The organism is Arundinibacter roseus, assembly GCF_004348825.1.
In the GTDB taxonomy this organism is placed as follows: domain Bacteria; phylum Bacteroidota; class Bacteroidia; order Cytophagales; family Spirosomataceae; genus Arundinibacter; species Arundinibacter roseus.
The window spans coordinates 221,747-337,089 of the sequence record NZ_SMJU01000005.1; the positions used below are offsets into that span (position 1 = coordinate 221,747).

The 115,343-nt window shown below is 47.1% G+C and carries 88 protein-coding genes and 1 tRNA gene (1 of these 89 cut by a window edge); 53 read left to right on the plus strand and 36 right to left on the minus strand.

Annotated elements, in window-relative coordinates; translation table 11 throughout:
* Window positions 1-469 precede the first annotated feature (469 nt).
* Window positions 470-955: a YehS family protein gene (locus EZE20_RS09270; protein ID WP_132116823.1), complete on the plus strand. Its 486-nt coding sequence runs from the start codon at window positions 470-472 to the stop codon at window positions 953-955.
* Between the two features lie 76 nt (window positions 956-1,031).
* On the opposite strand, the gene EZE20_RS09275 is transcribed toward EZE20_RS09270, so the two are convergent.
* Window positions 1,032-3,839 carry a M16 family metallopeptidase gene (locus tag EZE20_RS09275; RefSeq protein WP_132116825.1) on the minus strand — a complete coding sequence of 936 codons (2,808 nt, stop codon included), beginning with the start codon at window positions 3,837-3,839 and terminating at the stop codon, window positions 1,032-1,034.
* A 280-nt stretch (window positions 3,840-4,119) separates the two neighbouring features.
* Between EZE20_RS09275 and EZE20_RS09280 the strand changes: the two genes are divergently transcribed.
* Window positions 4,120-5,577 (plus strand): alpha-L-fucosidase, encoded by a 1,458-nt coding sequence (locus EZE20_RS09280; protein WP_132116827.1) that lies wholly within the window; start codon window positions 4,120-4,122, stop codon window positions 5,575-5,577.
* Here the strand turns inward: EZE20_RS09280 and EZE20_RS09285 are convergent.
* Window positions 5,574-6,623, minus strand: a complete 1,050-nt coding sequence (locus tag EZE20_RS09285) for a ferredoxin--NADP reductase (protein ID WP_132116829.1) — start codon at window positions 6,621-6,623, stop codon at window positions 5,574-5,576. The genes EZE20_RS09280 and EZE20_RS09285 overlap by 4 nt on opposite strands.
* A gap of 209 nt (window positions 6,624-6,832) precedes the next feature.
* On the opposite strand from EZE20_RS09285, the gene EZE20_RS09290 reads away from it, so the two are divergent.
* Together EZE20_RS09290 and EZE20_RS09295 are read left to right on the plus strand one after the other, a co-directional pair.
* Entirely contained in the window at window positions 6,833-7,777 is a 945-nt protein-coding gene (locus tag EZE20_RS09290; protein WP_132116831.1) for a sugar phosphate isomerase/epimerase family protein, read from the plus strand.
* 27 nt (window positions 7,778-7,804) lie between these two features.
* Window positions 7,805-9,223, plus strand: coding sequence for a BNR-4 repeat-containing protein (locus tag EZE20_RS09295; protein ID WP_132116833.1), 1,419 nt, complete (start codon window positions 7,805-7,807; stop codon window positions 9,221-9,223).
* Between the two features lie 367 nt (window positions 9,224-9,590).
* Here EZE20_RS09295 and EZE20_RS09305 read toward each other — a convergent pair whose 3' ends face one another.
* Complete coding sequence (locus tag EZE20_RS09305) at window positions 9,591-9,812, minus strand: hypothetical protein (protein ID WP_132116835.1); 222 nt, start codon at window positions 9,810-9,812, stop codon at window positions 9,591-9,593.
* A gap of 337 nt (window positions 9,813-10,149) precedes the next feature.
* Between EZE20_RS09305 and EZE20_RS09310 the strand changes: the two genes are divergently transcribed.
* From EZE20_RS09310 to EZE20_RS09335, 6 genes are all read left to right on the plus strand, one after another.
* A complete protein-coding gene (locus tag EZE20_RS09310) occupies window positions 10,150-10,740 on the plus strand; it encodes an RNA polymerase sigma factor (RefSeq protein ID WP_132116837.1) in 591 nt (196 codons plus the stop codon).
* Between the two features lie 83 nt (window positions 10,741-10,823).
* Window positions 10,824-11,855, plus strand: a complete 1,032-nt coding sequence (locus EZE20_RS09315) for a FecR family protein (protein ID WP_132116839.1) — start codon at window positions 10,824-10,826, stop codon at window positions 11,853-11,855.
* A gap of 180 nt (window positions 11,856-12,035) precedes the next feature.
* Window positions 12,036-15,491, plus strand: a complete 3,456-nt coding sequence (locus tag EZE20_RS09320; RefSeq protein WP_228713658.1) for a TonB-dependent receptor — start codon at window positions 12,036-12,038, stop codon at window positions 15,489-15,491.
* Window positions 15,492-15,530: 39 nt separating this feature from the next.
* Complete coding sequence (locus tag EZE20_RS09325; protein WP_132116841.1) at window positions 15,531-17,135, plus strand: RagB/SusD family nutrient uptake outer membrane protein; 1,605 nt, start codon at window positions 15,531-15,533, stop codon at window positions 17,133-17,135.
* Between the two features lie 19 nt (window positions 17,136-17,154).
* Window positions 17,155-18,141: a metallophosphoesterase gene (locus EZE20_RS09330; protein ID WP_199879882.1), complete on the plus strand. Its 987-nt coding sequence runs from the start codon at window positions 17,155-17,157 to the stop codon at window positions 18,139-18,141.
* Between the two features lie 104 nt (window positions 18,142-18,245).
* A complete protein-coding gene (locus tag EZE20_RS09335) occupies window positions 18,246-19,088 on the plus strand; it encodes an endonuclease/exonuclease/phosphatase family protein (protein ID WP_132116843.1) in 843 nt (280 codons plus the stop codon).
* Window positions 19,089-19,176: 88 nt separating this feature from the next.
* Here the strand turns inward: EZE20_RS09335 and EZE20_RS09340 are convergent, their stop codons facing one another.
* From EZE20_RS09340 to EZE20_RS09370, 7 genes are all read right to left on the minus strand, one after another.
* Complete coding sequence (locus tag EZE20_RS09340; RefSeq protein ID WP_132116845.1) at window positions 19,177-22,521, minus strand: VCBS repeat-containing protein; 3,345 nt, start codon at window positions 22,519-22,521, stop codon at window positions 19,177-19,179.
* A 153-nt stretch (window positions 22,522-22,674) separates the two neighbouring features.
* Window positions 22,675-24,540 carry a RagB/SusD family nutrient uptake outer membrane protein gene (locus EZE20_RS09345; RefSeq protein WP_132116847.1) on the minus strand — a complete coding sequence of 622 codons (1,866 nt, stop codon included), beginning with the start codon at window positions 24,538-24,540 and terminating at the stop codon, window positions 22,675-22,677.
* Window positions 24,541-24,559: 19 nt separating this feature from the next.
* Entirely contained in the window at window positions 24,560-27,715 is a 3,156-nt protein-coding gene (locus EZE20_RS09350) for a SusC/RagA family TonB-linked outer membrane protein (RefSeq protein WP_132116850.1), read from the minus strand.
* A gap of 711 nt (window positions 27,716-28,426) precedes the next feature.
* Window positions 28,427-29,932, minus strand: a complete 1,506-nt coding sequence (locus EZE20_RS09355) for a c-type cytochrome domain-containing protein (protein ID WP_132116852.1) — start codon at window positions 29,930-29,932, stop codon at window positions 28,427-28,429.
* 44 nt (window positions 29,933-29,976) lie between these two features.
* Entirely contained in the window at window positions 29,977-30,297 is a 321-nt protein-coding gene (locus tag EZE20_RS09360; protein ID WP_132116854.1) for an L-rhamnose mutarotase, read from the minus strand.
* Window positions 30,298-30,453: 156 nt separating this feature from the next.
* Window positions 30,454-31,926, minus strand: a complete 1,473-nt coding sequence (locus EZE20_RS09365; RefSeq protein WP_132116856.1) for a DUF1501 domain-containing protein — start codon at window positions 31,924-31,926, stop codon at window positions 30,454-30,456.
* 44 nt (window positions 31,927-31,970) lie between these two features.
* Window positions 31,971-34,727 (minus strand): DUF1553 domain-containing protein, encoded by a 2,757-nt coding sequence (locus tag EZE20_RS09370; RefSeq protein WP_132116858.1) that lies wholly within the window; start codon window positions 34,725-34,727, stop codon window positions 31,971-31,973.
* 941 nt (window positions 34,728-35,668) lie between these two features.
* Here EZE20_RS09370 and EZE20_RS09375 point away from each other — a divergent pair.
* The 6 genes from EZE20_RS09375 (at window position 35,669) to EZE20_RS09400 (ending at window position 44,095) form a co-directional block, all read left to right on the plus strand.
* Window positions 35,669-38,845 (plus strand): SusC/RagA family TonB-linked outer membrane protein, encoded by a 3,177-nt coding sequence (locus EZE20_RS09375; protein ID WP_132116860.1) that lies wholly within the window; start codon window positions 35,669-35,671, stop codon window positions 38,843-38,845.
* 36 nt (window positions 38,846-38,881) lie between these two features.
* Window positions 38,882-40,357, plus strand: coding sequence for a SusD/RagB family nutrient-binding outer membrane lipoprotein (locus EZE20_RS09380; protein ID WP_132116862.1), 1,476 nt, complete (start codon window positions 38,882-38,884; stop codon window positions 40,355-40,357).
* Between the two features lie 45 nt (window positions 40,358-40,402).
* Entirely contained in the window at window positions 40,403-40,870 is a 468-nt protein-coding gene (locus EZE20_RS09385; RefSeq protein WP_165933449.1) for a hypothetical protein, read from the plus strand.
* A 236-nt stretch (window positions 40,871-41,106) separates the two neighbouring features.
* Entirely contained in the window at window positions 41,107-42,294 is a 1,188-nt protein-coding gene (locus tag EZE20_RS09390) for a pyridoxal phosphate-dependent aminotransferase (RefSeq protein WP_132116866.1), read from the plus strand.
* Between the two features lie 95 nt (window positions 42,295-42,389).
* A complete protein-coding gene (locus tag EZE20_RS09395; RefSeq protein WP_132116868.1) occupies window positions 42,390-43,490 on the plus strand; it encodes an AEC family transporter in 1,101 nt (366 codons plus the stop codon).
* Between the two features lie 38 nt (window positions 43,491-43,528).
* Window positions 43,529-44,095 (plus strand): hypothetical protein, encoded by a 567-nt coding sequence (locus tag EZE20_RS09400; RefSeq protein ID WP_132116870.1) that lies wholly within the window; start codon window positions 43,529-43,531, stop codon window positions 44,093-44,095.
* 109 nt (window positions 44,096-44,204) lie between these two features.
* On the opposite strand, the gene EZE20_RS09405 is transcribed toward EZE20_RS09400, so the two are convergent.
* Window positions 44,205-45,776: a phytoene desaturase family protein gene (locus EZE20_RS09405; RefSeq protein WP_132116872.1), complete on the minus strand. Its 1,572-nt coding sequence runs from the start codon at window positions 45,774-45,776 to the stop codon at window positions 44,205-44,207.
* 118 nt (window positions 45,777-45,894) lie between these two features.
* Here EZE20_RS09405 and EZE20_RS09410 point away from each other — a divergent pair, with 118 nt between their 5' ends.
* Window positions 45,895-47,583 carry a carboxylesterase family protein gene (locus tag EZE20_RS09410; protein WP_132116874.1) on the plus strand — a complete coding sequence of 563 codons (1,689 nt, stop codon included), beginning with the start codon at window positions 45,895-45,897 and terminating at the stop codon, window positions 47,581-47,583.
* Window positions 47,584-47,640: 57 nt separating this feature from the next.
* On the opposite strand, the gene EZE20_RS09415 is transcribed toward EZE20_RS09410, so the two are convergent.
* Both EZE20_RS09415 and EZE20_RS09420 read right to left on the minus strand, forming a co-directional pair.
* Complete coding sequence (locus EZE20_RS09415; protein WP_132116876.1) at window positions 47,641-48,075, minus strand: (4Fe-4S)-binding protein; 435 nt, start codon at window positions 48,073-48,075, stop codon at window positions 47,641-47,643.
* A 40-nt stretch (window positions 48,076-48,115) separates the two neighbouring features.
* Entirely contained in the window at window positions 48,116-49,249 is a 1,134-nt protein-coding gene (locus EZE20_RS09420; RefSeq protein ID WP_132116878.1) for a redoxin domain-containing protein, read from the minus strand.
* 225 nt (window positions 49,250-49,474) lie between these two features.
* On the opposite strand from EZE20_RS09420, the gene EZE20_RS09425 reads away from it, so the two are divergent.
* On the plus strand, window positions 49,475-51,334 hold the full coding sequence (locus EZE20_RS09425; RefSeq protein ID WP_132116880.1) for a glycoside hydrolase family 2 protein: 1,860 nt from the start codon (window positions 49,475-49,477) through the stop codon (window positions 51,332-51,334).
* A 110-nt stretch (window positions 51,335-51,444) separates the two neighbouring features.
* Here EZE20_RS09425 and EZE20_RS09430 read toward each other — a convergent pair whose 3' ends face one another.
* From EZE20_RS09430 to ettA, 4 genes are all read right to left on the minus strand, one after another.
* On the minus strand, window positions 51,445-52,683 hold the full coding sequence (locus EZE20_RS09430) for a glycosyltransferase (RefSeq protein ID WP_132116882.1): 1,239 nt from the start codon (window positions 52,681-52,683) through the stop codon (window positions 51,445-51,447).
* 298 nt (window positions 52,684-52,981) lie between these two features.
* Complete coding sequence (locus EZE20_RS09435; protein WP_132116883.1) at window positions 52,982-53,695, minus strand: LytR/AlgR family response regulator transcription factor; 714 nt, start codon at window positions 53,693-53,695, stop codon at window positions 52,982-52,984.
* Window positions 53,696-53,701: 6 nt separating this feature from the next.
* Window positions 53,702-55,249, minus strand: a complete 1,548-nt coding sequence (locus tag EZE20_RS09440; protein WP_132116884.1) for a sensor histidine kinase — start codon at window positions 55,247-55,249, stop codon at window positions 53,702-53,704.
* Between the two features lie 311 nt (window positions 55,250-55,560).
* Window positions 55,561-57,228: an energy-dependent translational throttle protein EttA gene (ettA, locus tag EZE20_RS09445; RefSeq protein WP_132116886.1), complete on the minus strand. Its 1,668-nt coding sequence runs from the start codon at window positions 57,226-57,228 to the stop codon at window positions 55,561-55,563.
* 69 nt (window positions 57,229-57,297) lie between these two features.
* Here ettA and EZE20_RS09450 point away from each other — a divergent pair, with 69 nt between their 5' ends.
* Window positions 57,298-58,575: a DUF349 domain-containing protein gene (locus tag EZE20_RS09450; protein ID WP_132116888.1), complete on the plus strand. Its 1,278-nt coding sequence runs from the start codon at window positions 57,298-57,300 to the stop codon at window positions 58,573-58,575.
* On the opposite strand, the gene EZE20_RS09455 is transcribed toward EZE20_RS09450, so the two are convergent.
* Window positions 58,538-59,593 (minus strand): LacI family DNA-binding transcriptional regulator, encoded by a 1,056-nt coding sequence (locus tag EZE20_RS09455; protein WP_132116890.1) that lies wholly within the window; start codon window positions 59,591-59,593, stop codon window positions 58,538-58,540. The two genes, EZE20_RS09450 and EZE20_RS09455, sit on opposite strands and share 38 nt — an antisense overlap.
* Window positions 59,594-59,881: 288 nt before the next feature.
* Between EZE20_RS09455 and EZE20_RS09460 the strand changes: the two genes are divergently transcribed.
* The 5 genes from EZE20_RS09460 (at window position 59,882) to EZE20_RS09480 (ending at window position 65,155) form a co-directional block, all read left to right on the plus strand.
* Window positions 59,882-60,493, plus strand: a complete 612-nt coding sequence (locus EZE20_RS09460) for an RNA polymerase sigma-70 factor (RefSeq protein WP_132116892.1) — start codon at window positions 59,882-59,884, stop codon at window positions 60,491-60,493.
* Window positions 60,494-60,665: 172 nt separating this feature from the next.
* The gene (uxuA, locus tag EZE20_RS09465) at window positions 60,666-61,853 is read left to right on the plus strand and encodes a mannonate dehydratase (protein WP_132116894.1); all 1,188 of its coding nucleotides are present in this window, start codon (window positions 60,666-60,668) and stop codon (window positions 61,851-61,853) included.
* Window positions 61,854-61,908: 55 nt separating this feature from the next.
* Window positions 61,909-63,339, plus strand: a complete 1,431-nt coding sequence (gene uxaC / locus EZE20_RS09470; protein ID WP_132116896.1) for a glucuronate isomerase — start codon at window positions 61,909-61,911, stop codon at window positions 63,337-63,339.
* A 130-nt stretch (window positions 63,340-63,469) separates the two neighbouring features.
* On the plus strand, window positions 63,470-64,465 hold the full coding sequence (locus EZE20_RS09475; RefSeq protein WP_132116898.1) for a sugar kinase: 996 nt from the start codon (window positions 63,470-63,472) through the stop codon (window positions 64,463-64,465).
* Between the two features lie 24 nt (window positions 64,466-64,489).
* Entirely contained in the window at window positions 64,490-65,155 is a 666-nt protein-coding gene (locus EZE20_RS09480; protein WP_132116900.1) for a bifunctional 4-hydroxy-2-oxoglutarate aldolase/2-dehydro-3-deoxy-phosphogluconate aldolase, read from the plus strand.
* A gap of 189 nt (window positions 65,156-65,344) precedes the next feature.
* On the opposite strand, the gene EZE20_RS09485 is transcribed toward EZE20_RS09480, so the two are convergent.
* Both EZE20_RS09485 and EZE20_RS09490 read right to left on the minus strand, forming a co-directional pair.
* Window positions 65,345-67,750, minus strand: a complete 2,406-nt coding sequence (locus tag EZE20_RS09485; RefSeq protein ID WP_132116902.1) for a 3-hydroxyacyl-CoA dehydrogenase/enoyl-CoA hydratase family protein — start codon at window positions 67,748-67,750, stop codon at window positions 65,345-65,347.
* Between the two features lie 45 nt (window positions 67,751-67,795).
* The gene (locus tag EZE20_RS09490; protein WP_132116904.1) at window positions 67,796-68,260 is read right to left on the minus strand and encodes a MarR family winged helix-turn-helix transcriptional regulator; all 465 of its coding nucleotides are present in this window, start codon (window positions 68,258-68,260) and stop codon (window positions 67,796-67,798) included.
* 248 nt (window positions 68,261-68,508) lie between these two features.
* On the opposite strand from EZE20_RS09490, the gene EZE20_RS09495 reads away from it, so the two are divergent.
* From EZE20_RS09495 to EZE20_RS09510, 4 genes are all read left to right on the plus strand, one after another.
* On the plus strand, window positions 68,509-68,757 hold the full coding sequence (locus tag EZE20_RS09495; protein WP_132116906.1) for a hypothetical protein: 249 nt from the start codon (window positions 68,509-68,511) through the stop codon (window positions 68,755-68,757).
* Between the two features lie 220 nt (window positions 68,758-68,977).
* On the plus strand, window positions 68,978-70,054 hold the full coding sequence (locus tag EZE20_RS09500; RefSeq protein ID WP_132116908.1) for an NAD-dependent epimerase/dehydratase family protein: 1,077 nt from the start codon (window positions 68,978-68,980) through the stop codon (window positions 70,052-70,054).
* A gap of 24 nt (window positions 70,055-70,078) precedes the next feature.
* Complete coding sequence (locus EZE20_RS09505) at window positions 70,079-71,026, plus strand: glycosyltransferase (RefSeq protein ID WP_132116910.1); 948 nt, start codon at window positions 70,079-70,081, stop codon at window positions 71,024-71,026.
* A 3-nt stretch (window positions 71,027-71,029) separates the two neighbouring features.
* Entirely contained in the window at window positions 71,030-72,661 is a 1,632-nt protein-coding gene (locus tag EZE20_RS09510) for a hypothetical protein (protein WP_132116912.1), read from the plus strand.
* Between the two features lie 6 nt (window positions 72,662-72,667).
* Here the strand turns inward: EZE20_RS09510 and EZE20_RS09515 are convergent, their stop codons facing one another.
* The 5 genes from EZE20_RS09515 to EZE20_RS09535 all read right to left on the minus strand — a co-directional run bounded on the left by EZE20_RS09515 (window position 72,668) and on the right by EZE20_RS09535 (window position 77,271).
* Entirely contained in the window at window positions 72,668-73,099 is a 432-nt protein-coding gene (locus tag EZE20_RS09515; protein WP_132116913.1) for an RrF2 family transcriptional regulator, read from the minus strand.
* 72 nt (window positions 73,100-73,171) lie between these two features.
* Window positions 73,172-74,233, minus strand: coding sequence for an SO2930 family diheme c-type cytochrome (locus EZE20_RS09520; RefSeq protein ID WP_132116915.1), 1,062 nt, complete (start codon window positions 74,231-74,233; stop codon window positions 73,172-73,174).
* Window positions 74,234-75,421, minus strand: coding sequence for a parallel beta-helix domain-containing protein (locus tag EZE20_RS09525; RefSeq protein WP_132116917.1), 1,188 nt, complete (start codon window positions 75,419-75,421; stop codon window positions 74,234-74,236). It lies immediately after the preceding gene.
* A gap of 110 nt (window positions 75,422-75,531) precedes the next feature.
* A complete protein-coding gene (locus EZE20_RS09530; RefSeq protein WP_132116919.1) occupies window positions 75,532-76,179 on the minus strand; it encodes a lysoplasmalogenase in 648 nt (215 codons plus the stop codon).
* A gap of 168 nt (window positions 76,180-76,347) precedes the next feature.
* On the minus strand, window positions 76,348-77,271 hold the full coding sequence (locus EZE20_RS09535) for a hypothetical protein (protein ID WP_132116921.1): 924 nt from the start codon (window positions 77,269-77,271) through the stop codon (window positions 76,348-76,350).
* Between the two features lie 244 nt (window positions 77,272-77,515).
* Here EZE20_RS09535 and EZE20_RS09540 point away from each other — a divergent pair, with 244 nt between their 5' ends.
* Complete coding sequence (locus EZE20_RS09540; RefSeq protein ID WP_132117121.1) at window positions 77,516-78,856, plus strand: APC family permease; 1,341 nt, start codon at window positions 77,516-77,518, stop codon at window positions 78,854-78,856.
* Window positions 78,857-78,978: 122 nt separating this feature from the next.
* Here the strand turns inward: EZE20_RS09540 and EZE20_RS09545 are convergent, their stop codons facing one another.
* From EZE20_RS09545 to EZE20_RS09555, 3 genes are all read right to left on the minus strand, one after another.
* On the minus strand, window positions 78,979-79,341 hold the full coding sequence (locus tag EZE20_RS09545; RefSeq protein WP_132116923.1) for a DUF3127 domain-containing protein: 363 nt from the start codon (window positions 79,339-79,341) through the stop codon (window positions 78,979-78,981).
* Between the two features lie 87 nt (window positions 79,342-79,428).
* Window positions 79,429-80,112 carry a response regulator transcription factor gene (locus EZE20_RS09550; RefSeq protein WP_132116925.1) on the minus strand — a complete coding sequence of 228 codons (684 nt, stop codon included), beginning with the start codon at window positions 80,110-80,112 and terminating at the stop codon, window positions 79,429-79,431.
* Window positions 80,113-80,197: 85 nt separating this feature from the next.
* Window positions 80,198-82,033, minus strand: coding sequence for a sensor histidine kinase (locus EZE20_RS09555; protein WP_132116927.1), 1,836 nt, complete (start codon window positions 82,031-82,033; stop codon window positions 80,198-80,200).
* 183 nt (window positions 82,034-82,216) lie between these two features.
* Here EZE20_RS09555 and EZE20_RS09560 point away from each other — a divergent pair, with 183 nt between their 5' ends.
* The 15 genes from EZE20_RS09560 to EZE20_RS09630 all read left to right on the plus strand — a co-directional run bounded on the left by EZE20_RS09560 (window position 82,217) and on the right by EZE20_RS09630 (window position 98,748).
* Window positions 82,217-83,017: a T9SS type A sorting domain-containing protein gene (locus EZE20_RS09560; RefSeq protein WP_132116929.1), complete on the plus strand. Its 801-nt coding sequence runs from the start codon at window positions 82,217-82,219 to the stop codon at window positions 83,015-83,017.
* A 177-nt stretch (window positions 83,018-83,194) separates the two neighbouring features.
* The gene (locus EZE20_RS09565) at window positions 83,195-83,767 is read left to right on the plus strand and encodes an adenylate kinase (RefSeq protein ID WP_132116931.1); all 573 of its coding nucleotides are present in this window, start codon (window positions 83,195-83,197) and stop codon (window positions 83,765-83,767) included.
* Between the two features lie 122 nt (window positions 83,768-83,889).
* Window positions 83,890-84,897 carry a GTPase ObgE gene (obgE, locus tag EZE20_RS09570; RefSeq protein ID WP_132116933.1) on the plus strand — a complete coding sequence of 336 codons (1,008 nt, stop codon included), beginning with the start codon at window positions 83,890-83,892 and terminating at the stop codon, window positions 84,895-84,897.
* A gap of 81 nt (window positions 84,898-84,978) precedes the next feature.
* Window positions 84,979-88,134, plus strand: a complete 3,156-nt coding sequence (locus EZE20_RS09575) for a T9SS type A sorting domain-containing protein (protein WP_132116935.1) — start codon at window positions 84,979-84,981, stop codon at window positions 88,132-88,134.
* A gap of 127 nt (window positions 88,135-88,261) precedes the next feature.
* Window positions 88,262-90,394 carry a sialate O-acetylesterase gene (locus tag EZE20_RS09580; protein ID WP_207104702.1) on the plus strand — a complete coding sequence of 711 codons (2,133 nt, stop codon included), beginning with the start codon at window positions 88,262-88,264 and terminating at the stop codon, window positions 90,392-90,394.
* A 188-nt stretch (window positions 90,395-90,582) separates the two neighbouring features.
* On the plus strand, window positions 90,583-90,957 hold the full coding sequence (locus EZE20_RS09585) for an NADH-quinone oxidoreductase subunit A (protein ID WP_132116939.1): 375 nt from the start codon (window positions 90,583-90,585) through the stop codon (window positions 90,955-90,957).
* A 35-nt stretch (window positions 90,958-90,992) separates the two neighbouring features.
* Complete coding sequence (locus EZE20_RS09590; RefSeq protein ID WP_132116941.1) at window positions 90,993-91,535, plus strand: NADH-quinone oxidoreductase subunit B; 543 nt, start codon at window positions 90,993-90,995, stop codon at window positions 91,533-91,535.
* 6 nt (window positions 91,536-91,541) lie between these two features.
* Window positions 91,542-92,042, plus strand: a complete 501-nt coding sequence (locus EZE20_RS09595) for an NADH-quinone oxidoreductase subunit C (protein WP_132116943.1) — start codon at window positions 91,542-91,544, stop codon at window positions 92,040-92,042.
* A gap of 20 nt (window positions 92,043-92,062) precedes the next feature.
* Window positions 92,063-93,292: an NADH dehydrogenase (quinone) subunit D gene (nuoD, locus tag EZE20_RS09600; protein WP_132116945.1), complete on the plus strand. Its 1,230-nt coding sequence runs from the start codon at window positions 92,063-92,065 to the stop codon at window positions 93,290-93,292.
* 50 nt (window positions 93,293-93,342) lie between these two features.
* Window positions 93,343-93,840, plus strand: coding sequence for an NADH-quinone oxidoreductase subunit NuoE (gene nuoE, locus EZE20_RS09605; RefSeq protein ID WP_132116947.1), 498 nt, complete (start codon window positions 93,343-93,345; stop codon window positions 93,838-93,840).
* A 24-nt stretch (window positions 93,841-93,864) separates the two neighbouring features.
* A complete protein-coding gene (nuoF, locus tag EZE20_RS09610) occupies window positions 93,865-95,205 on the plus strand; it encodes an NADH-quinone oxidoreductase subunit NuoF (RefSeq protein ID WP_132116948.1) in 1,341 nt (446 codons plus the stop codon).
* A gap of 94 nt (window positions 95,206-95,299) precedes the next feature.
* Window positions 95,300-96,412, plus strand: coding sequence for a 2Fe-2S iron-sulfur cluster-binding protein (locus EZE20_RS09615; RefSeq protein WP_132116950.1), 1,113 nt, complete (start codon window positions 95,300-95,302; stop codon window positions 96,410-96,412).
* A gap of 57 nt (window positions 96,413-96,469) precedes the next feature.
* Window positions 96,470-97,549 (plus strand): NADH-quinone oxidoreductase subunit NuoH, encoded by a 1,080-nt coding sequence (gene nuoH / locus EZE20_RS09620; protein WP_132116952.1) that lies wholly within the window; start codon window positions 96,470-96,472, stop codon window positions 97,547-97,549.
* Between the two features lie 27 nt (window positions 97,550-97,576).
* Window positions 97,577-98,173 carry a NuoI/complex I 23 kDa subunit family protein gene (locus tag EZE20_RS09625; RefSeq protein WP_132116953.1) on the plus strand — a complete coding sequence of 199 codons (597 nt, stop codon included), beginning with the start codon at window positions 97,577-97,579 and terminating at the stop codon, window positions 98,171-98,173.
* Between the two features lie 56 nt (window positions 98,174-98,229).
* Complete coding sequence (locus tag EZE20_RS09630; RefSeq protein WP_132116955.1) at window positions 98,230-98,748, plus strand: NADH-quinone oxidoreductase subunit J family protein; 519 nt, start codon at window positions 98,230-98,232, stop codon at window positions 98,746-98,748.
* An 81-nt stretch (window positions 98,749-98,829) separates the two neighbouring features.
* Here the strand turns inward: EZE20_RS09630 and EZE20_RS09635 are convergent, their stop codons facing one another.
* Window positions 98,830-100,434 (minus strand): GMC family oxidoreductase, encoded by a 1,605-nt coding sequence (locus EZE20_RS09635; protein WP_132116957.1) that lies wholly within the window; start codon window positions 100,432-100,434, stop codon window positions 98,830-98,832.
* Window positions 100,435-100,616: 182 nt separating this feature from the next.
* Here EZE20_RS09635 and EZE20_RS09640 point away from each other — a divergent pair, with 182 nt between their 5' ends.
* The 3 genes from EZE20_RS09640 (at window position 100,617) to EZE20_RS09650 (ending at window position 103,422) form a co-directional block, all read left to right on the plus strand.
* Window positions 100,617-101,600 carry a GlxA family transcriptional regulator gene (locus tag EZE20_RS09640; protein WP_132116959.1) on the plus strand — a complete coding sequence of 328 codons (984 nt, stop codon included), beginning with the start codon at window positions 100,617-100,619 and terminating at the stop codon, window positions 101,598-101,600.
* A gap of 119 nt (window positions 101,601-101,719) precedes the next feature.
* Complete coding sequence (locus tag EZE20_RS09645) at window positions 101,720-102,517, plus strand: CPBP family glutamic-type intramembrane protease (RefSeq protein WP_165933450.1); 798 nt, start codon at window positions 101,720-101,722, stop codon at window positions 102,515-102,517.
* A gap of 122 nt (window positions 102,518-102,639) precedes the next feature.
* Window positions 102,640-103,422, plus strand: coding sequence for a glycerophosphodiester phosphodiesterase (locus tag EZE20_RS09650; protein WP_132116964.1), 783 nt, complete (start codon window positions 102,640-102,642; stop codon window positions 103,420-103,422).
* Window positions 103,423-103,488: 66 nt separating this feature from the next.
* Here the strand turns inward: EZE20_RS09650 and EZE20_RS09655 are convergent, their stop codons facing one another.
* Entirely contained in the window at window positions 103,489-104,013 is a 525-nt protein-coding gene (locus tag EZE20_RS09655) for an NADPH-dependent FMN reductase (protein WP_132116966.1), read from the minus strand.
* Window positions 104,014-104,170: 157 nt separating this feature from the next.
* Between EZE20_RS09655 and EZE20_RS09660 the strand changes: the two genes are divergently transcribed.
* On the plus strand, window positions 104,171-105,406 hold the full coding sequence (locus tag EZE20_RS09660; protein WP_132116968.1) for a sulfite oxidase: 1,236 nt from the start codon (window positions 104,171-104,173) through the stop codon (window positions 105,404-105,406).
* Window positions 105,407-105,425: 19 nt separating this feature from the next.
* Entirely contained in the window at window positions 105,426-105,836 is a 411-nt protein-coding gene (locus tag EZE20_RS09665) for a hypothetical protein (RefSeq protein WP_132116970.1), read from the plus strand.
* Window positions 105,837-105,848: 12 nt separating this feature from the next.
* On the opposite strand, the gene EZE20_RS09670 is transcribed toward EZE20_RS09665, so the two are convergent.
* Window positions 105,849-106,358 (minus strand): C40 family peptidase, encoded by a 510-nt coding sequence (locus tag EZE20_RS09670; protein WP_132116972.1) that lies wholly within the window; start codon window positions 106,356-106,358, stop codon window positions 105,849-105,851.
* A gap of 179 nt (window positions 106,359-106,537) precedes the next feature.
* Complete coding sequence (locus EZE20_RS09675) at window positions 106,538-107,512, minus strand: zinc-dependent alcohol dehydrogenase family protein (protein WP_132116974.1); 975 nt, start codon at window positions 107,510-107,512, stop codon at window positions 106,538-106,540.
* 145 nt (window positions 107,513-107,657) lie between these two features.
* Between EZE20_RS09675 and EZE20_RS09680 the strand changes: the two genes are divergently transcribed.
* From EZE20_RS09680 to EZE20_RS09695, 4 genes are all read left to right on the plus strand, one after another.
* On the plus strand, window positions 107,658-108,290 hold the full coding sequence (locus tag EZE20_RS09680) for a HupE/UreJ family protein (protein ID WP_132116976.1): 633 nt from the start codon (window positions 107,658-107,660) through the stop codon (window positions 108,288-108,290).
* 87 nt (window positions 108,291-108,377) lie between these two features.
* A complete protein-coding gene (locus EZE20_RS09685) occupies window positions 108,378-110,756 on the plus strand; it encodes a M1 family metallopeptidase (RefSeq protein WP_132116978.1) in 2,379 nt (792 codons plus the stop codon).
* 120 nt (window positions 110,757-110,876) lie between these two features.
* Complete coding sequence (locus tag EZE20_RS09690) at window positions 110,877-111,848, plus strand: YheT family hydrolase (RefSeq protein WP_132116980.1); 972 nt, start codon at window positions 110,877-110,879, stop codon at window positions 111,846-111,848.
* 30 nt (window positions 111,849-111,878) lie between these two features.
* A complete protein-coding gene (locus EZE20_RS09695) occupies window positions 111,879-112,829 on the plus strand; it encodes a D-2-hydroxyacid dehydrogenase (protein ID WP_132116982.1) in 951 nt (316 codons plus the stop codon).
* Here the strand turns inward: EZE20_RS09695 and EZE20_RS09700 are convergent.
* The 4 genes from EZE20_RS09700 to EZE20_RS09715 all read right to left on the minus strand — a co-directional run.
* Window positions 112,826-113,704, minus strand: a complete 879-nt coding sequence (locus EZE20_RS09700; RefSeq protein WP_132116984.1) for a MerR family transcriptional regulator — start codon at window positions 113,702-113,704, stop codon at window positions 112,826-112,828. The genes EZE20_RS09695 and EZE20_RS09700 overlap by 4 nt on opposite strands.
* A gap of 251 nt (window positions 113,705-113,955) precedes the next feature.
* On the minus strand, window positions 113,956-114,618 hold the full coding sequence (locus EZE20_RS09705; protein WP_132116986.1) for a carotenoid biosynthesis protein: 663 nt from the start codon (window positions 114,616-114,618) through the stop codon (window positions 113,956-113,958).
* Window positions 114,619-114,667: 49 nt separating this feature from the next.
* Window positions 114,668-114,743: transfer RNA gene (locus tag EZE20_RS09710), tRNA-His, on the minus strand.
* 106 nt (window positions 114,744-114,849) lie between these two features.
* On the minus strand, window positions 114,850-115,343 hold the 3' portion of the coding sequence (locus EZE20_RS09715; protein ID WP_132116988.1) for a superoxide dismutase. The gene runs 115 nt beyond the window's last position; the window shows 494 of its 609 coding nt (coding positions 116-609); its start codon lies beyond the right edge, outside the window; the stop codon is at window positions 114,850-114,852.

Consider the following 115,343-nt stretch of genomic DNA (forward strand, 5'->3'; position numbering starts at 1 on the left):
TCCATACAAACCACCACTGTCAGTCTGAGCGAAGTCGAAGACAGTCCATACAAACCACCACTGTCAGTCTGAGCGAAGTCGAAGACAGTCCATACAAACCACCACTGTCAGTCTGAGCGAAGTCGAAGACAGTCCATACAAACCACCACTGTCAGTCTGAGCGAAGTCGAATACAGTCCATACAAACCACCACTGTCAGTCTGAGCGAAGTCGAAGACAGTCCATACAAACCACCACTGTCAGTCTGAGCGAAGTCGAAGACAGTCCATACAAAGCACCACTGTCGTCTGAGCGAAGTCGAAGACAATCCATACAAACCACCACTGTCAGACTGAGCGAAGTCGAAGACAATCCATACAAACCACCACTGTCAGTCTGAGCGAAGTCGAAGACAGTCCATACAAACCATTGTCAGTCTGAGCGAAGTCGAAGACAGTCTGAAATAAACATTCACAAACCTACACTCCACATGAACAACAACGATATAGTACGCCGCCTGCGTTTTGCGTTTGACCTGACGGACGATCAGATGATGAAACTTTTTAAAAACGGTGGCTACAAAGCCACGCGCGCCGAAGTGAGCGATTGGCTAAAAAAAGAGGATGATCCGGCCTTTAAAACTATCATTGACCTGCATTTGGCTATATTTCTAAATGGATTTATCGTAGAAAAACGCGGCAAAAAAGAGGGCGAAGAGCCGATACCGGAAAAGAAAATGAATAATAATCTGGTGCTGCGTAAATTGAAAATTGCGCTCAACCTGAACGATACCGACATGATGGCGCTGTTCGATTTGGTAGGATTCAGGCTTAGCAAGCACGAACTGAGCGCTTTTTTTAGAAATCCTGCAAATCCTCATTACCGCCCGTGCAAGGATCAGATCCTGCGGAATTTTCTGGTGGGTTTGCAAATGAAGTATCGGCCAAAAACAGATGATACAGATGATACAGATTAAAAACAACTTGTAACAAAACAGGCATCGCCAATGACGATGCCTGTTTTGTTGAATAATACTACTAAAAAAACTCCTTCTATTTTTTCTCCGGCATCAACACCACCTTGATAAAATTATCCGGATTCAGGTATTTCTGAGCAGCCGCTTTGGTACTTTCTACAGATACCTGTTTGAGGAGTTTCTCCTGTTCAAATATCTCGTTCAGATCATCGCCAATGAACGTATTGGTATCAATGTAGCCACGCCAAAACTCGTTCGTTTTCATGTCCACTTCGGTTTTGCGGCGTGTTTCGGCAACAAACTTTTCGATGTCCTGCGGTTGAGCTCCATTCTTTCTGACCTTCTCAATTTCTTCCAGCGTACGGGCTACGAGCTTGTCTACATTTTCGGGACCACAGCCAAACTGAATCATGTAGCGGTAGTGGCCCGAAGGAAGTTTGTCCGTTTTTTCTGACACACCTACCCCGTACACACCGCTTTCTTCTTCCCGCAACGCCTCAATCAGTTTTATTTGCAATACTTCCTGCAAAGCCTCAATCTGCACGTTGTTTTCGGGGTTGAACGTATATTCGCCGCTGAAAATCATCGTCACGCGACTTTTGGGTTCCAGGCCTTTATACACCGTTTTTTCAATGCGTCCTTTGGGAGGAAAAATGTTTGGATGATCGTAGCTGTCATCCCGATTGGTAGCTGGCAGGCCACCCAGGTATTTGGCTAACAAAGGTTTGATCTGATCGACGGTAAATGCACCAACAAACGTAAATACGAAATCGGAGGCGTCAGAAAAGCGGTCTTTATAGATTCCCAATGCTTTATCCAAATCTACCTTATCAACCCGCTCGGGAGTCATCGGGCGGCGGCGCGGATCGTAGTTGCTCATCACGGCCGACAGCGTATCAGAAAACACCTTTTCGGGCGTTGGCGTTTTCATCATGTTTTCCAGATAAGCCCGTTGGTTAGCCAGAATTCCCTTCACCACCGGCTCATCTTTACGAGGGGCCGTAAAATAGGCATACACCAATTGCAGGGCAGTTTCCAGGTCTTTGGGACTCGCACTACCAGCGATGCCCTCGGTTAGTTCGCTGATGTAGGGATTTACGCTGACGGATTTTCCGGCCAGAAACTTCTGCAACTGCGTCTGACTATACGGACCAACCCCACCCGCACCGACAATATAACTGGCGAAAGCGCCCGTTTCGAGGTCGTTCGGGAAAAGCGACGTCCCGCCTTTTCCGGTAGCTTCAAACAGAATTTCATCATTCTTGAAATCCGTAGGTTTCAGCAGTACTTTCACGCCATTGCCAAAAACCAGCTCGGTTACGTCCACTTTTTCAAGCTTCTTTTCCGAAACAACCGCCGTTCCTTTGGGCTCTTGTGGCAGCAGCGGCGTATCTACGGCGTCATCCACGTAGGCGGTCACGTTTTGTCCGGCAGAAGTCAGCAGTTCTTTTACTTTGGCTTCGGTAGGCAATACATCTTTGGCTGATTCGGGGCCCAGAATTACCACCGCCCGATTTTTATCCGTGATAAATTTTCCGGCTAACTGATTGATTTCCTGTAAAGAAATACCGTCCAGTTGCTTTTTTACAAAATCAGCATAAAACTCAATGCCCATCGACGAACCGCTATTCAAAAAATGATTGATGTATTCCTGCACAAAGCCATCCGAGCGGCTTTTATCTTTTTCTTTCAGGCGTTGATCCACCGAATTGAGGAAAGATTTTTTGGCACGATCCAGCTCAGAGTCGGTAAAGCCGAATTTTTGCACCCTGACATTCTCGGCAAGCAGCGCCGACAATGCGCGTTCAACACCATCGGCACCTTTGGCAAGTGCCACAGCAGTGTAGGCATCCAAATTTCCCAGAAAACCTCCATAATTTCCAATTCCAAACAAAAACGGTGGATCGGCCTGTTGGGTTAGTTCCTGCATGCGGTCGCCCATCATGGCGTTAAATAATTCATAGGAAATAGCCGTCCGGGAATCTGCCAGCGTTTTTTCCTTAAATTCAGGCTGCTTATAAATCACCTGAATGATGTTTTGCGGCTGCTCCGGATCTGTCACAATCGCCACGTTGTTGGTTCCGTCCAGCGGAATTGTGTATTCTATGCGCTCAGGTGCATTTTTGGGGTTGGAAATGCTGCCAAACTTTTCTTTAATGATTTTTTCAACCGTTTCTACTTCAAAATCGCCTACGGCAATTACCGCCATCAGGTCCGGGCGGTACCAATCCTGATAGTACTTTTTGAGTACTTCCGGCTTAAAATTCTGCAATACGTCGTCTTTTCCAATCGGCAGGCGGTCGGCATAGCGCGAGTTATTCAAAATCATTTTGAGATACTGATCTCTCATGCGCTGCTGCGCACCCCGGCCCAGGCGCGACTCTTCGAGCACCACGCCCCGTTCTTTATCGATTTCAGCCGGATCGAGCAAGGCATTATGCGCCCAATCTTCGAGTACCAGCAAGCCTTTTTCGAGCAAACCAGCTGAGTCGGTTGGGATGGGCAGCATGTACACGGTTTCGTCAAAACTCGTGTAGGCGTTCAGGTCCGCACCGAAGCGTACGCCGGTTTTTTGCAGGAAATTAACCAGTTCATTTTTTGGGAAATTCTTTGTTCCGTTGAAGCTCATATGCTCCATGAAGTGCGCAAGACCTTGCTGCTCATCGGTTTCCAGAATAGAGCCCGCTTTGAGTACGAGCCGAAGTTCGGCCCGGTTTTTGGGTTCTACATTTTTACGAATGTAGTACGTGAGGCCATTGGGGAGGGTTCCGGTTTTTACAGAAGGGTCAAAAGGAACGGCTTTCGTCAGGTCAGTTTGGGCCAAAACCGGAACTGAGAAAAGCATGCACAATACCCACAACTTTTTTAGGAGGACTTTTTTCATGAGGATTTTAATTAGTGTTAAACTGAATTGAATGATGGAAAAACGAATAACGGAGGTATCTTGTTAACAACAAAATAAATCTTCAATTTATTATATTAAGACACACACAGCCTCTTGCCCCATAAACTCACCCTGAAAAATCTTGAACCAAAGTAAAACTTTACGGATATTAGGCGTGGGTTTTCGGTATTTGGCTGAGAGCCCCTATCCATTTTTCCTAAACTTAGTAACCTAATCACTATTTCTGCTCGCAGGAAGGTCTTTTTTAACGTGTGATAAAATGAAGAAAATTTTTCTACTGCTACTCCTTTGCGGCTCACTCTCAGCGCAGATTCCTCCTAAACCATATGGCCCGATTCCATCTGCCCGGCAGCTCCAATGGCACGCTACCGAACTGTACGGACTGATTCATTTTACACCCACCACCTTTGAAAATAAAGAATGGGGATTTGGCGATGCCGACCCGGCCGTGTTCAATCCAACTGATTTTGACGCGGAGCAAATTGTAAAAGCCGCTCAGGAAGGCGGACTTCGAGGCATCATTCTGGTAGCCAAGCACCACGATGGCTTTGCGCTTTGGCCGACCAAAACTACCGAATATAACATCAGCAAAAGTCCGTTTCGGAACGGGAAAGGCGATCTTGTGCGGGAAGTCGAGCAGGCTGCGCGTAAGTATGGGCTAAAATTTGGCATTTATTGCTCGCCCTGGGACCGAAACAATGCCGCCTACGGCACGCCCGCTTATCTTGCAATTTATCAGGAGCAGCTTCGCGAGCTGTACACCAATTACGGACCGCTGTTTATGTCGTGGCACGATGGCGCCAACGGTGGCGACGGCTACTACGGTGGCGCGCGTGAAAAACGCTCGATTGATAATACAACTTACTATCAGTGGGATTCTACCTGGACCAATCTGACGCGTAAACTGCAACCGGATGCCAACATTTTCAGCGATATAGGCTGGGATGTGCGCTGGGTGGGCAATGAAAAAGGAATTGCTGCCGAAACTCACTGGTCTACGTTTACACCCAAAGCCCCCGAAGGCGTGAATAAGGCCGTACCGGGACAAGCCAACTACCCTGACAGCCCCGTGGGCATGCGCAACGGCGAGTTCTGGATTCCGGCTGAATGTGACGTTCCGCTGCGGAAAGGCTGGTTTTTTCACCCGGACGAAAAGCCAAAATCACCCGATGAGCTGTTTAGTCTGTACCTCAAAAGCGTTGGCCGGGGTGCCGCTCTGGATTTGGGCCTTGCCCCCGACACACGTGGCCGACTGAGCGACGAAGACGTGGCGGCGCTGAAAACACTGGGCAATCGCCTGGAAAAAACATACGCCAAAAATCTGGCTCGTGATGCCTACATTCGGGCCATAAATGTGCGGGGCTATAACTCCATTTATGGCACCAAAAATCTCGTGGACAACAATCCAGAATCATACTGGACTACGGATGATGATTTTAAGGAGTCAAATCTGGCCGTTGAGTTTTCACAGCCCCGCACCTTTGACCTGATCAGCATTCGGGAACACGTCAAGTTTGGGCAGCGAGTAGAGGCTTTTGCCATAGATACCTGGGAAAACGAAGCCTGGAAAGAAATCCATAAAGGCACGAGCATCGGCGCCCGTCGGCTCATTCACTTTGACATTCCGGTGACGGCCTCAAAAATCCGGATTCGTTTTACCAAAACTCCTGTCAATGTAGTTTTGAGCGAGTTGGGAGTGTATAAAATTACTGATTAAGGTAGTTCGATCAGGACATCATCCGACTCCGGATAGGCCGTGCAGGTCAATATCCATCCGTCGGACAGGTCACGGGCAGTAAGTACATCGTTGATACTCATGCGCACCTTGCCCGCCCTGCATTGGGCGGCGCAGGCTGAGCATCTTCCCCCTTTGCAGCTGTACGGAATTGGGATGCCGTGGCTCAAACCTGCCTGTAAAATGGTGGTAAAAGCAGGAACATTAATCGTATGTACCTGTCCGCGGTGACGCAGCTCAATGGCATGCGCCTGCGAGCGAAGCGGCGGCGGCGGCGTTTGCGCAACAATCACAAAGTTCTCTTTGCGAATCTGCTCTTCCTCCACGCCCATAAACCGAAGGGTGATTTCGGCAGTACGCATCAGTTCAAACGGGCCACAAATCAAAAATTGAGCCTTCGATAAATCATACCGAAGTTGTTGCCGTACTTCATTTTCCAATCTGTAATTATTAATTCGCCCGCGCAGGCCCGGCCAATCGTCCGAAGGTTGGCTCATAAAATAGCGGATCGTAAACTGTTCGGAGAAATGCGTCTGCCATTCATTTAGCTCTTTTTGAAAAATGACTTCCCGTTCATGACGATTGGCATAAAGAAGAATTACGTGGGTATTTGGTTCATGAACAAGGGTATGTTTCAGAATAGAAAAAAGCGGTGTGATTCCGCTTCCGGCACCCAGCAGAAAAAGGTCACGCGGCTTCGCATCGGCAGGAGCAGCCGCAAACCGCCCGGCTGCGGGCAACGCCGTCAGCTGCGTACCTACCTGAACGGAATCATGCCAAAATCGGGAGATTTCGCCATTGCTGATGCGCTTGACCGTCACCGCCGGAAGCTCATCAAGCCCCGGCGCAGAACTTAAAGAATACGACCGCCTGACTTCGTGTCCGTGTACATTCAACAGGAAAGTCAGAAACTGCCCGGCGGTATATAAAAACTCAGGAGGATTCATTGGTTTCAAAATATAAGTACGGGTATCAGCCGTTTCCTGATTGATCGCGTATACAGAAAACGTGTGGGTAGGTTGAAACATGACCGGACTTTGACGGGTAAGAAATGTGTTAGTTAAGAACAACTAATATAGAAACCCGACGCTGATTTTCCCTGGTAAATTTTTCAAAAATTCACCAAAACTTTCTGTCCTCGACCAACGACCCAGGGTAAAGAAACGGTTATATTTTATTCGTACTTCCCTTTCTACTCATACGATCAGCAGAACTCCATTTCATATTTTTATTCATCATGAAACATTCACAAACCCGGCGGGATTTCATTCAGAAGGCCGCCTTGGCTGCCGGGGCTCTTCCATTTATTTCTACGGAAATGGCAGGTGCAAACCCTGCTGCTGCCATGCCTCCGCTCATGGTGTTTTCCAAGCATTTGCAGTTTTTGGACTATACTGAAATGGCCGAAAAAGCGGCCGAAATCGGGTTTGACGGCGTCGACCTGACCGTCCGGCCAAACGGCCACGTGCTACCGGAGCGGGTAGAAGAAGATCTGCCAAAAGCCGTGCAGGCAATCAAAAAAGCCGGGTTACAACCTCTCATGATTACTACGGCCGTAGAAAATGCCACGGGTGTTGATGAGCGGGTGCTCCGCACCGCCGCCGCGCAGGGCGTAGGCTACTACCGCATGAACTGGTATAAATACAAAGAAACGCAACAGATGGCCGACACGCTCCGGGAATATCAGCAGCAGGTAAAATCGCTGAGTGAGCTCAACCGGACTTTAAACCTCACGGGTTGCTACCAAAATCACGCCGGAAAACTCGTAGGCGCCTCAACCTGGGAAATCTGGCAGCTGCTGCAAACAGCCCAAAGCAGTCACATGGGTGTGCAGTACGACATTCGGCATGCGACCGTTGAAGGCGGGCTTTCGTGGGAAAACGGCCTGCGGCTCCTTCACCAAAACATCAAAATACTGGCAATAAAAGACTTTGTCTGGGCTCAGGAAAAAGGAAAATGGGTGGTAAAAAATGTGCCGCTCGGCGAGGGCATGGTGGATTTTGGACGGTATTTCCGCCTGCTAAAACAGTACGGTGTACAGGTCCCGATTTCGATGCATTACGAATATGATTTGGGCGGAGCCGAGCACGGATCCAAGACTCCCAAGATTGATAAAAAGGTAGTTTATGAAGCCATGAAACGCGATTTGGTGAAGGTAAAGGAACTATGGACAAACGCTTAATTACACCTGATTTTCTTGAAATTTTATATGTTTAAAATACGTAAAAGTGGCCTGACCGTAGCCTTGTTAGGGCTGGTTTTTCTGGGGGCTCAGGCGCAAAATCTGGCAATCAAAACCGGAGAGAAATACCCGAAAATTGATGGCTATAAAGGTATTTGGTTTACGTTGGGGCAGTTTTCGGAATATGGCGATAAGTACTCTGGCGGGCTCGGCACCTACACCGCCAAACATATTCCACTGGCGATTTATGCTCCCCAAGTCAACAAAACATTCTTTGTATACGGCGGCACCACTGCACCGGATGCCCGATACCTGCTGTGCATGATTGGCACCTACGACCACGCCACGCATACGGTATCGAAGCCGGTGGTGGTTTATGATAAAAAAGGTGTGAATGATCCCCACGACAACCCCAGCCTGAGCATGGACGACAAAGGCCATTTGTGGGTCTTTGTGAGTGGCCGAAACACCAGCCGCCCCGGCTATAAATACCGCAGCAAGCTCCCCTATAACACCGATGAATTTGAGCAGATTACCGAAGAAACCATGACCTATCCGCAGCCAAAGTATATCCCCGGAAAAGGCTTTCTGAATCTGTTTACAAAATATACAGGCGTGCGTGAACTGTACATGGAAACAAGCCCGGACGGCATTACCTGGACCGAAGATCAGAAACTGGCAGGCATGAAACGCCCCGAAGATAAAAATAGCGGGCACTACCAGATTAGCGGGCAACTGGGTGAGAAAGTTGTATTTTTCTTTAACTGGCACCCCAACGGAAATGTTGATCAGCGCACCAATATTTACTACCTTCAGACTACGGATTTTGGACGTACATGGACTACCGTGGACGGTCAGAAAGTGGCCACTCCGGTTACGGACGTAGCTTCGCCTGTGCTGGTAAAGGAGTTTTTTAGTCAGGGGCAAAATGTCTATATCAAGGACGTAAATTTTGACGAAAACGGAAATCCGATTGCTTTATATGTGTCGGGACCGGGACATCAGCCGGGGCCCAAAAATGGATTGCGACAGTGGGCCGTGATTCATTGGAACGGCAAAACCTGGGACAACCATCCCATCACGACCTCCGACCACAACTACGATACCGGTAGTTTATTCATAAAAGACGGGGAGTGGCTCGTGGTGGCACCTACCGAAAATACCCCTCAACCCTGGGGTGGAGGCGGCGAAGTGGTGCATTGGAAAAGTGCGGATAAAGGCCGCACCTGGACCCGCTCCCGGCAGTTGACCCACAACAGCCCCCGCAACCATAACTACATTCGTAAAGTGGTAAATGGCCGGGACCCTTTTTACTATTTCTGGGCCGATGGCGATCCCGGCAAGCTTAGCCCCTCACATTTGTATTTTGGTGATAGTCAGGGAAAAGTGTGGGAGCTCCCCTATGATATGCCCACAGAAAAAGCTGAGCCGAAGGTGATGAAGTAGGTTGGTGAAATTGGGGGGATATATTCACCAGTAACTTACTCAGACAAGAATTTATCTGGTAATTTTATTTTCTTAGTTTTCAAGCAGGGAGCTACCAGAAAGTTTAAATCAGGTGGTTTTTTTCACTCATAAATATCTTTCCTATGACCAAGGTCAATAACATCCACCAAAAGGACATCATCAAAAATATCGTAAATAATACGGTAATTGGCCACCCGGGAGACTGTAAGCGTCTCTGCCTCTTAACTTTTTGTATCCAGTAGGTCTTGGATTTTCGGAGAGGCTGTAAATGGCTTCCCTGATATTAGACTAGTACGGCTCATTGATTTTTTCAAGAGCTTTAATGGCGCGCTTATTTAAAGTTACTTTATAAACCATTACTTCGCTTTGCACGCTTAGCGTCAATCATTTTAAAGGCCTCATCAATGGCAATGGAAGGCTCATTGGACTTTTTGGCTTCGTCATAAAGCTTTATGTCTTCCAGCTCTTCCAATTCTTCCAGAATGGCTTCAAAATCTTTCATCGGAAGTACCACTGATATTTTCTTACCTGTGCTGTCGATAATGTATTGCGGATGTATTGTAAGCATATCCGAATTATTTTATTGTACTAGCATTGTTACCATCGTCAACGGCATCAAGTTAGTCAAATTGTCTAAAAAATACATCGGTGTCAACGATATACCATTTACGTTTTACACGTTTTGGCCCGCCGGGGCGTCCTCATGCCAACATCAGCACATACAGCTAAGTACTTACAATTAACTAACCGATTAATCACTTAACTCAAAATTTAAAACATTAAAAATCAGTGTCCGTTATGATTAAGTAAATTTTTCAGGCAACCTCCTTAACACATTCATAACGGTAGCCGGGCAACCCCCTTCACCTTTAAACACTACTTTTGACAAAATAAAATATAGTCAGATGAGCGAATGCTACATGACTTGTTCCGACGAAGAACTTCTTCGTTTTATGCAAGAGCACGACGATGAGCTGGCGTTTGGCGAGGTGTACAACCGCTATTTTCGTTTGCTGTTCAATTATACGTACGAAAAAGTCAGCGATCAGTTTACAGCACAGGAGATCGTTCAGGAGCTGTTTGTAAGCCTTTGGCAGCAGCGAGCCCGATCCACAATTCAGGCCTTGCGGCCCTACCTTTTTGCCTGTGCAAAAAATCAGGTGATCAGTTTTTACCGCAAAGAATATACGCGCCAAAAGCACATTCAGGCCTGGGGCAACCTGGGTGCCGGCACTGCCGAAGCCGGCGATCAGCTTGTACTGACCGACGATTTGCAACATCGTTACGAAGAAGGTCTCCGCCAATTGCCCGACAAATGCCGGGAGGTTTTTTGGTTAAGTCGTCAGGGATTTTCGCACCGGGAAATTGGAGAAAAACTACACATCTCCGAAAAAACCGTGGAGCAGCACATCACCAAAGCGCTACGCTTCCTCAAAATTCATCTGAAAGAGCATTTACTGGATGGATTTTATTTATTAATTCTATTTTTTCTGTAAATTTTTCTACTACGACTAAGGGTAGCGGGCCCGGCGTGCGACTTACCAGATAAATAAACCTCTGGTTGTACCACAAAACCCGTATGAATCACCCCCCGATTTCACCTGAATTACTGCAAAAGTACCTTGAAAATACCTGTACCGAATTAGAAAAAAAGGCGGTTGAGCAGTGGTATGCCTCACTGAAAGGGACCTCTCATTTTCTGGATTCGCTTCCGGAACATGAAAGTGAACGGATCAAAGCCGAAACTTTCAGGCACATACAACACGAGCTGGCGCTCATTCGGGAGCCCAAAACCCGTCCTTTGGTTCGGTGGTGGGCAGGCCTTGCAGCGGCCGTTGTGCTACTTGCCGGTGCGTGGATGCTGTATGCGCAGAAAGAACGCCTTCTGCCAGTTTCTCCCGTAGCTACGGTTCAGCAATCAGAATCCATTACTGTTCCCGATAACCTGACTCGTTTTGTGAACGATCAGCCCCGGATGGTCATGCATTCACTTCCTGATGGAAGTACGGTGTGGCTGCACGCCGAAGCGAGCATTTCCTATCCGCCCGTTTTTACGGGAGCTACCCGATCTGTTTTTTTTGAAGGAGAAGGATTTTTTGATGTAAAATCAGATAAAAAACATCCGTTTCTGATTCAAAGCGGCACGATGCAAATTGAAGTTCTGGGAACACGATTCAATGTAAAAGCCCTGCCAAAGGAGAAGATTCATGAAGTGTCGGTCGTCTCGGGCAGTGTGGCGGTTAGCGTGCCAATGCCAACCACAGCCGATGCACAAAAGATTGTCCTTTCACCACGTCAGCAAGCGCTGTTTGAAACCCAAAACAAACGACTGACAACCAACACTTTACATGCCGAATTAAAAAAAGAAATATATGAACCCGTAACGATTCAGTTTGAAGGTACAGCCTTCGATCAGGTAACGGATCAGTTGAGCAGGCGTTTCGATGTCAGGATTCATTTGGCCAATCCGGCCATGAAAACCTGCCGTCTGACCGCCGATTTTGAACAACAACCCCTCGCTGCCATTCTGGAAATGCTGTGTACGTCGTTGGATGCCACCTATACGATGTCCGGTAAAACCATTTTGATTGAGGGCGCGGCCTGTGAGTAAACCATTTTAAACCTAACCCAAAGGATGCTATACACGACGATTCCCCCTTAACAAAAAAACCGGAAGTGTGCCACCACTCCCGGTTCAAGTTAATTTTTCTCCTGTTCTAAACCACGTGCCACCGGGGTAGAGCAGAAAAACTATTGATCTAACAGAGCTAACTATCAGACAATCAAAATTATGAAAAAAACAGTACGTTACAAGTCGTTCAACTGGCAAAAGATTATGCGTTTCGGATTGCTACAATGGGTTTTTGTTGCTTTTATCGCCAGCGTATCCTACGCTGCGGAAAGCACTGCCCAGTCTATTCTGAGTAAGGAAGTTTCTATTCAGCTGACCAACGGCACGTTAAAAGAAGTGCTGGGAGAAATTCAGGAAAAAACGCAGGCCAAATTTGTATATAGCAGTCGCATTCAGCTTAACGACCGAATCTCGATTCAGGTAAAAGATAAAAAAGTTTTTCAGGTGCTTGATCAGCTTTTGGTTCCGCGCGGCATCAACTATCGGGTCATTAATAACCAAATTGTTTTATCCAAAAGAAAAGAAAAAAACACTTCGGTACTGCCCGAACTGGACGAAAAACTCAGCCAATGGACCGCTCCCAAGGACTTGCCCCTCCGCGGGAGAGTGCTGGCTTCGGATGGCAGCGAGGGCCTTCCGGGCGTAAGTGTAGTTGTGAAAGGTACGCAACGAGGCACTACTACCGATGGCAACGGCGGTTTTGAACTACTCGTACCCGATGCTCAAACCGTCCTGGTTTTCAGTTTTGTGGGTTATCTTTCTCAGGAAATAGTTGTAGGCAACCGTACCGAGCTGACCGTTACGCTGGAAGCTGACGTAAAAGCTTTGCAGGAGGTTATCGTGGTAGGCTATGGTACGCAAAAAAAGGAAAACCTCACGGGTGCCGTTTCGACGATTGACGCAGCCGCCATCGAAAACCGCCCCGTAGCCAACGTGGCAATGGCGCTTCAGGGCTTGTCGCCGGGGCTTTCGATTACGCGTTCTACCGGACAGCCGGGCGATGAAGGAATCGGCATTCAGATTCGGGGAGCAACGTCCGCCAATGGCAACGTAGATCCCTTACTCATCGTTGACGGAGTTACGAGCCCCGGAGTATCGCTTCAATCCCTCAACCCCAACGATATTGAGAGTATCAGCGTGTTGAAAGATGCAGCCGCAGCCGCCATTTATGGTGCTCAGGCCGCTGGTGGAGTTATCCTGATTACGACCAAAAAAGGAACTTCCGGCAAGACAATTTTTGAATATTCTTCCATTGTAGGAACCGATTGGGCTTTGAACGTACCCGAGCGCATGGAAGTCTGGGAAGAACTCGAACATAACAATCTGGCAAGGATCAATTCGGGCGCGGCAGCCGGGCACACAGCCGAAAAGATTGCGATTGTCAAGGAAGGAATCATGAAGTATCGGATTAACCCAAATGACACAACCCGCTATGAATACTTTGGCACAGAAAGCATTGTGGATCAGATGCTTCGGAAAACCTCTATGATGCAAACGCATAATATGTCGGCGCGGGGCGGAACTGACAAGCTCAATTTTCTGATCTCGATGGGCTATTACGACAAGCAGGGAATTTTTAAGGTAGGACCCGACAAAAATGACCGCTACAATTTCCGGCTTAATTTGGGGACTCAACTGACCAAACGCCTTTCACTCGATTCACGCATTACGTATACCCGCCAAAATCAGGAGGCATCGTCGGTGAATATCAACGGCAACGGTGCTTTGCTCTACAACATCTACCGCTATTCAAGCATCAATCCGCTCCTTACGCCTGACGGGCGCTACAACGCCACTACGGGAGCCTCTGCCTACGCTGCAATGGATGCCGGTGGATATAATAATTACAGCCGAAATTTCTTTGATGGTGTATTTACAGCCCGTTTGACAGACGTTGTCAAAGGTCTTAGCCTGCGTGCCGTGTACGGCGCTCAATATCGTCGTGGTGACCGGGAGTTATTCCGCCGCACGGTGCAGCGCTGGCACCGTACCGCTCCCGGTGATATTCTCAATACGCCAAACGCTTTTACAGTATCCAAGGATTTGACCCAAAGCAATAACCTGCAATTTCTGGCAGATTATGATTTCAAAATTGCTGAAAAACATTCGTTTCATCTATTGGCAGGCTACCAATGGGAAGATAGCCGGGGCGAGGTAATTTCTACGGGGGTAACAAATATGGTCAGCAACGACCTGCCCGCGCTCAGCCTGGGAGATGCGACTACCAAAACCAACTCGCAGTCCATTTCAACCTTTGCTTTTCAATCCTTTTTTGGACGTTTCAACTACAACTACGCCGACCGCTACCTCGTCGAGGCTACGTTCCGAATCGACGAAAGCTCACGCCTGGCGCCCGGACTTCGGAGAAAATCGTTTCCGTCCATATCTGCCGGCTGGAACATCCACCGAGAAGCCTGGTTTGCCGTTCCACTTATTTCGGAGTTAAAGATTCGGGGATCATGGGGACGTTTGGGAGCTGCTTCGGGCATTGGTTTGTATGATTACCTGGCGTTGATTAATCAGGGGACAAATCTGGTGCTGGGTTCGCCGGAAGTGCGGGCTACGTACTTTTCTCAAACCACAGTTCCCTCTTCTCAGCTTTCCTGGGAAACCATCGAAACAAGCAACGCCGGTCTGAATGTGGGTTTATTTAAAAATAAAATTCAGATCAGCGCCGACTATTACGTCAAGTATAACCGAAACATGCTCACGGCCCTGCAACTTCCCGCCACTTTTGGCGTAGGTACGCCACGGATCAACAACGGCGAACTGAAATCGTGGGGTTGGGAAACCGAACTTAACTACCGCGACCGGATTGGCGATGATTTCAGCTTCTCCTTTGGCCTGAATGTCTCTGACAACCAAAATAAATTGCTCAATTTTGCCGGTCGCCGGGTCATCAGTGCGGGTACAGTTTCAACACTGGAAGGATACCCGCTCAACTCCGTTTGGGGCTACCTGACAGACGGCTATTTTCAGAACAGCGACGAGGTTAAAGCTGCCGCTTTTCAGGACAGCCGCACCGCTCCCGGCGATGTACGCTACGTAGACGTCAATGGCGACAACCGCATCAGCATTGGGTCGGGAAGTATGGAAAACCATGGCGACCTGGTGTATTTGGGCACCACGCAACCTCGGTATTTGTTTGGCACCAACCTGGCTGTACAATGGAAAAATCTGGATTTCAGCGCATTTTTTCAAGGCGTAGGTCAGCGCAGATTTGCCCCTACCCGGCAGGCACTCGACCCCAACATTGCCAGTTTTTATCAGGCATTGGCCATTCATAGAAACTACTGGACGCCCGAAAACCCTAACGCAGATTTTCCCCGGCCTTTTGTGGGCGGTACCCACAACTTTTTACCCTCAGACAAATGGGTCCTGAATGGTCAGTATGTCCGGTTAAAAAATGTTCAGCTGGGCTATTCATTGCCGGCAAGCTTGCTTAACAAAGTGAAAATCAGCCGGGCCCGGATTTATTTCACGGGACAGGATATTCTTACGTTCTCCCGTTTAGGTATTTTCAAAGATCAGTTTGACCCCGAACAGCGGGATGCCGTTGCGGCCGACTATCCGTTTTTTGCCACGGCGGCTGTGGGTTTGAACCTTACTTTTTAGTCTTTTTCATTTTAGTTAAAAAAATAGATACTACTCGATATGAAATCGTTCCTGTATAAAAAACTTACGTTGCTGCTTGTCGTTCTTGCCGTAACTGCCTGCGACGTAGAACGGCTGCCTGAAACACAAATTACCGATCCTTCGTTCTGGAAATCCGAATCAGATATACGCTCGGCCACCAACTACCTGTACACGTTTTTGCCTGGTTTCAGTAAAGAAGAGGTGTGGTCAGATAACGCCTTTGGTACACAGCCCGACCCTATCAGCGACGGCACCCGGCTTCCGCCCGCTACAGCCGGCGACTATTCTACGCCATACCGCCTGATCAGAGCTGCCAATAATGTGCTGGAAAAAGTACCTGATGCGCCGGTAACCCAGGATGTGAAGGATCGCTACATGGCCGAAGCTCGTTTTTTTCGCGCCTTTGCCTACATGCAACTCGTGCAGAAATATGGCAACGTGCCGCTAATCCTGAAAACGCTGGTTGAAACTTCGCCTGAATTAACTAAACCGGCCGCACCAAGACAAGAGGTTATCGAGCAGATTTACATGGATCTCGACATTGCCGCAGCTACACTCCCTACTCCAACTGCACTGGGCAATGCCGGATATGGCCGTATTGCGAACACAACGGCACTTGCCATAAAAGCACGCATGGCGCTTTTTGAAGGAACACGCGCCAAATTTCATAAATATGGTGACCCGGCAATGCACCTGCGACTGGCGCAACAAGCCGCCAAAGCCGTCATGGACAGTCAGCAGCATAGTTTGTTTAACAGCTATTTTAACCTGTTTCAGTATGCAGGAGAAGGACGCCAAAATCGCGAGAATATTTTGGTAAAACAGTACGGTACCGACCCGGCCAATCTTGTACTCAACCACAACTATTCACTGGATATATATACGGGCGGAGCCAATCCAACCAAAAGTCTGGTTGATAGCTATCTGATGAAAGACGGTTTGCCAATTACCAAATCGCCTTTGTACCAAAAACCCGTAGTTTCAAACGATGTATTCCTCAACCGGGATGAGCGTCTTTTGGCGACGGTTTACCGGCTGGGCGAGCCCTACAACGTAGGCGCAAACTTTACTATGCAGCTGCAATACTACAAAACCGGATTTGGGGCAAAAAAATACTTTACAGCCACCGATTTTGCTACCCGGCAGGCCCTGCTCGACTGGGTTATTCTGCGCTACGCCGAAGTACTTCTGACCTACGCCGAAGCTACCTACGAACTGAATGAAACCATTTCGGATGAAGATCTTGACATCACCATCAATCTGCTGCGGCAGCGGGCCAACATCGTCCCCCTTTCCAATGCCTTTGTGGCTGCCAACGGGCTTAACATGCGGGAAGAAATTCGCCGCGAACGCCGGGTAGAACTTGCCATGGAAAATCTACGGTATTGGGATATAATCCGCTGGAAAACAGCCGAAGAAGTTCTGCCCAAAACGGTATTGGGCAACTATTATTTTCCGGATGAATTTGGCACCGAATCACCCGTTCAACTCAATGCCGAAGGGCAGATTCTGGTACAGGATGCTTCCTTCCGGCGGTTTGACCCGGCCAAAGACTACCTGTGGCCTTTGCCCGTCAATGAATTGGGACTAAACCCGGCATTGCAACAAAATCCGGGTTGGTAATTTTTAATTTTTAAAAAACATGATGTTAAAAAAATATTGTAAAAAAGGGCTGGTCTTTCTGGCCGCCCTTGCTTTAAGCTCATCGGGTAGTTCTGCTTGCTTTGCGCAAAAATTTACACTCCCCATTTTTCCGGATACCCAAAGCGAAATCAACGCCCGTCCCGAGATGTTTTTTAGTCAGGTCAACTGGCTCATCCAAAAGCGTGATTCGTTGAATTACCCGATCGTGCTACACGTCGGCGACATTGTCGATTATGACAATCATGACCACTGGAAAAGAGCGGATCAGGGTTTCAAAATGCTCGACAGCGCCGGAATTGCGTACGCACTGGCCGTGGGCAACCACGATACGGAGGCCGTAGGCGTCAACAGCGGCAGTGCTGCGCCCGGAAACGTCAATCAGAATCTGCGCAAAACAGCCAAGTTCAATTCATATTTTCCCGTCAGCCGATTTCCCTTACAAAGAGGACGATACGAAGAAGGAAAAAGTGATAATTCGTGGTATTCGTTTGAAGCCGGAGGTTTGAAATGGATGGTCGTGAGCCTGGAATTTTGCTCCCGGCAAGGCCCTGTCGATTGGGCCAACGAGGTAGTGGCGGCTCATCCCGACCACAATGTCATCATGCTGACGCACTACCACCTGAACCCCAACGGCGACATCAGCGAACGAAACGCGGGCTATGGTGATTTGAGTCCGGCGCAGATTTACGATCAGTTTATCAAAAAACAACCTAACATTCTGATGGTTTTGAGTGGACACGTGTGCTATTCGTCGTGGCGAAACGACAAAGGCGAGCACGGCAATCGCATCTATCAGTTTTTGCAGGATTATCAGAATGAAGACTTTGGCGGCGGCTACCTCCGTCTGCTGGAAGTTGACACGCAAAAAGGTACGCTGTCGGGCCGCATGTACTCGCCCTACTACAACCGCGAACGGCAGGACGCTTCGCCCATTTACTTTAATCGTGTACAATTTATTAAACCCGATCAAAAAACCGGAAAGTAATTTTGCCCGGACTTTTTGAAGGAAAGTTATCAGTAGAGAACCCCTTTCTTTCGATTTTAGTAGTCCAATGGTTCATTTTCAGGTTTCATTTTTATTTAGTCCTAATGAAAAAGAGTATTCTGTTTCTCATAATTTGCCTTGTATGCCAACAGGCTGTATTTGCCCAACGCGACACGCCCATTACGGTGGCGTCTTACAATCTTCGCTACAATACGCCAAACGACGGTGTGAATGCATGGCCCAACCGCAAAGAACATGTCAAGTCGCTCATTCGTTACCACGAGTTTGACCTGTTTGGCACGCAGGAAGTGCTGCGCGGGCAGATTGAAGATGTGGCAGAACTGAGTGAGTTTGGGTTTCTGGGTAAAGGCCGGGACGATGGTAAAGAAGGCGGCGAACATTCCGCTATTTTTTACAAAAAAGATCGGTTCAAAGTACTTGATTCGGGTGATTTCTGGCTGAGTGAAACCCCGGACGTGCCCGGCAAAGGCTGGGACGCTACCTGCTGTAACCGCATTTGTTCGTGGGCGAAGTTTCAGGATTTAAAGACAAAAAAGCAGTTCTACTTTTTCAGCGTTCATTTTGATCATCAGGGCGTAAAAGCCCGGCAGGAATCAGGTAAACTGATGGTCAGGAAAATAAAGGAAATTGCTAAAAATATTCCGGCAATTTGCGTCGGTGACTTCAACTCAACTCCCGAAACGGAGCAAATTAAAGCGATGGAAACAATTTTACAGGACACCTACAAAGTTTCGGCTCAGCCGCCTTACGGCCCCGTGGGAACGTTCAACAGCTTCAAATTTGATGCTCCGATGGAAAACCGGATCGACTATATTTTTGTCAGTAAAGAGTTTAATGTCCTGAAATACGGCGTTCTGACCGATGCCAGAGAGCAGCGCTACCCGTCTGATCATCAGCCTGTTGTAGCGAAGGTAGTTTTGAAATAAGAATTTAATTTTAAATAAATAAAATGAGGTTTTGAGAAGGTAAATGCTTTCTCAAAACCTCATTTTTTTAGGTAGCTAAAAGTTTTTCTCAACGCTTGACTTTATACGCACGTACCGCACCCTGATTGACGCCAAACAGCAACTTGTCGTTTAGCGGCACAATGCAGCGCACGTCTCCCCGGAGCATAAAACCGGATTTTTTTTGCGGGATTGTTACAAAATCTCCCCGCCCGTTTCCTTTCAGCAGCAGGCCGTAATTTGCATCAAATTTACCCAGCCGCAGCCGTCCCTGACTACTATTTCCTCCTAAAATCAAATCCTGATTTCCGTCCTGATCGTAGTCGAAGGCCGTTATGGCAAAAATCGGGGAATACTGCGCTTCGCGCGGGAGTTCTTTGGCCTGATATTTTCCGGTAGCCGTACTTAAAAACAGTGTTGTTTTGAGATAATTCGCTTCAAGTTTTTGGGCACTTTCCAGTTCTTTTTCTGAAAAAAGCTCATTAAGCGTCACATCAGCATAGCTTTTATAATCGGGATAGCGCGCGCCCATGCTGCTCATTTGCATCACGAGTTCATCGCGCGTGATGTACGGGTAATTTTTGCCCTGTACATAAAAACTCAACATTGGATCAACCGTACCGTTGCCATCAAAATCTTTGGAATACAGCGTGGCCGGTTCTTTGTCGCTGACACGCACCTGCGAGTTCAGACCCTGATTGCCCACCACAAAATCGGGCTTTCCATCTTTATTAAAATCGTCTACGAGCAGTGTGTTCCACCAACCCTGAAACGATGCGTCAAAGTAGTCGGACGTTTTATCAATCAATTTGCCGTTCTCCTGAATAAAAATTTTCACAGACATCCACTCCCCTACGACTACGAGGTCTGCTTTTTTATCCCCATTGACATCTACGGCGGCGGCATCGGTTACGAGCCCGGGAGTTGACAATTCTTTCGCAACGGCGGCGGTACGTTTGGTAAAATTCCCGCGCCCGTCATTCACAAGCAGGTAGCTTTCCGGAATTTCGGGATAGCGCCCCGGCACCACACGACTACCGACAAAAAGATCGGGTTTTCCATCGCCCGTAAAGTCGTCGGCGCAGACCGTGCCCGTGCTCGTGAGCATGACGGGCAGCGCTTTGGGGCTAAGGGTAAAGTTTCCTTTTCCGTCATTTATAAATAATTTGTCCTGAAAACGGGCGTCGTTTATTTCAAAATCTGCGTAGCCGCCATGCGCCACGTACAGATCGAGGTGGCCATCGGCATTGGCGTCAAAAAAGACCGCATCCGTCACCTGACTTGCGGCATCGGCATTCCAGTCAGCGTTGGTTTTTTGTACAAAATTTCCACCTTTTTGCTGGATAAAAAGTACGCTCGCCTGCCCTTTGCTTCCTCCCACAAAAACATCGGGAAGACCGTCGGCATTGACATCGGCTTTTACCAAACAAGGCGATGCAAAGGAAAGGGATTGCACGAGCAGCGGCTGTCGGTAAAAATCATTGATGGGGGGTGTGGCATCTTTGTACGCCAAAGGTGAGCTGATTTCTTCAAAAACAGCGGGTTGTGCTACGGGTCGTTTGTACATGTCTAGGGCATCGCTTTCAGAAACTGCAAGCACCTGATCAACTTTTGGGCTCGTAATCAACTGCTGACGACCCGATGACCACACCACTCGTAGTGAATCAACAGCGGCGATTTCACCCAATCCAAAATGCAGGGTCGGAGACACGCTCGACTGATAGCCACGGGTGGGCATTTGTTCCAGATATTGCACGTTTCCTTTGGCATAGAGAAATATCTGCGCACCAACGCCCTGCGTATTGGGCGTCTTTCCTTTGGTTTGAATTTTTAAATAATGATGTTTGAAGAGCGTATTGGCTTGATTTTGATAAATAAATGCGGGTAAATTGACATTATTAACAATCAAATCCAGGTCGCCGTCATTGTCGAGGTCAGCGTAGGCAGCGCCGTTGCTGTTGGAAGGTCGGCTGAGGCCCCAGGCTTGTGTCACATTCCGGAACGTCATATCGGTCCGGTTTTCAAATGCATAGTTGGTCAGGTTCGATGAAGGAATTTCGTAGACCAGTTTGAGTACATCGCTTCGTTGAATTCCCTGCTGCTGATTTTGCACATAATCGCTCATGTGTTTCAGAAAATCCATGTTGGTATAATCGCGCAGATATCCATTAGTAATGTAAAGATCTTTCCAGCCATTATTATCAAAATCGGCAAACAGCGCCGACCAGCTCCAATCGGTGTTGGATACTCCTGCCAACTGCCCTATTTCGCTAAATGAACCGTTTCCCTCGTTTACATGCAACATGTTGCGCATGTACTGATGGTTAAAACCGAGATTTACATTCAGATTAAATTTCTCGTAATTATCGGGCGCCATGAGCAGTTTTTGCCGGCGGTTGTCTTCCGGAAGCATGTCGAGCGTCAGAATATCCGGTCGGGCATCGTTGGTGAAATCGGCCACATCGCTCCCCATCGAAAAGTGTGACGTATGGCCCATACTGCTTTTGAGTTGATCGCTGAACGTACCGTTGCGGTTGTTGATATACAGGAAATCGGGTACCTGATAATCGTTGGACACGTACAGATCCGGCCAGCCGTCGTCGTTGAAGTCGGCAACACCAGCACCCAGTCCATACGAAAGCGCCGAGCTTTGCAGTCCTGCCTGCCGGGTAATATCTTTAAAGACCTTACCATCGTTTCTGAACAGCCTCGGGCCGTTCATCGGGTCATCTTTTTTCAGGATTTCGGCTGTGCCGAGTTCATTAAGAACTGGCAGTGATTTTGGATTATGATTGAGTAAAAATAGATCCAAATCGCCGTCTTTATCATAGTCAAAAAAAGTAGCCTGTGTACTAGTGGCTTCACTTGCCAGGCCAAAGGCAGCAGCCTGCTCGGTAAAGCGTGGCATTCCTTTTTCATCTACTCCTTCGTTGATATACAGTTCGTTCCGACGTTTTTGGGGAGAAAAATTTCCTGAATAACATACATACAAATCCAATTTTCCGTCGCCGTTGACATCGGCCATTGTCACGCCGGTTTTCCAGCTGCTGTCTCTTCCGGCAACGCTTGCCTGAGCCGTTACATCTTCAAACTGCATGTTGCCCTTGTTGATGTACAGCCGGTTTGAAACCATATTTCCTGAAAAATACAGATCATCCAGTCCATCGTTGTTAACATCTCCTACGGCCACCCCACCCCCATTGTAGAAATACTCGTACATCAGCACGTTGCCGTTCAGGTTTTCAGTCAAGGTGTTTTCAAAAGTAACGGCGGTTTGCTCAGGAGTAAGCAACGTAAAAAGCGGATCACCGACGGGAGCATCGGCAGCTTTGTCATCGGTAGCAGATTGCTGACAGCCCGAGAGTGCAGCGATGAAAAATACACTTGCAAGCAGGCTAAAAATTGGCAGGCGCATCGAGTGAGATATAGAAAAGGTAAAAATGAAATGACTAAAACGGAAAAGAATCCGGTTAGCCGTAGCTACCGGATTCTTTTCACAAATCTAAACAGATAAAAGGAGTAATCATTTCCTGCACGAACCTAAGTCCATGCAGGAATTGAAAAAACCTTAGTTGAGCGGATAACCTGGGTTTTGAACCAGATCTTTATTCCGGTTCATTTCATCGCGAGAGATCGGCAGATAGTACATTTTATCCAGCCATGCCCGGTTTTCTTTACCCGGATCAATCTCAAATACGGTGTATTTGTAGTCGTAGTTGTCTTTGCTGTACTTATACACACTTACCGACTTGCCGGGTTTCAGCGTACCTACAATCTGAATACCGTTGGCTTTGCGGCCAAGGGTGGTGGGGGCAATCATCCAGCGGCGGGTGTCATGGAAGCGTTGCTCTTCATACAACATTTCTATACGCTTTTCATTCCGGAAACGGTCTACCAATGCTGCACCTGACTCGGTGATAGCTGGCATACCCGAACGGAAGCGGATTTTGTTCAACCACGTGCGGGCTTCTTCTTCCTGACCAAGCGCAATACATGCCTCAGCATAGTTGAATACAGCCTCAGTGTAGCGCAGAATCGGCCAGGGAATTTCCTGCCAGGTATTCTGATCTACGATTGCCGGATTAGGATCGGTAAATTTACGAATGTAGTAGCCGGTGTAGCTACCGTTCCAGTCTTCAATGGAGCTGTTACGGGTATCAAGGCCAAAATGAGTAACTTTTTCACCAGCAGCATTAACTACCTCATAGCGACCTGTCTGAATCTGACTTGCAGGATCCTTAGGTAAGTTAGCATTTGAGCGAACTTTCCAGGGAGTGCCTTCATGCATGATTGACGCTTTAAAACGTGGGTCACGATTCGCATACGGATCAGCCGCATGAGCGGGGTTGTTCCAGCTAAACTTCGTTCCGTCCATCATTTCGTAGTCATCTACCAGCAATTGAATTGGTGTATTACCAGCCCAGTTGTTGTAGCCGTTTGGTCCGTTGAACAAGCCGATACGTCCGCCACCTTCCTGCTTGGCATTGATAAAATACCGTGCCATCAACAGTTCCGTTTGGCCGCCATTGCGCGCTAGCGAATTGTTCATGTAGTTGGTAGTTCCCTGCTCGGGGCTTACGGGCTCGCTGAGGTTCATTAGGTTGCCCCGGTTCAGATCAAGTACTGCTTTGGCAGCATCTTTGGCTTTTTGCCAGCGCTCCGTACGGCTTCCGCCGGTATATCCCAAAATTTCGGGATTTGCGAAAGCTGCAATCGTGGTGGATTTCTCTTTTGCCGTTGGTATATCGTGTAAATCACTTGCAGCGTAAATCAAAATGCGGGCTTTCAGCGCCAGAGCGGCAGCTTTTGACGCACGACCGGCGGCCATTGATTTTCCGTCAAGAAGTGCGGCGGCTTCGTCGCAATCTTTTACGATAAAATTAACGGTTTCTTCCCAGGTGTTACGTTTTTCCAGATACGACTCTTCTCCCAGTCCATAGGGACGATCAATTAGGGGAACCCCACCGTAGTAGCGAGCCAGCTGATGATAGTAATACGCCCGCATAAACTTGGCTTCGCCTTTCAAACGATCCACGATATTGTTCGTATTTGGGAATTGAGGAGCTTCCAGGTTTTTTAGGGCCAGGTTTGCCGCCCGGATCCGGGTGTACATATTTGGCCAGGAAAGCGTACCATTGACCCATCCAATATCCGCAGGGTTTGAGCGGGCCTCGGTAATTGTGGTGATGCCACGGCCAGGGTGGGTAAAAATGGCTTCGTCCGTAAGGGATGCGAGCATTTGCTCATCAAACCCGCCATTTCCGAAACCGGCGTAGATCTCTGTCACGAAGGCCTCTGCCAGAGCGGCATCAGTCCATACGGCATTTTGAGATAGTTCTCCCAACGGCTGCGTATTGACGAAGTCGTCGTTACAACTCGTGGTAAAAACCAGCGCTGAGGCAACTGCCAAAGCTAATAGTTTAATTTTTTTCATATTATTTTTAATTATATGATTAGAATGTAGCAACCAAACCGAAATTGACGATCTTTTGTTGCGGATAATAATACCCGGTCGAGTTGTCAGCTTCTGGATCAAATACCTTCAACTTGTCGATTGTAAATAGGTTCAACCCATTGAAGTATACCCGGAATTGGCTCATACCAATTTTTGAAATCAATTCAGTTGGCAGACTATAACCCAATTCAAGGTTTTTCAGACGGATATAATCCGAGCTTCTCAACCAGTAATCGTTTCCATTCGAGTAATACTGATCACTCCGGTTGGCAATCCGTGGGTGTACGCTGCTAGGATTCTCAATAGTCCAGCGATTTTCGTATACGTCCGAAAGGAAGTTACCAATGTTTCCAGACTCTCCGGTGCTTACATATTGTCTTGCACCAGTTGCGCCTTGTAACAGGATAGTCAGGTCAAAGTTTTTGAACTGAGCGCCCATGTTAATACCGCCCTGGAACAAAGGAAGGTTGGTATTGTCCAAACGAACACGGTCGTCAGGTGTAATCTTACCATCGCCGTTATGATCCTTATATTTCATATCGCCGGGGCGAAGATTATTCACGATAGCCGAGTAATCCAGTGTATTGGCATCAATTTCGGCCTGATCTTTGAATACACCGTCGTACTTATAGACTACGTAGGTATTCATTGGCTTGCCAGTAGAGCGCTGCCATTCAGGAGCACCGGGGGCTTCATCCCAGAAAATAATTTCGTTTTGTGCATACCCACCGTTTACGCTGAAATTGTATTTGAAATCGCCCACCTGATCGCGGTAACCTACATTGAATTCCCATCCTCTGTTTTTAACCTCTCCGATGTTTTCCCTTGGAAGCGAAAGACCGGTCGATTGGGGAACAGAAGCATTTTTAGACCACAGGATATTGGTACGACGGTTGGAGAAATAGTCTAACTCGAAAGAAACTTTTCCGTTGAACAACTGTCCTTCCAGACCAATGTTTGAATTGGTCGCAACCTCCCACGTAATGTTTTCGTTGGGTACACGTGCTTCAAACAATGTTTTGGTTTCGGTATTACCAACAATATAGCTACGGAAACCATAGGTAGAAAGGTATTGGTAGCTAGGAATCTGATCATTACCCAACTGACCAATCGAACCACGAAGTTTCAGGAAGCTAATAGCGGGCACTGAGTTTTTCAGGAAGTTTTCTTCTGACAGAACCCAACCCATCATGATACCTGGGAAAAATCCGTAGCGAGTTGCTTTGGGGAAAATGTCCGAGCCATCGTAGCGCCACAGGAATTCTGCCAGGTACTTTTCTTTATAGTTGTAGCCAACCCGCCCAAAATAGTTGATACGTGCTGTTTCAAAAGCTCCACCACCGTTATTCCGTTCCAGGTCCCCACCAGCAAACATTTGATCAAGTGCCGTAGAAATAAAGTAGCGACGGAAAGCATTGAAGTTATCTCCTTCGATTGTTTCCCGGTTGGTACCTGCCAACAAGTTAAGCGTGTGGCTTCCGAAGGTTTTGTCATAAGACAGTACGCTCCCTAACAAAATGTTTAGTTGATTTGCATTACCCAACGTCAGCCGTGGATCAGCCGGGCCGCGGCGGCTAGGCACTAATATAGGCGTTACACCATCAGCTTCAAAACCGCTTCCACGCTGATAGAGCGTCCAGGGAATCTCCCAGCGCTTGGTGTTTTGGCTCAGGTTGTCAATCGCTGCCGTAGCCGTATATTTCAGACCTTCTACACCCGGAATTTTGATTTCAAGTGATCCGTTTGTCTGTACATAGTTACGAACATCTTTGTCATAACCACTCAAATCAGTGGTGATTACCACCGGGTTTTCACCGTTTTCGATGTCAGGACCTGGCAAACCGTTTGGCCAATAAGCAGGTTCCTGTGGTTTACCACGCATCAGCATCCGGAAAATTGTACCGGCAGCCTTCGTTGGAAATGCACGTGCTTCCTGACGACCTACGATACCCAAATTCACTTTTACGTATTTGTTGATGTCCGCATCCAGGTTAATCCGGAGGTCATACTGCTTATAACCAGTAGCCGAATTGATGTAGTAAGCGTCCTGGTTTTGATAACCCAAAGAAGCCAAATACCGAACATTTTCCGTTCCTCCATTCAGCTGTACATTATGCCGAACCTGTGGAGAGTTTCTCTTCAGGGTAGCACCAAACCAATCGGTGTTTGGGTGGCCCCATGGATCGCTTCCGTCTTCATACTTGGCAATACTTTCTGGGGAGAATGGCGCTCTTCTTACCGTTCCGTTAGGACGGGTAAACGAACCCGTTGCCTTGTAAGCTGTGTTTGCCGCAGCCCATTCGGATACAGGCAGTCCGTAAATATCCAGGTCGTTCAGCATGCTTGTATACTGAGCCGCACTTGCTACTTCTGGAATTACCGTTGGGTTAGAGAAACCCTGATTGAATGAGTAGGACAGTTCGGGCTTACCGGATTTTCCACGCTTGGTGGTAATCAGGATAACGCCGTTGGCCGCCCGTGAACCGTAGATAGCCGCCGCTGCATCTTTCAAAACAGAGATACTTTCGATGTCAGCTGGATTGATACGATCCAAACCGCCGGAACGGTTGGGGATTCCGTCAATTACGATCAGTGCACCATTGTTTCCTAAGGTGTTGGACCCACGAATACGAATCGTTGCTCCGTCATAACCAGGCTCACCACTCCGGTTTACCACGGTCACACCCGGCAGACGACCTGCAAGCGAGTTCGCAAGGTTAACAGCTGGTGATTTTACCAAATCGTCTCCCTTTACAGATACTACGGATCCCGTTACGGTCTCTTTCTTTTGGGTACCATATCCTACCACAATCACTTCGCTGAGTGACTTGGTGTCGGTAGCTAATTTTACATTAATTGTTGACTGACCATTCAGGGCAATTTCCTGAGAAACATAGCCAATTGATGATAAGATCAACGTTGAGTTGCTGCTTGGTACGCTCAGGGTAAAGGCACCTTCTGCGTCGGTAGTTGTACCGGTCGTAGTGGCTTTTACCAGGATGTTCACACCCGGGATGCCCTGTCCCTGCTCGTCGGTTATTTTTCCTTTTACTGCCACCTGTGCAAATGCACTTACTGCGGCAAGCAGCAGGAATGTGAGCATTAAAAGACCCCTCCTTGCAAAAGAGCAGGTCGATGGAGTAGTAATTTTCATAGATTGGGATTAAAAATGATTGTTTGGTTTAACATGTCCATTCAACTTGTGATTTGAGTAACTCTTGCAGCTACACACGGTAGGACGACTCGCTGAAATTTGCTTTTGTGGAATTCGCAGAAGCAATCTTTCGTACTTGGTGTTCTTCAAGGTTGTGTTACATAGGCAAATAGGTTAGGAATTTATCTTTAATCAAAAAATGGTTATATAAAACTACTGATAATGCGCTTTAAAAGTTATTTCAACACTTATTTATTAACTAAAATGGGCTTTTCAATATCCATTAAATTCTGATAATTCTTATAATCTAAAATAGGCAAAAGTTTCCGTGTGTGGGTATTTTACTAGTTCATTGACCTATTTTTTGTAATTTATTTTAATAAAACAAGTGCAGTTTGCGAGAATCATAACAAACTCTGTTGCACTTTTTCAATAGTTTGTAGAATGTGGTAGATAGTAGAAATAGACTTCCTGATAAAGCCAACAATGATAGTACAATTTTAGCGCAAAATAGTGCTAAAAGCTATTCAGGATTTGATTATTACTGACTAAATTTTGACAAATATTGAAGATTGAATGGTTTTTTTATGACAAAATTCAGGTAGGATTTGTCTTTTTAGACTATTTAACAAATTTTATTTTGTTTTATATAAAAGAATACTATATATAAAAATCGTCTTCCGGCAGAAGCTCTTAAACAAGATTCAATTATTATTTTTTTGAGATATTCAGACTATCCGGTGCAGCATTTGCTCCGGCTTTCAGGAAATTTGCAACGGCTTTTTCGTCCCAGCCGGTCAGCACGCTCATGTCGGGCCGAGCTTTTTTCAAAGCCTCAATTCCTGCTTCTGTCACTGCCGATTTCCAGACATACACCTGTTTTAGCGCTTTATGCTCAGAAAGAGCTAATAATCCTTTATCAGTTACTTTTGTTCCAATCAAATTGAGCAATTCCAGGTACGGCATATCTTTTAATTGTTGCAGGCCCGTGTCGCTTATCTGCGTTCGTTCGAGGTACAGCTTATTCAAATTTTTCAGCTTTGCTATTTCCGGCATTCCGGCATCGGTCAGGCGAGTATCACTCAATTTTAGCCACACAATTTGCTCCGCAAGCGGACTTAACAACGCACTTTGTTCGTCCGAAAAGGCAGGAAAATTGATAGCACTGACTTCCAGCATATGTTGCTCTTTGGCCAAAGGCACTACCAAAACCTGCACCTTTTGCAAAGCCGATACGGCCGACGCATCCGGAGCATCAACTTCAAGATTTTGAATTAGTGACTGCGAAGGGATAGTTTCCGATTTGGAACTGCCGCCAGTGCTCAGCGAGGCTAAGGCAGGTTTGATCGCTTCGGTAGGGGTAAGTTCAGCCACTTTTTTGGTAGCCGACGCCCCCTGATCAATCCACCAGCCAATCAGCGCAACCTGCGATTCTGATAGCTGTGGTTTGCCTTTGGGTGGCATGTGCTCATCGTCTTCGAGCGGCAGTAAACAGCGTTTCAGCATTTCGCTATCGAGGCTTTTTCCTGCTACAAAAATGGCCCCATTTTCGCCTCCTTTGGAAAGATGCTCGTACGAGTCCATGCGCAGTTTACCTTTTTGCTTGGTCGCATTGTGGCATTGAATGCAATGTACATTGAGTACGGGCTGTACAATATCCTGATACACAACGGCCTCCGGAATATTGGCAATGGGTTTGATTTCATAGGCACCTGTTTGGCGGGGAGGCATTCCGGCCAGCGAACGGAAAGGTTCGGGCGTGTATTGCGTGAGGTACTCTTCTCCGTGCGTAAGGCCACCGCCCAAATGTCCAGTAGATAGGAGCAGCAACGTTGAAATTCCAAGAGCAGGTACATACAGGGCCGTCAACACCGGCACACGATTGGCCAGAAAATCAGACTTCACCAGCCACGCTACCGATGCCCACACCGCCACGCCAATTCCCTGCCATTGGTGCTGTTCCAGGAGTTCTTCCTCGTAGCCTCCACCCAATGAAAGCAAGTATCCGGCGCCACAGGCAAAAATAGCGCTCAGTGCGGACCAGCCCAGAATAAAACGCAGGACATCCTGACTAATTGAAATTTTCCCTAGTCGATTTCCCAGTTCGAGCAATGCCGCCAAAAGTAAAAATCCGATGGGAAGGTGAACCAGCACCGGATGGAAGCGCCCCAGAAAAAGTGCCCAATCGGTAGCTTGCAGAAGGAGAGTCAGGAACATAGAAAAGCAATAGAATTAGTTTACTTCAAGGATTGAATGAAAAATTACAGCCGGAACATTTCGGGACAAGCTGCTACCACGGGAGAGTTATCTGGGTTGACCTCCATGAGGTCGGCCATGTAGTCCCACCACCGCTTCATAATAGGCAGCGCGGCAAGCTCAGCCGTGGTGTCGGGTGCAGCTACTTTTTGAAAAGCAAAAAGGGCGAGAGTAGCTTCATCTAAAAAAATGTAGTATTCGATGATCCCGGCCATTGTCAAAAGCTCCCGCAACTCAGGCCACAGTTCGTCATGACGTTTTTTATATTCAGCCACAAACCCTGGTTTCAGCTGCATTTTAAACGCATGAATACGTTCGTCGTTCATTTAGGTTTTTGGTTAAAGGGGTCTTTTAATTGAAACTGAAAGATAATTGTACAAAAAGGGTTTAAACTATATTTCTAGAAAACCAATTTAAATATCTATAAATCAATTATTTATATAAAGCTAATTGCTAACGAACTAATCGCTAACAGCTACTCATCACGCAAGAATCGGTGTAATCACTTTTCCAGCGGTATCGGTCAAACGAAAGTTACGGCCCTGGAATGGATAGGTAAATTTCTCATGATCGAAGCCCAGCAAATGCTGTATTGTGGCCTGCAAATCGTGCACATGGGTTTTGTCTTTTACTCCATAATATCCCAAATCATCGGTTTCGCCATGGCTGTATCCTTTTTTCACACCTCCCCCAGCCATCCACATCGTAAATGCTTCCAGGTGATGATCGCGCCCCATAAATGGCAGGGTTTGGCCGTTGCGGTTTTCCTGCATCGGCGTGCGGCCAAACTCCCCGCCCCAAACCACGAGCGTTTCGTCGAGCAGGCCCCTCATTTTCAGATCCTGCAACAGCGCCGCCACGGCCTGATCAGACTCCCGGCATTTGTCGCGCAGCCCGATTTCCAGCGCGCCATCCGGTCCGGTGCCGTGGGTATCCCAGCCCCAGTCAAAAAGTTGAACAAATCGAACGCCATTTTCGACCAGTTTTCGAGCCAGCAAACAATTCATGGCAAACGAGCCTTCACCAGCTTTTACTCCGTACATATCCAGCATGTAGGCCGGTTCTTTGGACACATCCATTACTTCGGGCACCGACATCTGCATCCTGAATGCCATTTCGTATTGGCTAATTCGCGTCAGGATTTCGGGGTCTTGTACCTCTTCGTAGGTTTGGCGGTTTATTTCATTAATTGCCTCAATCGTCTGCTTTCTAATATTCCGGTTCATGCCATTCGGATCAGACACGTAAAGCACCGGGTCGCCACCGGTGCGGCATTGGACGCCCTGATAGACCGTAGGCAAAAAGCCACTCCCCCATACGCTTTTGCCCGCATCGGGCTGCTTGCCGCCGGATGCCAGCACAATGAAGCCGGGCAAATTCTGATTTTCTGAACCCAGTCCATACACCGACCATGCGCCCAGACTTGGCCGACCCAACCGGGCGCTGCCGGTGTGCATCAATAGCTGAGCCGGGGCATGATTGAACTGATCGGTATGCATGGCTTTCAGAAAAGAGACTTCGTCGGACATGGTTTGCAGGTACGGCAGATAATCCGAAATCCAGGCACCCGATTGTCCATGCTGTTTAAAACTCCCCTGCGGGCCAAGCATCTTGGGTACTCCCTGAATGAACGCAAATTTTTTACCTTCCAGAAATTCCGATGGGCAATCCTTGCCGTGGTATTTGGCCAGTTCGGGTTTAAAATCAAAAAGTTCGAGCTGCGAAGGCGCTCCTGCCATGTGAATATAAATTACGCGCTTGGCTTTCGGTGCAAACTGCGGCATACGAACGGCCATCGGATCGGTGGCAGTGGCGGCTGTGCCGGTGGAGCCGCAACTGCCCAGCAACGAGCCAAGTCCCAGCGCGCCCAGGCCAAAGCTGCACTCTTTCAAAAAATGACGCCGGGTTTTTTGCTTCAAATCTTCGTAGTGAAGTTCTCTGAGTAGCTTATCCATAGTATATGTATATAGATTCTTTAACCTGTCTGTTCTAAACTAATTTACTCCTTCGTCACGACTTCATCCAGATTCAACAAAACATTGGCCGTAATGGTCAATGCCGCCAGTTCGGGAGTTTTTCGTTGGGATTTGGTAAAAACCAGCAGGCTATCAATTTCTGCCGGATGAGCTTTGTATTCACTTAATGCCTGTTGGTACACTTTCAGAGCAACATTCAGGCTGTTTTGTTTCATGGGCTTAAAGGTCAACTGCTGATACCCCAGCCGAAGCTGTTGTTCGGGTGTTTTGGCTTTTTGCTGCATCACCTCAGCCAGTTGCTGAGCCGCCTGCAAATACACCGGGTCATTGAGCGTGACCAGCGCTTGCAGCGGGGTATTGGTTCGGATGCGGCGCGATTGGCAAAACTCCCGGCTCGGGGCATCAAAAGTTGTCATCGATGGATAAGGTGCAGTACGCTTCCAGTAGGTATACAACGCCCGGCGGTAGCGGTCTTCGCCTTCGCTGAGTATCCAGGACTCACCGCTGTACGGCGAAAGCCAAATTCCCTCCGGCTGTGGAGGCATCACGCCCGGTCCGTACATTTTTTTGGAAAGCAGCCCGCTCACCGCCAAAGCCTGATCACGCACCTGCTCGGCGCTCAGTCGCACCCGTGGCCCGCGCGACAGCCAGGTGTTGTACGGGTCTTTTTCAATTTTTTGTCGGTCAGTAGCGGAGCTTTGCCGATAGGTAGCTGATAGTACTATTTGTTTAAGCAGCTTTTTTGTACTCCATCCCTGTTCCTCCATATAAGAGGCCGCCAGCCAGTCGAGCAGCTCACGGTGGGTCGGTTCTATACCCTGCGAGCCAAAGTCTTCTACGGTTTCTACAATCCCCGTTCCAAACAGCTGCTCCCAAAGCCGATTGACCATGACGCGGGCCGTCAGCGGATTTTGCCGGTCTACAATCCAGCGGGCCAGGGTCAGGCGGTCGGCGGGTTTGTTTTTAGGAATTTTTCCGAGAGATGCCGGCACATCCGGCCATACTTCCTTGCCAGGTACCAGCCAGTTGCCGCGTTCGTATACGTGCGTCTTCCGGGCCAGATGTCCCCGCCCCTCCCACAAAATCGGGGTGCTTGGCGTACGGCTCATCAGAAGTTGCGTGTAGTCTTTTTTGATTTGGGCAAAACCCGGTTGATTCTCACCCGGAAGATTCTTTTGGAAAGCAACCCATTTAATCTGTATCCATTTTTCCGGATTTTTAGGGCTGTTAAATTCCAGATACAGCGAATGCGTGCCCGTAATCGGTGGCAAAGGAATAAACAGGACTGTATCGCGCTTCGGAATGGCCACTTTTGCCAGCAACTTGCCTCGCAGAGAATCCAGCCGCAAGGTCATCGTAGCCGACTCGGCACCCGTCGAAACACTCAGTAACATTTGCTCTTTTCCGGTCAGCGGCACGCCTTTGATCCGGGTTGAACCTTCGTGCTGCCCGCCATAAAACTTAGCATCTAGCAGCGAAGATTTTACATACTCGTCAAAATCGTGGGAGTTAATTTTAGGCTCCATGATCCGCACAAACTGCGTCACTTCCTGCGCCTGCTTAGAGTCAAAATCAGTAACCCATGCCCTTAGCCGCTGGACGCGTAGCGAGTCTTCTCCCTTAAAAAACCGAAGAGTAGGCGTGTCTGTTGTTACGTCCTCATCGCGGGTATTATTAAAGAACGCCATATATTTATAGTACTCCTCATGCCGGATCGGGTCGTAAGGGTGGCTGTGGCACTGGACACAGGCAAAGGTTGTCCCCTGCCACACTTCCCAGGTCGTATTGACCCGGTCCATGAGTGCCGCCACCCGGAATTCTTCATCCTGCGTTCCACCTTCGTCATTATTCATCGTATTTCGGTGAAAACCAGTCGCAATCAATTTCTCGTCATCGGGCAAAGCACCCGGTGCGCCAGGCATCAAATCTCCGGCCAGCTGTTCGGTTGTGAAAACATCATACGGTTTATCGGCATTGAAGGCCCGAATCACGTAGTCGCGGTAGGGCCAAATACTCCGTCCGGGGTCGCGCTCGTATCCTTTGGTGTCGGCATAGCGCGCCAGATCCATCCAAAGGGCAGCCCATCGCTCGCCATAGGCAGACGATTTCAGGAGTTGATCCACTACTTTTTCGTAGGCATTTGGGGAAGTATCTCTAACAAATGCCTCCACTTGCTGAGGGGTCGGGGGCAGGCCGGTAAGGTCCAGGCTTACGCGCCGAATCAGCGTGGGGCGATCAGCCTCAGGAGCCGGGCTTAATTTCTTTTCTTTCAGCTTTTCAAGAACAAAGTGATCAATTTCATTTTTTGCCCAGCCTGCTTCGTCCGACTCGCCAAAGCTGAGCCGAGCCAGCAGGCTGCCATTGGATGGAACCTTTGGCCGAACCACGGGCAAGTAGGCCCAATGCGTACCCCACTTGGCTCCCTGATTGATCCACTTTTTCAGAATATCTACTTCTTCATCCGACAAAGGCGGGCCATCTTTGGGCATTTTTTCCTCGGGGTCATCCGTCAGAATCCGGCGAATCATCTCGCTTGCGTCGGCGTCGCCCCGCACCACGGGATGTTTTCCTGACTTGCCCGGTTCGAGCATTTCAGACTCAAAGAGGAAACTCACATTTCCGGCCTTTTTAACGCCCCCATGACAGCCCATGCATTGTTTATTCAGAATGGGCTTTACTTCGGTGTTAAAATCTATGTCTTTTTCAAAAGGGCTGATCCAGAAAAACAAAAGGGCTATAAAAACACCCGCCGGAGCCAGTATGACAAAATTTCTTTTCATGAAACGGTACGACTAAAAAACGGATATAGGGATGTATTTCCTGGGGCTGCCTGCAATTTGAAAAGTTACTTGTTAGTAATTCAAAGAATAATCAGGCTTGATTTTACCCAGCCTGTCGGCAAATAGTTGGCCGTCAAGTGTATGCAACTTTTAAGCAAATTGGATACCTGACCGATTTTATCAATCGAAAACCTTTGCAAATGAAACTTGATATTACTTTACCAGTTTTTTTTATTACTTTTTTTCCAAATCACTATAAATCAAGTTTTTAGAAGACTTACTCGAAGATTTGAATAAAAATACGACCTAAAAATCAGCCGAATTTTTTTATCAAAATAAAATATTAGATAAGTGCAATTAAATTTGGTGATTCATAGTTAAAACCTACTATATGTTCTAGAATAGTTAAATTTTTATTAAAAAAAATTTGGCATATATCGACTTTAACAATATATTTGATATGTGGTTTTGAAAATAACCCAACTTCATAATGTAAAGCAACATTTCATGCCGCACTAGACATGTTGCCGAACAACGAAGAAATGTACAACTGCCGAACCCATAGTTGAAGAACCATGTGGGCTCCTGTGGTTACATATATTTCTTCCAATCAAGTTACGTATATCCAGGAACGATTCGGGTTAATTGATCTGTAAAATGTACAGATCCAGGAAATTATTTGCCTGCATTTTCAGGCATTTGACAAGCCCTGACCCTGAGTCAACACTACGAATTTGCAGCAGAATACAACAAGGTCAAACCAGTCAATATAGGGTTAACGCTTTCCGGAAAAGCATCTCTACCAGGATTATGGCTGTGGGGTTCGTTCGCAAGTGTGTGCGGCCCACGAGCAGGACGAACAGCCACAGCCATAACCTTTGTCCCGATGAGGGGCAGGTCCAATCTATCATTCTTAATTTAAACTAACCGGAGTAATACTAATGAGGAAAACTGTACTACTACTCTTACTGGGCTGTTTGTGCTCAACCTTCAGCATGGCGCAGGTCAGGCAGTTGAGCGGAAAAATAACAGCGGCTGAGGACGGCCTTGGCTTACCGGGCGCCTCCCTGATTTACAAAGGCACAAACATAGGCTCAAACGCAGATTCTGACGGTAATTTCAAAATAACCGTCCCCGACGACGGTATTTTGGTTGTTTCATTTGTAGGTTTCCTGTCACAGGAAGTCCCCATCGGAAACCAAACCTCCTTTGATATAAAACTTTCAGCCGATACCCGGCAGCTGGCCGAAGTGGTTGTTACTGCTTTTGGTATTGAACGCGAGAAAAAAGCACTTGGATATAGTGTACAGGAAATCAAAGGAAGCGCCCTGACCGAATCGCGCTCGACCAACGTGGTGAATGGACTTTCGGGCAAAGTAGCCGGTGTGCGGATTCAGTCTAATGGCGGCCCCGGAAGCGGCTCTACGATTCAGATCAGGGGTTCGTCGTCTATTTCCGGAAACAACCAACCGCTCATTGTTATCGACGGAGTACCGATGGACCAAAGCGCAAGTAAGCAATTGGGCGGCGGAATTTCGGAAGTAAATCCAGACGACATTAAGGAAATGTCCGTTTTGAAAGGTCCTAACGCAGCGGCACTTTACGGCTCACGGGCAGCCAACGGTGTAATTTTGATTACAACCAAAAACGGTCAGGGAACCAAAGGATTGGGTATTGATTTCAATTCCAACGTAACCTTCGAGCGTCCCTGGATCAAGCCTGATTTTCAGAATACCTACGGTGGTGGCAATGGCTACCGGACCTGGTACAGCGATGGCTGGAGCGGGTCGATTACCAATCCAACGGAAATTCAGCAATACCGTCAGGTGTACGATGCCCGTTACCCGCTTGCCGGCTCTGCCGGGACGGACGAAAGCTGGGGCGCCCCGATGGACGGTCGCCTGGTGCGTCATTGGTGGAGTGGAGAAGAAGTAGCTCCGCTTACCCCTCAACCCAACAACTGGGAAGAATACTGGGCTACCGGTCAGACGATTTCAAACAGCGTGGCTCTTTCGGGGGGCAATGACAAAGGCTTTTTTCGGATGTCGCTGGGACGGGTAGATCAAAAAGGAATCATGTACTACAACGATTTTAACCGGACTAACTTCCGCTTAAACTCCGGCTATAATCTGGCCAAAAATCTGAGCGTAACCGTTTCAGGAGAATACATCAAATCGGGCGCTGAGAACCGTAGCTTTACGGCTGGTCAGCAGTTTATTTGGGCACACCGTCATACGTCCTGGGAGCAGATCCGTAACTACGAAGACTACGAAGCTACGCACATTCAGCGGGCAGTAGCAGGCAAGCCGGCCGATACTGATCCACCAAACTGGCAGCACACATTTTTCACAAACCCATTCTTTACCTCACGGGAGCTGCCTTTTGGCAACGAAAAAGATCGTTTGCTGGGAAACATTGCGCTGAACTACAAAATCCTGCCTTCGCTAAGCCTGATGGTTCGTAGTGGTACAGACGTATGGTCTGACACCCGGATCAACGTAACCAACTTTGCCCGGGTTCGGAATGGCAATTATACACCGGGAAGTTTCAACGAAGAAGTGTTGAGAAGCCAGGAAACAAACCACGATTTTATCCTGACCTTCAATAAAAATATCACGCCTGACTTCACTACAAACGTTCAGTTTGGGGGAATTAACCGCACGAACTACTACAAAAGAAACTACTTCAACGTAGGAGAAATGGTAGTAGATGGTATTTTTAACGCTGGTAATTCTGTACCAAGTCGTAATACCATTCAAAGTTCCATTCGGAAATCAGAAGTTCAAAGTCTTTTTGCTGCTGCAAATTTCGGCTGGCGCAACATGCTTTTCCTTGACCTGACTGCTCGTAACGACTGGTCGAGTACGCTTCCCACGAGTGCTCAGTCGTACTTCTACCCTTCTGCTTCTGTGAGCGCGGTGGTTACGGACCTTTTGAATGTTCAGAGTGATATATTGACTTTTGCCAAAGTGCGTGCCAGTTTGGCACAGGTAGGAAATGACGCCGATCCGTACCAATTGGCGCAGACCTTTTTGTCGAGTGGCTCCTGGAATGGTTCGCTTCCAAAGTTCACAGAAAGTGTTTCGATTGCAAACTCAGGCTTGAAACCAGAAATCACGACCGGCCTTGAACTTGGGGCAGATCTGCGCTTCTTCCGTGGAAAAGTTGGACTTGACGCTACCTACTATGAGCAGACGACCAACAATCAGATTTTGGGAGTAGAAATCTCCAAGGCTACGGGCTACGACCGCCGGATTTTGAACGCAGGCGAAATTACGAACAAAGGAATTGAGTTGACGCTCTCGGGAACTCCTATTAAGCTCGACAACGGATTTACCTGGGATGTATCACTCAACTACGCCCGCAACCGTAATAAAGTAGTTGCACTTGCCGAAGGATTAACTACCTATGTACTTGCTTCACAGCGTGGCATGACCTCCGAAGCGCGTGTGGGACAGCCCTATGGTACTTTGTACGGTGTTGCGTTTCAAAGAGCTCCGGACGGACAAATCATCTATGGCGACAACGGACTTCCGCTCCGCGAAGCCAATCAGCAGATCATCGGAAACATTCAGCCTGACTGGACGGGTGGTATGCTTAATACGTTCCACCTGAAAGGATTTACGTTAACGGCTCTGGTAGACGTGCGTATGGGTGGTGATATTTATGATGAAGGAACAGGAACGGGCCGCTGGACAGGTCAGTATGCAGAAACAGCCCTGGGTCGTGAGGAAGGCGTAATCGGTAAAGGCGTACGCGCCCTGACCGCTGCGGATGGCTCGGTAAGCTATGTTCCCAACGACATCATCGTGACGGCCAATCAGATGTATGCCTTCAACAACCCACGGAACTACCACGAGGCAGCGATTTTTGATGCCAGCTATGTGAAACTGCGGGAAGTATCACTAGGCTATAATATCCCTGCTTCTGTGCTCAAAAGACTGCACATTCAATCGGCTAAACTATCATTGGTTGGTCGCAACGTATGGATGCTCTTTAAGAACACCCCACACGTAGATCCCGAATTTGATGCAAAAGGCGGAAATGCACAGGGCTTCGGCTACGGTGAATTGCCAAGCTCACGCAGCCTGGGTATGAACCTCTCACTTTCATTCTAAACCGGAACCCGGAAACTCACATTAACGAATTCAGGTATGAAAAAATATATCAATTCTAAGCTATTCACCTCTTTTGCCCTTGCTTCCGTGCTGACAATCAGCAGCTGTACCGAGGACTTTGAGGAAATGAACACCGACCCAAACAGCCCAACCGCAATCGGGGCGCAGTATCTGTTGCCAACCGGGCTGGAAGCATCAATTGACCGTTACTGGGGACATCGTACCCGCTTTGAACGCATCAATATTGATGCCGCCGAACTGTATGTTCAGCATTTTACCCGGAATATTTATTCCAACGAAGGTGATAATTTCAGTGTATCGCCGGCACTCGTAGCCAATAACTGGAAAGGCTTTTTTAATGATGCTCTGGTCAATTTTCAACGCATTATCATTCAGTCTAGCCCGGAAGGCAAAAGTCCAAACGCCAACTACGAAGGCGTGGCATTGGTGATGCGCACGTGGGTATTCTCATTGCTAACCGACATGTACGGCGCTATTCCTTACTCTGAGGCCATAGCCGGTACCAGCGAAACGCCCATCTATACCCCAAAATATGACCCCATGGAGCAGGTGTACGCAGGCATGCTGAACGACCTCAAAATGGCCAATGAGAAACTGAGCACTTCGGGACCCGGTATTTCCGGAGATATTCTGTACAATGGCGATATTTTGAAATGGAAGAAATTTGCCAACTCGCTGCGTATTCGTTTGGCCAATCGGCAGGCAGCAAAAAAACCTGCGGAGTCAAGAGCCATCATGGCCGAAATTCTGGGTGATCCGGCAAAATACCCGGTCTTTACCAGCAATGCAGATAATGCTTCGCTGAAATGTACCACCGTTTTGCCAAGCAACAACGAATGGCATCAGGTGATGGTACAGGATGGCCGTACGGACTGGAACATAAGCTCGACCTTTGCAGATAAGCTTAACGCTTTGGGCGATACAAGAATCACGGTATTTGCCAATCCGAACAAAGACGGAAAGTATCAAGGTCACCCCAATGGCCTGCCCGATGCAATTGCTACGGACTACCTCGCAACAAGCTCTACAATTGGCAGCTATTTTGTGCGCGCCGATGCCCCGGAAGTGATCATGACTTTCTCGGAACTGAACCTGATTCTGGCCGAAGCGGCTCTTGATGGTGACATTGCCGGCGATGCTACTGCTTACTTTGAAAAAGGCGTTACTGCTTCCTTTGCTCAGTACGGTCTGACGGTTCCGGCTACTTACTTCGCAACCGTTGGTGCCGTGACACGTGCCAAAGTGTTGGAGCAAAAGTGGATTGGTTTGTTTGGACAAGGCATCGAGGCCTGGATTGAAAAGCGTCGTACGGGTTTACCCGTATTTCCGGCAGCTGACAGCCGCGCGGTGTTTGACAACGATGGCATTATGCCTACCCGCTTCCCCTATCCAAACTCTGAGTTTTCGCTCAATGCCGCAAGCGTTGAAGCCGGAGTGGCGCTCAATGGTGGAGCCAATGACATGAAAACTAAACTATGGTGGGCTGAATAATCCTGATCCAGCTATTTACTCCTGTTTACCCAAATTAAAAATAGTATGAAAAAATCACTCACCTATATCGCAGTTGCCTTCCTGGCACTAACGTTTGCCGCCTGTAAAGTGGAGGATCCATTTGTTGATCGCGTAGTAGCACCTGTGTTGGTGGATATTGTTGGTGCAGCTTTCGGCGCACCACTCGCCACTGAGCCAACCGTCTCGTATCCAACCACTGGCAAAGTAACGCTTACCGCCCGCCTGCTGGAACTAGACAAAACCAATATTCTGGACAATACCAAAGGCATTGATTCTATTCCGGTTCCGAACATCCCCATCCGCATTACCCTGCGTACAGGCGCCGTTTTGGGAGAAGTTACGTCCAACGCTCAGGGAGTAGTTTCCCTGGAAAAGAGCTGGGAAGAACTAGGCTTGGCAACCCCAAGGGCAGGCGCTGTTATTCGCATATCCTGGTCGGGTAACTATAAGGGAATAGCCTTTACCCGCCTGTCCCAAATTCAGGCGCGATGATGCAATTGCTTAAAATCTGTCGGTTTTACCTTTGTAAAATCGGCAGATTTTGGCATTTAAAGTCGTAAATATTATTTATTGATGTTAAATTATAATATTTCTTAAAAACTAAGATAAACATCATAAATTACTAGAACAGAAGATTTTAGATTCTTTAATAATTTGCGTAAATTCGTTTTTACAGAATAATTAACTGATAGCCTTATAGTCATTTCTACCTAATCACTAGTACTCCAATGAACCAAAAACTTGACCGTCGCAGCCTCTTAAAATCTGGTCTCCTAACTCTTGGCGGCCTGGCCGTTGCGCCACATTTGTCTGCCGGCGCATTCTCCAATGTTCCTTTGAATATCGATCGCTCTAACCGTATCTACCGCAGCCCGTTGCTGCGTGAGCACTTTCTCGACGAAGAGCCGGATTTCACCAAAATGATTGCCAAACTCAACGCCAACGAAAACCCCTACGGACCACCCGCAGCCGCCAAAAAGGCTGTTTCGGATTCGGTAAGCGGGGGCAATCGCTACGCATGGAGAGAGCTGTATGATCTTGTTGCCAAAATCGCCAAGAAGGAAGGAATCGCTCCTGATCATATCATGATGGGTCCGGGATCATCCGATTTGCTGGAAAAAGTAGCGATTGTACTATTCAAAGATGGCGGCAATGTAGTTTCTGCCGACCCGTCGTATATGTCGCTCATGAACGTAGCCAAGTCGGTAGGCGCTACCTGGAAAGCCGTACCTTGCAACGACGACTGGTCGCACAACCTGAAAGCAATGGAAGCCGCCGTTGACAAAGACACCAAGCTGGTGTACATCTGTAATCCAAACAACCCGGTGGGCATGATTACGCCCGGCAAGGAGTTGCTGGATTTCTGCTCACGGGTTTCCGAAAAAGTACCCATTTTCATTGATGAAGCCTATATTGAACTAGCCGTAGGCGCTGATACCGAAAGTATGGTGTCTCTGCTTCAGAAAAAGAAAAACGTCATCATTGCCCGTACCTTCTCCAAAATCATGGGAATGGCCGGACTGCGCATTGGCTACATTGCGGCGCTGCCTGCTTTCCTTGATCAGATTCAGGAAATTACGCGTGGCGGCATGGGCATTGCCTACACGTCGATTGCCGCTGCCTCAGCTGCCATGGACGATACCGAGTTTCAGGACACCACCCGCAAACTCAACCACGAAGCCAAGCTGTATCTGTACAGCAACCTGGACAAAATGGGCTACAAGTACATTCCATCCTACACCAACTTTGTGATCTTCCCGATTACGATGGCAGGTAAAGAGTTTTTGGGCAAAATGAGCTCAAAGGGTGTCATGGTACGCTCGTTTGACATCAGCAACAAAACCTGGTGTCGGGTAAGTATTGGTACAATGGACGAAATGAAGATGTTTGTTGGAGCATTGCAAGACCTAAGCTAATCCTAATACAGACCCTGCCCATCAGCCCGGGGATTTCCTGGTTGATGGGCTCTTTTTTACCAGTGTAGATTGATCTACTTTTTAATTTTTTTCTCATGAGCGAGGCGTTACAAAAAACCATTACGCTGATTTTATTAATTGTCCTGGGGTTGATCCTCCGGGGGAAATTTAAGAATAAAGAACAACTCAACGGGATCAAAGAAATCGTCCTTTCGGTTGCTTTACCTGCTACAATCTTCATTGCTTTGATGAAAATTCAGGTAGATTCTACCTTGTTTTTCGTCCCTCTTGCTGCACTTGCGTTCAACTTTTTCATGTATTTCGTTTCCCCCATGGCTTTTGGTTTTTTTGGGGTAGAAAAAGATAGCGCCACCGCCCGCACGCTCATTATGTTGTTGCCTTCGCTGGCACCCGGACTTTCAGCCTTTCCTTTTATTGCCGAATTTTTAGGAGAAGAAGGACTTGCCAAAGCCGCTATGGCCGACGTCGGAAACAAGATTTTTGTGCTTGTGTTTCTGTACGTAATAGCCATGAATATGTTTCTGAAAAATAGCGGAGACGAAGATTCTAATCTTGGAAAGAAAATTAAAAGCCTGCTGCTAAGCCTGATACAGGAGCCAATCAACATTTTGCTGGTACTTGCCATGGTGTTGTTAAGTGTTGGAATTAACTACAAAACCCTACCTTCGGTAGTGACCGACCTGTTTGACAAAACGAGTGCCATGATGACGCCTTTAGTACTGATTTTTATCGGATTGGCGGTTCAGCTCAAAGAAGGCAAAAAGCGACTTGTAGTTTCCATTCTGTTTTTCAGAGCGGGCATTACCTTGCTTTTCAGTGCGGCGCTCATCGGGATTTTTAACCTGAACGACCCCACGATGGTACTTTTGGCAGTGGTTGTGCCGCTGAGTTCGGCAAGTTTCTGGCCTTTTGCCCACATTTCGGTATTTAACCTGCGCGAGGAAGCCAAGGGGTTATCCAAAGAACGCCGCACGTTTGATACCGAACTGGCCGTTTTGATTCTTGCCTTTTCGTTGCCTTTTTCTACGGTACTAATCCTCGGTATTTTATCCACCGGAACGCTCTTCCTGCATTTGTCAACAATCGTCATTTCCGGCCTTGTTTTGATTGGGTTGGGTACGATTCCGGGGCTAATTGCCAAATCATTATTAAAAACCTCTACGTCAGAAGCCTGATCAGCCTCCGGACTTACCTATTTCTAAACCCTTACTTTATGGGAAAACTGAGCCTTCTACTTCTCCTTTCAGCCGTTTTTACCTCAGCAGCAGCTCAGCAAAACAGCCCCGCCGATTCGCTGAACAACACAGTGACCCGGTTTCATGTTCCGGGAGACGTAACTATTACCATGGCTGACGGACAAGGCAAGAAAGTTTCTGAAATCCAGGCCGGCGAGCCAATTAAGTGTGTGCGGGAAGGTTTGGTGCAAACGAGCCGGATTTGTGAAGTGGAGCAAATGACTGATTCGGCCCTGTGGCTCACCACGCTGTACCTCCGCCCGGTTGATGAAGCGGCAGCAAGCCGCAGCACGTGGCCGCTCATTCCGGCACTCATGATCGAAACCGCCCCAACGGCGTTAGTTACAACACCCGAAGGCCCGCGCATGATCAGTCAACTCAGAAAAGGCGATATTCTGTATCACGTTGAACCTTCGACCCAGCAGATCAGCACCTGGAAAGTAGGGATCGTGCGCCGCAAAAGCCGTCAGGTGAGTACGTTGTACTCAGTCGTTACGGAAGAAGGAACCTACTTACTGGAAAATCTCGTCGCTCAGGACCGATAGATTTGCAGGTTTACCGTACTGTATTTTAACACAACCCGTGCTTCTGGAAGGCACGGGTTGTTTTGGTTTTGAAGTATTCATTTAAGAACCAGAAATCAAATAAATCGCCCTACCTCCCCAACACCTTCATTGCGGCATTTCTTCCCGGAATGCCGCTCACAGCGCCACCCCGTTTGGCAGAGGAGCCGCAGATCAGGATGCGTTCCCAGGGAGTTTCAACGCCCCATGTTCCGGTTTCTGTTTCATTTTCGGCAAAAAACCACGTGAGTGCGTCGTGAAAAATATTACCCTTTGGCAAACTTAAATCGTTTTCCAGATCCAGTGCACTTTTGGCTTCCAGACACAGATTCCCCTGCGCATCGCGCGCCAAACAGTCTTCCAGCGGTTCGACGAGATATTCGTTTAGACCGTCCAAAAACCTTCTGACAACCTCCTGCCTCGTTCCTTCATTATCCTGTAAAAACAAGCGATAGGGCAAATCCAGCCCGAAGTAGGTCAGGGTGTGGTAACCCTCGCGTTGCAGTTCCGGCGACAGAATACTCGGATCGGTGAGCGTGTGGCAGTACATTTCGCCGGCAAGCGTTTGGGGAAGCTCGGTTTGGTTGGCTTCGGCAAAGGTTTTCTCCATTTGCGAGAACGACTGATTGATGTGAAACGTACCCGCAAAAGCGTCTTCGGGACGTACGGATTGCTGTTTGAGGGCAGGTAGTTTTTTCAAAAGCATATTGATTTTAAACGCTGTACCTTCATCCTGCACCGACGATGGCTCAGGTTTATGGTCCAGCAATCGCCGCAGCTCTACTACACTGGCGTTAGAAATTACCGTTTTGGCAGAAAAAGTATAGGCAACTCCGTTCATTTCAACCGCTACTTCATGAAGAGTATTTCCCAAATGAATAGCTTTCACTGCGGCCTGCATACGCAACGTGGCGCCATACTGAACGGCTTTTTGTACCAACTGCTCCACCAAAAACCCCATTCCGCCCTCAGGAACGCGCCATTCGCCGGTTTTGTTGCCGACTACATGATATAGAAACGTCCGGTTTTGTAGCAGACTTTCGTCATACGCACTGGTAAATGCCCCGATTTTGGCGTCCGTCATCAGCACGCCCCGCAGAATATCGGATTGCAGGTTTTTATCAAGAAGATTTCCAATGGGTTCTTCCACAAAGCTTTGCCAAAGCCCCTGCTGTCCTGCCTGTTGAAATTGTTTTTCAAACGTGCTTCGGCTTTTCAGCGGTTCCAGAAAAGAATCCCAAACCAAGTCTGCAAAAACGGATTGCTGACTCATGATTCGCTGATAACCAACATATTCACTTTCGCCAAATCCCAAACCAAGAATTGCCTCCCGAGTTGCCTGTGGATTTGACTGCGGTAGTAATAACCCCTGCGCCGAATGGAAAGGCGTGTAGGACGCGATTCTTCGTGGAAGCAAATTGAGAGATAATCCCAGTTCCTGACGAATCTGCTTCGGAAACAGACTAATGAGGTAGGAATACTGCGACAGACGGGCGTCGTAGTCCGGAAAAATACGCTTTGACGTGGTTGCTCCTCCGAAATAGTCATTTTTTTCGAGTACTAACACCCGCTTTCCGGCTTTGGCAAGGTAGTTGGCGGTTACGAGGCCGTTGTGGCCGCCGCCAATTATGATAACATCATAGGAAGAGGAAAGTCCGTTCATGAAAAAGTTTAGATCGATGAAAATTGAAAAATAAGTAAAATTTCATAGTCCATCTCACATTTGTTATAATTGTATCTTTTTTATACAATGGCCTTTTTTTACTTAACCCTTTTTTTCAATGAAACATCAAGCCGTCTTTGTCGGTGTATTTGTTACACTCCTCAGCTATTTTGTTCCGCTTTATGCGCAAACCCTTCCCGCCGGGCCACAGGTCCTGACGTTTCATTCGGATGTTGACGATACCGAGCAGCCGTATGGTTTGTATTTGCCCAAAAATTTCGATCCTGCCAAAAAATACCCCTTCGTTTTGATGCTCCACGGAGCAGGTTCCAACCACCGCCTGTCGTTGAAACGGGTATTTGGAAAAAGTAATCTGCCGGGCGAAAACGACGTGGAGGCAAGCCGGTATTTTCAGCCGTGGGACGATGTGGATTTTATCGTAGCTGCCCCTTTTGCCCGGGGTACGATGGGCTATCAGGGTATTGCCGAGCAGGATGTGTGGGACGTTGTGGCTGACGTAAAAAAGCGTTTCTCACTGGACGAAAACCGGATGTACCTCACGGGCCTTTCGATGGGCGGCGGCGGCACGATGTGGATCGGCCTGACGCGCCCGGACGTGTGGGCAGCCATAGCCCCGGTTTGTCCTGCGCCACCGCCGGGCACGGAGTCTTATGTGACAAATGCTTTCAATTATCCGGTTCATTTTTTTCAGGGAGGTGCCGACCCGGTTGTGAAGCCCGAAGGTACCCGCGAGTGGGTAGAAAAATTTAAGGCTGCCAACTCAGCTGTTGAGTACATTGAGTTTCCGGGTGTACAGCACAATAGCTGGGAAAATGCCTATCAGGATGAATTTATTTTCAAGTGGTTTTCACAATTTACCCGAAATCCTTTCCCGAATGAAGTTCGTTTTTCTACAATGCAACTGAAATATAACAGCGCATACTGGATCAAAAATCTGGATTTTTCGCCGGGTACCACTGCCACAATCAAGGCAAAATTTACGGGGAAAAATTCTCTGGAAATCAAAACCGAAAATCTGGACGGCCTCACGCTCGACCTCATCGGACACGAGCAGTTCGTTTCCAGCCAAAAGCTTAGCATTTTAATTGATAATCAAAGCATTACAATAGAGCCTGGAAGTGTAAAACGCTTAACAAAAACCAATAAAAAATGGGCACAAAATCCTGAAATAGCTACGGCCGGAATGCGTAAAAACAGCCAAACGGAAGGCCCGCTTATGGAGGCGGTTTCGGGACGGCATATTTATGTGTACGGTACTGCCGATAATCCATCCAAAGAAGAACTTGCTGCCCGCCGTAAAGTGGCGGAAAACCTGGCCGATTGGGCTACCTACCGGGGTGAGTTTTTGGGTCGGGTGATGGTTTTCCCGAGGGTATTGGCGGATAGAGAGGTAAGTGCGGCAGACAAAGCTTCCTCACATTTAATCCTGATGGGCACGGCTCAATCGAATAAAATAGTGGGGGAAATGGCCGACAAGTTGCCTTTTCAACTAAAAGAAGAGTCGACTGCTACGCATGGTTTGGTGTATATTTTTCCAAATAACAACCGCTATGTGCTTGTCAATTCGGGTTTGCCATGGTGGGAAATGCCCGACAAAACCAACAATCCGCTGGCCCGGCTCAGCACGCCGGGCTCTATTGGTACGTTACGCAACTTTGGCGACTACCTTCTTTTTGAAAAGAGCAATCCTGAGCCCATAGTATCGGGCCGTTTTGCCAACGACTGGACCCTGCCCGCCGAGCAGAAATCCAGGCTCACAACTTTGCCTTACATGCAGGTAAAATAGATAGGCAGTTTTTCTCTTTTGGTGCGAATGGTTCTTTTAAAAACCGTTCGCACTTTTTTATCCCTGAAAGCCCGCATGTTGGTGACTGCCATCGCAGTAGGGCTTGTTGGCTGAATGTCCGCAACGACAAAACGCCGTAGTGCCTGACTTTGTATGCCCAGTTTTGTCGGAGGTAATGATCGTCAGATCTCCGTGCACCAGCAAAGGTCCCTTTGGCAATACCTCTACCGTCGTTGAATTGGTTGCCGTACGTTCGGGCTCAGGCTCTGCATCTTTTCGCATGTACGACAAAGCGCCTGAGGGACAGCGGGACACCTGCGCTACGATGTTCTCCGTATCGGAGCCGTGTATGTTTACCCACGGACGTTTGAGAGGATCAAAAACTGCGGGTAATCCGCGAAAGCAATTAGCCGAATGAATACATTTGGATGGCTGCCAAACCACGACAATTTCACCATTGTCGTATTCCTTGCGAAGCGAATGATCAATCATGGAGAAGGGTTGTTTTGGATGAATTATTTTTCTTTAATTTTTAGTAGTACCGTCCCATGTATCTATTTTCTACAATGGCTTTTCTCATCTGATACGGGTCAATAGGTCCTTGCTTTGCGTACACAATTTTGCCGCCCGGCTCTACTAAAATCGTGTATGGAAGAGCGCCCTGCCAGTTGGGATCAATCGCTTCAATGAGCTTGTATTTATCCTCAAAATTAATGAGATAGTTAGGGTTTGAAGCAAGCTTACCCGTCAGAAATTTCAACACTTTATCTCTTTTATCAGGGCTATCGGCGCTGATGGAAACAAACTCAAAGTCCCGGTTTCGGTACATGTGATGCATCGTCATAAAATCCGGAAATTCCGTCACACATGGACCACACCAGGTAGCCCAAACGTTAATCAGCCGGAGTTTGTCTGAATCATTCTTTATCAATTTACGAATACCCGCCTCATCAATCAACTCCACAGCCACAGGTTCTTTGGCCCATCCCTTTTTTTCATCGTCTACACTATGCCGTTTATCTGCCCATTTCAGCGAGCAGCCAAAGGTTTTAGTCGCAGGCACCGGCACGGGCTGCTTGGCCAATAAAGCTTCAATAGCATTTCGGGCATCGGTATTTTTTGGCGTAGCCGTAGGTTTTTCCACATCGTCGATGCGGCCCTGATACCGAAGTTTCCGCTGACTATCAAAAATAAAAATATGAGGAGTCGCTACCGGACCGTACGCTTTGGCAACCGCCTGAGTTTCGCCATCGTAGAGGTACGGAAAATTATAGTCCATTTCTTTGGCCCGAAGCTGCATATCTTCAAACGTATCGCCCAAATCCGTGTAGCCCAGCTCATCAAGCCGAACCGCCAACGGGTCGTTGGATGAAATCGCGATCAGCGCCAGTCCTTTGGCTCCATAGTCTGCGGCGAGTTGCCGCATTCGCTCCTCATACGCCTGTGCCGTAGGACAATGATTGCAGGAGAATACCACGGCAAAAAGTGGCGATTTACTAAAATCTTTCAGCGTGTAGGTTTTCCCGTCCACCCCGGGAAGTGAAAAATCGGGTGCCGAAGCGCCAATTTCCAACGTTTTGCCGTAGTCCTGCGCCAGGCAGGCCCCTGCAAAAAATCCACTCGTAATCAGCAGTATTCCGAAAAAATAGAAGCGTTTTTGGCTCATGAGTAAGGAATTTAACGTGATACGGACTTTCGCATGTAAAACCCCTATGAATCAAAAAATTACTGATTCTTAGGTATCTTTTTCCTTAGCCGCGCACATTTTGTATTACCAGTACCTCCACGACTTTACCTTCAATTGTGGTTAAAATTTATATAAATCTCCTTTCATAAAGAGATACCTTTTATTTACCTCATTCTATTCATCCAAAACCTGAACCATTATCTCATGAATACCAGGTCATTTTCTCTTCTCCTGCTCATGCAGGTCACTTTATTTATTTCAGGATATGCTCAGCCCGATACCTGGAAAATGGTAGACGGAAAAATCAAGAGCCAATGGGCGGCAAAAGTTGACCCGGCAAACCCGCTGGCAGAATATCCCCGTCCACAAATGATACGGCCCGGCTGGCAAAACCTCAACGGCTTGTGGCAGTATGCGATCACCCCAAAAGCAACCGCCGCAACTTCCCCTACCGCCTTTGAAGGGAATATTCTGGTGCCTTTTGCCGTAGAATCGGCCCTTTCGGGTGTAGGGCGCACAGTCGGAAAAGACAGTATTTTGTGGTATAAAAAAACCATTACTCTTTCATCTAAACTCAAAAACCAGGCCGTATTGCTCCATTTTGGGGCCGTAGACTGGGAGTGCGACGTATTTGTAAATGGACAAAAAGCCGGCTCACATCAGGGGGGATATGACCCTTTTTCTTTTGATATAACCTCTCTGCTGGCCAAAGGAGATCAGCAGGAAATTATGGTAAAAGTGTGGGACCCGAGCAACGATGGCCCGCAGCCACGCGGCAAGCAAATCAAAAACCCTCACGGAATCTGGTATACGCCCGTGACCGGAATCTGGCAAACGGTCTGGACCGAAACTGTTCCTACAAGCTACATCGTAGCTACCAAAAATACGCCCGATCTGGATCAAAGCAACGTCACGATTTCGGCAACTACACAAAATCTGCAACCCGGCGATATGCTCCGAATTCGCGCCTGGGATGGCACCACGATGGTTTCTGAAAAAGAAGTGACTCCCACAGAAGCAGCAACACTGCCCGTTCCAAATGCGAAAAAATGGGCGCCCGGCTCGCCTTTTTTATACGAATTGACCGTAGGAATTATACGAAAAGGAAAAGTGGTTGATGAAGTGAAAGGTTATTTCGCCATGCGTAAAATCAGCGTTGAAACCGATGCGCAGGGTATTCAGCGCATGATGCTCAACAACTCCTTTGTGTTTCAGTACGGCCCGCTCGATCAGGGATGGTGGCCCGACGGGCTTTACACCGCCCCAACCGACGAAGCGCTGCTCTTTGACATAGAAAAAACCCGGGATATGGGTTTCAACATGATTCGTAAACACGTGAAAGTGGAGCCCGCCCGCTGGTACTATCACTGCGACAAGCTGGGTATGCTCGTGTGGCAGGATATGCCAAGCGGCGACATGGGCAACCGCTGGGAGTCGCGGCCGGGCGTGTCGGGACTGGGTACAGAAAAAGAGCGTACGCCTGAATCTGAGGCGATTTTTCGGAAAGAATGGAAAGCCATTATGGATGCCAATTATAACTTTCCGTCTATTGTCATGTGGGTGCCTTTCAACGAAGCATGGGGTCAGTTCAAGACCGGGGAAATCACGGAATGGACCATGAAATACGACCCCTCGCGCCTGGTGAACAGTGCGAGTGGCGGCAATTTTTTTCCCGTTGGTCACATCATGGATTTGCACAACTACCCCGCGCCGGCGATGCCTACACCCGAGCTTTTTGGTCAGACTCAGGTTATCGTTCTGGGCGAATTTGGCGGTTTGGGTCTTCCGGTTACCGGGCACACCTGGCAACAAAAAGATAACTGGGGCTACCAGACTTTCAAGACCAATGAAGAACTTCTGGACCGCTACAAAACCTTCATGGAAAGCCTTACCGGATTGATCAGCAAAGGATTATCAGCCGCAATTTACACCCAAACTACGGACGTTGAAGTAGAAACCAACGGCCTGATGACCTACGACCGGGAGGTTATAAAAATGCCGGTTTCGGAGCTTTTTGAATCCCATAAAAAACTATATAATCCTTCATTGGTGCGCATGAAGTAATCGTTTTTTGATTTGGTTGTTTAGCAAAAAGTTACCCTTGTTTCTGAACTCATTTCAGAAACAAGGGTAACTTTTTTAGCGTATTCCAATCAACATTTCCGTTACAAACCCTACGCCACAGGCGTTCCTTTCAGAACTACGGATACAGACTTTTCCTGAATAGCTTCTGCCAAAAGATTGGCTATGGTTTCGCCCCGGTGCTTCCAGGTATTTTGCGAAGCAAGCTGAATTCTCTCCTCTTCGAGTGCCGGGGTGTTGGTTGACAGAGCCTCCTGAATCGCCTCGGCAAACGTGGCGACATCCTGAGCAATTGCCGCAGATTTCTTTGTAAATTCCTGTAAATCAGGATTAAAATCTGACAACACAACGGGCTTACCGGCTCCCAGATATTCAAATAATTTTAAAGGAAAAACGGTTGCACTTCGTTCATCTTTTTTGAAAGGAATAATTGCAACATCAAACCCTTTCAGAACAGCAGGCAACTCTGAATAAGCTATTTTTCCGGGGAAATATATATTGGGCGTAAGTAACATCTCATCGGGAAGTTCACAATTAACCGGACCAATGAATACAAAACATTTATCGGGATGTAGCCGGGCTACGTTTTCCAGTAAGGAAAAATCCATTCGATAATCGATGCTGCCTATATATCCTATAATTGGCCGGGAAAATGAAGAAAGCATAGGCGAAACTGACTGCTGCGGATCCTGCGCCTGTCGGCTGTGATCCAAATCAGCGGCGTTGGGGACAAAAAAAGTGCGTGGATTTAGTTGCAGTTTTTCGTGATACAGTTGTCGGCTGCTACAAATAACGAGGTCCGATTGGTGTACGAGCTGATTTTCGGAAGGTACGCCGTGCCGGCCATCAAACGGCCCGAATACGGGATCCAGGCAATGGTAGATCCGCAGTTTGGGCGTAAGGTTTTCGGAAATTCCCGGATAATGAAAATTGAAAGAATTAATATAAACGAAATCCTTCACCTCCCGTTTTTTGAGAATGTGTCGAATCTTAGTCCGCATCAACCATTCATTGATTCGTAAAAGAAAACGATACAGCGGTCCTTCCGGCAAAAAATTGAGTGACAGAAGTATCGGTGAAACAAAAATTTCCAGATCATTTTCAAGTGTTTGGATAGGCTGATCAGAAAAAACCGAAAAGAATCCACGCCTTTTTTTAAAGCATTCCGTCTTTCGTTTTTTTATGACATCGTTAATGGTGTAAGGATTATCAAAATAGTAAACCTTGTTAGCTTTGGCCAACTCCCGGGCAATTGCCATAGAGGTGGATTCAATGTCGGCATCATACCTGAACAAGCTTAGAATCAGGATGTTTTGCCCAAAAAGATCCATAGTAGTACGGATTTATTTCTTTAAGTTACAAGTATAGTTTGTGTATAGGTGCTTAAAGATACTATGGGTTAATATTTTTACCAAAATTATGTATACATATACACGAAAAATAGTTAATATTTCTTTAAAAAATTGTATAGACTAAACGATAAAATACTGATAAATAGCACATTAATTATCTTCTAAGGTATTTTATTTTTGTAGCAAAAGGTTTCTAATTTCAATTATTATTTCACAGAAAGAGCTTCAAAAATGACATTAAAACCGGGATTTCAGGCAACATATCCACACGACAACCTTACAAACTCAGCAAGGTCCGGATTTCTGCAAGAGTACCTTCGTAAGAGGCTCCAACCGGAATCTCTACGGAATGAATCCACACGCTTTGCCGGCTAATTTTCTGAATATGCCCAATAGCAACCACGTAGGATCGATGCAAACGAACGAACTGACGGTCGGGAAGCTGAGCAAGTGCTTCTGAGATGCTTTGACGGCACAGGAGCTTTCGATTTTTCAGGATATAGGCTACGTAGTTGCCTTCTGCTTCCAGGTAAAGGATATCATTCAGCATGATTCTTTCCTGTTCATAGCCCGTTTTAATAAATAAAAAGGGAGATTCTGACACTACATATTGAGGTAGCTGCCCCTGCCGCCATTTTTTGAGTTCGAGCGCTTTGTTGCAGGCTTGCGTAAAGCGAACGAGCGAATAAGGTTTTAAAAGATAATCTACTGCATTCAGTTCAAATCCTTTTACGGCGTATTCTGAATAAGCCGTAGAGAAAATCACCATCGGCACCTGTTGCAGGCAATTGACAAACTCAATACCCGAAATATCGGGCATTTTTATATCCAGAAAAATCAGGTCAACCGGGTGTTGCTGCAAGTACGGAATAGCCTCAAAAGCATCTGTAAATGAGCATTTTAAATCAAGAAAAACCACTTTGGCAGCAAGCATTTGCACTACTTCCAGCGCTCGGGGCTCGTCGTCAATGGCAATAGCTGAGAGTGTCATGTTCCGTTAATAAATTCCCAAAACCAATGATACAAAAAAATCGTGTTCTGTTGCCTGAATATCTAACACATGCCGGTTGGGATACAGTAAATCCAGTCGCTTTTTTACATTGTCGAGCCCAATTCCCGACTGTTCTTTTTCGGGGTCATGAGCTACTTTCGGATGAACACTATTGTGTACTTTGAAATACAATTTTGTGGCATCGTGCGTCAGCGTAATATACACCCATGAGGGATTGCGGAGGCTAATGCCATGCTTGAAGGCATTTTCTACAAACGGATTGAGCAGCATAGGCGCCAGGTAAATTTCGTTCTGAGGTTCCTGTATATTGACCCGAATTTCGATGGGGTGAGCTTCGTTGAGCCGCATGCGCTGAAGGTCCAGAAAATTGTGGAGGTAGTTGATTTCCTGACTCAGCGCAATCCGTTCCTGATTATTTTCGTGGAGCATAAAGCGCATCATATCGCCCAGCTTTTGTATGCCGTCTGCCGTTTGTTCGCTGTTTTCTTTCATGGCTACTGCATACAGCGTGTTGAGAGCATTGAACAAAAAATGCGGATTTATCTGCGACCTCAACGTACTGAGTTCAGCCGTTTTTACCAATACTTTGGTTTTCAGCTGTTGCTTTTCTACAAAAAATACCCATCGTAAAATGGCTGTTAAAAGTGCCACAATAGTTGGAAGTACATACAAAACGGCAAATAACTCTGCGTCGTCGCCGCGATGAAGCGCAAGTATAAACACGAGAAAGCTTACCAAACCGTACCCGCAAATACCTGCAAAAAGGTAGATGATTCCATCGCGGGTGTTGAGGCGAAGACTGACGAAGTAAGGGATTATTTTTGCAAAAAACAGGTGGTGCAGTACAAGGGTCAAAACTATGATCAGCAGATTAATTGACACGCTCGTTCCGCCTAAAATAAGATTAGCGACTCTTCCGACCGACATCCAGAAAAGTAGTGTAATCGCTGCTACTGTCAAAAGGATATTCTGTAAAATCAGATGTTTGGGTTGTTGATACTTTTGATACAATTCATGGGTATGATAAACCACCTGCATAAACGCTTCGTAGAGCAGGATCATCAGCAGTAAGCCTACCGTGGAGGTCAGGAGATGAAGTTTCCGAAAGAGTGAAAAAACCACAAAACCGCTGATCCGTCCCGGAGAACTGTACCGTAAACGCCATTCGAGTTTAAAGAAACTATATACAAAGACGCTTCCAAATGCCAGAAGGATTGCGACAATTAGTAATGTATAGGTCTGATTATCAATATTTTTCTCTTTGATCCGGGGAAAAGCCTGGAAATGAAATGTGTACCAGGCCCCCAAGAGCAGGACAGCCCCCGAAATAGTTGGAAGAATAATATCCAAATTATAATCGAACGTTAAAAGGTCATTGAGAATAACCGAAACCTTTACCCCCTGGGACCGGGCCCGGAGAATATCGAAGTCAAAATCACCCGCAGTTTCAAATAATCGTCTGATTACATAAACGGCGACAGCGCCCGGAATAAGGAAGAGTTCGAGTCGGCGCAGGGTAGTTGTTGTGTACATAGCAGGTTTATTTTTTTGATCAAAACTACCTTGTTGCAGCAGGCATTTGGAAAAAATGACGTGAACGAACCCAAAAAAGGGTTGAATAACGAATCAGGGATAGGTTGGTATAAAAAGAAGGCTACGGAAAGCCTCCTTTCTCGCGCATCATTCGCAATGTCGGAGATGTTCCGGCAACTTATCATGTATTCAGCGGGGATGTTGAAAAAAGAAGTGTGAAGAATAAAAAAAAGAGGAGTTCATCTTATTTATTCAATAAGACGAACTCCTCTATATTACCGACTATGAATAGCTTAACTTCTGTATATATTCTAGCTCAGCTTTTTGTACTTAATCCGACGGGGCGTAGCGTCTGTTCCGAGGCGCTTGCGGCGATTTTCTTCATATTCTGAAAAATTCCCTTCAAACCAATATACCTGCGAATCCCCCTCAAAGGCCAGAATGTGCGTAGCGATGCGGTCAAGAAACCAGCGATCGTGGGAAATAACTACTGCACAACCTGCAAAATTTTCGAGACCTTCTTCCAGCGCCCGCAGGGTATTCACATCAAGGTCATTGGTAGGCTCATCGAGCAATAGCAAATTACCGCCTTCTTTAAGCATCATGGCCAAATGTACGCGGTTGCGTTCGCCTCCCGACAGAGTACCGACCTTTTTTTCCTGATCAGACCCGGCAAAATTGAACTTACTGACATAGGCGCGGGCGTTGGTTTGCTTACCACCCAACATCACCCACTCATTGCCATCAGAGATTGTCTGAAACACCGTTTTGTTCGGATCCAGGTTGTCATGTTCCTGATCTACATAGGCCCACTGCACGGTTTCGCCCACATCAAACGTACCCCGCAACGGTTTTTCCTGTCCGGTAATGAGTTTAAATAGGGTAGTTTTTCCAGCACCGTTCGGCCCGATAATTCCGACAATTCCAGCGGGAGGCAGGGCGAAGTTCAGGTTTTCATACAGAAGTTTGTCGCCGTAGGCCATCATGATGTCATGGGCTTCAATGACTTTATTACCCAAACGGGGCCCCGGCGGAATAAATAGTTCCAGTTTTTCTTCCTTCTCACGGCCGTCTTCACTCAGCATTTTTTCATACGCTCCCAGGCGGGCTTTCGACTTGGCCTGTCGGGCTTTGGGCGCCATCTTCACCCATTCCAACTCTCGTTGCAGGGTTTTCTGGCGTTTTGATTCCTGCTTTTCTTCTCTTTTCAGGCGATCCTGCTTTTGTTCAAGCCACGACGAATAATTCCCTTTCCACGGAATACCCTCGCCCCGATCCAGTTCCAGGATCCAGCCGGCTACGTTATCCAGAAAATACCGGTCGTGCGTCACGGCAATAACGGTTCCTTTGTACTGACGCAAATGCTCTTCCAGCCACAACACCGACTCCGCGTCGAGGTGGTTGGTGGGCTCATCGAGCAGCAGTACATCCGGCTGCCGCAGCAGCAGTCGGCAAAGTGCTACACGGCGTTTTTCGCCGCCGGACAAATTGGCCACGGACGCATCTGACGGCGGACAGCGCAGGGCATCCATCGCTACTTCCAGGCGATTATCCAGGTTCCAGGCATCGGTGGCGTCGAGTCGCTCCTGAACTTCTCCCTGCCGTTCAAGAAGTTTGTCAAAATCGGCGTCGGGATCTCCGAAGGCTTCGTTAATTTGATCAAATTCTTTGAGTAGATCAACGATTTCCTGCACTCCTTCTTCTACAACCTCCCGAACTGTTTTCTCAGGATCCAGTTTTGGTTCCTGTTCGAGCATACCGACGGAGTATCCGGGAGAAAAAACAACCTCTCCAAAAAAATCTTTATCAACCCCCGCAATGATGCGCAGTAAAGTTGATTTTCCGGAGCCATTTAGTCCTAAAACGCCTATTTTGGCGCCATAAAAAAAGGACAAATAGATATTTTTAATGATATGTCGAGTGGGCGGAATGACCTTACTAACACCCGCCATTGAGAAAATAATGGTTTCGTTACTCATTTTTTAGTTAATTTGTGCCTGGCAAATATCGTTAAATAACCCCTATACCAGCAGATAAAAAGTGAAATAATGGAAAATGCCCAACAAACGAAAGAATACGGCTATGTCGAAGATGGCAAAGTATTTTTAAAAGGGTACCTCGACTATCCTGCCCGGCAGATCGGCGAGGTAAAAAGAACAGAGCAGGAAGCAATCGATTATTTTAAGAATCGATTCACCATCGCCGAAAGCAAGGTCGCTCTTTTAGAAAGTGAAGTTCAGGAAGCCCAAAACAAGGGCTCGTACCTGACCAAGCTGTTGCAGCTACGCCGAAAACTAATCGGCTTTGATGCAATTGGCGACTTTATCCCCCTGCTAGAACGCCTCGACAAAGCCGAAGCCTACTTGTCCGAACTGATTCATTCGAATCAGCTCAAAAACCTGGAAATCAAGCGTGCACTTATCGAAGATGCCAAAGTCGCTGCTGCCATTGAAGATTGGCAGGTTGCTACCGACGCATTGCAGGAGGTAAAATCCAAGTGGATCAGAACCGGCCCCGTCGATAAGGAATTTCAGGATGCAGTAGACACGGAATTCCAGGGTGTTCTGGATGACTTTTTTCACCGCCGTCGCGAGTACTTTGCCGAGCAAAACAAGATTGTGCAAGGCCGGGTAGACGAGTACGAACGTCTCATTAAGCAGGTCAAGCAGCTCTCATGGAGCAATGATCTGGACGCTTCCTACCAAAAAACCCGCGAAATCCGCAACGCATGGAACGCCATTGGCGAGGTTCCGCCCAAGAAATTTTTCAAAATTAATAAGGCGTACCGCCACTTTTTGAAACTTTTCTACGACAAGTATAACCTTGCCAAAGGAATCGAACCCAAAGTACGGGTTGATCCGCGTATTCTGGAACAGCAAAAACTGCTGGAACAAGCTGAATACGCACTCAAAAACGATAACATCGTGATTGCGTCCGAAAAAGCGAAAGTTTTGCTTAGCAAGTGGAAAGACATCCGGATTCCATTTAAGCTTGCAGACAAAGAGCTTGCCGAAAACTTCCGGTCTACCTGCGACAAGATTTTTGAGCTGAGCTATTTGGCCCGTGTAATTAGCCGCAAGTACCCGGCTTTTGAAATGAAAAGTGAAGAAGAGCAGCTACGCACACAAATTCGCGAAATGGAATGGCTCGTGAGCCGCGAACGCAGCGATTTGGAATTTGCTACGCAGGATGTTGAACGCAGCCTGACCGGTAACGAAGAGGAAGATAAGCGCATGTTGGGCCGTCTGAATATTCAGAAACGGAAGATTGCGATGAAAGATAAAATTCTCAGAGAATTTCAGCGGAAGCTGGATCGCCTGAGTTAATTATTTTGAGGGTGGAGCCTCTAACCACCAAATTTGTTTTAAGCACCCTGGTTTCAAAATCCAGGGTGTTTTTGTTTTCTATCAATTCTAAAAGCAGTTCAGCTGCCTGCCGCCCCATCTCAAAAGAAGGCTGTGCAACCGAGCTCAGCGGTGGATCGAGCAGGGCAGAAATTGACAAATCAGAAAAACCCAACAGCGCTACATCCTGCGGCATACGGTAGCCCAATTGCCGCAGCACCCAATGCACCCCGATAGCGATGCGGTCACTTGCTGCAAAAATGGCATCCGGACGCTCGCGCAGCGCCATCAGCTGATAGGCACGTTCGGCGCCGTCGGACTGACTATAATCAGCCGAAACCACCCACTCGTCCCGTAGGGGAAGATTATGTTTGGCAAGCGCATCTTTGTATCCATTGAATCGGTTGCGGCTGATATTGAGCCCCATCGGCCCCGAAATATGGGCAATACGCCGACAGCCTTGCATAATCAGGTGCTCTGTTCCTTCAAACGCTCCTTCATAATCATTGACCAATACTTTGTGCGTTTGCACCTGCTCACTAATCCGATCAAAAAATACGACCGGAATATCGCTTTCCTGTAACTCCTCAAAATGAGAATGATCAGGTGATTTGCTGGCCACAGACACAATCAGGCCATCGGCCCGGCGGGCTGCAATGTGACGGGCATCAATGCATTCGCGTTCGTACGAATCATGACTTTGGTAAATCATGACGTGGTAGCCCCGGCTATACGCCACATCTTCAACCCCGCCAATTGCCATGGAAAAAAACGGATTATCGATATCCGGCACAATGATTCCGATGGTTTGCGTGCGGTTTTTTAAGAGACTCAGCGCAATTGGGTTGGGTGAGTAGTTGAGGCGGCGCGCCAGTTCGATTACCCGCTCGCGGGTGTGCTCACTAATCTCGGAACTATCTCGAAGTGCCCGCGATACGGTTGACTTTGAGATATTTAGCTGCCTTGCTATTTCCTTAATTGTAATCGAGGTTTTTCCCATGAAATTTTGGTTTAAATACCGGAAAAATTCAAAAATTAACACCCTGAGTCCTTAAACTTCTTCGGTAAAATCGTACGCAAACTATGAAAAACTTCTGGATTCCCGGAAAAAAAGATCTTTTCGGGAACGGTCCCGGGAACGGTTGCATAAAAATATAGCTTTTTTTCAAGATAATTTTTTGCAAATCAACGAATCTATGCCTAATCTCCGTAGAGAATCAAACACAGATGCCAAAGAAGGTATCGCTACTTTTCACAAAAAAATTCTATTCCAAACCTCACACAAGTAATGGAAACAATCGTAGTACCCAAGCCCATCGCCAAGCACCGAACGTGCCCTAGCCGCATGGAAGTATTGTTCAAAAAAGTAGTGCAGGATGGCGATTATGTAGCCTATCGAGAATTATTTACACGCTATTATCGCTCGCTGTGCACCTATGCCATGCGGGTGGTGGTAGTTCGGGAAGTAGCCGAAGAAGTTGTGTCCGATGTTTTTGTAAAACTTTGGAAAAACCGTGAGCAGATTGAAGTGCATACGTCGTTTGAGGCTTACATGTACCGGGCCGTCCGGAACCAATCGCTCGATTACCTGAAACTGCGGATGCACCGGGTATACGAACGCGAATCGCTGGAAAGTATTCAGTGGAATTTGGCGTATGCCGATCATTATACGCCTGCCGAAGAAGTGGTTTTTAATGAGTTTTATGATCGTATGGAGCGGTATATCAATGACTTGCCCCGGCAATGTCAGTTAATTTTCCGCATGAGCCGTGAAGAAGGGCTACGCTACCGCGAAATAGCTGACCAACTGAAAATCTCAATCAAAACCGTAGAAACCCAAATGGGACGAGCGCTGAAAGTGCTGCGCGAGCGAGTACCGGAAAATCGCCTTGTGGCCTAGGGACGTAAGGTACTAAAAGGTCGTTTGTCGTCTTGTTTTTAAAGTACTATTTTCAAATTTCCTGAGGCTATTAAAAACCTGTGAGGTTTAGGCGTATTTTTATCTATAAATAATTAACTATCAAAACCTCACAGGTTTAATACCCACCACTTTTAGTTGAGCATTAAATACCATGGCACTTGAACAAACATGGCGCTGGTTTGGCCCGAATGATCCCGTTTCTCTTGCGGATGTCCGGCAGGCTGGCGCTACTGGCGTAGTAACCGCCCTCCACCATATTTCTAATGGTGAAATATGGACACCACAGGAAATAGAATTCCGTAAATCTGAGATTGAGAAGGCCGGGCTTTCGTGGTCTGTTGTCGAGAGTATCCCGGTCCATGAAGCCATAAAAACCAGAACCGGACGCTACAAAGAATTTATTGATAACTATAAAGAGTCGATTGTAAATCTGGGAAAATCGGGAATAGATACCGTTTGCTACAATTTTATGCCTGTTCTGGACTGGACGCGCACGGACCTGAACGCTCCGATGCACGACGGCTCCACCGGTCTCCGGTTTGATGCCGCCCAATTTGCGGCCTTCGAACTCTTTATTTTACAGTCGGCACTGGCACAAAAAACATATTCGGACGAACAGAAATCCAAGGCAAAAGCCTGGCTCGATCAGGCCGATGAGGAGCAGATTCACCGCCTGACCCGCAACGTCATTGCTGGGTTGCCCGGCTCCGAAGAAAGCTTTACGATTGAAGAATTCAGAGACGTGTTGGCTACCTATGCCCACATTGGCGACGCTGAACTTAGAGAAAATCTGTACCGATTTATCAATGAAATTGCACCAGTTGCGCAGGAATCCGGTGTGCGATTGTCTATTCATCCGGACGATCCGCCCTACCCTATTTTGGGACTTCCCCGCGTAGTAAGCACTGAAAATGATGCGCTTCAACTGCTCAAAAGCTGCGAAGTACCCGCCAACGGCCTGTGCTTTTGTACGGGCTCTTACGGCGTCAGGGCCGACAACGACCTGCCTGGGATGGTAGAACGGCTCGGCGATCGCATTCATTTTATTCACTTACGGGCAACAACTCGCGAAGCAGACGGCAGTTTTTATGAAGCGGATCACCTCAATGGCGACGTGGATATGTACGCAGTCATGAAAGCCCTAGTGCTCGAACAAAAGAGACGTCGGGAAGAAAATCGCTCCGACCTCCGGATGCCGTTCCGGCCGGACCACGGCCACCGCATGCTCGACGACCTGACTTCCGAAAAGCGGCTTAATCCCGGCTACACCGCAATCGGGCGGCTTCGGGGACTGGCAGAGCTTCGTGGACTTGAACTAGGCATTGAGCGCTCGTTATAGTTCTGCGGAACTCGTCTTTTTTTATTTACTACTATCGAAATTAAATCATAGCCTCATGAGTACCATTCATCATACCGCTCAAAAGACGTTCATAACCGAAGATTTTTTACTTCGTACTGAAACCGCCCGGCAGTTGTACCACGACTACGCAAAGCAGATGCCCATTATAGATTATCACTGCCACCTTCCGCCCGATCAGATTGCAGAAGATCGGCAGTTTGAGAATCTTACACAGATATGGCTCTACGGCGATCATTACAAATGGCGGGCGATGCGCACCAATGGCGTTGCTGAGCGGTACTGTACGGGCGATGCGTCCGATTGGGAAAAGTTTGAGCAATGGGCCGCTACCGTACCCTACACGATGCGCAACCCGCTCTATCACTGGACACACCTGGAACTGCTCCGATATTTTGATATTGACTATATTCTGAATCCTGATACCGCCCGGGAGATTTATGAGGAATGTTCCGCCAAGCTGCAAACGCCCGAATACAGCGTAAAAAGTTTGCTTCGCAAAATGAATGTGAAGGTCATTTGTACCACGGATGATCCGACCGATTCGCTGGAATATCATCAGATGATTCGTGAAAGTGGCTTTGAAATCAAGGTGTTGCCTACTTTCAGGGCTGACAAATCTATGCTCCTCATTAATGATCCGGAGGCTTATAAAGCCTACGTTCAGAAAATTTGTGAAGTAGCCGGTGTTACCTACAATGGCGAGTATTATAACCTCGTAGAAGCGCTGCACAAGCGGCATGATTTCTTCGCAGAAATGGGCGGACGCCTGTCTGATCATGGTCTGGAACATATTTATGCAACCCAATTTGACGATCAGGCCGCTTATCGTGCGGCCGCGGTGGCACTTGCCGGGAGCGTGCCCGACAACGACGCTCAAAATGCGTACAAGTCTACGCTGCTTTATGAATTAGCCACGATGGATCATGCCAAAAACTGGACGCAGCAATTTCACCTTGGCGCCCTGCGAAACAACAATTCACGGCTACTCAAAACTCTTGGCCCTGATACCGGATGGGATTCCATTGGCGATTTTAGTCAGGCGCAGGCACTTTCCAAATTTATGGACAAGCTCGATTCTACGGATCAGCTGGCCAAAACGATTTTGTACAATCTCAACTCGGGTGACAACGAAGTCATCGCTACTATGGTTGGCAACTTCAACGACGGCAGCGTAGCTGGCAAAATTCAGTTTGGCTCCGGTTGGTGGTTTCAGGATCAGAAAGATGGCATGGAAAAACAAATGAATGCCTTGTCCAATATGGGCCTTTTGAGTCGTTTCGTAGGAATGCTCACCGATTCCCGCAGCTTTTTGTCGTATCCTCGTCACGAATATTTCCGCCGCATTCTATGTAATTTGATCGGAAATGATGTTGAAAATGGCGAACTGCCAAACGACATGCCGTGGCTCGGAAAAATGGTTCAGGATATTTCCTACAACAATGCCAAACAGTATTTTGGCTTCTAATCCGGCTTTTCTCTCCATATAGTTCTTCACTCAGAAGTACCCTTGTATGAACTTTCGGAAAGTATTTTAAACCACTTTCCGAAAGTTCATACCTTTGTTTTATCCTTTCAGCAGAATAGACCTAACACAAATGGCCCAAATTGTTACCATCGGTGAAGTATTGATGCGCCTGAGCACTCCCGGATTTTCCCGTTTTGAACAAGCACGCTCACTCAATGTAACCTACGCCGGAGGCGAGGCAAACGTCGCCGCGGCATTGGCCTACTGGGGGCACTCAACCGCTCATGTAACCCGCTTTCCAGATTCGCCTATTGGGAGAGCAGCAGCTCAATATTTGCACTTTCACGGAGTAGATATTTCAAGTATTCTTTACGGTGGACCGCGAATGGCCGTTTATTTTCTGGAAACCGGCGCAGCTATGCGCGGAAGTCAGATTGTGTACGACCGGGCCGGATCTTCGTTTGCTACCATTGACCCGGCAGAGTTAAATTGGGACGAGATCCTGAAAGATGCCAAGTGGTTTCACTGGGCGGGCATTACGCCGGCCCTTTCGCAGGAAGCAGCCGATGCCTGTTTGCAGGGCATACAGGCAGCCCGGCAGCGGGGCATTACGGTTTCGGGGGATATTTTTTACCGATCCAATCTTTGGAAATACGGAAAAGGACCCGCTGATGTGCTTCCGCTGCTCACCGCCGGAACCGATGTGGTGATTGCCAATGCCGAAAACATCCGGGATATTTTTGGCATCGAAAGCGTTGGTTTTCAGGATGCCTGTATCAAATTGCAACAAGCGTTTCCTCAGGTAAGCCGGGTCGTTGATACCAAACGTACTTCCCTGAGTGCCAGTCATAATTTATTGCGGGCCTACCTTTGGAATGGAGAAACAATGCTCGAAACCTCCGATATTGACATCAATCCGATCATCGACCGTGTAGGTGGTGGAGATGCATTTATTGCCGGGCTCATTCATGGCTTGATGACGTTTGACGACGAACAAAAAGCCCTGGAATTTGGTGTAGCAGCTTCTGCACTAAAACACACAATAGAAGGTGACGCCCTTATTTCCACCGAAGCCGAAGTAGAAGCGATTCGACAGGGAGAAACTTCGGGGCGGATCAAAAGATAATCGATACTAATCAAAACTTTTCTCATGGCTCACCTGGAAAAAAATATCATTCTGAATGCTTTGCATGAAGGCGGCATGCTGCCTTTGTTTTACCACGACGACCTGAACGTAGCCATTGAAGTGGTAAAAGCTACGTACCAAGCAGGGCTTCGGGTTTTTGAGTTTACCAATCGGGGCGCAAATGCTCTGGAAACTTTTACAAAACTGGTGGAGTATGCCAATGCAGAACTACCCGAAATGGGCATGGGCATTGGTACCATTTACGATGCGCCCACGGCTCATCAGTTCATTGACGCCGGTGCTGACTTCATCGTCACACCAATTCTAAACCCCAGCGTTGGAGCCGTTTGCGTAGCTGCCGGTGTACCCTGGATTCCGGGAGTAACCACGCTTACGGAGATTTACAATGCCCGTCAGGCGGGCGCCGAGGTAGTTAAGCTTTTTCCGGGCGAAGTAGTAGGTTCTGTTTTTTTACGGGCAGTGCGCGGCCCTATGCCTGATTTGAAAATTATGGTAACCGGAGGTGTACGACCTACGCGTGAAAGTTTTACGGAGTGGTTTGGGGCAGGTGCGTACTGTGTGGGTATGGGCTCCAATCTTTTTCCAAAAGATGTTTTGGCAGAAGAAAACTACGGTTGGATTGAGCAGAAAATCGCTGAATGCATGGGTTTTGTGAAGGAATTGCGTTGAGTAGTTATTAGCCGTTAGGTTATTAGCCGTTAGGATCTATATTGTTGTAAATCAATACTTTGTAATAATTTCAAACATAATATAATTTTGCTCAAACACTTAAAGAAAATCTAAATACATAAAGAAAGTCCGCCGACGGTATTTTCCATCGGCGGACTTTTTAATTTACTTCTCCTGTTTTTTAAAAACCTAGTTTCTTGGTGGCTTGCCGCCCGTGAGCAGACCCTGCATGCGTTCGAGGGTTTTCTTTTCTCCGCACAACGAAAGGAATGCTTCTCTTTCGAGATCCAGCAGATACTGCTCCGAAACGGTTTGGGGATAGCTCAAATCGCCGCCACAAATTACATACGCCAGCTTGTTAGCCAGCTTCATATCGTGATCGCTGATGTAGTTGGCCAGGCGCATTTGGGCAACACCCGCCATAAACAACGCCATGCCCGTTTTACCTTGCACCTTAATATCCGTCCGCTGCTTAGGTTGCGTATAGCCATTATCCGCAAGATCAAGAGCGGCTTGCTTGGCCTCGGCAATCAGGCGGCTGCGGTTGAGTACAATCTGATCTTTTTCCTGCAGATAATTCATGGCAAAAGCCTCCTGTGCCGACGTTGACACTTTGGCCTGCGCAATATTCATGAACGCACTTTGCAGAATATTCAGCTCCGGATCGCCCGCCTGATACATATCCGAGCAGCGCACAGCCATTTCCTTGGTGCCACCACCGGCCGGAATCAGTCCAACGCCGAGTTCTACAAGGCCCATGTAAGTTTCGGCATGCGCCACTACTTTATCAGCATGCAGGTTCAGCTCGCAGCCACCACCCAACGTAAGGGTGTGGGGGGCCGTCACGACCGGAATCGACGAGTAGCGCGCCCGCATGATGGTTTGCTGAAACTGTGCAATCATCAGGTTTATTTCGTCAAACTCCTGCTCAATGGCAAACATAAACAGCATGGCCAAATTGGCTCCCGCCGAAAAAGCCTCCGAAGAATCGTTGCCAATTACCAGTCCACGAAAATCCTTCTCAGCCAGGCTAATGCTTTTTTGAACGCCTTCGACAACCTCAGCACCGAACGTGTTCATCTTGGAATGGAATTCCAGATTTACAATCCCATCACCCAGGTCATAAAGCGTCGCTCCGGCGTTTTTCCAGACCACATTTTGCGACAAATTGTTGAGAAGAATAAACGAATCCTGACCAGGAATTACTTTATAGCTTTTGGAAGGAATATCATAGTACTGCTTTCGGCCTTTTTCAATTTTGTAGAAAGACTCATGCCCGGCTTCCAGCATTTCGTAGACCCAGGCCGCTGGTTTTTTGCCGAGTTCTTCCATGATACCCAACATTTTCTTTACCCCAATAGCATCCCAGGTTTCGAAAAGGCCCATTTGCCAGCCAAACCCGGCTGTAATCGCCTGATCGATGCGGTATAATTCGTCCGAAATTTCAGGAATCCGGAAGGTAGCGTAGCGGAAACCATCGGCAAAGGTTTTACGGTAAAATTCTCCCGCCTGATCGGTCCCGGCTAAAAGTACGCCAAAACGCTTCGACAGATTGTCGATTGCCTTGGTGCCTTCCAGCGTCTGGAATTTCACTTTTTCCGAAGGACGATATTCCTGAGTTTTAAAGTCAAGAGCCAGAATAACCGACTTGCCTTTTTCGTCCTTAACTTTTTTATAAAAACCCTGACCCGACTTATCACCCAGCCATTTTTTGTTAAATAATTCCTGCATCACACCCGGCACTACAAATGCCTCGTGCGATTCGTCAGTCTCTTTTCCTGACTCAAACAGGTTGTTGGCCACGTGCACGGTCGTATCTAGCCCTACCACATCCGACAGCCGGAACGTGCCCGACTTGGGCCGCCCAACCACCGGCCCGGTCAGCTTGTCGACCTGCTCCACGGTCAGCCCCATTTCTTCGGCTACCCGGATGGTTTGTACCATGGCGTAAATCCCCAGGCGATTGGCAATAAAACCCGGTGTATCCTTACAGAAAACCGTCGTTTTACCCAAAAATAAATCGCCGTAATGCATCAGAAAATCAATGACGGACGGGTCGGTCTGCGGGCCGGGAATAATTTCGAGCAAGCGTAAATAGCGGGGCGGATTAAAAAAATGGGTGCCACAAAAATGCTTCTGAAAATCGTCGCTTCGTCCTTCTGACATCAGATGAATCGGAATGCCCGACGTGTTGGAACTTACCAGCGAACCCGGCTTGCGCAGGGCATCTACTTTTTCAAAAAGGCTTTTCTTAATATCAAGCCGCTCGACGATAACCTCAATGATCCAGTCATAATTTTTTATTTCTGACAAATTATCATCAAAATTTCCCAACCGAACCCTGCTGGCAAACGAAGGATCATAGAGCGCAGCCGGCGATCCTTTCAGGGTATTTTGGAACGACTCCTGAACAATCCGGTTTCGGACTGCCGGGTGTTCCGTAGTTAGTCCTTTGGCTTGTTCGGCGGTATTTGGTTCTTTGGGGACAATATCCAGAAGTAGTACCTCCACGCCTATATTGGCAAAATGACAGGCAATGCGTGAGCCCATAATCCCGGAACCCAGCACAGCTACCTTACGAATAGTACGATTCATTTTATTAGGTTTTTAGGTTGATTTAAATGGAATAGGTGATAGTTGTTACAATTCATCCGGCATTTCCCCGGCTTTTAGCTTTTGGTTTTCTTCTTCCACGATGTGGTTAATTTCCTTAATCACGTCCAGAAAAACGACCAGTTTTTCCAGCGGAATTTTTTCACGAATCATTTGATTAAACGTAATGACCCCTTCGCGGGCCTGCTCCCGGCGGACTTTCCCTTCTTCCGTCAGGATGATCCGTACAAAGCGTTTATCGCTGCCGCTTACTTCCCGACGAATCAGCCCCTTTTCTTCCAGATTTTTCAGCATTCGCACCAGGCTGCGCGGCTCCATGCCCAGCAAAGGAGCAATTTTTGTAGCAGGTGTGCCCTTTTCCAGATCGATATTCAATAGAACATACCCTACTGCCATCGTCATACCATACTGAGCCGCGTGGGTGTTGTACATGCGTGAAATCGAATGCCAGGCCCACTTTATATGAAAATCAATTGTTTTTTCTTTGCGCATCAGCTATCAAAAGTCAAGGTGTCAGTTTCATTGCGACCATTCACAAATGTACTAAAATCTGGTATTAGTATGCAAGCATACTTTTATTAAAAGCAGGGAGCATCAGGAATTTCAGGAGAAATACGAGGCCGGAGGAAGAAATGTGTTATTTAGAATGACCAAAAATTTGGCAAAACAACGGCATCTGATTTGGTGGTTTTGGAAAAGGCCTTTACTTTTGCACAAAACCTATTTACAAAAACTCGAAAATGAAACTCAGAAAGATAGCCGCAGTTGTAGCAGGTGTAGCATTGTTATCATCCTGCGAATATCAGAAATACAACAAAGCCGAGCAGATCGATGTTCGTGCAGGAAATGAGTGGGTATATGGCGTTAGCCCCGATTCGTCGGCTCGTCAGCTTGCCAACAAATACGAAGACAATCCAGAAGTAGAAAAGCGTGTAAACGCTATCCGGGCCAAGCTTTTTGATGGCAGCACCGGTGCAGGCGAAAACTAAGCCTGTACTTATACATTCTTAATGGAAGCAGCATCTTTTCGCAGATGCTGCTTTTTTTGTTTTTGCATGGTTCTTCCCGGCATCCATTTGCTAAATGATGCATAGAAGCATGACGGCAGTTTGGGACAATTGAACTTTTTTAATTTACTTTACGAGTCTTTTGCCCGTTTGAATTGCATTTTTCCGACATACATACTTCAAAAAAACAACACAATCAACCATGAATATTGCCTTAGTTACTGGGTCTGCCGGTCTTATTGGAAGTGAATCTGTGGCTTTTCTGGCCGACAAATTTGACCTCGTGATCGGAATCGACAACAACCTGCGCCAGTACTTTTTTGGTGCAGATGGCAGCACGGAATGGAACCGCACTCGAATTTCAGAAGCCTATTCCAATTATAAACACTACCCCGCCGATATCCGTGAGGTAAGTCAGCTGGAACCTATTTTTAAGGAATTTGGCACCGACATAAAAATGATTGTGCACACAGCCGCACAGCCAAGCCACGACTGGGCTGCCCGCGAACCCTTTACTGATTTTGGAGTAAATGCCGTTGGTACGCTCAACATGCTCGAAATGACCCGCTTGAACTGCCCGGAGGCTGTTTTTATCTTTACTTCTACCAACAAAGTATACGGCGACAATCCTAATTATCTGCCGTTGGTTGAGCTCGAAACTCGCTGGGAAATTGACGAAAACCATCCTTATTTTGAAAATGGCATCGACGAAAATCACAGCATTGACCACACGAAGCACTCTATTTTTGGGGCGTCCAAGGTAGCTGCTGATATTATGGTTCAGGAATATGGCCGTTATTTTGGCATGAAAACGGGCACGTTCCGGGGAGGATGCCTCACAGGCCCCAACCACTCGGGAGCACAGCTGCACGGATTTCTGGCTTATCTCATGAAATGCGCCATTACGGGCAATCACTACACAATTTTTGGTTATAAAGGCAAGCAGGTGCGCGACAACATTCATAGCCACGATCTGGTAAATATGTTTTGGCATTTTTATCAAAATCCGCGTCCCGGTGAGGTCTATAATGCCGGAGGCGGCCGCTATGCCAACTGCTCCATGTTGGAAGCAATTACGCTATGTGAGCAGATTTCGGGCAAAAAATTATCTTACTCGTATTCCGACACCAACCGCATTGGCGATCATATCTGGTACGTAAGCGACCTTTCCAAGTTTAAGGCTCATTATCCCGGATGGAACTGGGAGTACGGCCTTGAAGAAACCCTGACGCAGATCCATGATGGCATTGCGGCCCGTCTTGCCGGAACTATTGCCTGACCCATTTTATTTCAAGCCTGAACCATGCCGGAAAAGTACATTATTCTGATTCCTCAATTTAATGACTGGGAGGCACTGAATTTACTCATTGAAAAAATCAACACGGATGTGGCTCACGACTTACTTGTGCGCACATCCGTGTTGGTCGTTGATGACTGTTCTTCCCGCGACCGCACAGAACCTTTTCCGATTTTTAAAGGTACCGGGATAAAAGTCCTGAGGCTTCATCGAAACCTGGGGCATCAGCGGGCTATTGCCATTGGTCTCTCCTATATTGCCACGGAGCTCCCCTGCGACAAGGTGATTGTGATGGATGCGGACGGTGAAGATGCCCCGCGAGACATTAATTTGCTGTTTGCCAAATCAGCGGACCTCCCCGATACGATCATTTTTGCCCAACGAAGCAAGCGGCAGGAAAGCTTCCTGTTTCAAAGCTTTTATTTGATTTATAAATTTGTTTTTAAAATCCTGACCGGAAAAGTAATCACCTTTGGGAATTTTAGTTTGGTTCCACAGCGACGGCTTCAAAATCTGGTACGGGTTTCGGAAATCTGGAATAACTACCCCGGCGGCGTCATCCGGTCGCGTATTCCCTACGATGGTGTGCCAATTGAGCGTGCCAAACGGCTGGCCGGAAGCAGCAAGATGAATTTCGTGTCATTAATTCTGCACGGCCTGAGTGCTATCTCTGTTTTGATTGACACGACAGCTGTACGGATTCTGATTTTTTCAATTTTAATGTCAGGCTTCGCCGTTGCCATCATTTGTGTAATCTTATTTCTGAAACTCATCGGCAATGCCACGCCGGGCTGGGCGTCTACCCTTAGTACTACCCTGCTCATTGTGATGATGCAGTCTTTTCTGATTTCGCTGTTTCTGGTCTTTATGGTGCTTCAATACCGCACACAGCAACATTTTATCCCGGCGATTCACTACCGCGATTTTGTAGAAGGTGTAGAAACTATCGCCTAGCCTATGATTACTTTTGATGCTTCGCCGATGGTTTACTGGGCCCTTGCCTACGGGCTGGCGCTGATCGTGCTCTGGCTTAGTCAACACAAGCGGATTTCTACCCCGGTTTATTTAACGGTTTCCATTCTTCTGTTTGTTGCTATGCGATTGCCCGCGGTAGTACTGAATCGCGAGCTCAACGCCGATGAAAGTCAGATGCTCAGCCACGCCTTGACGCTCTTTCAGGACCCCGTCTACTGGCGCTCCGTAGACGGCACCACAATTGGCCCTCTTGATAATTACCTGCTTGTTCTGCCCCGGTTGCTGGGTTTTCAGCTCGACTATACCTCTGCACGAGTCATGAGTGTTCTTTGCAATATAGGCTCGCTCCTGTTTTTCTTTGTTGCCATGCAGCGATGGTTTGGCAGTCAAACGGCTCGCACAGCCCTTCTGCTTCCACTATTTTTTCTTGCTTTTACTCAGGAAACCGATTTTGTTCATTATTCCAGCGAGCAGCTTCCAGTTTTTCTTTTGAGTATTTGCCTGGCACTTTTAGCCTATTTGCCGGACGGATTTCAGGCAAACCGCCTTTCTGTTACTGCGTATGTATTCGGTTTTGTAGCCGGGATGATTCCTTTTGCCAAATTACAAGCTGTTCCGCAAGCGGTGATTTTGGTACTGGGTGCCGGATATGAAATCTGGCGAATGCATAGGCATTCAAACCAAATCAAACCCTTTTTTCTGCTGGCATTGGGCGGTATTTCCTTTCCGGCACTTGCACTGATTTGGGTCCTTTGGCAAGGGGTTTTTCAGGATTTTATCAATTTTTATATCCTGGGAAATGCCGTCTATGCAGGTGGTAGCAGCTGGTCCCAAATCCCAACTCAATTTGGCAAACTGGTTTTGCTTAGTCCGGACTTCACCGCCCTGCTGGTTATACTTGCTGCTTTTCAGCTGGCGAGTTTTTTTACACAAAGAAAAAAAGACGCAACCGCAACAGCCTCAGATAAAGCACTACACCTACCGCTCATAATCGCAACTTATAGCTTCGCTGCGCTATATGCCGCTACCAAATCCGGCAATCTTTTTGTGCATTATCTGGCCTTTTGTGTGTATCCGCTTGCCTTATTTGGCGCTGCCGCTGCGCAGCGTTTTGCTTTCAGGCCTTTATTTGCCATACTGGCACCGCTGTTGATGCTCGGCTGGTTTGGGCTAGATGATGGAATTTCATTTATCAAAAAAAGAGAACTCAATTCTCTCGTATCGGTAGAAGCCCGCCACTTACTGCAGAGCCCGGTAGTAATGGCTATGCATCCTTTTCAGAAATCTGGCGATCAAATGGTGGTTTGGGGCTGGCAATGCCGCTATTATGTAGAAGCACAGCTGGCGCAGGGCACCGCTGAAAATCACTCTGAACGATGCATTTTTGAACATCCCCTGCGCGACGTGTATCGTGAGCGTTTTATTCGCGACATGCAGCGCAATCAACCCGCCTTTTTTCTGGATGCAGTAGGTAAGAATAGTCTGTGGTTACAGAATAAAGACACACAGGGGCATGAGATTTTCCCTGAATTGGCCGCCTATATTAGCACTCACTATCAGCTAGTTGAAGACATAGACGACACACGACTGTACATCCGTAGGGACAGGCTTTAAACAAACTTACAGTTCCAGCTCCCCGGATTTATTCAACATATCTGACAACGTCGTTGAGTCCAAGACGGCGAGGTTCGCATCGCGCCATTTTTCCATGACAGCCCGTAAAGAGCAGGTGCCTTCGTCGGCACAGTCGTCGCATTTTCCATAAAAATACAGCGAGACACAGAGCGTTGGAGCAATGGGTCCGTCAATAATGCGGAGTACTTTTGAAAATTTCACTTCATCCGGCGGAATCCGTAGCAGGTAGCCGCCACCTTTGCCTTTTTGACTTTGCAGAACACCGTTATTTCGTAAATCCAGAAGGATTGCTTCCAGAAATTTCTTTGGAATTTTTTCTTTTTCGGCAATGTAAGAAATCAATACCGGGCCCTTGCCGTATTGTTCGGCCAGCACTTTTAGAGCTTTGAGGGCATATTTTGCTTTTTTAGAAATCATAAAGGTCGTATGTATAAATTTGGACGGGTGTGTAAATCAAAAGTACTCATTCTTTCAAAAATTTATCCAAACTCACTCAGGAATGCTCCGAATCCATTCTTTTATTAGCGCAATACCTTCCTGATGCACCAACTTACGGCCAAGTTCGGGCATCATTTCGCCGGGGTCGCTGGATTCAAGCCGATAGACCAAAATCGACTGCTCCGGGTGTCCGGGCACAATGTCGTATAGACGGCCGCCTGAGCCGCGTCCGGCTGCAACCGGAGTCTTTTTGATTCCAATGTGAGTCGGGTTTGTTTCCTCTGTTTGCAAAAATAAACCCGACGTGCGGGCCGGGCCTTCGGGGCGGTGGCAGTGAGCGCAATTGATGGCGAGCCATTCGCGGGCCCGCTCGGCCACGGTGCCCGTAGTAGTATCGTCCCAAACGGCGGCTTTTGGAACTTCTGATAAAGCAGGCAAAGAGATTAGTAAACCCTTTTTTTGCCAATAAATCAACTGATTTTCGGCACCTTCCTCATACGCAAACAGGCCGTTGAGCTGCCGGGAAGAAGGTCCAATGGGTGTAAGCTTCTCGTTGGAATTATGACATCCTTTGCACTGATTCAGGTTCGGAATCGAATACGTCTGCGTACGGGTTTGACCGCTACGGTCTACCCATGAAAGCTCTTTGGTATCACCGGCAACTTCCAGAAAAGCGTCGGTTTGCTCCTCATTCCAGACATATTCCAGCGCTTTCCAGCCTTTGGGTTCATGAATTAAAAGGCGGGTTTCTATCAGGCGGCGGCCTTTTTCAGGAGAACGGGCATCTAGTGGAAAATAAAACGTTTTGATCAGCGTGGTTCCTACCGGAAAATCAAGTACCTGCTCAGCCGCATAGGCAACCGATTGACCGTCCGGGAACTTCACAAATCGGAGTTTTTCGGCATAGTCCGTAAAAAGAGGCGTGTTCAGGCGGTACGGCACCACCCCTTCGGCTGGTTTTTGCGCGGCAGGCAAGCCTTCAAAAAATCCATAGTCGGATAATTTTTCTTTGGGGGCAGCAGGAAGAAGTTCCGACGTTTGTTCAAACACAGAATGAAAGGAAAGCAGCCCAATGCTCAAAAGCGAACCAAAAAGAATCCAGAGTTTTTTCATCTATTTTTGGGACAAAACCGCTTCTTTCAACGACAGTAACGTGCAGTCGAAAGGACTGCTATCGCGGGAAACATTCTTGAAATTATTGCCTGCATCCAGATTTGCAAAGGTTGCATTTTGATTTTGTCGCAGACACAGGGCTGGGCGATTGGTTTGATTTTTATCCAAAATTCCATCAAAAACTATATCCGGCACCTTCTTGCCAAAACGGAGTTTATACTTAAACAAAAGCCCCAAACGTCCTTTCCCCTGATATTTTACCCGGTCCCGGTCAAACTGATTGCTATGAATTGAAATTTGGCTTGGATACGGATAGTACAGCGAATCGGTCATTGGTTTTTCGGTCATAAAATAGCTGATAATGCCTACTCCAATGCTGTTGTTGGCGGTGAGGGTATTATTAAAAACCTCTACCTCGTTAGTTGCCAAAATCAGTACACCCGTTCCCTGCGGAACGGTAGCCACGATATTTCCGGCGGGAGCAAAATTGGGGAAATTATTATGGTGAATTTTATTATTAAAAACCCGCACATTCCCTCCCTTTTTCTGAATCAGATCGGGCAGATCAAACACCAAAATCCCTCCCGTATTTTCGGTCGCTTCGTTGTTGTAGACATCAGCCATCTGGGAGTTTTCGATTTCGATACCGGCTACGTTGTGAAAAGCCCGTGAATGCCGCACAATGATGTGCTTTGACTGCCCTACATAAATACCTGCGTCCGAAGCACCGATAGCCTCACAGTACTCAATCAGTACGTTTTGGCACAGCACCGGGTACAGCCCGTAGCCCCCGTTTTCGGGTTTGGGTTCTCCGGTCCATTCCGTTTTGACCCGGCGGAACGTGATACCATCGATCTGCATGGTTTTGATGGCGTCTCCTTTGGCATCCTGCACCGTAAAATCTTCCAGAACGATTTGTTGCCCATTGCTGACGTGCAGGCCTTCGGCTCCTTCGGTTTGGCCTTTGAAGCTCAGCACCGTTTGGTCTACGCCCGCACCTTTCAGCACGATTCTGTTTTTCCCTTCCAGCGACAGTGTTTGAGTAAGGGAAAATTTACCCGCCGGAATTTGAATGGTATCGCCATCTTCGGCCAGGATTAGTTCTCGTTGTAGGTTTTTCTGAAAATCGGCCTGAGCAAACGTGAGTTGCGCAACCAAAATACCCAGTAAAGTACACTTATATTTCATAAGACAGGATTATCACTTCTAGTATTTGAACTATAAATATAAAGAACTGTACTATTTTTATTGTATTCTATTTCTTATTACCTACTATTTTTTCTTAATCAGGCTTTATTTCAAGCATTTATCGCTTCTTTATTTTCTTTCAAACATCCCCAGACAATGAAAAACTGGGCTAAACCGTAGGTAAGCATGACCCAAATTCCTGAATAGGGAATGGGGGTTGAAAATTTATTCAGGGCAATAAATGAATCAGAAAGTATAAATAAAATGGCTCCAACAAGTACAAAGTCATAGCCCGGAAGCTGTCCCAGGCGCAAGGCTGCCATGATGCCCATGCTGATAATCGCTCCCATGTAGAAGTAAATCGGTACTTGCAAAGGTTCGGGAAGCGTTCCGTGCAAAGGGCCGCCAAGCACCAGGCCCATGTAGGCCAGAAATGGCAACGCACGAATAAGTTCAAACGTGGCGGTTTTGCTGAATAAGCGGATATAAACCAACTGCGCAACCAAAAAAGCACCTAAACCTGCCAGAAAGTACATTTCACCGCTGAACATAAGCAAAATGTCACCCAGCCAGGAAAAAAGCAAGGCACTCAGCAGAAGTTCATTGCCCTTGAATGAACGGCTTTTCTGCCACACAAGTCCAATCAAAAAAGGCATCAGCAACGGTTTGGTTGCTGCACTAAGCATCGAAACATGAAATAAAATGGCCAGCAAATGCAAGCTGAGAAGAATCAGAAAGGCATTTCTAATGAGGGTCATAGCGGTACTTTTTGGACAAACGGAGCGATTACTAAACTGCGCTTACCTCAGAAATCTGCTTTGAACTAAACGCAACTTTTCTCAAAAGTCGACCGAAATTGTCGCCTACTCTTTCAGCATCTTCACAGGCCAGGCAAAACGATACTATTTTCAAAAAGTACCTAATTCCTAAAAAGTGAAACCCTGCACTCCCAATTGCTGACGCAACGTGGTGTCGGCGGGGGCGTTATGCGTCCAATAATCGGTCCGTTCGGTGTGCGTGCGGGTAGCACGGGTCGTCAGCATTTTACCCCCTGAGGTGTAGTTTTCTTCCCACCCAACGATTTCGTGCGGAAACTGCTGTTCATAAATAAGCGTAAGCATGCGTCCGGCGTTGGGATATTGGAGAGAATATTGCAGCAGGCTGATTCCTTTAAAATCGGCACCTGCATATGCTTGTCGGGTACCCACCGCAGGTTGAGGTTCCAGTTTTTGGCCGGTCAGGCGGGCAGCGTAGGTGGCCGGAATCACGGTAGTTTCACCCGTTGGCAAAGACTCAGGGTTGATCCGAAGGCGGGTCCAAAGCTCGTCTTCGAGCCAGGCTGCGTCGATAGAAAAATCTTCCGTTGCATTTTTTTCAAAATAAGAGCGACCCATAACATCGTAGGAATCTTTTTTCAGATTTAGCTGCGTGTACGTCTGCCCACACCAATCCTGTGCCGACATGGTAACTTTCAGGCTATGCCCAAATTTCGTGGTTTGAATGGGCGTAAAAACGGAGCTATACAACGAATAGTCGTAAATTCCGGTCACAAAGCGACGAATAGCATTGAGTTTCAAAACGGACGTAGCCCGTCGTTTTTCGTCCGATTCCAGCTTCACCTGTGCATCGGTACGAAAGTCTTCCGTCACAAAAATCAGCACGGCTTCTCCCGGATTTGCAGCGCCATAGTGGCCCTGCGAAAGTGTGTATCGACTGATTTCGGCTTGCCCCTTGTACCAGTACTCCCGAAAAGCCTGCGGGACTTCCTCCTCGCCGGATGAGTCTTTGCCACAGCCGACGAAAAGAAAAGCAATTAAAAAAAGTAGGGTGAATGAGTATTTAAATTTCATAGAATAGTTAGTTTAGACTCCTTTTGCTAAAAAAACCATACCGATCAGACGATTGTTCGTAGAGAGGCGAGTTATTGGTTATCAGGCATTTTCATAATCAACCCCCAATTGACCCGAATAAAAAGAGAAGAAAACCGTGAATTAGTTGAGTAAAAGGAAGGGAATGTCCAAAATTCTGGGTGGCAAGAGCCTGGGATTCCAAAAAAATGGTATTTTCGGAACGCTCCTTACACTCTTTCTTTACATGCAAAAATCAGCGGAACGCCCCCGAAACGAATTATTAAAAATCTTAGGTGTTGGATTTGGCATAGCCGTAACAATCGGTGGCACGATTGGGACGGGCATCCTGCGCAAGCCCGGACCAATTGCCGAGCAACTGGGCGATCCATGGCTGATCATGGGGTTATGGATTTTGGTCAGTCTCTATGCATTTTTGGGCACCCTCTGTACCATCGAACTGGGCACTTCTGTGCCCAAAGCGGGTGCCTGGTACGTATACGCCAAGCGGGCCTTTGGCGGCTATGCAGGTTTTGTGGTAGGGATCAACAGCTGGCTGGGAACCTGCGCAGCTTTGGGGTTTGGGGCGTATACGATGAGTGAATACCTGGCGCTGCTGCTTCCGATTTTTGGTGGCTACGAACCTTACCTTGCCGCAGCAATGCTCTTAACGCTGGGTGCACTTCATTGGTTGGGGCTGGCGCTGGCGAGCCGTTTTCAAAACATCATGAGTTTTCTGAAAGCCCTGGGCTTGTTTGCGTTTGTGGCGCTTTGCTATGTGTATGGTCAGGAAGTAACTCCCGAACAAACACTTGCCACTACGAGTCAAATTGCCCAAACCGGAAGCTGGCTTGGACCGGTAATTTTTTCATTACAGGCCATTTTTTATACTTACGACGGCTGGCACACGGCTGCCTATTTTGCAGAAGAAGACCGCAATCCGACACGCAACCTGCCCCGATCCATGATTGGTGGAGTGGGTCTTATCATCTTGATATATCTCCTTTGCAACCTGGCCATTCTGTACATATTGCCTATGGATCAGCTGGCGCAATCCAAACTGGCGGCGGCGGATGCCGTACGGTTAATCTTTGGCGAGCGTTCGGGCAAATTTGTCACGCTTTTTCTTATGATTTCAATTTTAGGGATTGTCAATGCGCAGCTTATGTTCAATCCCCGCGTGCTTTATTCAATGAGCCGGGATGGGCTGTTTTTGCGTCAGGGCACGCGCGTAAACAAAGGAGGCACACCATCATTGGGTATGCCGCTCACGGCAGGATTGGCCATTCTTTTGATTTTGATTGGCAAAGAAGCCTGCGAAAAGCTATCTGATATTGCTACGTTCTTTTTTGTGATTAGCTATACTTCTGGTTTTGCCTCTTTGCTGGCACTTCGCAAAAAAGAGCCCACATTACCCCGTCCCTGGAAAGTACCCGCCTACCCGGTTTTGCCGATTGTGATGCTCGTTGCTTCCCTGGCATTTCTGGTCGGGGCGGTGATTCAGGACTTGCCAAGTTCACAGTTTGCACTGCTGTTCCTGGTCCTTAGTTATCCGCTGTATCTGGGAGTCAAAAAGCTGAATTCCTGAACATTGAGTTTATTCAGTGTTTCCATTAAAAATTAATAAGGACAAGTAACCCGGCACTCAGAAGCACCATAAACGGAGAAGGGAAGAGTGTGCCTCTTCCCTTCTCTCAGGTTGTTGTTTTTTCAGAATGGCAAATCATCGTCCGACTCACTCGGCGCAAAGGCCGGGTTCGGCGGTGGGCCAAAGTCGCCAGGTGCGTTGGCAGGAGCCGCCTGAGCACTACCGGCTTTTTCTACTTTCCAGGCTTTCACCTCCGTGTACCAGCGTTGATTATACTCACGGCTTTCGACGTCAATAGAGGCTACGACTGCATCGCCGGGGGTTAGTCCAAACTGATCGATTTTATCGCCCCAAACGGCGATACATACTTTTTTAGGATATTGTCCTTCGGTTTCGAGAACAAATTCCTGCTTGCGCCAGGTGCCATTCTTACCTTGTCCATTTACTTCTGGAAGAATTGTGACGACGGTTCCTGTTATTTCCATAATACCCTGATCTAGCTATGTGTTGGGGAAGAATACGGGCCAAAAGTAAGAGATTTGGGCGGTAAATCAAAAACTCTTTGGCCCCTCTTAACCCATCAGTTTAAAGCCTTCGCCGTGCAGATTCATAATCTGAATGGATGGATCTTCCCGGAAATGCTTGCGCAATTTTGTTATATACACATCCATACTTCGGGCGTTGAAATAGGAGTCATCGCCCCATATTACTTTCAACGCAAAACTACGGCTGATAGGTTGGTTGAGGTTTTGACAAAACAACTTCAACAGCTCCGATTCTTTACTGGTAAGCCGGGCGCTATCGCCGCCCCGGCTTAGTTGCTGATGTGCATAATCGAAGGTATAGCTGCCAACCTGAAATACACTTTGCGGCAATTCGGGTGCCGCTTGCCGGGAGTAGCGCCGCAAAATAGCCTCCATCCGCAGCAGAAGTTCTTCACGATCAAAGGGTTTGGTCAGATAGTCATCGGCACCTACTCTAAACCCCTGAATGGTATCTTCCTTCATGGATTTGGCCGTCAAAAAAATAATCGGCACATCGCGCCCGCTCATGCGTACTTCCCGCGCCAGCGAAAACCCATCTTTGCGGGGCATCATGACATCGAAAATACACATGTCGTACTGACCCGCCACAAACTGCTCCCATCCGTCCTGCCCATCTTTGGCGAGTGTGGTGGGGTAGCCTTTATCCGTCAAATATTCCTGAAGCAGCACGCCCAGGTTGGGATCATCTTCAACAAGTAAAATAGTGGGCATAGCAGCGAATTTCTTATCGGGTAAATAAACTATACATCAACCAGATTCCTGGTTTTCTTTTCTAAACCTATTTTTCAGGCAGCAGCTACTGCACATCTTCCGGCGAAATGGTCGGGAGCCAGAAGCTGAATTCGCTTCCTTTTCCGGGTTGACTGCGTGCCTGAATAGATCCTTTATGCGCTTCAACCATTTTTTTTACATAACTCAACCCTAACCCAAACCCTTTGACATTGTGAAGGTTACCAGTCGGAACCCGGTAAAATTTATCAAAAATACGGGTAATTTGATCAGACGAAAGCCCCATTCCCTGATCGGCAACTACCATGCGAATGCCCCCTTTTTCATTTTGGGTGCTGAGGGTTAAGTGCAGCGTATCGGGCGAGTACTTGATAGCGTTGTCTACCAGATTGTACAGGACATTGGAAAGATGGACTTCGTCGCCTTCTACGAGTTCGTCTACGGCCTCAAAATCCATTTCCACAACCCCCTGTCGCTGCTCAATTTGAACGCTCAGGCTGTTCAGTACTTTGGCGATCACGTCGTGCATATTGACCAGGCTGCGTTTGAGCTTCACTTCTCCTTTATCAAGCAAAGCCATTTGCAGCACTTTTTCGACGTGCGTACCCAACCGCCGGTTTTCTTCCCGAATAATTCCCAAATAGCGGTCAATTCGGGAAGTCAGATCAGGTACTTCTTTACCGGATTGCATGTTTTCGTGCGCCATTTCGGTAGCGAGTGCAATGGTAGAAATAGGCGTTTTGAATTCATGCGTCATATTATTGATAAAATCATTCTTAATATCAGACAGTTTTTTCTGCCGCAGAATGATGACCACGGCGCTGTAAAAACAAATCAGAATGACCAACACCAATATACCTGAGCTGGCAAACATGACACTCATGTTTTGGAGTATAAATTGCTTTTGGTCAGGAAAATAAACGTACAATAGATTATTTCCACTCAGCATTTCACTCGGAAACAATGAAGCTTTATACGCGTGCTGTTCCCATTCAGAACTGTATAATTCTACGGTTGAAAACAGCAGGTTTCGGCCGGTTTGCGCACGAACGGCAAACTCGTACGGCAGGCTGATTCCGTTTTGGGTAAATTCCTTTTTAAGGAGAGAATCCAGCAAAAACCGATTGACACGCTCTTCTATGGGTCTTTGTGTGTAAAGCAAATCCTGCATAACTTCCCGCAGCAGTCCGGCTTTATCGACGGGCTTGGCCGGGAGCGGATTATATGAAGCTTCGGGTACACTATTTTGAACTTTTCCCCTTTTTTCTGGTACTTTTTCGGCACTTTGTGAAGGTTTGGTCCGCTGATTATGGTCCGTCAATGCTAGTCTGTCACCCGATTTTCCGGCCGCCACGGCATCCATAGCCGAGCCAAGATTCTGTTCTTCTGCCAACCGGCGACGCACGAACTCATCCAACCCGGCTGCACCGAGTTTTTGTGCCTGAAAAAACTCGTCAATAATGCGTTGCTGACGGTCGATCATCACTCGGAAATTGGGGCTCAGAACGTCCGAAGGCGCCACTTCCGAAAAATATTGATAGCTGATTTCGCCCGTCGGACCCACCGAAATTTCCACACCTGTCGGGGCAGGCTGCAACGCTATCGCCTCGGCAGGCTGGTTTCGAAGGGCTTTTTTTCTGTTTTTGGGAGGCTGATTTACTTTGGTAATCTCTTCGAGTCGACTTTTTTGCTGTTCATTTTCAATGCGTTGTTGCAGCAAATACATCATTTCCTGCTTTTCAAGGCGATGTACAACCTTCTGCACCGACTCGGCTACTTTATGATTAAACTGCTCATTTCGTACAGCAATAGCTTCTCTGATAAAATACCACTGAAACCCAATCAGCCCCATCAGCGCCACACACATCAATCCGACGATTCGTTGTATTTTTTGTTTTGTCATTTTTTTTCAGAACCTAATGCAACTTTGTCCAGTCTCTGAACGACTATTCATGAGCAGGAAAACAAATTTACGAGCCTGCCTATTCTTCTGCGAGGCTTTTAACATACTTTAACATACGTTTTTTTATTTAGATACCTAAGTTTACAACCAATTGATTTATAAATTAAAACCTGTTTTTTAGTCATGAAAAAACCAAATGCAAACCTCCTGTTGCTGTCTTTTGCTCTGCTGCTTGGTATGAGCGCAACTCAGCTTCGTGCACAATCTGCGAACGATAAAAAAGAAAAATCCATTCGGGTAAAAGTTGTTGAAAAAAAGAACGGCAAGACGACTGTTCAGGAACGGAATTATACGCTCACTGAACCGCTTTCTGACTCAGAACAAAAAGCCTTTGTAGATAAAGTGCTCGACTCCATGAACGTCGACGGCATGAGCCAAAAACAAATCAGCATCAGGATTGATGAAGATGGCGACAATGAGATCAAATGGAACCAAAAAAACGACCGTCGCCGCGTGGAAGTCATTGAAGGCGAGCACGAACCGATGGTTTGGGGCTATGATAACGACCGTGACCGGACGTTTCATTTTGATACGCGCGAGTTTGAAGGAAATATGCGGCGTTTGGAAAAAGAAATGAAGCCGAAAGTCAACATCATGATGAAAGATATGGAACGGCTCGGTGAGCGCATGGGCGATTTCTGGACGCACGACGTGCTGCAAAGCGGAAGTGTGCGGGCGCTTAATGCTTTCCCGAACAATCCGGACAACGGCGTGCTCAACCTGCGGTTTACTGCTCCGGAAAAAGGGGATATTACGATAACTGTCACCGACACAGACGGTAAAGAAGTTGGCAAGAAACAAATTAAAGATTTCAGTGGTGAATTTGTAGGGCAAATTGAACTGAAAAAAAATACCAAAGGCACGCTTTTTGTTACAGTTACGCAAAAAGAAGATGGCGCCGTACGGCGCGTCGTGATTAAATAATGGGAACATTATCCCGGCAATTCAGGGATTCCTCAACAGCTGCCTGTACTCCAAAACGAGTACAGGCATTTTTTTAAGCTAAAAAAACCAAGAAAAATAGCACGGGCTTAGGTAAGAATTGTAAATTTGCCGGTTCTAATCCTCCTGTTACACTAGAAAGCATCTAACTACATACCTATGCTCAATCTCGTACTATTTGGTCCTCCGGGCGCTGGAAAAGGCACCCAAAGTGAAAAAATCATTGAAAAATACAAATTGGTGCACCTCTCAACCGGAGACTTGCTACGTTCTCAGATTCAGGCAGGAACCGAGCTTGGCCTCAAAGCCAAAACGCTGATGGATCAGGGAATTCTGGTTCCAGATGAAGTAGTAATCGGGATGATTGACACCAAACTTAGCGAGAACAAAGAAGCCGCCGGATTTATATTTGATGGCTTTCCGCGTACCGTGAAACAGGCCGAAGCGCTGGATCAACTACTGGCATCGTACGAAGAAAGTATCACGGTGATGGTTGCTTTAAATGTACCGGACGAAGAGCTGAAAAAGCGTCTCCTGAACCGTGGACAAACCTCGGGCCGGCCGGATGATCAGGATGAGGAGAAAATTAAAACCCGAATTCACGAGTATAACAGCAAGACTGCACCCGTTGCAGAATATTACCGTCAGCAGGACAAGTTTGTGCCCATTGAAGGAGTTGGAGCGATTGAAGAAATTTTTGATGGCATTTGTGGTGCCATTGAACATAAATAGTAGTCCAACCATTTGACGTAAAATCGCCTCTGTATCATAAATAAACTCAGAGGCATAAGGTCGCAGATAAAACTTGTCTGCGATAAATTTACTTTATAGAAAACTACCGGAGGCAGCAGGGCATGGCATCATCTAATTTTATTGACTACGTAAAAATTCACGCCCGTTCAGGGGCAGGTGGAGCAGGTTCTATTCACTTTCGACGGGAAAAATACGTAGACAAAGGCGGGCCGGACGGTGGCGATGGTGGCCGGGGGGGGCACGTTATTTTAAAAGGTAATACGCAGCTCTGGACTTTGCTGCACCTAAAATACACCAAGCACGTCAAAGCGGATGCCGGCAAAGCTGGCGAAGGCGGACGGCGGGCGGGCGCACAGGGCAAGGATATTTTTCTGGAAGTCCCCTTGGGTACAATTGCCAAAGATGCCGAAACCGGGAAAATCCTGGCTGAAATTACCGAAGAAGGACAGGAAATTATTTTACTGCCCGGTGGCCGTGGTGGCTTAGGAAATGATCATTTTAAAACGTCAACCAAGCAGACTCCGCAATATGCCCAACCGGGTGAACCTGAGCAGGAAATGTGGGTTGTACTGGAACTGAAAGTACTGGCCGATGTAGGTCTTGTTGGTTTTCCGAATGCCGGAAAATCCACACTGCTTTCGGTTGTGTCAGCCGCACGACCCGAAATTGCCGATTACCCTTTTACAACCTTAACTCCTAACCTTGGCGTAGTAGCCTATCGGGATTATAAATCCTTTGTGATGGCGGACATTCCGGGCATCATTGAGGGGGCTTCTCAGGGCAAAGGACTGGGACTCCGCTTTTTACGCCACATTGAACGAAACTCTCTGCTTTTATTCATGATTCCAGCTGATTCAGAAGATCTTGCTGCCGAATATGAAACCCTTCTAAACGAGCTCCGCCAATACAATCCTTCGTTGCTGGATAAACAACGCCTCATTGCTATTTCAAAAATTGATTTGATTGAAGCAGGTCAACGAGATGAATTAATCAAACAACTACCCGCCGAGATTCCCAATATACTTATATCAGCAATTACTCAGGAAGGAATTGAACAATTAAAAGATTTGATATGGACAACACTAAATAAGTCGTTATCCGTTTACTAATTTGAGGTTGAATTTATTGCTAGTCCGGCGTACTTAATTCATATTGTATACTAGTTTTTAATTAAGAAGAGTTAAGATGGCATGAAATTTACCATTTTTTTAGCCGTGATATTTCAGGCTATACTGGTTGTGGGCGAGGTAATGGGCCAAATTTCTATAAGTGTTCCCACCAATCGAACTGTATTACAAAGAGACAAAAATAACGCAGCAACCGTTTACATCCGTGGCGCATATTCTCAGCCCATAGACCGTATAGAAGTGCAGTTGCGCGCCATAAACGGAGGAGCTACTTCTGATTGGATCACTATTCAGAACAATCCGCAGGGAGGTACCTATTCTGGTCAGTTAGACTGGACTGGCGGCTGGTACGAAATGGAAGTAAGAGGACGGCGGGGAGATCAGGTTGTGGGTAGCTCTACCCTTCAGCGCTTCGGGATTGGCGAGGTTTTTCTGATAGCCGGTCAGTCCAATGCGCAGGGCTATTTCAATTATGGCGGCCCCGGTGCCTCTGATGATCGGGTGAATTGCGTAAATCATTATAATTCAGGCTCTATTTCTGAACTACCTGCTCCCCAATTTATTCATCTCAATTCTGATTCATACATTGCGCCTCGCGGCAATTCGGCATGGAGTTGGGGCCGTCTCGGCGACCGGCTTACGCAGCGTTTGGGTGTACCGGTTCTGTTTTACAACGTTGCATGGCACGGATCAGCCGTACAAAACTGGCGCCAAAGCATTAATGGGACTGCTTATTCGGTATACAATGGCGAGCCATTCCAGCCCTCCGGTATGCCTTATGGCAACCTACGACTTTCGCTTCAGTATTATATTCCAATCACAGGACTAAGAGCGATTTTGTGGCATCAGGGTGAAGCCGATAATTTTACAAAAACGTCCCAAAGTTCGTATACAAATGATCTTCGGGCCATTATAGACCAAACCCGGGGTGAAACTGGCCGGAATATTTCCTGGGTTATTGCGCGTTGTTCATACGACAATCAAAGAGGATCTGATGCGGCGATAATCAATGCCCAAAACGAAACGGTTGCCAACACTTCCAATACCTTTTATGGCCCCGAAACGGATCGTATTCAGGCACCGAGACCCGACGGAGCTCATTTTCAGGACGGTGGGCTTTATGAACTGGGCGATGCCTGGAATGACGCCCTGACGGACGACTTTTTTTCCCGCTCAGAGCCATTTCGTTCAGCGGTAGCTCCTCGAATTACGGTAGCATGCGCCGACAACAACTCGGTTTCACTTACAATTGAAGGAGAAAATATTAACTCGATTCAATGGAATAATGGCCGCACAGATTCGAAAATTTGGGTAGGTGGAGGTCGATATGTTGCCCGGGTGCGCGATTCGTTCGGAAATATTCTGAGTACACCGGAATTACAGATTCCCGATCAGGTTCAACCGTCCGTTCCAACCATTAACCTTGACGGCAGCAACACACTTTGCCAGGGCAGTACTCTTGCACTCACCGCTTCAACGTCAGAAAATATTCGATGGAATACCGGACAAACCGAACAACGCATTACCACCAATGCTCCCAATACGTTTTGGGTAAGTACTCAAAATGTATATGGCTGTGAGGCAGTTTCTGCGCCGGTTACCATTGGCATATTTTCAACTCCGCCGCCGCCTCGCCCTTCGGTTAGTGTGCAAGGTGCCACAACGTTCTGTCAGGGTGGTAAGGTAGAACTTCGCTCAAATGCCGAAGTTCGCAGTGCGTGGTCTAATGGACAGGAAGGTGCCGTGCTAACGGTTACCCAAAGCGGCGATTATCGTGTACGGGCTATTGACCAAAATGGTTGCCCCTCGCCAGATTCTGACCCAATTTCTGTGACCGTAAATGCCTTGCCCGTTAAACCAACCATAGCCACAAGCCGCAACCCAACCTTTTGTGCAGGAGAAAACGTTCAGCTAACGTCTAGCTACACCACCGGAAACCGTTGGAACACGACCTCCGCCGAACCTTCGATTGTGGTTAATCAATCAGGAGAATTTTCAGTAAGCGTAACCGATGCCAACGGCTGTGTCAATACATCCGATGTGGTCCGGGTGCGGGTTAACCCCTTGCCAGAAGTACCAACAATTGCGGCACTTCGCCCAACGACCTTTTGTGACCGCGACTATTCTTTGTTGAAAGCCAGTCCTGCACATTCTTACCAATGGAGCAATGGAAGCAATCAACAGGAAATCAATGTCAAAACCCCGGGAAATTATTCCTTAACCACAACAGATGCCAACGGCTGTACTTCACCGGCTTCGGCCCCTATACAAATACTTGTAAATCCGCTTCCGGCACAGCCAACGATTGAGGCAGTTGGACCTACGACCTTTTGTGCCGACCAAAGCATCACGCTTAAAGCCCCTGCATCAGCGGGTTATGTGTGGAGCAACGGAGCTACTACTCAGGAATTATCAACCAACATAGCCAATTCGTATTGGGTCGTAACTCGAAATGAATTCGGATGCAATTCGGACCCTTCCCCATCCATAAGCCTTACCGTGCTTCCATTGCCGCAAGCACCAACGACCTCTGCTCTTGGGCCGACGGTCTTTTGTGATGGAGATCAGGTTGAGCTCGTAGTTAATGGCACAGAAAATACGATTTGGAATACGGGGGCCACGGAAAAAGCAATTACAGCCACAGAATCAGGCAATTACTCAGCCCGAGTCATTGGCACGAATGGTTGTTTTTCACCTTTTTCAACACCGATTCGGCTGGATGTCAAACGAACGCCCCCACAACCGACGATCGTTCAGGCAGGTACGTTTACCCTGGCGGTAGAGAATGGAATTCCTCTGGAAGAATATGTCTGGAAAAAAAACAATACGCAACTCCCTGACAAATCAGCGGCCATTAAAGTAAACCAAACCGGTACGTTTTCAGTATACGGTATAGTTGAATACAGCGCTACTTTGAGTTGTTTGTCCGAAGAATCCGATGTTTTTACATTCGCACTTCCACTAGATGGCTCAGACGGAGTGAGTATTTATCCAAATCCAACAACTGACGGACGATTGACCATTGAAACGCTGGAAAATCTGGAAAATACAGTCGTACAGATTTTTGATGCCAAAGGCGTACAAGTGCAGCATTTCAATATCCTGGTCATGAACGAACGGAAATACCTGGATTTATCCTTGTTACCGAATGGCATATATTTTGTTCGTCTCATTTCAGGTACACTCAGTAGCGTAAAAAAGGTCATTATTCAGCAATGAGGAAATGATACTTACCAAAAAAATAATCTGTATAACCGAAGCAAAAATAATCTGCTAATTTTGCATACATCTTACATGCAAAAAAAGTGGACAATCTTGTATCGGTCCAAAACCCATGCTCTTGTTCTTGAATCTATACTTTACCACCGCCCAAAGAATGCTCACCAAGTCTTTTACCTCTATTTTTTTGAATGCCTGGTTGTTATGCGCTACCTGCGCAATGGTTGCTCAGGCCCAAATTACGATCACCTCACCCACAGATCGTTCAGTATATCAGCGCGATATTACCGGACAAACGACTATTTCAATTTCCGGAACTTATACCCAACCCATCGATAAAGTGGAGGTTAGAGCAGTTCCGGTAATCCCCGGCCAGGGAATTGCTACGGAATGGAGTACGTTACAGAACAACCCTACCGGAGGTATTTTTGTGGGTACGCTACGCCTTCAAGGCGGCTGGTATACGCTTGAAGTGCGGGCGCTGCTGGCAGGAAGCATCATTGGCCGGGACGTAGTTTCACGGATGGGCGTGGGAGAGGTATTCATGATTGCCGGACAGTCCAATGCTCAGGGACTTAGTAACGCGCCCGGCCCCGCCGCAACGGATGACCGCGTAAATTATATCGTTTATGACAACACAGTTAACTCGATACTTGACCCCCCGGCCCCAACATTTGCTCATCTCGAATCCAATGTAACAGTAGGCCCCCGTGGCCAAACCGCCTGGTGCTGGGGAATTTTAGGTGACTTATTAACCCGAAAGTTAAACGTACCCGTTTTGTTTATTAACACTGCCTGGGAAGGTACATCCGTACGAAACTGGGCCGAAAGCGCTGCCGGCAAAAGTACCATTAACTATTACGGTGGTTTTCCTTATCCTGCCCGAATGCCGTATGGAAACATGCTGATTTCAACGCAGCACTACGTACATCAGTTGGGTGTTCGAGCCATCCTTTGGATGCAGGGAGAAACCGATACAACTCCCATCAACATGAGCGCGCGGGAATATCAGGACAATCTTCAATTTGTCATTAATAAACTTAGCGGAGATACGGGCAAGCGTATCAACTGGGTTATTGCCCGAACTTCCCGCACAGTCTCTCTCTCTGGCGAATCGATTACAAGTCAGGCGGTAATTAATGGCCAAAATGCCGTACTTAATACGACCTTTAACAGTACTTTTCCCGGCCCCGAAACAGATAATTTTCTTCTTCCAAGACCCGATGGCCTTCACTTTGTAGGGCAGGAAGGAAACCGTCTGTTGGCAGAGCTTTGGAATAACTCGTTAAATACTACGTTTTTTTCGACCATTACACCCGTTACCCCCTCTCCTATTCCGGCTTTGACAACCTCCTGCGGAACTGATAATGCAACTGTAACTTTAACGCTGCCGGACGGATATTCTTCATACACCTGGTCTACCGGGCAAACCGGTAAAACAATTGCAGTATCATCGGCCGGAACCTACCGGGCTACTTTGAAAGATGCCAGTGGGAATGCCCTTCGGAGTCCACAAATTACGATTCCGGGTACCGTGAGGCCGGTAAGGCCCGTGATTATTCCGGGAGGTCAGCAGCAGGCATGTGCCGATTCCGGGCTTCTTTTGGCTGCGTCGGGCGGCACCGACTATTTTTTATGGAGCAATGGTTCTACCACAAAATCACTGAAAGCGCTGCAAACAGGAAATTATACCGTGAAAGCCCGCAACGTGTTTGGGTGCGAATCAGAAGTCTCTGCTCCGGTAAATTTGACGGTTCGGCCTGCGCTGAGTGCGCCTGTGGTTGAACAATCCGGCCCATATAGCCTGAGTGCAGCTATTTCTGAAACCGGACTAAACGAAAAATATGAATGGAGATACAATACGGGGTTTCTTAAACCTGAAACACCAGCCGTTAAAGTAACCGAAACTGGCAGCTATTCGGCCAGAGCACGAGCCGTGTTTACCCTCGGCTCTACAAACTCCTTGACCTGCTATTCCGCTTATTCTGCTCCTTTCCCTTATACCATATCCGAAGGAGATGGGGTTGTTATTTTTCCAAATCCCAGTCGAGGAGGCGTTATTGCCATCGAAACCCGGGAAGACCTTACTAATGCGGAAGTGGCTTTCTACAATATTGACGGCACAATTATACGAACCCAGAAATTTCCAATTCTTAACGAAAGACGAACCATCAACGCCGGTACACTTCCAACCGGCACCTACATTGTCCGTGTAAGAGCTCCCGGCCTGGACGTGACCAAACGTATTGTTATTGATTGATAAAATGTAATTTCAACAAGGCTCCTGAGTTCAGGAGCCTTTCTTATGAATTTTCCTGTCAAAATTCGGGAATCCAGTCATTTGGTTGGTAAATTTGCACCTCGTAATTTTGAACACCGGGATTGGCAACCTGAATCCAGCAGTGCCTGAACAAATCCCATTAACAATCCGTTGAAAGCACGATTATCATGAATACAAACTATCTTCCATCCGATTTTTTACCCATTATCGTACAGTTTGTACTGGCGGCAGCGTTTATTGTTGTAACAATGATCGTAACGCACCGCATTGGCCCCAGCCGCAAAAGCAAAGCCAAGGACGATCCTTTTGAGTGTGGAATTGAGGTAGTTGGAAATGCCCGTACCCCCATTTCGGTAAAGTACTTCCTGGTAGCAATCCTGTTTGTACTTTTCGATGTCGAGGTAATTTTTATGTATCCATGGGCCGTAAATTTCAAGAAGCTGGGCATGCTCGGTTTTATCGAAATGGTTCTTTTTATGGCTCTTCTTCTCGCCGGCTTCTATTACATTCTTCGCAAAGGAGTATTGAAGTGGGAAGAATAGTCCTTATTTATTTTTTAGACATTGATTGATCCTATATGAAATCCGTTGAGATAGTTAAAGCTCCCGAAGGGCACAGTGGATCCGGTTTCTTTGCCACTTCTTTTGATGAAGTCATTGGTATAGCCCGAAGCAACTCGCTATGGCCGTTACCTTTTGCTACGTCCTGTTGCGGTATTGAGTTTATGGCCACTATGGGCTCTCATTACGATATTGCACGCTTTGGCTCCGAACGCCCAAGCTTTTCACCTCGTCAGGCTGACATTCTGATGGTGATGGGGACAATTGCAAAAAAAATGGCCCCTATCGTAAAACAGGTGTATCTTCAAATGGCCGAACCCCGCTGGGTAATGGCCATGGGTGCCTGTGCATCAAGTGGTGGTATTTTTGATACATACAGCGTTTTACAGGGTATTGACCGAATTATACCTGTTGATGTATACGTACCCGGCTGCCCGCCACGACCCGAGCAGGTAATTGATGGCCTGATGCAGATTCAGGAACTTGCCCGCAACGAATCGCTGCGCCGCCGCAATTCGGATGAATACCAACAGTTGCTTCAGTCCTATAATATTCAATAGCCCCCTATGCTCAGTAATCAGAAAGTAGCCGAAACCCTCGTTAAAAAATTCGGGGATGACGTGTTTGATTTTGAAGAACCATACGGATTATTAACCCTCTCGACCACCCGCGAGCAGATTTTACCCATGCTTGAATTTTTATTCAATCATGAAAAAATCAAGGGAAATTTTTTGACTGATCTCACAGGAGTCCATTTTCCAGACTGGAAAGGACAGGAGTTTGCCGTAGTGTACCATGTGCATAGCCTGGTTCATAACTTTCGGCTGCGAATCAAAGTTTATCTGTCTGAGGCAGATCTGCATATTCCAAGTGCGACACCGGTGTATTCATCTGCCAATTGGATGGAACGCGAAACCTACGATTTCTTTGGAATTATCTTTGATGGACATCCCAACCTGATCCGGATTCTTAATATTGAAGAGATGGATTATTTCCCGATGCGGAAACAATATCCACTCGAAGATGCGACCCGTGAAGACAAACTAGATGCGTTGTTTGGACGCTGAGACCCACAAAAAAGAGATTCATGGCAGATATAGAACTAGTCCCTAATGCAAAATCCCCCGCGCGGATCGGCCAACCTGAACTGGTTGGTGAACTGACCACGCTGAACCTAGGCCCAACCCACCCGGCTACCCACGGCATTTTCCAGAATATCCTGCAAATGGACGGAGAAAAAATTGTGAGCACCGAGCAGACCATCGGGTATATTCACCGGGCTTTTGAAAAAATTGCCGAACGCCGCCCCTACTACCAAATTACGACGCTTACCGACCGCATGAATTACTGCTCGTCGCCAATTAATAACCTTGGCTGGCACATGACGATGGAGAAATTTCTGGAAGTAGACGTTCCCAAGCGGGCACAATACATCCGGGTCATTATGATGGAGTTGGCCCGAATTGCCGATCACCTGATCTGTAATGGCATTTTGGGAGTAGATACCGGCGCATTTTCAGGCTTTTTGTACCTTTTTGAAAAACGCGAAGAGATTTACGAAATATACGAGGAAGTTTGCGGCGCACGCTTAACTACCAATATGGGCCGCCTTGGCGGTATGGAAAGAGACTTGTCCAGTGAGGCTATTCGCAAACTTCGGGCTTTTATCAAGTCGTTTCCACCCGTGATGCAGGAGTTTGAAAATCTGTTTAACCGAAACCGGATTTTCATGGATCGCCTGATTAATGTTGGTGCGATTTCGGCAGAACGAGCTTTGAACTATGGCTTTACCGGACCCAACCTGCGCGCTGCGGGAGTTGATTACGACGTTCGGGTAATGAATCCTTACTCTTCCTATGAAGATTTTGATTTTATAATTCCTGTTGGCCAAAGCGGCGATACCTACGATCGCTTTATGGTACGAAATGCGGAAATCTGGGAAAGCCTCAAAATTATTGAGCAGGCTCTTGAAAACCTTCCGCAGGGTCCCTATTATGCCGATGCTCCCGAATATTACCTTCCTCCCAAAGATGAGGTATATTCCAATATGGAAGCGCTCATTTACCATTTCAAGATTGTTATGGGAGAAATTGACGCACCTGCCGGCGAGATTTATCATGCCGTAGAAGGCGGGAATGGTGAGCTTGGATTTTATATGATCAGTGATGGCGGACGAGCGCCCTACCGGCTGCATTTTCGTCGTCCTTCGTTCATTTATTACCAGGCATTCCCCGAGATGTGCATCGGAAGCACGTTGTCGGACGCAATCGTAATTATGAGTAGTTTGAACGTAATCGCAGGCGAATTAGACTCCTGATCCCGACTGGAACCCTCCGACGGGAAGTTTGCCAATTTCTAGAAAATCAAATGACCGAGATACCAACCACTAGTGCATTTACGCCAGAGCGACTGGCCAAAGTTAAGGAGATCATTGCCCGCTATCCCGAAGGACGGCAGAAATCCGCCCTTTTACCCGTTTTGCACCTGGCTCAGGAGCAGTGGGGATGGCTGAGCAGCGAGGTGATGGATCAGGTGGCTGAGCTGCTCAGCATCGAACCCATTGAGGTCTACGAAGTTGCTACCTTTTATACCATGTTTCACCTGCAACCGGTAGGCAAACATGTCATCGAATATTGCCGCACAGGGCCGTGCTGCCTGATGGGAGCCGAAGGCGTCTATGATCATTTGCAGGCACGCCTGGGAATCAAAACCGGGCAGACGACTCCGGATGGACTTTTTACCCTAAAAGAAGTTGAATGCCTCGCCGCCTGTGGCTGGGGACCGGTGTTCCAGATCAGGGAAAAATACTATATGAATCTGACCAATGAAAAGGTAGATTCTATCCTAGATGAATTGAGTAAATAGCTCTCCGCAGAAAAAAACAGACTAATGGCAATAAAAATTCTGACCGAACATAGCCACATTCCCGGCATTGAGACTTTTGACGTGTATCGCAAAAACGGTGGATACACTGCGCTTGAAAAAGCGATCAAAACTATGTCTCCTGAGGAGGTTGTGGAAGAAGCCAAAAAATCGGGAGTACGAGGTCGCGGTGGTGCGGGCTTCCCGATGGGTATGAAATGGGGCTTCCTGGCAAAGCCCGAAGGCGTGCCCCGGTATCTGGTATGCAATGCCGACGAATCGGAGCCCGGCACATTTAAAGATCATTACCTGATGAAAACCATCCCTCATTTATTAATTGAAGGGATGATTATATCGAGCTATGCCCTGGGAGCAAACAAATCTTTTATCTACGTACGGGGCGAGCTCATGTATGTGATTCAGATTTTGGAAAAAGCAATCGCAGAGGCAACCGCCAATGGTCTCCTGGGTAATAACATTCTGGGTTCAGGCTATGACCTTGAACTCGTTGTACAGCCCGGAGGCGGTGCTTACATCTGCGGCGAAGAAACCGCCCTGCTTGAATCACTCGAAGGGAAAAGAGGAAATCCACGGAATAAACCCCCTTTCCCGGCGGTTAAAGGGCTTTACCAAAGTCCAACAGTTGTTAATAACGTAGAGTCAATTGCCAATATGGCCTGGATTATTAACCACGGAGGAGAAGCCTATGCTTCTGTCGGTATTGGCCGCAGCACAGGTACCAAGCTAATTTCGGCCTCGGGACATATTAAAAAACCGGGGGTCTACGAAATTGAACTCGGGCTTTCGGTGGAAGAATTTATGAATTCGGACGAATACTGCGGTGGCATTCGGGACGGGCATCATCTGAAAGCCCTTGTGGCCGGAGGTTCTTCCGTACCGATTATTCCTGCACATCTTGTCTATAAAACAGCGAATGGCGAAGATCGGCTCATGAGCTACGAATCGCTGTCGGACGGCGGCTTTGCAACGGGCACAATGCTAGGTTCGGGTGGATTTATTGTTTTTGACGAAACCGCCTGCATCGTGCGCAATACCTGGAATTTTTCACGCTTTTACCACCACGAATCCTGCGGGCAATGCAGTCCGTGCCGTGAAGGTACTGGCTGGATGGAAAAAGTATTGCATCGCCTTGAACACGGACACGGAAGCATGCACGACATTGACCTGCTGGTAGATGTCGCTAAAAAAATAGAAGGAAATACTATTTGCCCCCTTGGCGATGCAGCCGCATGGCCCGTGGCAAGTGCAATCCGGCATTTCCGGGAAGAATTCGAGTGGCATGTTTCGCATCCCAAAGAAGCTACTCTGCCCGGAGCAGTGTACAAAGGAGCAGCCGTATTGGCCTAGGTTTTAAATTTTGAATGATCTAATCCGTGATTGAGTGAATAAGAGTAGTAAAAAACATCTTTCCCTCATTCTGTCATTCTCTCATTACTGAAACATGGAAGATAACAAACCGCAAGTAATCAAAATAACCTTCGACGGAATTGAGGTCGAGGTAGAACCGGGAACGACGATCATGCAGGCCGCCCGACGGATTGCCGAAGCCGATTCCAGTCAGCATCATTTGGTACCTCCTGCCATGTGCTACTATGAGCCCCTCAAAGGCAGTGGTGGCAAATGCCGGGCCTGTCTCGTGAAGGTGGCGCAGGGCTCTGCCAAAGACACCCGCCCGATGCCTAAGCTTGTGCCTTCCTGCATTACTCAGGTACAGGACGGAATGGTGGTTGAGAATGTGACCAACCCCGCCGTGCTTGAAGAACGCAAAGGCATCGTGGAGTTTTTGCTTCTGAACCACCCGCTCGACTGCCCCGTGTGCGATCAGGCTGGCGAATGCCATTTACAGGATTTTGCCTTTGAACATGGCTCCGCCAAAACACGCTACGAAGAAGAACGCCGTACGTTTGAAAAACAGGACATTGGGCCGTACGTACAGCTTCACATGACCCGCTGTATTTTGTGCTATCGCTGTGTATATACAGCCGATCAGATTACAGACAAGCGCGTTCATGGCGTGTTGGGCCGGGGCGATGCTGCCGAAATTGGTACGTATATCGAGAAAGCAATTGATAATGATTTCTCAGGAAATGTGATTGACGTGTGCCCCGTAGGTGCACTAACAGACAAAACGTATCGCTTCAAAAATCGCGTTTGGTTTTCCAAACCCGTAGATGCACACTGTCAATGTGATAAGTGTAGTGGTCGTGTGACGCTTTGGTACCGTGGAGAAGAAGTAATTCGGGTAACGGCACGCAAAAACGAATGGGGAGAAGTAAAAGAGTTTATTTGCAATACCTGCCGTTTTGAGAAGAAAAAAACCAGCGATTGGGTCATTGAAGGCCCAACCAAAGTACAGCGCAGCTCAGTAATTTCTGCCAACAAATACCGTGCAGACGTAATCAAAAAGCCTGATTTTGCGCTTAAACTCGCTGCTTCACAATACAAGCCCATAGACGATTCCCGGCCTTACATAACGGATGATCAAACGATTCGTGAGCTGAGTATTGAAAATAACAACAAAGCCAATCAACGCTCACTTGCCGAAAAAAACTAGTAGTTCTGTTTTAGATAAATTTCTCTAACGGGTAGGCAGCTACCCTCCTATACGAAGATGGAGTTAACCGCATTTATAATTAAGGCTATCATTATTCTGGTCATTTTTGGACTTACATTGCTTATAGCCATGTATTCTACCTATGGCGAGCGCAAAGTAGCAGGCTTTATTCAGGATCGTCTGGGGCCCGACCGCGCCGGCCCCTGGGGTCTTTTGCAACCGCTGGCCGATGCCGGAAAAATGTTTTTTAAGGAAGATTTTATCCCCGCACAGGCCAACAAATGGCTGTTTATTGCTGGTCCTTGTTTAGCCATGCTTACTGCCCTAATGGCAAGTGCTGTTATTCCTTTTGGCAGCACCTTGCGCTACGACGGCATTGAAGTGGCCGTTCAGGGCGTAGAGGCTAACATCGGGATTCTCTACATTTTTGGCGTTGTTTCGCTGGGTGTCTACGGAATCATGGTTGGTGGCTGGGCTTCCAATAATAAGTTCTCACTGTTAGGTGCCATTCGTGCGGCTTCACAAAACATCAGCTACGAAGTAGCCATGGGACTTTCCATTGTGGCCATTCTGATGATGAGCGAATCGCTTTCGGTAGGTTCAATCGTAGCACAGCAGCACGGAGGCAACTGGAATATCTGGTATCAGCCACTGGGCTTTATTATTTTTCTGACCTGCGCTTTTGCCGAATGTAATCGTACGCCTTTCGATTTGCCTGAGTGCGAAACTGAGCTCGTAGGTGGTTACCACACCGAGTACAGTAGCATGAAGCTGGGCTTTTATCTATTTGCCGAATATATCAATATGTTTATTTCGTCAGCGGTTGTGTCAGCTCTTTATTTTGGTGGCTACAACTATCCCGGAATGGACTGGGTATATACGCAATTAACGGCTGCTTTCGGAGATATAGCCGGGCACAATGTAGCTACCTTGCTGGGTACAGCGGTGTTCTTTGGTAAGGCTTTATTTGGCGTATTCTTTTTCATGTGGGTACGCTGGACGCTCCCCCGCTTCCGCTACGATCAGCTCATGAACCTTGGATGGAAAGGGTTAATTCCTCTGGCCATTCTTAATATTTTAATTACAGGCATTGGCGTGTTGTTTATTCAACCCAGCCTGACCGCCTTCCTGAAATAATCCTGACACGAAAAAACGAGTAGTGCCATGCAACAACTGACCAATCGCTCCAAGCAAGTAAGTAATAAAGAAATGACGCTGGCCGAGCGGATTTATCTGCCGGCTATCGCCCACGGAATGGCCATTACGATCAAGCACTTTTTCCAAAAGAAAGTGACCATCCGGTATCCCGAAGTGAAACGATATCTGGGCCCCGTGTTCAGAGGCCGCCATGTGTTGAAACGGGACGCCGATGGCCGCGAACGCTGCACTGCCTGTGGCTTGTGCGCCGTGGCGTGCCCCGCAGAGGCCATTTCGATGGTTGCTGAGGAACGTCAAAAAGGCGAAGAACATCTGTATCGTGAAGAAAAATATGCGGCTGTGTACGAAGTAAATATGCTTCGCTGTATATTTTGTGGACTGTGCGAAGAAGCCTGCCCCAAGCAAGCCGTGTACCTGCGCCACGATGAATTTGTACCAGTTTTTACCGAACGTGATCAGGTAATCTGGGGAAAAGATTTGTTGGTAGAAGATATGAACAACCGCTACCTTCGTGAAGCATGGACCAAAGAAGAGGCCCATGCGCAGGATTTGAAAAAAGCAGCCGGAGCAATCAGTCACGTAGAACCACGGGCCATTCCCTGAGTCTGCCTTTTTGTAGCAGGTATCAACAGTTCTCGTTTTTTTTAATTGAATTTCCAATGAATCCGACACTCTCATTTTTTTACTTTTTGTCATTTCTGACTATCCTGAGCGCCATCATGGTTGTGGTGTCCCGGAGCCCCATCCATAGCGTTCTATATCTGATCCTGACATTTTTTTGTTTGTCGGGCCATTACATTTTATTAAACGCGCAATTTCTGGCGGCAGTAAATATTATCGTTTATGCGGGCGCAATTATGGTACTTTTCCTTTTTGTAATCATGTTTTTGAATATGAAAGAAGAAGAAGAAAAATTCCGCGGGAACGTCACCAAAATTGCGGCGGCTATTGTTGGCGGCACCATTTTCATCATTCTATTTGGTGCATATCGCAAGACTCAGGTCGGAACGTATAATCCTTATGAATTCAAATCACAAACCGGCATGGTCGAAAGCCTTGGAATGGTGCTGTTCCGGGACTATCTCCTTCCTTTCGAGCTTGCATCTGTACTTTTCCTGATTGCGATGGTAGGTGCTGTCATGTTAGGAAAAAGAGAAATTGGCGAACGTCATTTTTGATCAAAAATATTTTTTTAAGTAAAAAGGTAGCGATCAGCTTGAAACTGACTGCTACCTTTTTTTATAGGAAAATCTTGATTATTAGCTATTAATAATCAGATCCGCTCCTTTTTCACCAATCATCAGGCAGGCGGCATTGGTATTGCCGGCCACAATCCGTGGCATAATGGAGGCGTCCACCACGCGTAGCCCTTCTATGCCATGCACGCGTAGTTTTTCATCTACTACCGAACCTTCATCCTGACCCATTGTACAGGTCCCTACCGGGTGATAGACCGTTTCAAGGCTTTGTTTAATATGCAGAATTAACGCATCATCGGTGGCACAATCGGGCGGGGCAATCAGCTGCTTGCGGTAAGGTGCAAACGCATCAGCCCCCATAACCTCAATGGCGCTTCGGGTTCCTGCCAAAAGCGTCGTCAAATCTGCTTCATGCGATAAAAATCGGGGCTGAATTATGGGCGCTTCCGCCGGATTGGCGGAGCGAAGGGCTACAAATCCACGACTTTCTGGCTTTAATAGCGTCGGTAAAATAGTATAGCCGTTGGTAAATGGAAAAGTTTTTAGATCATACAAATCCGCTTTATAATCGTTACCCAAATGAATGGGCGTAAAATGAAACTGAAAGTCCACCGGATCCGGCGAATCAGTCAGTTTTAGAAAAGCTACCGCTTCCAGCGGGCTTATAGTCAAAGGCCCTTTTCCAAAAACAGCATAGTTTAAAGCCCCCTTGATTTGATTAATCATCCTCAGTTCGTTGTTGGCCAACGGAATAGTTGCAAGCGAGCTAACGGCCAAAAACAAATGATCCTGAAGATTTTTTCCCACACCCGGCAAATGCTTTTTGATAGCTATTCCATGTGCTTTTAACTCCTCTTCGTCACCAATACCCGACAACATCAACAGCTGCGGAGAATTGAACGCTCCTGCCGACAAAATCACTTCTTTGGCTGCAAATGCCTGCTCAACGGCAGACCTCCCTACCGTAAACTCAACTCCCGTAGCCCGGTCATTTTCGATCAAAACCCGCCGGGTTAAGGCATGCGTCCGTACCGTCAGATTGGGTCGTTGAAGTGCTGGTTTGAGAAAGGCCGTAGCAGCGCTGTGCCGCTTTTGATTCTTGATTGTAAATTGAAATAACCCGGCTCCCAGTTGCAAAGCACCGTTATAATCTTGATTTTCAGGAAGTCCTTTTTCAATACACGCCTGCACAAAAGCATCAGCCACGGGCGTACGATACCGTTGTGCAAACGTAACGTTTAACTCGCCGCCCTGCCCATGAAACTCATTTTTCAGTTGCTCGTTATGCTCTGATTTAATAAAATATGGAAGAACGTTTTCATAGCCCCAGCCATTGTTTCCGGCGGCAGCCCAGCCATCAAAATCTGCGCGATTGCCTCGTACATAGGCCATAGCATTGGTAGAGCTACATCCTCCCAGTGTTTTACCCCGGGGCAAATAAATTTTCCGGTTCAGCACATGGGTTTGTGGCTCCGTCTGATAGCCCCAGTCCACCTCGGTGCGATTGAGTTTGGAATAGGCCGCCGGAATCTGTAATTCCAGTTTTTTATCCGGGCCGCCTGCTTCCAGAAGCAGCACCGAAACAGAGGGGTCAAGTGAAAGTCGGTTGGCTAACACGCACCCGGCCGAGCCTGCACCAACAATGATGTAATCAAATTTTTTCATAGGAGGAAACGCATGCATTCTGAGTAAAATTACTCTCCAAAGGCTGATTACGACACCAGTTACCCATCCTTTTACATACAAAAACCGGCGGTCTATGCGAGAAAGAAGGAGAAAGAATCTATTTTTGAGGATAGTATAAGCTTCCTAATTATTCGTAACCAGAAAGACTATTTCCTGAATCCATGAAACATATTACTATTCTCGTTTTGGAATCCTGCGTGCTGGAAGCCGTAGCTGATCCACGCTACATGTTTACAGCCGTAAACCAATTTCTGGAAGCCAATAATCAATCCCCGCTTTTTCAGATTCATATGGTAGGTATGACACCGGAAGTCAATCTTCAAAATGGACTTTTCTCCGTGCATACCGATAAATTGCTTGACGATATTCAGGACACTGACCTGATCATTATTCCTGCCCTGTTTGGCGACATGACCTCTGCACTGGAACAAAATCGCCGCGTAATTCCCTGGATTGTGCAGCACTATGACCGTGGCGCCGAAGTGGCTTCTCTTTGTGTAGGTGCCTTTTTGCTTGCCTCCACAGGTTTGCTCGACGGAAAGCGCTGCTCGACCCACTGGGCCTACGCCCGTGAATTCAGGCAGATGTTTCCGAAAGTTGAACTGGTAGACGGCAGTATCATTACGGAGGAAAAACGGCTCTATTCCAGCGGCGGCGCACTGTCTTACTGGAATCTTTTGCTATATCTGGTTGAAAAATATACCGGTCGGGAAATGGCTATTCTGGCTTCCAAATATTTTGCCATTGATATTGACCGCGACAATCAAATGGCTTTTACCCTCTTCAATGGGCAAAAAGATCATGAGGATCTGGAAATAAAAAAAGCGCAGGAATACATTGAGAAAAACTATACCGAAAAAATTAGTGTAGATGAGCTGGCAGACCTGGTAGCGCTGGGGCGCCGAAGTTTTGAACGCCGCTTCAAAAAAGCTACCAACAATTCAGTAATGGAGTACATTCAACGCGTTAAAGTGGAAGCCGCCAAGCGTAGTTTTGAAAGTACTCAAAAGAATATTTCCGAAGTTATGTTTGATGTAGGCTACACCGATACGAAGGCTTTTCGGGAAGTATTTAAAAAAATAACCGGGCTCACGCCCCTGGAATACCGAAACAAATACCACAAGCGCCCGGCAATGGCTGCGTAAGTGTATTCGTTTTCTTTTTTACTAAATAATCTCTTTTAACAATTTCAAAACAGGACTCCGACATCGAACCCTATTCCGCCGCAGCTGCACCCAGCCCGGACACGACTCACAATCCCCGATTGAAAATCTGGAACTTATGGGTGATTCTGTTGGCCAATGGCGCTTTTGCCCTACTTACCAATCTGCTATTTTTTTTTGATGGCATTCCCCTGTTCAAAAATTCCACAAGTCGCTGGGCACTGATTTTTCTTGGCTTGCTGATTTACAGCTTACAGGCAGGGCTAATTTTTGTATTGGTCCGAAAATTTGCATTAAACCATTGGCTGCAAAGACCGTTTCATGCCGTACAGTGGCTGTGGGCGCTCGCTGTGGGCCTGACGCTATGGTTGTTGACCAATGCGTTCCTGTTTTTCAAACTTCCCGAAGCTACATTGCGGCTTAACTCCGGACAAAGCTTTTGGCGTTTTTTCACGACTTTCCTTCTCAACTCCATTCCCGGAGCATTAATTGAGGAATTCCTTTTTCGCTACCTGCCCGTTCGTTATGCGCACATGATGCAATTGTCAAGAACCAAAACGCTGCTGCTCTTCATGGCCGTTGTAGTCTTTTTTACAATTACCCACATTCCGGCTTATTTATGGCAATATAAGTACACACTTTGGTCTCTCTGGAATCCATTCACGATGGGTATTGCGTTCTTTTTTGTCTATTACGCTACGCGTAATCTGGCTTTTACTACCCTCTTTCATGCCTTTCACAACAACTCATGGTACCTTTTCGGTCATGCCGAGCATAAAGATTATTCGTTCATTATCCTGGTCAGTATTTTTTGGTTTTTACTGCGAACAAGGACGCAGGCTACGCTTTGGCAGGACGATGAATCGCACGAAAGCCCGAACCCAAAAGCATCAGTATAATCAATAGTGGTGATTAATAATATAACCTTTATACAGTAGAGGCAGTAAAAATTCCTGCTTTTGGGTTCATTTGTATGGACAATCTATTTACTTCCTGTATCATAATTTTACTCATTGACCCCATGAAAATGTACGTTGCTTGTGTTGTTTTAGGATTAAGCGCGCTGGTAGTTCTTCCCGGATTTATAGGAAAAGAAACCTCTAAAACTCAGGTTATTGCGCACCGTGGAGCCTGGAAAAAACAGGGGCTTCCCCAAAATTCACTGGCCGCGCTCGACAACGCCATTCGATTGGGATGCTTTGGCAGCGAATTTGACGTTCATATGGCAGCTGACATGGGGCTGTTTGTAAGTCATGATCATGTTATTCAGAATGTTGCTATCGAAAAAAGCACTTCTGCGGAGCTTGCCGCCGTCAAATTAAGCAATGGTGAATCGCTTCCGACCCTTGAAGCGTACTTGTTACAAGGTAAAAAACAGAAGAAAACCCGGCTGGTTCTGGAAATAAAACCTTCGCAACTTGGAAAAGAGCGCTCTCTTTTATTGGCTCAAAAGTGTGTGGAAATGGTTCAGAAAACCAAAACTCAACGTCTGGTCGACTACATAAGTTTTGACTATGAAGTCTGTAAAAAGGTAAAAGAACTCGATCCGAAAGCGCAGGTTGCTTATCTAAATGGCGATAAAACTCCCGCCGAATGTGCCGCTGACGGATTGGACGGGCTGGATTACAACCAAAATGTGTATAAGAAAAAGGAAGAGTGGATACAGCAAGCGCAACAACTTAACCAAACGCTGAACGTCTGGACGGTCAATACACAGCAACAAATGGAATGGTTTGTAGAAAAAAACTTTGATTTCATAACCACCGATGAGCCCGAACGTCTGTTGGAAATGTTAAAAAAATAGCCCGAAAACAGGTGAGTAAACACGCAGCTGCATTCTGGGCTATTGATTAAAATTCACTCTTTTTACCTAGAAATCAACCAAGGATTTTACTTGTTCATTCACTAATTGTCTGATAAAACTATCGGTAATCTGGCCTTCTGCAAAGTTTTTTTTCATGAGCGGAATCCGTACTTTCTGGGCAAGCACATGCATGCCTAAATAATTAAAAACATCTGTCAAATGACTCAGACCTAGCGCGTTGCCTTGTACGCCATCCGAGAGCCCCACGAGTGCGCATTTTTTATGAATCAACGAATTTGGGTAGCTTAGCCCGTCGATAAACGCCTTAAATACGCCTGGATACGAATTGTTATATTCAGGAACCACAAATATAAACTTCCGGGAAGTATCCATCCGGGCCCGCATTTGATTAAAGGCTTCGTTACGCCCGGAATTTGCGTAAAGTGCCGAGGTTGTAAAATCAGGCGGGAGATCTACCAAATCCAGAATCTGGCAGTCAATTTGATTGGATTCGAGAATAGTCTGATAGAAATTTGCGACTTCACGAGATTTGGATAGAGGGCGATTGGTACCTACAACAATGGTAATCATACAAGTTTATATTTTTTATATAAATAAAAACTACCTCTAAAAAGTTTTGATTATACGTGAATAAATCCGGCGAGCCGCTATTCGCTGGCAATTGTCCTCCGCCAATTGTAACTTGCCTGTCGGACCCAACCTATTCAACTATTGATTATTTATTCCTATGTCTTTACCTCATCATGACCGTCGTGGTTTTATAAAAAAAAGTGTTTTGGCATCTCTTGCCAGCGTTTTGGGCACCGAACTTGTATTTGCCGGGTCTATGCCTGCTGGTTACACACCTTTGGTACTTTCAGCTCTTGAAGGGGAGCTTCCGACAGGTAAGCACAAAGATTTGATTATACGCAGCGATCGGCCCTGGAACGTAGAAACTCCGGCGCATTTGCTGGATGATGCCATAACGCCCGCCGACAAGATGTTCATCCGAAACAACGGAGCTTTACCTACCGACATTGACATTAAAAACTGGACACTAACCATTGATGGTGAGTCGGTTAATTCCAAAAAAACCTTTACTTTACAAGATCTAAAAACGAACTTTAAGCACTATACGTATCAACTTACTTTGGAATGTGCGGGCAATGGCCGCAGCGGTTTCAATCCACCTACATCCGGCAATCAATGGGCCGAAGGAGCCGTAAGTTGTGCGGAGTGGACGGGTGTGCGCCTGCGCGACGTCCTCGAAAAAGTGGGACTCAAACCCGACGCCGTGTATGTTGGGTACTACGGAACGGATATTCACCTGAGTGGTGATCCGGGGAAATCAACAATTTCGCGTGGAGTGCCGATGCGCAAAGCACTGGAAGACGAAACACTTCTGGCATGGGCAATGAACGGCGCGGATATTCCCCTAATGCATGGACATCCGTTGCGGTTGGTCGTTGGTGGTTGGCCCGCCTCTGTATCAGGCAAATGGCTGTCGCGCCTGTCGGTCAGAAACATTATTCATGATGGTGAAAAAATGGGTGGAGATAGCTATCGGGTACCTGCGTTTCCGGTGGAACCCGGCGCCAAAGTGGCCGCTGCCGATATGAAAATAATAGAGTCGATGCCCGTAAAGTCTGTCATTACCTATCCTCGTTCGGGGGCGATTCTTGAACTGGGAGACGAACTCCCCCTGAGAGGACATTCCTGGGCGGGCGATTTGTCGGTTAAAGAAATGATGATTTCGATTGACTATGGCGCTACCTGGCAAAAATGCTCTTTACAGAATCCGAAGAATCGTCTGGCGTGGCAACACTGGTCCGCCTCGGTGCGTTTTCCTAAAAAAGGCTACTACGAAGTTTGGGCCAAAGCCACAGATAGTGAAGGCACTTCACAAACGATGGTGATGCCCGCCTGGAATCCGAAAGGCTACATCAATAATGCCTGCCACCGGATTGCGATAAAGGTGGTTTAACTACATACTGATTCTAAAAATGAACAGAATTCGACCGATACAAATATTTTGCCTGATGGCAGTAGGTATGCTTTGGATGGCGGCTCGTCAACCCGTAAGCAATACGGTACAAAACCACTCAATAAAGACAGACACCTTGCGTGGCCTGGACCCCGAAACCGGTTTTGTAATAGCGCAGGGACTCGATTTGATGCGGGCACACTGTACCGGTTGCCACTCGGCAAATCTGATTACCCAATACAGAGCTACTCGTGAAGTTTGGCTGGAAAAAATTCGATGGATGCAGAAAACCCAAAATCTGTGGGAGCTGGGTGAAGCCGAACCAAAAATTCTGGATTATCTGGCTAAACACTACGGCCCGGTGCAGACGTTTGATCGCCGGCAGCCATTGAAAACTACCGAGTGGTATTCGCTTCCGAAAGGAAACTAAGCAGCAGACGGATTACTCAGTGGGAAGCAAAACCCGCCGCACTGCCACAAACCGGCGACGATAGTAGTCCGAACTTAGCAAATCGTATCGAACACCTCCCTTAAAAGCCGAATGAATAAATCGGACCGTTTGGTTGGGTTTAACTTCTGTAATAATGCCCACATGACCAATTTGGCTACTTTTGGTGCTGCTTCCTTTGAAAAAAATGAGATCGCCCGGCTGGGCTTCTTCCAGAGAAATATCTTCGCCTTTGTGCGCCTGAGCTGCGCTCGAATGCGGCAATAGGACGTTCCACTGTTGATAACAATAACGCACGAAACCGGAGCAATCAAACCCTTTTTTGCTCATGCCGCCCGAGCGGTAAGGAATATGAAGATGTCGAGATGCAAAATCCAAAAGAGACTCTACCGGATTTTCTGGGGTTTGACTCTTAACCGACTGTGCCTGAGAACGATTGGGACTACCAATGAAGAATAAAATAGATAAAAAGAGGCAAGTGTACCGAACAATCAATTTTAACATTTCTAGTAAAAGGACGGTTTTGGAAGCCCTAGTTTACGAAAAAAATGTTGATTCCTCTAAAAATGCACCAAAACTCTCAGGAGTTTAACCAAAACCAGTAAGACTATTAAAATCTTACTGGCCTGATTATCAATACCTAACTTTTATAGATTTCAAAATCCATAAGAGTTGAATATTTTTTACGAAAGTTGAAGCAAAATTTTCCCCCAACGGCCGGGTTTATCTGCGTGTTCGACGGCTTTCACGATCTCATCCAGGCCGTAGGTTGCTTCTACCGGCAGCGACACTTCATCGCTCACCAGCCAGCCGATTACATTTCCGGCTACCTGAGCGCGTGTAGCTGCATCCACTTTACGCATCCATTCGGATAGCCAAAAACCCTTAACCGTTAGTTCTTTAAAGATCATCAGGCCAACGTCAAGCCTTGGATTTTGTGCACTAAGAAGTCCGAAAATCAGCAATAAACCGTTTTGACCCAGGCATTTCATCGCCTCTTCGGTCAGGTGCCCTCCGACGGCATCTACCACGCATTTCACGCCCGTACCGCCCGTAATTTCCCGAACGCGGGCCGGCAGTTTTTCGGTTTCGGTATTGATAACCTCATCGAGTCCCAGTCTTTTCAATTCTTCGTTCAGATCGTCCCTCCGGACCGTGCCGATGGTACGGATGCCTTTTTTGCGGCAAAGCTGAATCACAAGTTTTCCGTAAGCCGAGCCACAGGCCGTAATCATCAGCCACTCGCCCGGTTGCACGCCTGACTCTTCTACCATGGCATAGGCCGTAAATGGATTGACAAAAAGCTGGGCAGCTACCTGATCCGATAATTGGTCCGGAACGGGAATCACCGCCCGGTGATTAACAAGCGCATACTCAGACCAGGAACCAATGGTCGTAAAAGAAACCCGGCTTCCAACCGGAATCTCCACACCTTCACCCACGGCTTCTACCGTACCTACACCTTCAAATCCGGCGGCAGAAGGCAGTTCGGGACGTAGGCCGTAGCGTCCGTGCACAAAGGAAAGATCGGATGGATTGACGGGCGCAGCAATGACTTTCACTAAAAGTTCTCCCTTAGAAGGTTTCGGAACCGCACTTTCGTGTACAAATAAAACTTCGGCAGGCGGACCTGCTTTTTCAAATTGAATGGTTTTCATGAATTGATGAATTAATAAAAGATGGTAAATTTAACTTTTTCCTGAAAAAATTAGACCCTGCACGGCAATTGCTCCTTAGCAAAATAGTAGTATATAGACTATGAAAAGTCTTTTCTAACTTTATTGCTTTAACAACTTGATTTGCATGACTGAGTTCCAGGCTTACCTTCAATTAGGATTTGAACATATTACTGACCCCAACGGCTACGATCACATTTTATTCGTAATTGCTTTGTGCGCCATTTATACGTTACGTGACTGGAAAAAAGTTTTAATTTTAGTAACTGCTTTTACCCTTGGACATTCTGTTACGCTGGCATTAGCTACATTGCGGGTTGTATCGTTTCGGCCTGATGTGATTGAATTACTAATTCCGATTACAATTTTGATTACAGCGGTAGTCAATATGTTTCATCGGATTCCGAAAACAACACTCGTAACGCAGGAAAAAAGCTCGCCTCTGCGCTACCCGCTGGCACTCGGTTTTGGGTTGATTCACGGGCTGGGTTTTTCTACCTACTTACAGAGCTTACTGGGCGAAGAATCCAGCATTTTTGAACCCTTGCTGGCGTTCAATCTAGGTCTCGAATTAGGTCAAATTCTGATTGTGCTGATTGTGCTGATTCTCGCATTTGGGCTGATAGAATTGGCACGCATACCCAAAAGAACCTGGAATTATATTTTGTCAGGAATTATTGCCGGAATGGCGCTTTCGCTTATTCTTAACAATGAGCTTTTTCAATCGATGCTGGCAACGCTCTTTTCAAGAAACAATTAATACACCATTTTTATATAAACATTTGTTTATCAAAAACTTAAAACACAAAAACACTTTTACCAAACCTAACCAAATCATTTTACATTCATGAAAAAAATTCTTTCTCTGGTAGTAGCTTGTCTGGTCAGCTGGGGTATTCACGCTCAGCGTGCCTCAAACCCGGCCAACTACAAAGCAAATACTACCTTCGAGCAACTGGGCTCGGCCCTGCCGACTCCCAACACCTACCGTACAGCCTCCGGAGCACCCGGTAAGGACTACTGGCAACAGCGTGCTGACTATGATATTAAGGTAGAACTGGACGACGAAAAGCAGCGCATCATTGGTTCTGAAATCATTACGTATTTCAATAATTCTCCTGACGAGTTGAAATACATCTGGCTTCAACTGGATCAAAATCTGTTTGCAAAAGACGCTATCGGCGGTTCAAGCCGCACGGGTGCTATCAGCGAAAAAGGCATGAGCACTCGTCAGCTGCAATCCATGAATACGGGTCGCGGCTCTACTCTTGCCCCGGAAAAGCAATTTGGTTATGAAATTTTCGCAGTTAAGGATAAAGCCGGAAAGGCACTTCCCTACACGATCAACGGAACAATGATGCGGATTGACCTTCCCGTAGCCATGAAGCCCGGCACAAACGTAGTTTTTGGCGTAGACTGGGCCTACAACATTACGGAGTACTATGGTCGGAGTGGCTATGAGTTTTTTGAAAAAGACGGCAACTACAACTACTTCATTGCGCACTGGTTTCCACGTCTTGCTCCTTATGACGACGTAAATGGCTGGCTGCACAAGCAGTTTTTGGGTCAGGGAGAATTTTCTCTGATTTTTGGAAACTACAAAGTGGCGATTACCGTACCCGACGACCACGTGGTGGCCGCTTCCGGCGAATGTCAAAACTACGCTCAGGTACTAACCAATGACCAGAAAAAACGCATGAAAGAGGCCGAAACGGCCACGAAGCCCATTATTATAGTTACGCAGGCAGAAGCCGTAGAAAACGAGAAAACAAAGCCAACGGGTAAGAAAACCTGGATTTACAAAGCCGACAACGTTCGTGATTTTGCCTTTGCCAGCAGCCGGAAGTTTATTTGGGATGCCATGAAAACCGATGTGTATGGCAATGGCCGCAAGATTTGGTCGATGTCTTTTTATCCAAAAGAAGGCAACCCGTTGTGGGAGCAGTACTCCACCCGCGCCGTAGAGCATACGCTCAAATCGTATGGCAATCGTACGTTTGAGTATCCGTATCCGGTAGCGATTTCGTGCCATGCCACGGCTGGCGGTGGTATGGAATACCCGATGATTTCGTTTAATGGCGGACGGCCCGAAGAAGATGGAACGTATAGTGAAAGTGTGAAATATGGCATGATTGGCGTGATTATTCACGAAGTGGGCCATAATTTCTTCCCCATGATTGTAAACTCTGACGAACGTCAGTGGGCGTGGATGGACGAAGGATTGAATACCTTTTGCCAATATCTGGCCGAAAAAGAATGGGACTACAACTACCCCACCCGCCGCGGCGAAGCACAGTCAATTGTAGACTATATGTCTTCTGACAAAGACGTACTCTCTCCGATCATGACTAACGCAGACAACGTAATCGGTCTGGGGCCCAATGCTTACGCAAAACCCGCTGCGGGGCTGAACATCCTGCGCGAAACTATCATGGGCCGTGAGCTTTTTGACTATGCATTTAAGGAATACGCCAACCGCTGGCGCTTCAAAAGCCCTACACCCGCTGACTTTTTCCGTACCATGGAAGATGCTTCCGGTGTAGATTTGGACTGGTTCTGGAAAGGGTGGTTTTATGGCGTTGAGCCCGTTGATCAGGATATTGTGAGTGTCAACTGGTTTAGCGTAGATACCCAAAATCCTGAAATCGAGAAAGAACTCGCACGGCAGGAAGCAGCTCGCAAAGCCAAAACAATCAGTAAAATGCGGGATGCCGAAACGAAGGATCAAACCGTAGTTGCACAAGACTCAACGATGGCGGATTTTTATAACACCTACGATCCGTTTAAAGTAACCAACTCAGATCGTAAGAAATACGAGGATTATCTGGCAAGTCTATCTCCGGAGGAGCGCGACCTGGTGCAGTCAAATACTAATTTCTATACACTGAGTCTCAAAAACAAAGGTGGACTTGTGATGCCGGTGATTGTGCGGATGGAGTTTGAAGATGGTACCGACTCGGTGGCCCGCTTTCCGGCAGAAATCTGGCGTTTCAATGATCAGGATATCCAAAAAGTAATTTCTACCAAGAAAAAAGTTGTTCAGTGGACACTCGATCCTTACTTTGAAATTGCGGATATTGATACCGAAAATAACTCCTTTCCACGCGTAGCCAAGCCTACCCGTTTCCAGATTTATAAGCAGCAGCAATTCCGCCGTCCGGCCAATCCGATGCAGGCTGAACAACAAGAAAGCGGTGCCGGAAAACTCGGGACAGGAAATAAATAAGAGTGCTTTTCAGATGAGTTGAAAGGTATTTCAGTAAGAAATAATCAGGCATCGAATGAGTGGAAAGCGTTGGTAGCTCCTGCTCATTCGGTGCTTTTTAAATTAAAAAAAGAAAATTTCATGCCCCTTGTTTTTCCCAGTAGCTATCCGGGCGCACCGCGCTATCTTTTCAATGGGCATTTGCAGACCATTATTCCCGGCGCACTCCGGCAGATTCATGGGCTGTCCTACCAACGGGAACGGCTCGAATTGCCCGATGGAGATTTTCTGGATCTGGATTGGGTACGAACTCATCAGAAGCGGCTGGTCATTGTTACTCATGGTTTGGAAGGAGACTCCGGCCGGCACTATGTTAAGGGAACTGCCAAGCTTTTTTCGCAGGAAGGCTGGGACGCTCTCGCCTGGAACTGCCGCTCGTGCAGTGGTGAAATGAACCGGGCTTTCCGGCTCTATAATCATGGCGAAATCGGTGATATTGAGGTCGTGATCCGACATGCTTTACAGGTAGGAAAGTATGAGGAAATTTGCCTGGTCGGATTCAGTATGGGAGGAAATATCACACTCAAATATCTGGGCGTGTATGGGTCTCAGGTTCCCAAAGAGATAAAAACGGCCGTCGCTTTTTCAGCACCGCTTGACTTGCATTCCAGCGCTAAACTACTCGATCACAGCTCAAACGCATTCTATAAAAAACGCTTCCTTACAAAATTATCCCGCAAAATCAGGGCAAAAGCGCTGCAACATCCGGGTCTTCTTGATCTTGCCAAACTGAAAACTGTAAAAGTCTGGCGTGATTTTGACGAAGCCTTTTCGGCTGTTTTAGGAGGGTATCAAAATGCCGATGACTTTTATACTCAGGCCTCAGCACGCTACTTTCTGGCAGCTATCAGCGTTCCGGTTTTGGTAGTAAATGCTCAAAATGACCCCATACTCACCCCCGAATGTACACCCACTGACCTGGCAAAAGAACATCCGTTTGTTTTTCTGGAATCGCCAAAAAGTGGCGGACACGTTGGTTTTCTGGTCGCTGGTGACGAATTTAGCTGGGCCGAGCGGAGAGCGCTGGCATTTGCTCAATCTACTTTTTCCTAAATCAACTCCTGACTTTTACCTGATATACTCATGAATATCGTTTTTTTGGATGGCTATACCCTCAACCCCGGCGACATGAGCTGGAACCCGCTGGAAACATTGGGAAATTTCACGGTATATGACCGCACCGCACCCGAAGACATCGTGACACGCGCATTGGATGCCGATATAGTTCTTTCCAATAAAGTAATGCTTTCTGCCGAAACTTTGCAGCAATTGCCCAAACTCCGGTACATAGGTGTGACAGCCACTGGATACAACAATGTGGATATTCAGGCTGCACAAAGGCTGGGAATTACAGTAACTAATGTTCGGGGATATAGCACACCGGCGGTTGCACAGCATACACTTTCGCTGCTTCTGGCGTTGACCAATCATACCGAGCTACACAGCCAAAGTACCCGGCAGGGCGATTGGGCGAATGCCAAAGACTGGTGTTACTGGAAAACCCCTTTGGTAGAACTTTCCGGGAAAACGATGGGATTGATTGGTTTGGGGGACATTGGAGCGCAGGTCGCCAAAATTGCTCTTGCCATGGGTATGCGCGTGTTGGCGCATCGAAAAAGTCAGCTACCGGCAGGGGCAGGTATTGAACTGGTAGCGTTGGAAACGCTTTTCCGGGAAAGTGACGTAGTGAGTTTGCACTGCCCGCTGACCGACGAAACGCGTGAAATTATCAATGCTGATTCTCTGGCTTTACTGAAAAAAACGGCTTACCTAATCAATACCGGACGTGGGCCGTTGATCCATGAAGGTGCGTTGGCACATGCGCTTCATGCCGGAGATTTGGCCGGTGCGGCTTTGGACGTTCTTTCCAACGAACCACCCAAAGCCGACAATCCGCTTCTCACTGCTCCAAATTGTATAATTACTCCACACATTGCGTGGGCTTTTCAGGAGTCCCGCATACGGCTTTTACAGCTTGTGGCGGAAAACATTGCGGCTTTTCAGCATGGAGAGGCCATTAACGTAGTAAGTTAGTGAGCAGCCAATTGCATCAAATCTTCAATTTTATTAATCAAAATGGTATTTTCCGAAGGCTGAATATCCTGACCAACGACCTGATAACCCGTTAAAAGGATAGTAGATTGAGGAAAATTAGCTGCCAGTTTGTCTACATAAGGCTGCACGTCGTTGCTGGAAGGAACCGACGTAATAGCAGTAAAAATGTAGTCCGGCTTGTGAAGTTTGTAGGCAAACTCTATTTCATTAAAAGGCAGACTTTGCCCCAAATAAACCACTTTGTGATTGCGGGCCCGGATGATATAATTAGCAAAGAGCAGGCCCATTTCGTGCAGTTCACCTTCGGGTAGAAACAGCAGGAATTTTTTTGACGTTGGCAGTTGCTTCACAACCTGACCATCAATAGCCACAATGACTTTCTGACGAATGAGATTTGTAATAAAATGCTCCTGAGCGGGGCCAATTGAGCCCGTTACCCAAAGCGTACCAATGCGGCTCAAAAACGGATAGATGATGTGAATCATCGTATTTTCAAACCCAAATTGCAAAATATTGGTACTAATAATTTTCTCAAAACGCTCTTCGTCCAGATCAATCATCGAGATTGTGAGCGCATGTATTTGATCGGGGTAGCTTAATTTCCGGTCTGAAATAGTCATAACCTCGGCGTTGAGCTCGTCCGAAGTCATTTTTGAAATTTCTGAAATTTTATATCCGTGCTCTTTCAGCAACGAAATATTCAGCACCAATTTCAGGTCCTGATCATCGTAAAGCCGAATGTTTGTGTCTGTCCGTTTGGGAGCAATAATGTTGTATCGCTGTTCCCAAATACGCAGCGTATGCGCTTTGATACCAGACAGTTGTTCAAGATCGCGGATTGAATAATTACTCATGTCTAAATAGTGCTTTGAGGGTGTTTATCAATTTACTTCAAAATATCTTTCTCACGTGTCAACCTCAGCCTGTGAATCTCTGAAATCTGTTTAACTTAGGTTCTACATTAAACACAAAAGTAATCACTTTCGTGAACGAACCTACAAAAACGAATTCTGTTCATGCTGCCACCACAGGATCATATTAAGTATAAGCAGTTTAGGCCTATTAATTGAAGAACAATCTTTTTGACAAATTGTTTAATTTGTTGTTAATCAAGGAGGTTAACCAGGTTATTTAGAGCAAAAAATAAAAATTGCAGCAAGAGAAGCAGGGAAGCAATTGGGTTATTTTTTCGGAAGGGTAAATAGTAAAATACGGCAAATAAAGCGGCAGAAATAACGTACCAGGCAACATAGTTTTGCAAAGGAATTTCCCCCAGATGCCACTGCCAGAAGTCCAGCCGAATCGCTACCGGTTCAATGAACACATCCAAAAAAGTCATGCAAGCTGCGGCAAGCAGAATTTTTACAGGTTTTGTGGTAGAAATTTTATCAACAAAACTGCCACAACAGTAAGTCAGGATCAGCCAATTGACCCCAATTACCACCGGAACCTCCGCGATTTTCCATCCGAGTGCTGCGCCATAGGAATAATCGCCAAAAATCAGCCCGGTATGCACCCCGATTACTTCTACGAAAAAACCAGTCAGAAATGCCATCAGGCAATATAGTCCAAAAGTTGGACGCCAATCGTCGTGAAAAAGCAGTAAAATGCCCAGCGAAGCCAGCAGGTTGAAAGGAATCAGGGGCTGAAAAAAGGGCAAAAGTACAGAAACATTGAGCCCCACCAGGCCGGCGAGGTACATCAAAGGAAGTATAATAAATAATACCCGGCGAACAGGTGGAGACAGGCGCAAAGCGGAACTGACCATACGCAAATTGAATTATAAAAAAAACCCCGACAGGCGGGGTTTTTAAAGAGGGAGAAAGACGGGGTTCGAACCCGCGACCTTCGGAACCACAATCCGACGCTCTAACCTGCTGAGCTACAATCTCCGTTTTGGGCTTACAAAAGTAGGAAAAAGGTTTACAGCTTGCAACGTTATCTGAGAGATTTTTTCACAAGTAGTAAACCTTTTTCGCGTCTTCCTGAGTATCAGGACTTATTTTGCAGATTGATACAGCGCTTCGGCAGCATTCCAGTCTACCACGTTCCAGTAAGCGTCTACATAATCAGGACGTTTGTTTTGGTATTTGAGGTAATAAGCATGTTCCCAAACATCAAGTCCGAGCACGGGCGTACCCTTGGTTTCGGCTACGTCCATCAGAGGATTGTCCTGATTAGGAGTTGAGGTAACGGCAAGTTCACCTCCTTCGGTTACGATCAGCCAGGCCCATCCTGAACCGAAGCGTCCGCCTGCGGCTTTTTTAAATTCAGCTTTTAAGGCATCAAATGAGCCAAACTTGCTGTCAATCGCTTTGGCCAGTTCGCCGGTGGGTGCACCACCGCCATCACCTGACAGAGACTTCCAGAAAAAAGAGTGGTTCCAGTGGCCACCTCCGTTGTTGCGAACAGCAGCGGGTAAGGCACCTACGCCTGCCATTAGCTCTTCAATGCTTTTGCCTTCCATGTCAGTGCCGGCAACGGCTGCATTCA

Excerpts from the sequence above, each read along its gene's own strand:
- EZE20_RS09370 (WP_132116858.1), bottom strand. The coding sequence starts at position 34,727 with ATGAAAAGAAATTTTGTCATACTGGCTCCGGCGGGTGTTTTTATAGCC.
- EZE20_RS09675 (WP_132116974.1), bottom strand. The coding sequence starts at position 107,512 with ATGAAAACCATTCAATTTGAAAAAGCAGGTCCGCCTGCCGAAGTTTTA.
- EZE20_RS09420 (WP_132116878.1), bottom strand. The coding sequence starts at position 49,249 with ATGAGCCAAAAACGCTTCTATTTTTTCGGAATACTGCTGATTACGAGT.
- EZE20_RS09475 (WP_132116898.1), top strand. The coding sequence starts at position 63,470 with ATGGCCCAAATTGTTACCATCGGTGAAGTATTGATGCGCCTGAGCACT.
- EZE20_RS09525 (WP_132116917.1), bottom strand. The coding sequence starts at position 75,421 with ATGAAATATAAGTGTACTTTACTGGGTATTTTGGTTGCGCAACTCACG.
- nuoF (WP_132116948.1), top strand. The coding sequence starts at position 93,865 with ATGGCAATAAAAATTCTGACCGAACATAGCCACATTCCCGGCATTGAG.
- EZE20_RS09650 (WP_132116964.1), top strand. The coding sequence starts at position 102,640 with ATGAAAATGTACGTTGCTTGTGTTGTTTTAGGATTAAGCGCGCTGGTA.
- EZE20_RS09560 (WP_132116929.1), top strand. The coding sequence starts at position 82,217 with ATGAAAAAACCAAATGCAAACCTCCTGTTGCTGTCTTTTGCTCTGCTG.
- EZE20_RS09330 (WP_199879882.1), top strand. The coding sequence starts at position 17,155 with ATGATGTTAAAAAAATATTGTAAAAAAGGGCTGGTCTTTCTGGCCGCC.
- EZE20_RS09500 (WP_132116908.1), top strand. The coding sequence starts at position 68,978 with ATGAATATTGCCTTAGTTACTGGGTCTGCCGGTCTTATTGGAAGTGAA.
- EZE20_RS09655 (WP_132116966.1), bottom strand. The coding sequence starts at position 104,013 with ATGATTACCATTGTTGTAGGTACCAATCGCCCTCTATCCAAATCTCGT.
- EZE20_RS09395 (WP_132116868.1), top strand. The coding sequence starts at position 42,390 with ATGAGCGAGGCGTTACAAAAAACCATTACGCTGATTTTATTAATTGTC.
- EZE20_RS09400 (WP_132116870.1), top strand. The coding sequence starts at position 43,529 with ATGGGAAAACTGAGCCTTCTACTTCTCCTTTCAGCCGTTTTTACCTCA.
- EZE20_RS09285 (WP_132116829.1), bottom strand. The coding sequence starts at position 6,623 with ATGTTTCAACCTACCCACACGTTTTCTGTATACGCGATCAATCAGGAA.
- EZE20_RS09360 (WP_132116854.1), bottom strand. The coding sequence starts at position 30,297 with ATGAACGACGAACGTATTCATGCGTTTAAAATGCAGCTGAAACCAGGG.
- EZE20_RS09410 (WP_132116874.1), top strand. The coding sequence starts at position 45,895 with ATGAAACATCAAGCCGTCTTTGTCGGTGTATTTGTTACACTCCTCAGC.
- EZE20_RS09575 (WP_132116935.1), top strand. The coding sequence starts at position 84,979 with ATGAAATTTACCATTTTTTTAGCCGTGATATTTCAGGCTATACTGGTT.
- EZE20_RS09585 (WP_132116939.1), top strand. The coding sequence starts at position 90,583 with ATGAATACAAACTATCTTCCATCCGATTTTTTACCCATTATCGTACAG.
- EZE20_RS09630 (WP_132116955.1), top strand. The coding sequence starts at position 98,230 with ATGAATCCGACACTCTCATTTTTTTACTTTTTGTCATTTCTGACTATC.
- EZE20_RS09435 (WP_132116883.1), bottom strand. The coding sequence starts at position 53,695 with ATGACACTCTCAGCTATTGCCATTGACGACGAGCCCCGAGCGCTGGAA.
- EZE20_RS09295 (WP_132116833.1), top strand. The coding sequence starts at position 7,805 with ATGTTTAAAATACGTAAAAGTGGCCTGACCGTAGCCTTGTTAGGGCTG.
- EZE20_RS09670 (WP_132116972.1), bottom strand. The coding sequence starts at position 106,358 with ATGTTAAAATTGATTGTTCGGTACACTTGCCTCTTTTTATCTATTTTA.
- EZE20_RS09505 (WP_132116910.1), top strand. The coding sequence starts at position 70,079 with ATGCCGGAAAAGTACATTATTCTGATTCCTCAATTTAATGACTGGGAG.
- EZE20_RS09450 (WP_132116888.1), top strand. The coding sequence starts at position 57,298 with ATGGAAAATGCCCAACAAACGAAAGAATACGGCTATGTCGAAGATGGC.
- EZE20_RS09565 (WP_132116931.1), top strand. The coding sequence starts at position 83,195 with ATGCTCAATCTCGTACTATTTGGTCCTCCGGGCGCTGGAAAAGGCACC.
- EZE20_RS09425 (WP_132116880.1), top strand. The coding sequence starts at position 49,475 with ATGAATACCAGGTCATTTTCTCTTCTCCTGCTCATGCAGGTCACTTTA.
- EZE20_RS09385 (WP_165933449.1), top strand. The coding sequence starts at position 40,403 with ATGAAAAAATCACTCACCTATATCGCAGTTGCCTTCCTGGCACTAACG.
- EZE20_RS09660 (WP_132116968.1), top strand. The coding sequence starts at position 104,171 with ATGTCTTTACCTCATCATGACCGTCGTGGTTTTATAAAAAAAAGTGTT.
- EZE20_RS09270 (WP_132116823.1), top strand. The coding sequence starts at position 470 with ATGAACAACAACGATATAGTACGCCGCCTGCGTTTTGCGTTTGACCTG.
- EZE20_RS09340 (WP_132116845.1), bottom strand. The coding sequence starts at position 22,521 with ATGCGCCTGCCAATTTTTAGCCTGCTTGCAAGTGTATTTTTCATCGCT.
- uxaC (WP_132116896.1), top strand. The coding sequence starts at position 61,909 with ATGAGTACCATTCATCATACCGCTCAAAAGACGTTCATAACCGAAGAT.
- EZE20_RS09635 (WP_132116957.1), bottom strand. The coding sequence starts at position 100,434 with ATGAAAAAATTTGATTACATCATTGTTGGTGCAGGCTCGGCCGGGTGC.
- EZE20_RS09510 (WP_132116912.1), top strand. The coding sequence starts at position 71,030 with ATGATTACTTTTGATGCTTCGCCGATGGTTTACTGGGCCCTTGCCTAC.
- ettA (WP_132116886.1), bottom strand. The coding sequence starts at position 57,228 with ATGAGTAACGAAACCATTATTTTCTCAATGGCGGGTGTTAGTAAGGTC.
- EZE20_RS09430 (WP_132116882.1), bottom strand. The coding sequence starts at position 52,683 with ATGGATCTTTTTGGGCAAAACATCCTGATTCTAAGCTTGTTCAGGTAT.
- EZE20_RS09380 (WP_132116862.1), top strand. The coding sequence starts at position 38,882 with ATGAAAAAATATATCAATTCTAAGCTATTCACCTCTTTTGCCCTTGCT.
- EZE20_RS09405 (WP_132116872.1), bottom strand. The coding sequence starts at position 45,776 with ATGAACGGACTTTCCTCTTCCTATGATGTTATCATAATTGGCGGCGGC.
- EZE20_RS09460 (WP_132116892.1), top strand. The coding sequence starts at position 59,882 with ATGGAAACAATCGTAGTACCCAAGCCCATCGCCAAGCACCGAACGTGC.
- EZE20_RS09700 (WP_132116984.1), bottom strand. The coding sequence starts at position 113,704 with ATGAGTAATTATTCAATCCGCGATCTTGAACAACTGTCTGGTATCAAA.
- EZE20_RS09685 (WP_132116978.1), top strand. The coding sequence starts at position 108,378 with ATGAAAAAAATTCTTTCTCTGGTAGTAGCTTGTCTGGTCAGCTGGGGT.
- uxuA (WP_132116894.1), top strand. The coding sequence starts at position 60,666 with ATGGCACTTGAACAAACATGGCGCTGGTTTGGCCCGAATGATCCCGTT.
- EZE20_RS09280 (WP_132116827.1), top strand. The coding sequence starts at position 4,120 with ATGAAGAAAATTTTTCTACTGCTACTCCTTTGCGGCTCACTCTCAGCG.
- EZE20_RS09365 (WP_132116856.1), bottom strand. The coding sequence starts at position 31,926 with ATGGATAAGCTACTCAGAGAACTTCACTACGAAGATTTGAAGCAAAAA.
- EZE20_RS09535 (WP_132116921.1), bottom strand. The coding sequence starts at position 77,271 with ATGAAATTTAAATACTCATTCACCCTACTTTTTTTAATTGCTTTTCTT.
- EZE20_RS09530 (WP_132116919.1), bottom strand. The coding sequence starts at position 76,179 with ATGACCCTCATTAGAAATGCCTTTCTGATTCTTCTCAGCTTGCATTTG.
- EZE20_RS09665 (WP_132116970.1), top strand. The coding sequence starts at position 105,426 with ATGAACAGAATTCGACCGATACAAATATTTTGCCTGATGGCAGTAGGT.
- EZE20_RS09515 (WP_132116913.1), bottom strand. The coding sequence starts at position 73,099 with ATGATTTCTAAAAAAGCAAAATATGCCCTCAAAGCTCTAAAAGTGCTG.
- EZE20_RS09455 (WP_132116890.1), bottom strand. The coding sequence starts at position 59,593 with ATGGGAAAAACCTCGATTACAATTAAGGAAATAGCAAGGCAGCTAAAT.
- EZE20_RS09555 (WP_132116927.1), bottom strand. The coding sequence starts at position 82,033 with ATGACAAAACAAAAAATACAACGAATCGTCGGATTGATGTGTGTGGCG.
- obgE (WP_132116933.1), top strand. The coding sequence starts at position 83,890 with ATGGCATCATCTAATTTTATTGACTACGTAAAAATTCACGCCCGTTCA.
- EZE20_RS09350 (WP_132116850.1), bottom strand. The coding sequence starts at position 27,715 with ATGAAAATTACTACTCCATCGACCTGCTCTTTTGCAAGGAGGGGTCTT.
- EZE20_RS09615 (WP_132116950.1), top strand. The coding sequence starts at position 95,300 with ATGGAAGATAACAAACCGCAAGTAATCAAAATAACCTTCGACGGAATT.
- EZE20_RS09545 (WP_132116923.1), bottom strand. The coding sequence starts at position 79,341 with ATGGAAATAACAGGAACCGTCGTCACAATTCTTCCAGAAGTAAATGGA.
- EZE20_RS09695 (WP_132116982.1), top strand. The coding sequence starts at position 111,879 with ATGAATATCGTTTTTTTGGATGGCTATACCCTCAACCCCGGCGACATG.
- EZE20_RS09550 (WP_132116925.1), bottom strand. The coding sequence starts at position 80,112 with ATGCCCACTATTTTACTTGTTGAAGATGATCCCAACCTGGGCGTGCTG.
- EZE20_RS09540 (WP_132117121.1), top strand. The coding sequence starts at position 77,516 with ATGCAAAAATCAGCGGAACGCCCCCGAAACGAATTATTAAAAATCTTA.
- EZE20_RS09325 (WP_132116841.1), top strand. The coding sequence starts at position 15,531 with ATGAAATCGTTCCTGTATAAAAAACTTACGTTGCTGCTTGTCGTTCTT.
- EZE20_RS09625 (WP_132116953.1), top strand. The coding sequence starts at position 97,577 with ATGCAACAACTGACCAATCGCTCCAAGCAAGTAAGTAATAAAGAAATG.
- EZE20_RS09490 (WP_132116904.1), bottom strand. The coding sequence starts at position 68,260 with ATGCGCAAAGAAAAAACAATTGATTTTCATATAAAGTGGGCCTGGCAT.
- EZE20_RS09520 (WP_132116915.1), bottom strand. The coding sequence starts at position 74,233 with ATGAAAAAACTCTGGATTCTTTTTGGTTCGCTTTTGAGCATTGGGCTG.
- EZE20_RS09415 (WP_132116876.1), bottom strand. The coding sequence starts at position 48,075 with ATGATTGATCATTCGCTTCGCAAGGAATACGACAATGGTGAAATTGTC.
- EZE20_RS09590 (WP_132116941.1), top strand. The coding sequence starts at position 90,993 with ATGAAATCCGTTGAGATAGTTAAAGCTCCCGAAGGGCACAGTGGATCC.
- EZE20_RS09440 (WP_132116884.1), bottom strand. The coding sequence starts at position 55,249 with ATGTACACAACAACTACCCTGCGCCGACTCGAACTCTTCCTTATTCCG.
- EZE20_RS09275 (WP_132116825.1), bottom strand. The coding sequence starts at position 3,839 with ATGAAAAAAGTCCTCCTAAAAAAGTTGTGGGTATTGTGCATGCTTTTC.
- EZE20_RS09595 (WP_132116943.1), top strand. The coding sequence starts at position 91,542 with ATGCTCAGTAATCAGAAAGTAGCCGAAACCCTCGTTAAAAAATTCGGG.
- EZE20_RS09480 (WP_132116900.1), top strand. The coding sequence starts at position 64,490 with ATGGCTCACCTGGAAAAAAATATCATTCTGAATGCTTTGCATGAAGGC.
- EZE20_RS09335 (WP_132116843.1), top strand. The coding sequence starts at position 18,246 with ATGAAAAAGAGTATTCTGTTTCTCATAATTTGCCTTGTATGCCAACAG.
- EZE20_RS09680 (WP_132116976.1), top strand. The coding sequence starts at position 107,658 with ATGACTGAGTTCCAGGCTTACCTTCAATTAGGATTTGAACATATTACT.
- EZE20_RS09290 (WP_132116831.1), top strand. The coding sequence starts at position 6,833 with ATGAAACATTCACAAACCCGGCGGGATTTCATTCAGAAGGCCGCCTTG.
- EZE20_RS09310 (WP_132116837.1), top strand. The coding sequence starts at position 10,150 with ATGAGCGAATGCTACATGACTTGTTCCGACGAAGAACTTCTTCGTTTT.
- EZE20_RS09305 (WP_132116835.1), bottom strand. The coding sequence starts at position 9,812 with ATGCTTACAATACATCCGCAATACATTATCGACAGCACAGGTAAGAAA.
- nuoH (WP_132116952.1), top strand. The coding sequence starts at position 96,470 with ATGGAGTTAACCGCATTTATAATTAAGGCTATCATTATTCTGGTCATT.
- EZE20_RS09320 (WP_228713658.1), top strand. The coding sequence starts at position 12,036 with ATGAAAAAAACAGTACGTTACAAGTCGTTCAACTGGCAAAAGATTATG.
- EZE20_RS09690 (WP_132116980.1), top strand. The coding sequence starts at position 110,877 with ATGCCCCTTGTTTTTCCCAGTAGCTATCCGGGCGCACCGCGCTATCTT.
- EZE20_RS09375 (WP_132116860.1), top strand. The coding sequence starts at position 35,669 with ATGAGGAAAACTGTACTACTACTCTTACTGGGCTGTTTGTGCTCAACC.
- EZE20_RS09390 (WP_132116866.1), top strand. The coding sequence starts at position 41,107 with ATGAACCAAAAACTTGACCGTCGCAGCCTCTTAAAATCTGGTCTCCTA.
- EZE20_RS09495 (WP_132116906.1), top strand. The coding sequence starts at position 68,509 with ATGAAACTCAGAAAGATAGCCGCAGTTGTAGCAGGTGTAGCATTGTTA.
- nuoD (WP_132116945.1), top strand. The coding sequence starts at position 92,063 with ATGGCAGATATAGAACTAGTCCCTAATGCAAAATCCCCCGCGCGGATC.
- nuoE (WP_132116947.1), top strand. The coding sequence starts at position 93,343 with ATGACCGAGATACCAACCACTAGTGCATTTACGCCAGAGCGACTGGCC.
- EZE20_RS09345 (WP_132116847.1), bottom strand. The coding sequence starts at position 24,540 with ATGAAAAAAATTAAACTATTAGCTTTGGCAGTTGCCTCAGCGCTGGTT.
- EZE20_RS09485 (WP_132116902.1), bottom strand. The coding sequence starts at position 67,750 with ATGAATCGTACTATTCGTAAGGTAGCTGTGCTGGGTTCCGGGATTATG.
- EZE20_RS09640 (WP_132116959.1), top strand. The coding sequence starts at position 100,617 with ATGAAACATATTACTATTCTCGTTTTGGAATCCTGCGTGCTGGAAGCC.
- EZE20_RS09355 (WP_132116852.1), bottom strand. The coding sequence starts at position 29,932 with ATGTTCCTGACTCTCCTTCTGCAAGCTACCGATTGGGCACTTTTTCTG.
- EZE20_RS09315 (WP_132116839.1), top strand. The coding sequence starts at position 10,824 with ATGAATCACCCCCCGATTTCACCTGAATTACTGCAAAAGTACCTTGAA.
- EZE20_RS09705 (WP_132116986.1), bottom strand. The coding sequence starts at position 114,618 with ATGGTCAGTTCCGCTTTGCGCCTGTCTCCACCTGTTCGCCGGGTATTA.